This window comes from Pseudomonas sp. C5pp, assembly GCF_000814065.1.
GTDB classification, from domain to species: Bacteria; Pseudomonadota; Gammaproteobacteria; order Pseudomonadales; family Pseudomonadaceae; genus Aquipseudomonas; species Aquipseudomonas asiatica.
Genome location: NZ_JWLN01000003.1, coordinates 167494 through 279213 on the forward strand (window position 1 = coordinate 167494; position 111720 = coordinate 279213).

The 111720-nt window shown below is 60.6% G+C and carries 107 protein-coding genes and 1 pseudogene (1 of these 108 only partly in view); 86 read left to right on the forward strand and 22 right to left on the reverse strand.

Annotated elements, in window-relative coordinates:
* On the forward strand, positions 1-126 hold the 3' end of the coding sequence (locus RR51_RS03720) for a nucleotidyltransferase family protein (protein ID WP_236693250.1). 249 nt of this gene lie to the left of the window's left edge; the window shows 126 of its 375 coding nt (coding positions 250-375); its start codon lies off the left edge, out of view; it ends in the stop codon at positions 124-126.
* A gap of 2 nt (positions 127-128) precedes the next feature.
* On the opposite strand, the pseudogene RR51_RS03725 reads toward RR51_RS03720, so the two are convergent.
* A pseudogene (locus tag RR51_RS03725) lies at positions 129-311 on the reverse strand (phosphoglycerate mutase family protein); the annotation flags it as partial.
* A gap of 198 nt (positions 312-509) precedes the next feature.
* Here RR51_RS03725 and RR51_RS03730 point away from each other — a divergent pair.
* From RR51_RS03730 to RR51_RS03740, 3 genes are all read left to right on the forward strand, one after another.
* Entirely contained in the window at positions 510-1412 is a 903-nt protein-coding gene (locus RR51_RS03730) for a DUF4747 family protein (protein WP_039612661.1), read from the forward strand.
* On the forward strand, positions 1405-2004 hold the full coding sequence (locus RR51_RS03735; RefSeq protein WP_039612662.1) for a hypothetical protein: 600 nt from the start codon (positions 1405-1407) through the stop codon (positions 2002-2004). Before RR51_RS03730 ends, RR51_RS03735 begins: the two co-directional genes overlap by 8 nt.
* A gap of 212 nt (positions 2005-2216) precedes the next feature.
* Complete coding sequence (locus RR51_RS03740; RefSeq protein WP_161795732.1) at positions 2217-3197, forward strand: potassium channel family protein; 981 nt, start codon at positions 2217-2219, stop codon at positions 3195-3197.
* 11 nt (positions 3198-3208) lie between these two features.
* Here RR51_RS03740 and RR51_RS03745 read toward each other — a convergent pair whose 3' ends face one another.
* Positions 3209-3661 (reverse strand): 3'-5' exoribonuclease, encoded by a 453-nt coding sequence (locus tag RR51_RS03745; RefSeq protein WP_039612722.1) that lies wholly within the window; start codon positions 3659-3661, stop codon positions 3209-3211.
* 410 nt (positions 3662-4071) lie between these two features.
* On the opposite strand from RR51_RS03745, the gene RR51_RS03755 reads away from it, so the two are divergent.
* Complete coding sequence (locus RR51_RS03755) at positions 4072-4461, forward strand: hypothetical protein (RefSeq protein WP_039612665.1); 390 nt, start codon at positions 4072-4074, stop codon at positions 4459-4461.
* Positions 4458-4667 carry a hypothetical protein gene (locus tag RR51_RS03760; RefSeq protein ID WP_039612666.1) on the forward strand — a complete coding sequence of 70 codons (210 nt, stop codon included), beginning with the start codon at positions 4458-4460 and terminating at the stop codon, positions 4665-4667. The genes RR51_RS03755 and RR51_RS03760 overlap by 4 nt, the downstream gene beginning before the upstream one ends.
* 263 nt (positions 4668-4930) lie before the next feature.
* Here RR51_RS03760 and RR51_RS03765 read toward each other — a convergent pair whose 3' ends face one another.
* The 4 genes from RR51_RS03765 to RR51_RS03780 form a co-directional block, all read right to left on the reverse strand.
* Complete coding sequence (locus tag RR51_RS03765; protein WP_039612667.1) at positions 4931-5119, reverse strand: type II toxin-antitoxin system Phd/YefM family antitoxin; 189 nt, start codon at positions 5117-5119, stop codon at positions 4931-4933.
* Between the two features lie 25 nt (positions 5120-5144).
* Positions 5145-5975 (reverse strand): hypothetical protein, encoded by an 831-nt coding sequence (locus tag RR51_RS03770; RefSeq protein ID WP_039612668.1) that lies wholly within the window; start codon positions 5973-5975, stop codon positions 5145-5147.
* 398 nt (positions 5976-6373) lie between these two features.
* Positions 6374-6952: a hypothetical protein gene (locus RR51_RS03775; protein ID WP_039612669.1), complete on the reverse strand. Its 579-nt coding sequence runs from the start codon at positions 6950-6952 to the stop codon at positions 6374-6376.
* Complete coding sequence (locus RR51_RS03780) at positions 6949-7497, reverse strand: hypothetical protein (RefSeq protein WP_039612723.1); 549 nt, start codon at positions 7495-7497, stop codon at positions 6949-6951. Before RR51_RS03780 ends, RR51_RS03775 begins: the two co-directional genes overlap by 4 nt.
* Before the next feature lie 1353 nt (positions 7498-8850).
* Here RR51_RS03780 and RR51_RS28875 point away from each other — a divergent pair.
* The 3 genes from RR51_RS28875 to RR51_RS03800 are packed head-to-tail and all read left to right on the forward strand — an operon-like array spanning position 8851 to position 14230.
* Positions 8851-10269 (forward strand): tyrosine-type recombinase/integrase, encoded by a 1419-nt coding sequence (locus RR51_RS28875; protein ID WP_161795733.1) that lies wholly within the window; start codon positions 8851-8853, stop codon positions 10267-10269.
* Positions 10270-10272: 3 nt separating this feature from the next.
* Positions 10273-13572: a hypothetical protein gene (locus RR51_RS30010; protein WP_152619852.1), complete on the forward strand. Its 3300-nt coding sequence runs from the start codon at positions 10273-10275 to the stop codon at positions 13570-13572.
* Positions 13562-14230, forward strand: a complete 669-nt coding sequence (locus RR51_RS03800; RefSeq protein ID WP_039612673.1) for a hypothetical protein — start codon at positions 13562-13564, stop codon at positions 14228-14230. Before RR51_RS30010 ends, RR51_RS03800 begins: the two co-directional genes overlap by 11 nt.
* A 387-nt stretch (positions 14231-14617) precedes the next feature.
* Here the strand turns inward: RR51_RS03800 and RR51_RS03805 are convergent, their stop codons facing one another.
* A complete protein-coding gene (locus tag RR51_RS03805) occupies positions 14618-14944 on the reverse strand; it encodes an AzlD domain-containing protein (protein WP_003257245.1) in 327 nt (108 codons plus the stop codon).
* Complete coding sequence (locus RR51_RS03810) at positions 14941-15675, reverse strand: AzlC family ABC transporter permease (RefSeq protein ID WP_039612674.1); 735 nt, start codon at positions 15673-15675, stop codon at positions 14941-14943. The genes RR51_RS03805 and RR51_RS03810 overlap by 4 nt, the downstream gene beginning before the upstream one ends.
* A 231-nt stretch (positions 15676-15906) precedes the next feature.
* On the opposite strand from RR51_RS03810, the gene RR51_RS03815 reads away from it, so the two are divergent.
* Positions 15907-16905, forward strand: a complete 999-nt coding sequence (locus RR51_RS03815; RefSeq protein ID WP_039612675.1) for a sensor domain-containing diguanylate cyclase — start codon at positions 15907-15909, stop codon at positions 16903-16905.
* A 179-nt stretch (positions 16906-17084) separates the two neighbouring features.
* On the opposite strand, the gene lpdA is transcribed toward RR51_RS03815, so the two are convergent.
* The 4 genes from lpdA to RR51_RS03835 are packed head-to-tail and all read right to left on the reverse strand — an operon-like array spanning position 17085 to position 22046.
* Complete coding sequence (lpdA, locus tag RR51_RS03820) at positions 17085-18464, reverse strand: dihydrolipoyl dehydrogenase (RefSeq protein WP_038410063.1); 1380 nt, start codon at positions 18462-18464, stop codon at positions 17085-17087.
* 2 nt (positions 18465-18466) lie between these two features.
* Complete coding sequence (locus RR51_RS03825) at positions 18467-19753, reverse strand: dihydrolipoamide acetyltransferase family protein (protein ID WP_024087492.1); 1287 nt, start codon at positions 19751-19753, stop codon at positions 18467-18469.
* Positions 19754-20812, reverse strand: coding sequence for an alpha-ketoacid dehydrogenase subunit beta (locus RR51_RS03830; protein WP_015271253.1), 1059 nt, complete (start codon positions 20810-20812; stop codon positions 19754-19756).
* Position 20813: 1 nt separating this feature from the next.
* Complete coding sequence (locus tag RR51_RS03835; RefSeq protein WP_013973636.1) at positions 20814-22046, reverse strand: 3-methyl-2-oxobutanoate dehydrogenase (2-methylpropanoyl-transferring) subunit alpha; 1233 nt, start codon at positions 22044-22046, stop codon at positions 20814-20816.
* 198 nt (positions 22047-22244) lie between these two features.
* On the opposite strand from RR51_RS03835, the gene bkdR reads away from it, so the two are divergent.
* Together bkdR and RR51_RS03845 are read left to right on the forward strand one after the other, a co-directional pair.
* Positions 22245-22730, forward strand: a complete 486-nt coding sequence (bkdR, locus tag RR51_RS03840) for a Bkd operon transcriptional regulator BkdR (RefSeq protein ID WP_012273540.1) — start codon at positions 22245-22247, stop codon at positions 22728-22730.
* Positions 22731-23002: 272 nt separating this feature from the next.
* Positions 23003-24343, forward strand: coding sequence for an MFS transporter (locus RR51_RS03845; protein ID WP_003257254.1), 1341 nt, complete (start codon positions 23003-23005; stop codon positions 24341-24343).
* A gap of 342 nt (positions 24344-24685) precedes the next feature.
* On the opposite strand, the gene RR51_RS03850 is transcribed toward RR51_RS03845, so the two are convergent.
* The 4 genes from RR51_RS03850 to flgA all read right to left on the reverse strand — a co-directional run bounded on the left by RR51_RS03850 (position 24686) and on the right by flgA (position 27258).
* On the reverse strand, positions 24686-25429 hold the full coding sequence (locus tag RR51_RS03850) for a flagellar brake protein (RefSeq protein WP_003257255.1): 744 nt from the start codon (positions 25427-25429) through the stop codon (positions 24686-24688).
* A gap of 80 nt (positions 25430-25509) precedes the next feature.
* Positions 25510-25977, reverse strand: coding sequence for a flagella synthesis protein FlgN (locus RR51_RS03855; protein WP_039612676.1), 468 nt, complete (start codon positions 25975-25977; stop codon positions 25510-25512).
* Positions 25978-26026: 49 nt separating this feature from the next.
* Complete coding sequence (gene flgM, locus RR51_RS03860) at positions 26027-26341, reverse strand: flagellar biosynthesis anti-sigma factor FlgM (RefSeq protein ID WP_025340104.1); 315 nt, start codon at positions 26339-26341, stop codon at positions 26027-26029.
* Between the two features lie 164 nt (positions 26342-26505).
* Positions 26506-27258, reverse strand: coding sequence for a flagellar basal body P-ring formation chaperone FlgA (gene flgA, locus RR51_RS03865; RefSeq protein WP_015271246.1), 753 nt, complete (start codon positions 27256-27258; stop codon positions 26506-26508).
* Positions 27259-27335: 77 nt separating this feature from the next.
* Here flgA and RR51_RS03870 point away from each other — a divergent pair, with 77 nt between their 5' ends.
* From RR51_RS03870 to fleQ, 24 genes are all read left to right on the forward strand, one after another.
* Positions 27336-28265, forward strand: a complete 930-nt coding sequence (locus RR51_RS03870) for a chemotaxis protein CheV (protein ID WP_039612677.1) — start codon at positions 27336-27338, stop codon at positions 28263-28265.
* A gap of 51 nt (positions 28266-28316) precedes the next feature.
* Entirely contained in the window at positions 28317-29144 is an 828-nt protein-coding gene (gene cheR, locus RR51_RS03875) for a protein-glutamate O-methyltransferase CheR (RefSeq protein WP_015271244.1), read from the forward strand.
* Between the two features lie 368 nt (positions 29145-29512).
* Positions 29513-29923, forward strand: coding sequence for a flagellar basal body rod protein FlgB (flgB, locus tag RR51_RS03880; protein WP_015271243.1), 411 nt, complete (start codon positions 29513-29515; stop codon positions 29921-29923).
* Positions 29924-29925: 2 nt separating this feature from the next.
* Positions 29926-30369: a flagellar basal body rod protein FlgC gene (gene flgC / locus RR51_RS03885; protein ID WP_039612678.1), complete on the forward strand. Its 444-nt coding sequence runs from the start codon at positions 29926-29928 to the stop codon at positions 30367-30369.
* A gap of 15 nt (positions 30370-30384) precedes the next feature.
* Positions 30385-31089: a flagellar hook assembly protein FlgD gene (gene flgD, locus RR51_RS03890; RefSeq protein ID WP_003257261.1), complete on the forward strand. Its 705-nt coding sequence runs from the start codon at positions 30385-30387 to the stop codon at positions 31087-31089.
* Positions 31090-31120: 31 nt separating this feature from the next.
* Positions 31121-32476 carry a flagellar hook protein FlgE gene (gene flgE, locus RR51_RS03895; RefSeq protein WP_015271242.1) on the forward strand — a complete coding sequence of 452 codons (1356 nt, stop codon included), beginning with the start codon at positions 31121-31123 and terminating at the stop codon, positions 32474-32476.
* Positions 32477-32548: 72 nt separating this feature from the next.
* Positions 32549-32734, forward strand: a complete 186-nt coding sequence (locus RR51_RS03900; RefSeq protein WP_039612679.1) for a hypothetical protein — start codon at positions 32549-32551, stop codon at positions 32732-32734.
* 272 nt (positions 32735-33006) lie between these two features.
* The gene (locus tag RR51_RS03905; RefSeq protein WP_015271240.1) at positions 33007-33747 is read left to right on the forward strand and encodes a flagellar basal body rod protein FlgF; all 741 of its coding nucleotides are present in this window, start codon (positions 33007-33009) and stop codon (positions 33745-33747) included.
* Positions 33748-33794: 47 nt separating this feature from the next.
* Positions 33795-34580, forward strand: coding sequence for a flagellar basal-body rod protein FlgG (gene flgG, locus RR51_RS03910; RefSeq protein ID WP_015271239.1), 786 nt, complete (start codon positions 33795-33797; stop codon positions 34578-34580).
* Positions 34581-34630: 50 nt separating this feature from the next.
* Positions 34631-35326 (forward strand): flagellar basal body L-ring protein FlgH, encoded by a 696-nt coding sequence (gene flgH / locus RR51_RS03915; RefSeq protein WP_015271238.1) that lies wholly within the window; start codon positions 34631-34633, stop codon positions 35324-35326.
* Between the two features lie 12 nt (positions 35327-35338).
* On the forward strand, positions 35339-36448 hold the full coding sequence (locus tag RR51_RS03920; protein ID WP_015271237.1) for a flagellar basal body P-ring protein FlgI: 1110 nt from the start codon (positions 35339-35341) through the stop codon (positions 36446-36448).
* A gap of 11 nt (positions 36449-36459) precedes the next feature.
* Positions 36460-37614 carry a flagellar assembly peptidoglycan hydrolase FlgJ gene (gene flgJ / locus RR51_RS03925; RefSeq protein ID WP_039612680.1) on the forward strand — a complete coding sequence of 385 codons (1155 nt, stop codon included), beginning with the start codon at positions 36460-36462 and terminating at the stop codon, positions 37612-37614.
* 12 nt (positions 37615-37626) lie between these two features.
* Positions 37627-39657, forward strand: a complete 2031-nt coding sequence (gene flgK / locus RR51_RS03930; RefSeq protein ID WP_039612681.1) for a flagellar hook-associated protein FlgK — start codon at positions 37627-37629, stop codon at positions 39655-39657.
* 13 nt (positions 39658-39670) lie between these two features.
* On the forward strand, positions 39671-41254 hold the full coding sequence (locus tag RR51_RS03935) for a flagellar hook-associated protein 3 (protein ID WP_039612682.1): 1584 nt from the start codon (positions 39671-39673) through the stop codon (positions 41252-41254).
* 92 nt (positions 41255-41346) lie between these two features.
* The gene (locus RR51_RS03940) at positions 41347-44904 is read left to right on the forward strand and encodes a glycosyltransferase (protein ID WP_039612683.1); all 3558 of its coding nucleotides are present in this window, start codon (positions 41347-41349) and stop codon (positions 44902-44904) included.
* A gap of 54 nt (positions 44905-44958) precedes the next feature.
* The gene (locus tag RR51_RS03945; RefSeq protein ID WP_039612684.1) at positions 44959-47685 is read left to right on the forward strand and encodes a glycosyltransferase; all 2727 of its coding nucleotides are present in this window, start codon (positions 44959-44961) and stop codon (positions 47683-47685) included.
* 46 nt (positions 47686-47731) lie between these two features.
* Positions 47732-49114 (forward strand): class I SAM-dependent methyltransferase, encoded by a 1383-nt coding sequence (locus RR51_RS28880; RefSeq protein ID WP_082044643.1) that lies wholly within the window; start codon positions 47732-47734, stop codon positions 49112-49114.
* A gap of 287 nt (positions 49115-49401) precedes the next feature.
* Positions 49402-50337, forward strand: coding sequence for a ketoacyl-ACP synthase III (locus RR51_RS03955; RefSeq protein ID WP_039612685.1), 936 nt, complete (start codon positions 49402-49404; stop codon positions 50335-50337).
* Between the two features lie 272 nt (positions 50338-50609).
* Entirely contained in the window at positions 50610-51482 is an 873-nt protein-coding gene (locus tag RR51_RS03960) for a flagellin domain-containing protein (protein WP_039612686.1), read from the forward strand.
* Positions 51483-51554: 72 nt separating this feature from the next.
* Positions 51555-51911, forward strand: a complete 357-nt coding sequence (locus tag RR51_RS03965) for a flagellar protein FlaG (protein WP_039612687.1) — start codon at positions 51555-51557, stop codon at positions 51909-51911.
* A 78-nt stretch (positions 51912-51989) separates the two neighbouring features.
* A complete protein-coding gene (gene fliD / locus RR51_RS03970) occupies positions 51990-53402 on the forward strand; it encodes a flagellar filament capping protein FliD (protein ID WP_039612688.1) in 1413 nt (470 codons plus the stop codon).
* A 134-nt stretch (positions 53403-53536) separates the two neighbouring features.
* Complete coding sequence (fliS, locus tag RR51_RS03975; RefSeq protein WP_003257284.1) at positions 53537-53932, forward strand: flagellar export chaperone FliS; 396 nt, start codon at positions 53537-53539, stop codon at positions 53930-53932.
* A 14-nt stretch (positions 53933-53946) separates the two neighbouring features.
* Positions 53947-54243, forward strand: coding sequence for a hypothetical protein (locus RR51_RS03980; protein WP_003257286.1), 297 nt, complete (start codon positions 53947-53949; stop codon positions 54241-54243).
* Between the two features lie 166 nt (positions 54244-54409).
* Entirely contained in the window at positions 54410-55885 is a 1476-nt protein-coding gene (gene fleQ, locus RR51_RS03985) for a transcriptional regulator FleQ (RefSeq protein WP_039612689.1), read from the forward strand.
* A gap of 181 nt (positions 55886-56066) precedes the next feature.
* On the opposite strand, the gene RR51_RS28885 is transcribed toward fleQ, so the two are convergent.
* Positions 56067-56879 (reverse strand): RHS repeat-associated core domain-containing protein, encoded by an 813-nt coding sequence (locus RR51_RS28885; RefSeq protein ID WP_232881489.1) that lies wholly within the window; start codon positions 56877-56879, stop codon positions 56067-56069.
* Between the two features lie 357 nt (positions 56880-57236).
* Here RR51_RS28885 and RR51_RS03995 point away from each other — a divergent pair, with 357 nt between their 5' ends.
* The 34 genes from RR51_RS03995 (at position 57237) to RR51_RS04160 (ending at position 89940) form a co-directional block, all read left to right on the forward strand.
* Complete coding sequence (locus RR51_RS03995; protein WP_039612725.1) at positions 57237-58454, forward strand: sensor histidine kinase; 1218 nt, start codon at positions 57237-57239, stop codon at positions 58452-58454.
* Positions 58454-59809, forward strand: a complete 1356-nt coding sequence (locus tag RR51_RS04000) for a sigma-54-dependent transcriptional regulator (RefSeq protein ID WP_039612691.1) — start codon at positions 58454-58456, stop codon at positions 59807-59809. The genes RR51_RS03995 and RR51_RS04000 overlap by 1 nt, the downstream gene beginning before the upstream one ends.
* A 224-nt stretch (positions 59810-60033) precedes the next feature.
* Positions 60034-60366, forward strand: a complete 333-nt coding sequence (fliE, locus tag RR51_RS04005; protein ID WP_013973606.1) for a flagellar hook-basal body complex protein FliE — start codon at positions 60034-60036, stop codon at positions 60364-60366.
* 15 nt (positions 60367-60381) lie between these two features.
* Positions 60382-62160, forward strand: coding sequence for a flagellar basal-body MS-ring/collar protein FliF (gene fliF / locus RR51_RS04010; protein WP_039612692.1), 1779 nt, complete (start codon positions 60382-60384; stop codon positions 62158-62160).
* The gene (gene fliG, locus RR51_RS04015; RefSeq protein ID WP_003257289.1) at positions 62153-63172 is read left to right on the forward strand and encodes a flagellar motor switch protein FliG; all 1020 of its coding nucleotides are present in this window, start codon (positions 62153-62155) and stop codon (positions 63170-63172) included. The genes fliF and fliG overlap by 8 nt, the downstream gene beginning before the upstream one ends.
* 161 nt (positions 63173-63333) lie before the next feature.
* Positions 63334-64128 (forward strand): flagellar assembly protein FliH, encoded by a 795-nt coding sequence (gene fliH / locus RR51_RS04020; protein WP_039612693.1) that lies wholly within the window; start codon positions 63334-63336, stop codon positions 64126-64128.
* Complete coding sequence (gene fliI, locus RR51_RS04025; protein ID WP_015271217.1) at positions 64118-65476, forward strand: flagellar protein export ATPase FliI; 1359 nt, start codon at positions 64118-64120, stop codon at positions 65474-65476. The genes fliH and fliI overlap by 11 nt, the downstream gene beginning before the upstream one ends.
* A gap of 6 nt (positions 65477-65482) precedes the next feature.
* Positions 65483-65935, forward strand: coding sequence for a flagellar export protein FliJ (fliJ, locus tag RR51_RS04030; protein ID WP_039612694.1), 453 nt, complete (start codon positions 65483-65485; stop codon positions 65933-65935).
* Positions 65936-66126: 191 nt separating this feature from the next.
* Positions 66127-66432: an STAS domain-containing protein gene (locus RR51_RS04035; RefSeq protein ID WP_013973600.1), complete on the forward strand. Its 306-nt coding sequence runs from the start codon at positions 66127-66129 to the stop codon at positions 66430-66432.
* Between the two features lie 8 nt (positions 66433-66440).
* Positions 66441-68132, forward strand: coding sequence for a fused response regulator/phosphatase (locus tag RR51_RS04040; RefSeq protein WP_039612695.1), 1692 nt, complete (start codon positions 66441-66443; stop codon positions 68130-68132).
* 48 nt (positions 68133-68180) lie between these two features.
* Positions 68181-68528, forward strand: coding sequence for an Hpt domain-containing protein (locus RR51_RS04045; RefSeq protein ID WP_025340080.1), 348 nt, complete (start codon positions 68181-68183; stop codon positions 68526-68528).
* A gap of 72 nt (positions 68529-68600) precedes the next feature.
* Positions 68601-69863: a flagellar hook-length control protein FliK gene (locus tag RR51_RS04050; RefSeq protein WP_039612696.1), complete on the forward strand. Its 1263-nt coding sequence runs from the start codon at positions 68601-68603 to the stop codon at positions 69861-69863.
* Positions 69864-70067: 204 nt separating this feature from the next.
* Positions 70068-70565, forward strand: coding sequence for a flagellar basal body-associated protein FliL (gene fliL / locus RR51_RS04055; RefSeq protein WP_039612697.1), 498 nt, complete (start codon positions 70068-70070; stop codon positions 70563-70565).
* A gap of 9 nt (positions 70566-70574) precedes the next feature.
* Positions 70575-71543: a flagellar motor switch protein FliM gene (gene fliM, locus RR51_RS04060; protein ID WP_013973595.1), complete on the forward strand. Its 969-nt coding sequence runs from the start codon at positions 70575-70577 to the stop codon at positions 71541-71543.
* Between the two features lie 47 nt (positions 71544-71590).
* Positions 71591-72061 carry a flagellar motor switch protein FliN gene (fliN, locus tag RR51_RS04065; RefSeq protein WP_039612726.1) on the forward strand — a complete coding sequence of 157 codons (471 nt, stop codon included), beginning with the start codon at positions 71591-71593 and terminating at the stop codon, positions 72059-72061.
* A 12-nt stretch (positions 72062-72073) separates the two neighbouring features.
* Complete coding sequence (gene fliO, locus RR51_RS04070; protein ID WP_039612727.1) at positions 72074-72508, forward strand: flagellar biosynthetic protein FliO; 435 nt, start codon at positions 72074-72076, stop codon at positions 72506-72508.
* Positions 72508-73263, forward strand: coding sequence for a flagellar type III secretion system pore protein FliP (gene fliP / locus RR51_RS04075; protein ID WP_003257293.1), 756 nt, complete (start codon positions 72508-72510; stop codon positions 73261-73263). Before fliO ends, fliP begins: the two co-directional genes overlap by 1 nt.
* 21 nt (positions 73264-73284) lie before the next feature.
* Positions 73285-73554: a flagellar biosynthesis protein FliQ gene (gene fliQ, locus RR51_RS04080; protein WP_003257294.1), complete on the forward strand. Its 270-nt coding sequence runs from the start codon at positions 73285-73287 to the stop codon at positions 73552-73554.
* 7 nt (positions 73555-73561) lie between these two features.
* Positions 73562-74338, forward strand: coding sequence for a flagellar biosynthetic protein FliR (fliR, locus tag RR51_RS04085; protein WP_015271209.1), 777 nt, complete (start codon positions 73562-73564; stop codon positions 74336-74338).
* 2 nt (positions 74339-74340) lie between these two features.
* A complete protein-coding gene (flhB, locus tag RR51_RS04090; protein ID WP_015271208.1) occupies positions 74341-75483 on the forward strand; it encodes a flagellar biosynthesis protein FlhB in 1143 nt (380 codons plus the stop codon).
* A 201-nt stretch (positions 75484-75684) separates the two neighbouring features.
* A complete protein-coding gene (gene flhA, locus RR51_RS04095; protein WP_013973588.1) occupies positions 75685-77814 on the forward strand; it encodes a flagellar biosynthesis protein FlhA in 2130 nt (709 codons plus the stop codon).
* 11 nt (positions 77815-77825) lie between these two features.
* Positions 77826-79133: a flagellar biosynthesis protein FlhF gene (flhF, locus tag RR51_RS04100; protein WP_015271206.1), complete on the forward strand. Its 1308-nt coding sequence runs from the start codon at positions 77826-77828 to the stop codon at positions 79131-79133.
* Between the two features lie 93 nt (positions 79134-79226).
* The gene (gene fleN / locus RR51_RS04105; RefSeq protein WP_039612698.1) at positions 79227-80060 is read left to right on the forward strand and encodes a flagellar synthesis regulator FleN; all 834 of its coding nucleotides are present in this window, start codon (positions 79227-79229) and stop codon (positions 80058-80060) included.
* Positions 80057-80797: an RNA polymerase sigma factor FliA gene (gene fliA / locus RR51_RS04110; protein ID WP_003257298.1), complete on the forward strand. Its 741-nt coding sequence runs from the start codon at positions 80057-80059 to the stop codon at positions 80795-80797. Before fleN ends, fliA begins: the two co-directional genes overlap by 4 nt.
* A 103-nt stretch (positions 80798-80900) precedes the next feature.
* Positions 80901-81275 (forward strand): chemotaxis response regulator CheY, encoded by a 375-nt coding sequence (locus tag RR51_RS04115; RefSeq protein WP_161551427.1) that lies wholly within the window; start codon positions 80901-80903, stop codon positions 81273-81275.
* 20 nt (positions 81276-81295) lie between these two features.
* Positions 81296-82084, forward strand: coding sequence for a protein phosphatase CheZ (locus RR51_RS04120; RefSeq protein WP_039612699.1), 789 nt, complete (start codon positions 81296-81298; stop codon positions 82082-82084).
* A 12-nt stretch (positions 82085-82096) separates the two neighbouring features.
* Positions 82097-84337, forward strand: coding sequence for a chemotaxis protein CheA (locus RR51_RS04125; protein WP_039612700.1), 2241 nt, complete (start codon positions 82097-82099; stop codon positions 84335-84337).
* Between the two features lie 46 nt (positions 84338-84383).
* Positions 84384-85523 carry a protein-glutamate methylesterase/protein-glutamine glutaminase gene (locus RR51_RS04130; protein WP_039612701.1) on the forward strand — a complete coding sequence of 380 codons (1140 nt, stop codon included), beginning with the start codon at positions 84384-84386 and terminating at the stop codon, positions 85521-85523.
* Positions 85523-86263 (forward strand): flagellar motor protein, encoded by a 741-nt coding sequence (locus RR51_RS04135; RefSeq protein WP_013973580.1) that lies wholly within the window; start codon positions 85523-85525, stop codon positions 86261-86263. Before RR51_RS04130 ends, RR51_RS04135 begins: the two co-directional genes overlap by 1 nt.
* Before the next feature lie 3 nt (positions 86264-86266).
* Positions 86267-87124 (forward strand): flagellar motor protein MotD, encoded by an 858-nt coding sequence (gene motD / locus RR51_RS04140; protein WP_039612702.1) that lies wholly within the window; start codon positions 86267-86269, stop codon positions 87122-87124.
* Between the two features lie 216 nt (positions 87125-87340).
* On the forward strand, positions 87341-88129 hold the full coding sequence (locus RR51_RS04145; protein WP_013973578.1) for a ParA family protein: 789 nt from the start codon (positions 87341-87343) through the stop codon (positions 88127-88129).
* Complete coding sequence (locus tag RR51_RS04150) at positions 88129-89022, forward strand: CheW domain-containing protein (RefSeq protein WP_039612703.1); 894 nt, start codon at positions 88129-88131, stop codon at positions 89020-89022. The genes RR51_RS04145 and RR51_RS04150 overlap by 1 nt, the downstream gene beginning before the upstream one ends.
* 41 nt (positions 89023-89063) lie before the next feature.
* Positions 89064-89543: a chemotaxis protein CheW gene (locus RR51_RS04155; RefSeq protein ID WP_003254393.1), complete on the forward strand. Its 480-nt coding sequence runs from the start codon at positions 89064-89066 to the stop codon at positions 89541-89543.
* 1 nt (position 89544) lies between these two features.
* Positions 89545-89940 (forward strand): DUF2802 domain-containing protein, encoded by a 396-nt coding sequence (locus tag RR51_RS04160; protein WP_015271199.1) that lies wholly within the window; start codon positions 89545-89547, stop codon positions 89938-89940.
* Between the two features lie 55 nt (positions 89941-89995).
* Here the strand turns inward: RR51_RS04160 and RR51_RS04165 are convergent, their stop codons facing one another.
* Together RR51_RS04165 and RR51_RS04170 are read right to left on the reverse strand one after the other, a co-directional pair.
* Positions 89996-92860 carry a dermonecrotic toxin domain-containing protein gene (locus RR51_RS04165; RefSeq protein WP_039612704.1) on the reverse strand — a complete coding sequence of 955 codons (2865 nt, stop codon included), beginning with the start codon at positions 92858-92860 and terminating at the stop codon, positions 89996-89998.
* Positions 92857-95610, reverse strand: coding sequence for a dermonecrotic toxin domain-containing protein (locus tag RR51_RS04170; RefSeq protein WP_039612705.1), 2754 nt, complete (start codon positions 95608-95610; stop codon positions 92857-92859). The genes RR51_RS04165 and RR51_RS04170 overlap by 4 nt, the downstream gene beginning before the upstream one ends.
* Before the next feature lie 233 nt (positions 95611-95843).
* Here RR51_RS04170 and RR51_RS04175 point away from each other — a divergent pair, with 233 nt between their 5' ends.
* The 6 genes from RR51_RS04175 to RR51_RS04200 all read left to right on the forward strand — a co-directional run bounded on the left by RR51_RS04175 (position 95844) and on the right by RR51_RS04200 (position 101002).
* The gene (locus RR51_RS04175; protein ID WP_039612706.1) at positions 95844-96419 is read left to right on the forward strand and encodes a GNAT family N-acetyltransferase; all 576 of its coding nucleotides are present in this window, start codon (positions 95844-95846) and stop codon (positions 96417-96419) included.
* Between the two features lie 73 nt (positions 96420-96492).
* Positions 96493-97215, forward strand: a complete 723-nt coding sequence (locus tag RR51_RS04180; RefSeq protein WP_039612707.1) for a TenA family transcriptional regulator — start codon at positions 96493-96495, stop codon at positions 97213-97215.
* 23 nt (positions 97216-97238) lie between these two features.
* Entirely contained in the window at positions 97239-98468 is a 1230-nt protein-coding gene (locus RR51_RS04185; protein WP_003257315.1) for an MFS transporter, read from the forward strand.
* A gap of 50 nt (positions 98469-98518) precedes the next feature.
* Positions 98519-99784, forward strand: a complete 1266-nt coding sequence (locus RR51_RS04190; RefSeq protein WP_039612708.1) for an aminotransferase class I/II-fold pyridoxal phosphate-dependent enzyme — start codon at positions 98519-98521, stop codon at positions 99782-99784.
* Complete coding sequence (locus RR51_RS04195; RefSeq protein ID WP_003257320.1) at positions 99777-100004, forward strand: hypothetical protein; 228 nt, start codon at positions 99777-99779, stop codon at positions 100002-100004. Before RR51_RS04190 ends, RR51_RS04195 begins: the two co-directional genes overlap by 8 nt.
* 83 nt (positions 100005-100087) lie before the next feature.
* Entirely contained in the window at positions 100088-101002 is a 915-nt protein-coding gene (locus tag RR51_RS04200) for a dienelactone hydrolase family protein (protein WP_177328640.1), read from the forward strand.
* Positions 101003-101014: 12 nt separating this feature from the next.
* On the opposite strand, the gene RR51_RS04205 is transcribed toward RR51_RS04200, so the two are convergent.
* The 3 genes from RR51_RS04205 to fliK form a co-directional block, all read right to left on the reverse strand.
* Positions 101015-101986, reverse strand: a complete 972-nt coding sequence (locus tag RR51_RS04205; protein ID WP_039612710.1) for a GlxA family transcriptional regulator — start codon at positions 101984-101986, stop codon at positions 101015-101017.
* 91 nt (positions 101987-102077) lie between these two features.
* The gene (locus tag RR51_RS04210; RefSeq protein ID WP_039612711.1) at positions 102078-102422 is read right to left on the reverse strand and encodes an EscU/YscU/HrcU family type III secretion system export apparatus switch protein; all 345 of its coding nucleotides are present in this window, start codon (positions 102420-102422) and stop codon (positions 102078-102080) included.
* Complete coding sequence (gene fliK / locus RR51_RS04215) at positions 102419-103975, reverse strand: flagellar hook-length control protein FliK (protein WP_039612712.1); 1557 nt, start codon at positions 103973-103975, stop codon at positions 102419-102421. Before fliK ends, RR51_RS04210 begins: the two co-directional genes overlap by 4 nt.
* A 265-nt stretch (positions 103976-104240) precedes the next feature.
* On the opposite strand from fliK, the gene ccmA reads away from it, so the two are divergent.
* The 10 genes from ccmA to RR51_RS04265 are packed head-to-tail and all read left to right on the forward strand — an operon-like array spanning position 104241 to position 111592.
* Entirely contained in the window at positions 104241-104873 is a 633-nt protein-coding gene (gene ccmA, locus RR51_RS04220; protein ID WP_013973564.1) for a cytochrome c biogenesis heme-transporting ATPase CcmA, read from the forward strand.
* A complete protein-coding gene (gene ccmB / locus RR51_RS04225) occupies positions 104861-105538 on the forward strand; it encodes a heme exporter protein CcmB (RefSeq protein WP_013973563.1) in 678 nt (225 codons plus the stop codon). The genes ccmA and ccmB overlap by 13 nt, the downstream gene beginning before the upstream one ends.
* 46 nt (positions 105539-105584) lie before the next feature.
* Positions 105585-106352, forward strand: coding sequence for a heme ABC transporter permease (locus RR51_RS04230; RefSeq protein WP_012273476.1), 768 nt, complete (start codon positions 105585-105587; stop codon positions 106350-106352).
* Positions 106349-106525 (forward strand): heme exporter protein CcmD, encoded by a 177-nt coding sequence (gene ccmD, locus RR51_RS04235; RefSeq protein ID WP_003257324.1) that lies wholly within the window; start codon positions 106349-106351, stop codon positions 106523-106525. Before RR51_RS04230 ends, ccmD begins: the two co-directional genes overlap by 4 nt.
* Positions 106522-106977, forward strand: a complete 456-nt coding sequence (gene ccmE, locus RR51_RS04240) for a cytochrome c maturation protein CcmE (protein ID WP_015271187.1) — start codon at positions 106522-106524, stop codon at positions 106975-106977. Before ccmD ends, ccmE begins: the two co-directional genes overlap by 4 nt.
* A gap of 11 nt (positions 106978-106988) precedes the next feature.
* Entirely contained in the window at positions 106989-108962 is a 1974-nt protein-coding gene (locus RR51_RS04245) for a heme lyase CcmF/NrfE family subunit (RefSeq protein WP_015271186.1), read from the forward strand.
* Positions 108959-109495, forward strand: coding sequence for a DsbE family thiol:disulfide interchange protein (locus RR51_RS04250; RefSeq protein ID WP_023663391.1), 537 nt, complete (start codon positions 108959-108961; stop codon positions 109493-109495). Before RR51_RS04245 ends, RR51_RS04250 begins: the two co-directional genes overlap by 4 nt.
* Positions 109492-109980, forward strand: coding sequence for a cytochrome c-type biogenesis protein (locus RR51_RS04255; protein WP_003257333.1), 489 nt, complete (start codon positions 109492-109494; stop codon positions 109978-109980). Before RR51_RS04250 ends, RR51_RS04255 begins: the two co-directional genes overlap by 4 nt.
* A complete protein-coding gene (gene ccmI / locus RR51_RS04260) occupies positions 109973-111163 on the forward strand; it encodes a c-type cytochrome biogenesis protein CcmI (protein ID WP_039612713.1) in 1191 nt (396 codons plus the stop codon). Before RR51_RS04255 ends, ccmI begins: the two co-directional genes overlap by 8 nt.
* Before the next feature lie 12 nt (positions 111164-111175).
* On the forward strand, positions 111176-111592 hold the full coding sequence (locus tag RR51_RS04265) for a hypothetical protein (RefSeq protein ID WP_013973557.1): 417 nt from the start codon (positions 111176-111178) through the stop codon (positions 111590-111592).
* Positions 111593-111720: the final 128 nt, after the last annotated feature.

The following is a 111720-nucleotide window of genomic DNA, read 5'->3' on the forward strand; positions in this document are numbered from 1 at the left end:
TTCGATATCGGCGAGCTCGAGGATGAGCTCCAGGCATTGGTGGGCGTGCCGGTCGACTTTCACGTCCGCAACAACATGCCTGAGCACCTCAAGCAATCCATTGAGCGTGAAATGGTCAAGCTCTAGTTGCTTGCCTGGGCTCGATGAAACGGTGAGGCAACGATGAGGTCAGGGGCACTCGTGAATGACCTGGCGACCATATGGGCTTGCTCCAGCCCTTTTGTGGTGAGGGGGATACTCGCGTGATCCCTAGTGGGCTGGCATGCGTTCGCAGCGCTCTCGCCATGTCGTATGAGCCTCACATTCTTCATCGACTATCTTTCTCTCATGACTCTTCCTGGGTCGAGGAATGCTGGCACGGAACAGTGCGGAATACTGGCATGTTCAACCCCGCCGAGGCGAAATACGCGAACGGACGCTGAGGATGGGAGGGGGAGTTCGGGCACCCTTGGCCGATTTTAGGGCGTCTGCTAGCATGGCACAATGCAATCACGATCAAGGACGAAATAATGGCTTCATTTATTGTTTACAATATTCAGTTGCTGCCTGCTAACACGAGAAACACGAAAGAAGTTGGTATTGAGGGATATAAAAGGCTTTTCGAGAAATTGCATCAAAGAACCGTGCAGGCTTTTAAAAATAAAAAGCTCACGGATATGTCTTTTAATTTGGGGGCTGATACGTATTTCGCGCCACGCAGCACGATATGTGATGATGTGATAGCATATGGTGAATGGATCAAATATCACAAAAGTGATACGGTTGAGGATTTGTATTCTAATACTACCATATTCCAAGCTGCCAAAGGAACATTTCCCGTCGCCAACCGGGTTTCATTCGACTATGTCTTTGATTACGAAAGTCATAGGATGGCAATTTCGGAGTCAGGTGGGCGCCTGCCTAAGCCTTCAGTTTGCAATGAAGCGCTAGAGGAGATCTTTTCAAAATTTGCTCTCGAAGTTTTTCCTAGGCACGTGTTGAAAATAAACTTGGTGTCCGATCCTACAGAGCTTGAGAGCGTGTTGAACAACGCAGAGGGCTTCAAGGCCGTTAGCACGACTTTAACCTTTCCTAATGGCCACCGTTTAGGTAAGCAGCTTCAAGAACTAAAAAATAAAAATGTACATCATCTCAAGGTTGAGGCTTCAACAGAATCAAAAGATTCTGCGATGCCCTCTCTGCCAGATTTCCTGAGGGAAATGGTTGAGGCATCGGTGGATTACGGTACTACCACCTTGTCATATATCCTTGAGGCAGGTGGTCGGCTGCATCGGTACACGTCGTCCAAGTACCCACTAAAAATTCGCTTTAGGAAGAAAAATAATGAGCAGCCTGCTGGTCTTAGGCTGAGGGTGCTTCAAGCTCTGCGTCAGCTGGGTGGGGCTACTCAAGGAGAAGGAGAGGATGTATAGACTTCTAGTGAAAATTCCCATACTAGGCGTAGTCATTAAGATAATGAACTCCTATGCATACGATGGTGATTTTGCTGCAGATAGCCGCTTTGCCGGAATTTGGGCTTGGATAAAAGCGTATTTTTCTGGTGTTTTAGTTTCGGCGTTATTAGCGGCGCTCCTAACTCCCAGTATCCCCAACTTTTTTTTGCCATACTGCATGAGCTTGGACTATACAGTCGCCACGTCTCCAGGAGATCTCGCAACAAGCATTTTGCCAAACCTGTTGGGATTTGGGATCGGCGTTTATGCTTTGGTGTTCGCGTTGGATAGGTCATTAGTCAAAGGTTTGCAGGAAACCTTTCAGACTTCTGAAAAATCGAGCATCCCAGGGTCGGCCCTACTGCTAAATGCTGAGATGGCGCTCCCGTTGATTATGCTAATTGCGGCAATTGTGACCGGCGTTGCTCAAAAAACTTTCCCAACTGAAGTTTGGCTAGTTGCAGGCTCTTGGTTTGCTTTTTGGTTGTCGATGTATTTTATATTGGGGCTGGTGAATTCTTTATTTATGATGGGTGATGCCCATCTATCCCAGCGGCTCAAAGATGAATAGCGAATGAATTATTTTGCCATACTTAATTGGGCAGATGCTAATAGGGGGTAGGTGCCGTGCTCGCTCAGTCTGTCGTAACTACAAGCGTTCAGGGTAGGGTTTCTGTGCGTGCATTGATTTGCGACTCAGAATATATAATTATTTGGCCGATGTCGTACGCTTTAGGTTGTGGATTGTTCATCTAAATATCATTTTGGGTTTCGGGTAGTGCCGTGAAAGAAAAATATCATAAAGAATTGGTGTCCGAATCGGGCGTGCGGCTGGTTCATTTTTTTGCGGGGCAAAAGCCCCATGTGTATGGCGTATTATATTTTGCTAATATTTTAATTTTCAGCATTATTTATTGTCTGACGCCTGGAGGATTTAAGCAAGAAATAGGCCTCGGAGTGGCTCTATATTTTAGTGTAGTGACTGCTACTACGCTTGGGTATGGCGATATTACTCCTGTTTTGACAGATTCTGCTATGCCAATGCTTGTTTCACTTCAAGTTTTGATTGGGATTTCTTTGATTGGCTTGTTCCTTAACTCCCTTTCTTACCGATTGAGCGAACAAAAGGAGAAGGTCATTCAAGCAATTGAGGAATCTATTAAGGAAGAGCAAATATCCAAAGCTTTAATGATGCTTCGCCCAGTTTTAGGGCCGGGCCTGCGTACACTGGCTCAACTCTACAAGTTTACCGCTCGCAACGAAGCTCCCGAGTATGACGTTAGGCCAAAAGAGTTTTTAAATGAGGATTTTGCTCGTCAGATAAATCAAATGGTTTATTATAATGTGCATAAGTACGCCAATCATGCAGCTCCAATGCATAAGGTGTTTATAGATGAGAACAATAAGTTTCTAGCTGGTCTTGATAAGTATTTAGTGACATTCTCTCATAGCTTGCCTGTTTCAATTTTGGTAATGCTTACAAATCTAGGTCAGCATCGTTACTTTACAATTGCGGAGATGTATCGGGCATCACATCTCTATGTGTTGGAGCAAGGAGGCAAGAATTATCCCGAAGACTTTCCGCTTCCAGGAGGAAATTTTGATCAGGTTAATCAGGATGTGATATTGGATTTTATCTCGCAGTTTTTAACTGTGATTGAAGAGATTGATAAAAGAAATCCAACTGATCCAGTGGTAATGACTGTTAGCCTTCGGAATAATATACTTCCCGGCGTAGGCGCTGGCCTTTATCCCACTCCCTAGCGCTGATATCTCTAGCAGTGTCTGGGATTGAACATGCCTGCGATGATCCTGGCGTCCAGAAGGGCATGGTGAGGCAGTTCTTCCCCATCTTTCGTTGTGGTCAGGGTCGTGGCATCGATGGGGAAATTCCTGACGTTCTGGGGCCATTTCCCATCGTCATAGGCGAGCTCGCAGAACAGCTCCCAGTCGTAGGCAGGTGCGTCAGTGGCAATCTCGAGCTCTTCGTCGTAGGTTGCCAGGAACCGCAGGAGCGCCGCTCTGGCCTCCATGATTGGCATGGCGTACTCACCACCCCATAACTGCGGCAGTACGATCTCTTTCACGAAATCACTGCAGTCTTCTTCTCGCCACGCGTCGATCAATTCCACGTAGAATTCCCTGCGATCCTGGCCAACCAGTGCCAGGGAGATCAGCTTCGCCTGCGCGTTGAGCTGAGTGAACTCACAATCGAGAAAGAGCCTCATCTGTTGGAACCTCTGCAATGACTAGGGCCCGCCTGAAACTGTCCCAGGAAGGCTGCCTGTGGGAAATCGCCTTGGCGTATTTCGGCCCCGAAAAGCTGTTGGAAACGATTGTAGATCTGTGGAGCGGTGCGAGCCCTCCCACAAGGCCGACCGTCGAGCACCTGTCGACTGACACGCTACCCGCAGATGTCGTGAATATACTGAAAATTGCCCAGGTGCGAGTCGGGGCCCTCGTTCCAGATCTCGTGCCTGTACCAGGTGTTGTCACGTTGTACGCCCGGCACGCCAACGACCTCTCCGATGGGATCCTAGCAAGACTGCCGAGAGGCGAGCTCACCCGTACCTTGCGAGGATCGCAGTTAGAAGTCGAACTTGGCCTGTGACGTCCACCTGCGGCAGGGAGAAGTGATGTGACGATTGATCATCGGCTGCGGAGGCTGGAGATCGCGAGGCGCAGAGCGCTGTGGGCACTTGCCGATCTACAGCCTGGAGACGCTCGCGCTGAAAAGGTGCTGGCTGAGCTCGACGAGGTTGACCAGGGCCTGCGGGACATCGTGAGTGGTGATCAGCTCTCCGCCCAGGAGCTCGTCGATGTCGTCACCACGAAGCTCCACAGCGGCGTTCAGCTGCTCGTCGAGGACAGCATCCCCGAGCCATGGCTGCAGCGCTTCCAAGCGGCAAGTGTTGGCTCTACCCGCCTGGCAGAGGGGCCCTATCTGCGCGACTTCGAGAAGTTCGTGGCCGTGTGGCACCAGGAGCTTGAGCACCTGAGCGCCCATCGCAGCAAGAGGTCGCGATGAAGAGAACGATCCTGGGTATGGTAGAGGCCGGCGAGCCGCTCTTGCAGCAGGCTCTCCAAGCCGTCCGGGCGCATCAGAAGGCTGTGGATGAAGGGCGACCAGCAGAGGAGATCGAAAGGCTTCGTCTTGAGGCTGACCACCTGTATCAAACCGTCATCGACTACCAGTTGCACAAGGCTGGCACGCTTGGGCAGTCAGTCCATTAGTGGATCGCAGAGGTCTTTGCGTTTGTTGGCAAATTCGCAAGCGGAGCGCGCCGGCCTGAGCCAGAGGCGAGAGGATGGAAGCCCGCAGGGCCAAAACCGGGCGCAGCGGGGTTTGGTTCACGACAGCTGTGCCCGCAGGGCCGAGCCAGCAAGTTTGCGGATTCAAGAAATCCCTAGAGCCCTCGCCATGCCTGGCTTACAGCGAGGTAGTCTCCTGGTTTTTTCGGATTTCTTTGCGGATTTTTCCCCAGACCGTGCGCATGTCACGGCACCTCAAGCGGTACAAGCTTGCAGGCGGGCTTACCGTTCTTGGTGATCACGAACGAGTGCCCCTGCTGGAGGAGCTTCATGATCCTCCGGAAACGCCGCCTCGCCTGCGTTGCGCTGATCACCTGCATGTTGATGCCTCCCACGGCGAAGAAGGTAAGGACGGAGTTGACGGTGGCCAGCATCCGCAGCTAGCCACCCCCAGTTCACTTACATGTCAGGATGGATGTCGTCGAAGACGTTGACGTCCAGCTCGAACTCCAAAGTACCGAAGCGGGCCAGCAGATCATCCCGCAAAGCTCCCTCGGCATACGATTCAACGTCCACAAAGTAGCTGTAGATCATCCCGTCATCAGAGGTGTTCACGGTTACTTCGGCGTCTGCAAGAAGCTCTGCATCATCCAGGGATATCCGAAGCTCACTCGCCAGCGCTTGCGCCATGCTACTCCGGGGACGGTTCTCTTCGGCTTCAGCGGCCTGCTGCTGCGACATGTACTCCCATTCATCCCTGCGATCACGGTCTGCATCCGTTTCGCTGCCGGTGATGGAGACCCCGTCTTCCCCAAGCGACCACTTTCCTTCCCGCCGAATCAGATCAATTTCAGCCTGGAGGAAGAAAGCCGTTCCGTAGTAGACCCGATCAGGATCCTGCTTACCTTTCCAGGTGATTGACATGTCCAACCTGAGTACACCAGTCGCATCGTCATAGGCGGCTGACTCTACCTCGTATTCGTCGATAGCGAACTCGCTGGCGTTGGTCTCGGCCATGGGGCCGGAAAGCAGATCCTCCAACTCTTGATCCAGCTCGGAGAACACATCGTCCTCGTGGAAGGCGTCCTTGAAGTCACGCACGCCAAAGGCGGCGAGCATCAGCCGAGGATCCGTGGAGTTTCGCCGGGCGACGACAACAAGCTCGTGGTATTCCTCGAACCCTGCCTGACGCGCAAGCGCTTCTTGGGCAGCAGAAAGCTTCATGTCGTGTTCACGAGCATGCTGCTTGGCTTGCGATTTGATGATGCTGAGAGGGGAAAAATCGGACATAGCAATGTCTCCAAAACCATTCGACGCTTTGGTTACCGATTGCCTGTTCACCGGGCAGCGCCTGGTTAGGGACATGCCGATGTAAAACGAAAGGGTGTATCTACGATGGGCTATTGCTTCGCGAAACAGGCGCCAGGCGACCATCACCGCCTGGCCTGATCATAAGTCAGCCAAAATGACTCCGCAACAGGCTGCGGAAAGGGCAACGCCAGGTTAGTTTGACGGGGGGAGGATGCTCGGGTATCAGAAACGACCGCAAGCGGAGCGCGCAGCCAGGAAGGCGGAGACGCGAGGATGGAAGCCCGTTAGGGCCAAGACGCCGCAATGCGGCGAGCGGCTTGGTTCACGACAGCCGGCCCGAAGGGCGCGCCCAGGACGCTTTTGCAGCACTGGCCTACCTAGAAGAGTTCCCTGTTTGGAGGTGGTGGTTCATCGTCTGAATCCTGCTGCTGCCCAGAACCAAACATTTCATCCTCTGACCAGTCATCCGCAAACAAGAAATTTTCTTCGGTGTAAGACGACATTCCCAGATTACCACTAGCCATAATTTCGGGAGCGTACTTGCGGAACAGCCGCCCACCGAAGAGCAAGTGGCCTACTACACATTCTTCGATGACTTCAACAGTCCAACATTCCAGCTGTACGCCAGAACCGATGTCTTCCCATGCCGTCTTGAGCGCATCATAGTCGAGATCTTCGCATTCAGAGTCATAGACGACGGTGAGCGTACCCTCATGCGCATGTAGAAGCCTGACTGGCGCCATAACGTCACGGACGATTGCTTGCTCGGCCAGATAGATGACTCTGGTATCAGGTTCTCCATCCCACAAGACAGCGAAGTTAAGAAAGCCTACACGCTGTTCGTCCGTTGCATAGGCACCCAATGATTGCGGGGTGCTGAAGATCGTAAATCCACCTTCACCGTCATCGTTATGAGGCTGCTCGAACTCGGTATACAGGAATCTAGAGTAGATCATGGCTGGCCCTCATCGATAGAAGGGAGAAAGCTCAGGCTGTCGTCGGTGTAGTCTTCCAGGTCATTTTCGTCATAGCAAGGGAGCTCATACGGACTGATGCCCAGAGTGGTTGACTCCATGATCTCTTTGACCACAGGCCAGAATGGGTAGTCAGAACGACCTGAGTAGATCTCGTCTTCGCTCGCGAAAGCTACGGTGTAATGCCGACCCGAATAAAGGTGGGTATCGATTTCCCAAATAGCCTCGATGGCTGGGATGCAGCTGCTAGATACCTTGCTATCCAGAAAGATATCCAGACCATGCTCATGGATAGCGATCCGCTTCACCGGAGCCAATGCTCCTCGGAGATAAGCACGCTCCAAGGCCATCATGAAGCGATGATCGAGGTAATCGCCGTGCATCACGCAAAAGGTCTGTTTGGCGGGCTGGGTCATTACCCGGAGGTTTTCGTCTTGCCACTGCAAGCAGCTGAAGATGACGTAGTCGGGCCCGCCGACCAAGGCTACTTGAGGGCATTCCGGGCGGAAAAGAGGTGCTGATCTCATGACCATTTCTCTCCTGTGTGGTCATAAAAAATGAAGACCATTAACCGGGAGTGGTCAAGGAAGCGAGAGTGAAAAAATGAAAAAATACCCATGCAATTCAGTATCTTAAGAGCATACCCTTAGACTGGGAGCCAATGTTAAGGGCGATTTCTTATAGAGCAACCGTGCAAGCCAGATGCTGACGCGAATGCGAGGCAAGCTGAGCGCTATGAGTCGAGACGCGAAGAACCGCACGCGGAAAAACGCTGTGGGCGCTTGCCGATCTCACACCTGGTGATTTTCGGGCCGCCTATGCTTTAGGCATCTTTTCCCCCCCCATCGAAGATCTGCTTCGTACAGGAAAGGGCAGGCGGTAACAACCACCTACTGATCAGCAGTCTGGTGATGGATTCGGATATACCTGGCCGAAGGCTCTGTAAAGCGCCAGACCATACGGTAGGGGTTGACCGGGGCAGCTTCGAGCAGCCAGCTGCGGATCGGAGCTGAACCGTTGTCGGGCCGCACCTTGGTGGGCTTTGTGCTTGAGATCTTCGGGCTGCAATACAGATGATGATGATCGAGCTATGGGAAGGCGATGCCTCTAGAAACCCGGCTGTAGCAATATAGAAGTGGATAGATGGGTCTTCCGAATTCAAATATATGAGTAGCAACGAGATATACAAATGAAAATTTTTTTGGGGTGCGAATGTTTCATGGCTTTATACAAATAAGAATATCTTGGGATTTATTGTTTTTTGTAAGTGCTTGTCTGATATCGTTTTTTGTTTGTAGTTGGTGATTTAATTTTCTCTAAATTGACATATAGTAGATTGTTATTCATATCTAGGGTGGTAACTTCCCTACTTGCTATGCTTGCCGTGTGAGCTACTCTCAGCTAGTGCTTAGAGCGCTGTTGGATTACGGTTCAGGGTGAGTAAGAGGATGGTATGAATATGAGGATCGAAGCTCACGGGCACGACCTGGCAAATGGTTGTGTGCCCTCCTCAAAGGGTCGGCAAGATCCTGACGGTTCATAAAGTTGAGTTTGTTCGACTGCCCCCTTGATGCAATTTTGGTCGGTAGGGGGGGCACGACCTCAGCGGCTTTAATAGGCTTTTGGAGTTCTGCATTGAATAATCAGGCATTTAACTCTATAGGCAATACTGTTCGGTCGGGTCTGATACTTTTCTGACTCGGCAATTGACATGGTCGCGGTAGATGAAGATCAGCTGTATATATGTCACCTCTATTTTGAATCTACGTCGCTCGCAATATTGATTGCGCCATATAGTGCGCCTGAAGCCGCGTGGCTATCAATGGTAGCAATGGTTTCTTTGATAAATGCCAAAAGTGTTCCATCAAGGAGGTGCCAGCATGCCAAATTTAAAATATGTGGTGAGAAAGGATGTCTGGCTAGGGCGTAATGCCTTTAAGTGTCTATCAGAAGCATCGCCGGGTGTATGGGTGAAGTCACGGGCTTTTGAAGTTTTCATTATATGGATGATTGGGTTGGGGTTCAGCTTCAACACGATGAAATCCTACTCCTACAAGGGTGCTTCTTTTTTAGATTATCTAGTTGTGGGGTTGGAGGTTTGCGGAGCCGTAGATAGGTCAAACTACATCATGCTTGCTCGATTGTATCACTCCTATATAACTCAAGGTTTGAGATCTATGTCGCCATTGGTGCAGGCGATTGCTAGACGAAGACCCTCTCCAATGGTAAGTAACAAAACATCCGGGATTCATCATGCCGCAGTACAGCAACTGATTGAGTCGTGCTATGAGCATTGCGCAGATGCCGCAGCCTGGCCACCAGATACTGACGTGAGTGACGAGATTCAACTAATCGGTAGCTTGAAGAATGTCGGGCAACCTAGGTCGGAGCAAGAGATTCTTGTTTTAGAGGGTATGTATGGTAGGAAGGTAAAGCGTTCAAGAAACTCCAAAAGAATGCGTGTTTTTAGCCACTTGCCGAAAGCCAAGAAAAATAATGATCCCTACGAAGAAGATAAATTCTTTCCACTCGATAAAATTGGCGAGTTAATAAGGTCTGCTCCTTCTTATCGAGATGCTGCGCTGTGGTCTCTTATAGCAGCAACCTCTTTGCGAGCATCTGAAGCTTTGCAACTATTGTGGGCGGATATTGACTTCGAAAGGCGTGAGGTCTATGCGGTCAATCCTTCAGATCGAAGCAGCATGCAAGATTCATATGCCGGCCTGAGCGCTAGTCAAATTGACATGTTGTCATGGAAAGGGCGGGTGACAAAATATACATTGCTATTGGAGCCATACGGGGAGATGTTTTTTGAAAATCTTGAAAAATATTTGAAGTACGAATATCGGGCACATGTAGATAATGATTTCGTGTTTCAGTCACAATTTGGATATCCATTGTTCCTCTGTGATTATGGGAGCGTAATTGCAGAACCATTCACTCGTGCAGCTGAAGGTGTGCTGGGGTTTAAGACTGATCGCTACAGGTTAAAGCTGCATAGCCTGAGGCACAGTTATTGTTTTTATATGAAGAATTTCGTCGAACACACCGATGGGATTGGCTTGTCAGATTACGAGGTCATGGCCTTGACAGGACATGCCGACGTTGCAAGTGTCGCTAGGTACGCAATTGTGAGTCTCCAGTTACTCAACGAGAAGCTTTCGGTCGCTTTTACTGCTTTCAAAACTGATGGCAATAAAGGTGTGGATGAGATGATTATCGGATTTCATGAAAAAAGGATTGCTGCGTTGAGGCTGAAAATAGCCAGGGAGCAGTCAGGCAATAAAAGTCAGGAGTAGTGAATGATTAATATTACCGAAGGTATTATTTTCCTTGTTTCAGCGCTTCAGTTAATGGAGTGCTTCCGGGAGTCTGTTGTCCGGCTCATCCATGCGTTAGATGAAGTTTCCGGTGTTAAGCCACGATTTCTTAAACGCTTCAGTTCGTATCGGCCATCTCGAGATGAAATTTTTACATATATATCTGAGCTTCTGGAGGCTGCGCTGGAGGATCGAGAGGGTTTGCTAAGTGAAGCAGAAATTGTAGTTCTGGTGCGTATAGGTCACACACCGGATGTTGGCAGGTCTACACGGACGCAACTGAATCACATAATAAAATTTCTTTTAATTGATTTACATAGGATGCAGTGTTTGATACTGCCATATCGCTTCACTCGCCCGCAGGCATCTTGGATAGATGAGGTTTCGGATCGATATGCATGTTACACATCCATCGCGAAAGTGTTTCGGGAGTTAGACATTATAAGAATCACAAGGAGTAAGGCGCCCCGTCAATACGATCCTCAAGAGCGAAAAGAAAGGACTGTTATTCAGATGGGGGTGAAGCTTGCCCTTGCGTCATCTTGGTACAAACCTGAAGATGTTGGCTTGGAGGATATTCGAAAGTGGAAAGAGTTTAGCTTGGACGAGTCAGAGAAGAACTCTCCTTTGCCTTTGGATCAGATAGTTGATGTGTTGAAAAAGAGATTTGGAGTAAGGCTTTCAGTTGATCCGATTCAAGTGAGGGAAGCGACTATGAATTTAACCAAAGATGCGATTGACAGAATGGTCAGTCGAGGGCAGCAAGAATTACTTGAGTCTTCGTTCTGTAATTATTCAGATCCGATTAAGTTGGTTTCTTTCATGATGGATGATTTAAAGCTCGCTGCTGCTAGTTTTTACGGGATGGGTATCAAAAGATTAAACCTTGAGGTTGCATGGGCCAAGGTGGGAGTAGATATAGAGGTTGCAGCGAATACTTGGCTACGGCTCCAGGCGGAATACGCGGAGGAGCAATCTTATGAGAATTCCCAAATTCTCTTAACATGCTTTGGAAGATTCAATTTGTATCTGTTTGTGTATCTGCCTGCGTGGTTTAATAAGAATCCAGGTGCGGAATTTCTGTATCCTAAATTCCCAAATATGTTCGTGGGTCGTATTTTTTATAAGCCGAAATTAAAATTGGATGGAATGCGCCCTTTATCATATTGGGAGTTTTCTGAAGTTATGGGTTATGAGTTTTATTATGCTGTTGGTAACAGCCTGAGGCGATTTTTTCAGCATCTGATTGATTTCCGCCCTGATGCAGCAGGTTGTGAAAAATTGTCTCAGCCTATATGGTGGCTACCTCCCACCCAAAAGGCTTATCGGACAAATAAACACACATTTACATCTGAGCACGAGGATGTTTATGTTAAGTATTTGGAGGCAATAGCGACTGCGGAGCCATTCCTGGATGGCTATGTCAAGGGTATGAGGTATAGGTACAGTGACAATGAGTTGGCTGTTTTGGACTTTAATGAAATCGGATATGTGCCAGTCGTATATCTGAGTGACGGCCTGCATCCTATTCTGTCTGTGAGTCGAAGAGCCCTTGTGCTTCTTAAGATAGGCAATGAATATCGTTATAATCCGGCTACTACAATTTTCCCGTATTGTTTGGTTAGGGGTGGCCTGAGAGGGCAGAACTTACAGTGGCTAAGTTGCGACACATATGCCATTCATGTGGATCGAGATATTGATCCGCAAGTAGGGTTGTCCTATTTGTTTATAAATACGGATAAAATTAGAACCGAACCTTTCACTGTTCATTGTCGCTATGCCGTAATATCGCAATTAGATCGCCAGGCGAAATGGCGTGCGGATATTTTTTCTGAAACTAAAGCCCCTGGATTTGGGAAGAGCTGTTTTTATGAGGGGAATGTCAATTCAAAGTGGGGTGAGATTAACTGTCTATTTTGTAATGATGCTCATTCTGGATATCCAGTCAAAGATGAGATGTATGCCCAGGTAATTACTCACTCGATGTTGGATTTTCAGAGTTGGATGCGCAGGAATGGTGATGGCACAGTAGAATGTGCAGCATTCATGGGTAGTCCACGCGAAACAAAATCTCGAAAAACTGACTATTACACGTGGGAGCAATGGCAGGCAGTTAGGGTGAAGAGTGATGCAGTGAAGGTTGCAACATATGCTGATCCTCAATATGGAGAGTTATCTTTCTGCCCTGTTCGAGTACGGTCGAAATTGACCGGCCACAGCGGGAGGGCTATGCATATCACTCATCTTTTGAGTCGACTAACGCCAGAGGAAGTGGCGAAAACTACAGGTCAAACTGCAAAAACTGTCATGCATTATGACACTGGCGCTGACGACTTCCGGCGCCGGTTTGCAGGTGTAATCAATACTAAGGAGCCGTTGAAGCGTCCGTTAATCAAGCGAGCTGATGTTGAGGGACAGTTTGAAGCATTGCTTTTGAGTCGCGGTACCGGCGATGTGAGTAGAGTTATTAATGAATTTGGTTTGCTGAATTTTTCTGATGTGGATGATTCTAATAATAAAGAGCCAGGCGCATTTGAGATTATCGCCAATGAGAAGTCGGCAAATTTGGTGCAGAGTTCTACTCATGTTTGTGTGAGAGGCTATGTCTGCCCTGCGCATGTAATGGTGCGTTTTAAAGGGCGAAAAATTTGTCCGTGGTGCCCATTGGCAGTTTGGTCGCTCAATTCAATTTTTGCTGTGTCCGCGACGAGGCATCAATTGGCTGAAGACTTTGAACGAATTCAAAGTAGATTGGCCGAGAGCAGGGATACTTTCTCGTCCGAAGAGCTGGCAATGCTGGAGCGCGAGTTAAATTCGCTTGGTGAGGAGCTTGTTGCTTGGTATTTTTTAGAGAGAACATTAGATTCTCTAGTTTTTAAGCATCGCGAAAGTGCTGTAGGTTATTCTCATGTTGTTGGTGACAAAGATCTGGTGACCAAAGTAGTAACCCGTCATGTTGTTGAACGAGGCTCAGCGGAGGATTTCTTACGGAGGTTGGATGAGGTAGTTGAATTCCCTACTACTATGTCGGTCGGCTTCAGAGACAAAGTTAATCGTGCGATTAGGTTTATTCTTGCCCAGAAAGGCGAAATTTACCAGGCGCTTTTAGAGCCTGTAGTAGTTAATCCTGAAACACGGCTCGCTGCTTTATTGAGAGAGGAAATAAATAAAGCCGACTTTGATTACAGCAAGTTGTTGAGGCTTCTTGAAGTTTCTGATGTCGAGTGGTTCAAGCATGTGGCTGATGCTAGAGGCATTAAGGAGGATGGGATTGATTCATAAAGGTGCGATACCGAAGCGAAAATCTGACATTCAGAGGATTGAAGCTCGAGCCGCGATTTTGGTGAGGGTGTTAGAAGAAATTGCAGAAAGAAAATTAACGTTTCTTTCAAAAAAACGTCTTCTCATCTATGTTGCTGCGGGTATTGAAGATGCCGAAAAATTGGCGCTTCAGGGAAGCGTGCCTGATGGTCTTGTTGCCGTAGCGGACAAGGCCGCTCATGTCAGCGTGAGTGGGCTTTACAAGTCAGAATTTTATTCGGCTATCGTTGATACATTTATATTGGAAAATCCTCAGTGCGTGATAAATAAGTCAAGAAGAAATGTTAGGTCTGATGCTAAGCTGAGGTTGCAATGCTCAAGGCTGTCTAATGAATGCGCTAGGTTGGCTGCGGAGTTGAGCGAGGCAAATAGTCAGTTGATCGAGTTGGAATTGACTGGTGGAAAGATTGCTTTACACTCAGGCAGGGATGAAGTTACTAGCGCTTATTTTGCTATTGATGCATTAATTGAAGAATTTGGATCATTTCTTAAGTTTGATTCCAGTGGCGTGTTTCTTGATAACGTTCTGCAGCGAAGAATTATTGGTATGGATGTTATCAAGGGCTATTTGGAGTGGAAGCAGAAGGAAATTAAGCCTTCTACTCCTCGCAGGAAGTAGACTGCAATATGTAGGTCGAAACGAAATGATTTGACCCTTGGTGCGGAATTTTTCTCACCCTGCTTCCGGTGGTAATTATCAGTTTAGGTAATTAACCGCATCCTACCTCGATCTGCCGGGTGCATTGTGGGTTCTTGACGACAGGCTGGAAAACGGGCGTTGCAAGGGTGTAATTGTTCGGGAGACCGGTTCCTCGGACAGGGTCATGAGTGCTTCGCAAATGTTCTATTAAAATCAATATGTTATCGAGTTTTTTGCAGTCTTGAGGATAGTCCTCCCCCAGATAAAGGTTCAATTCCTGCCTGGGACGCCATTTCCTTTCGTTCCCTTACCGCGTCCACCTGGTGTTGGTGACGCGAAATCGGGAAGCCTTGAAGCTGCGTATTCCTACATCCCCAGATGCTTCAAGGCCCACAGCACTCCCATTCCCACAATCAGCGTCAGCATCGTGCTGCGCGTACGCCACGCCACCAGCGCGGCAAGTATCGCCGCTGGTATCTGTGGGTTCATCCAGTCGAACCCCGCCTGCCGGTCCGGGAATACCACGGCCGGCAGTACCAATGCGGCCAACACGCTGGCTGGCACATACGCCAGGGCGCGGCGAAACAGTGGAGGGATGCGCAATGCCGTGTGCAACTCGATGAACGACAGGCGGATGGCGAAGGTGCCCAGGCCGATAAGAATGAAGGTCATCCACTGGGTCGTTTCGCTCATGATGCTTCCTGCTCGGTATTGGCTTCTGCCGCAGTTTGCTGTTTTTGCCAGTTCTCGATGGCAAGCCCGGCGATGATGCCGCCCAGCGCGCCAGCCAGCAGGCCGAGGTTGTAGGGCAGGTCGACGGCCAGTACGGCGAGCACACCGCCGGTCAGCGCTGCGCCAAGCGTGGCTGCATTGCGAATGCCAGGTATCAACAGGGCCAGGAACGACAGGGGGATGGCAAAGCCGAGCGACCAGTCTTCAGGAATGCTCGCGCCCAGGTACATGCCCGCCAGCACCGAGAGGTTCCAGCCAAAGAACATGGTGATTGCCGTACCGGCATAGTAGGGGTAGGCATACTGCCCCAGTCCACCCGTGCCCATCCTCAGCATGCACAGGGCGAAGGACTGGTCCGACAGCATGTACGCCATCGGCCACTTGTGGCGGCGCGGCAGCTGGCCCAGGTGCGGGGCCAGGCTGGCGCTGTACATCAGGAAGCGCAGGTTGATCACCAGTGCGGTGACTACCATGGTCACCGGCAGGGCGGCGCTTTGCATCAACTGCATCACCACCATCTGCGCCGAACCGGAGTAGAACAGCAAGGTCATGCCGATGGCATCGGTTGGCGACAGGCCCATGCCGATCGCCTTGACCCCGGTGATCAGGCCGAAGGGCACGATGCCGGAGGTCAATGGCAGGGCGCTGCGGGCACCTTGCCTGAACGCTTGGGGCGCGCTTGGATACGGCATTTGAAGTCCTTGAAAGTGTGCAGGCGGTACAAGGGCGGCACGTCCACGTTAATGCGCGCGACAGTTGGCCACAACGCCAGAGCCAAGGGCAACCAGGTGGTTGCCGCGGTGGAGGAGGCGCTGTTGCATCTGGCTTGAGCGTCCTCGATCCATACCTGCTCTCACAGCGCCGCAAAAACAGGGCGTCGGGGCTATTCTGTTCGGGTGCGCCAGCCGTCAGGGAGAGCGTCAATGAGTCAGGATACCCGGCCGGTACCTGCCGGCTTCAGTGAGCAGCAGTTGCGTACGTTGTTCGATCTTATCAGCGATGGTATCTGGGACTGGAATGCCAATACCGGCTACGTCTATCGCAACCCGGGCTGGTACGCCATGCTTGGCTACCCCAGCCACTCCATGGCCAACTCGGTGCTCACCTGGGAAAGCGTGATCCACCCGGAGGACTACCCACGGGTGATGGCGCATTTCGAGGCGTACATCAACCAGCGTAACGAGCACTATCTGGTCGAATACCGCTGCCGTTGCCAGGATGGCAGCTATCTGTGGATAGAAGACAGCGGTTACATCATCGCCCATAACGAGGACGGCTCGGTGGCGCGCATGCTTGGTGCCCACCGCAACATTGACGCCAACAAGCGCCTGGTGGCGCAACTGCAGCAGAGGAACCAGTCGCTGGAAAGCCAGGTGGCCGAACGCACTCGCGAGCTGTCCTGGGTGAACCAGCAGTTGCAGCGGCAGTTGGACGAAAACCGCGAGCTGGCCGAGCGTGATGCGTTGACCCGCATTGCCAATCGCTATCGGCTGGAGAAGGCGCTACAACTGGAGTGCGAGCGTGCCCAGCGCTTTCGCCAGCCGTTGTCGCTGATAGCCATGGACCTGGACGACTTCAAGCCGATCAATGACCGCTATGGCCATGCCCATGGCGATGCGGCGCTGTTGCGGGTGGTCGACGTCCTGCGTGCCTGCCTGCGGGAGCAGGACCTGCTGGCGCGCTGGGGTGGGGACGAGTTCGTCATCGTATTGCCGCAGGCCTCGCTGGGCGAGGCGCTGGAGGTGGCTGCACGCTTGCGCCAGGCGATGGCGCAGATAGAGCCGGTGGGCGATTGCCGGCTGACCATGAGCTACGGTGTGGTGCAATGGGAGGAAGGGGAGGACCAGCATGCACTGCTGGCGCGTGCCGACAAGGCGCTGTACCGGGCCAAGGGGAACGGCAAGAACGCCATAGCCGAGTAGCCTGTGCCGGCCTCTTCGCGGGTAAACCCGCTCCCACAGGTGCGCCACTGCTCTCACGGGCAGTGATGTCCCTGTGGGAGCGGGTTTACCCGCGAAGAGGCCGGCACTGACTCGCCCATGAAAAAAGACCCGCAACGCCTGGGGCGCTGCGGGCCAAATCGGCCTCGGCCGCTTCAGTGTCAGATATGCAGAGCGTGGCCCAGGGCGCGCAGTGCCGCTTCCTGCACCGCCTCACCCAGTGTCGGGTGGGCATGGATGGTGCCGGCCACATCCTCCAGGCACGCGCCCATTTCCAGCGACTGGGCAAACGCCGTCGACAACTCGGAAACCGCCACGCCAACCGCCTGCCAACCCAGGATCAGGTGGTTGTCACGGCGCGCCACCACCCGCACGAAACCGCTTTTCGATTCCAGACTCATGGCCCGGCCATTGGCGGCGAACGGGAACTGCGCGACGATGCAGTCCAGCCCTTGCTGGCTGGCTTGCTCCGGGGTCTTGCCGACCACCACCACTTCCGGGTCGGTGAAACACACCGCGGCGATCGCGCTGGGTTCGAAACGGCGCGCCTTGCCGGCGATGATCTCGGCGACCATCTCGCCCTGGGCCATGGCCCGGTGCGCCAGCATCGGTTCGCCGGCCACGTCGCCGATGGCCCAGACGTTGCGCATGCTGGTCTGGCAGCGCTCGTCGATGGCGACGGCGGCGCCGTTCATCTTCAGGTCCAGGCACTCAAGGTTGAAACCTTGCGTGCGTGGCCGGCGGCCCACGGCCACCAGCACCTGGTCGGCTTCCAGGCGCAGTTGGCCGCCCTGGCCATCACGGGCCAGCAGGCAGCCGCCTTCGTAACCTTCGACGCTATGGCCCAGGTGCAGGGTGATGCCCAGCTTCTTCAGCGATTCGGCCACCGGGGCGGTCAGCTCGCTGTCGTAGGTTGGCAGGATGCGCTCGCGCGCCTCCACCACGCTGACCCGGGCGCCCAGCTTGCGGTAGGCGATGCCCAGCTCGAGGCCGATGTAGCCGCCGCCCACCACTACCAGGTGCTGCGGCAGGGTTTTCGGCGCCAGGGCTTCGGTCGAGGAAATGATCGGCCCACCCAGCGGCAGCATTGGCAGTTCGACGCTGCTGGAGCCTGTGGCCAGCAACAGGTGCTCGCACTGGATACGCTGGCCATCGACCTCGACCTGCTTGCCGTCGAGCACCTTCGCCCAGCCATGGATCACCTTGACCCCGTGCTTTTTCAGCAGCGCGGCGACGCCGGTGGTCAGGCGGTCGACAATGCCGTCCTTCCAGGCCACGCTCTGGCCGATGTCCAGGCGCGGCGAGGCGACGCTGATGCCCAGCTCCGACGGGCCGGCAAAGCGCGAGGTCTGGTGGAACTGCTCGGCCACGTGGATCAGCGCCTTGGACGGGATGCAGCCGATGTTCAGGCAGGTACCGCCCAGTGCCTGGCCTTCCACCAGCACGGTGGGGATGCCCAGTTGCCCGGCGCGGATGGCAGCCACGTAGCCGCCAGGGCCGCCGCCGATGATCAACAGGGTAGTCTGGATAGTCTGTTGCATGCTCACTCCACGAACAGGCAGGCGGGTTGTTCGAGCAGGCCGCGCACGGCCTGGATGAACAGCGCGGCGTCCATGCCATCGACCACGCGGTGGTCGAACGAGCTGGACAGGTTCATCATCTTGCGCACGACGATCTGGCCGTCGATCACCACAGGCCGCTCGACCATGCGGTTGACGCCGACGATCGCCACTTCCGGGGTGTTGACCACCGGCGTGCTGACGATGCCGCCCAGTGCGCCCAGGCTGGTCAGGGTGATGGTCGAACCGGACAGCTCATCGCGGCTGGCCTTGTTGTTGCGAGCAGCGTTGGCCAGGCGCGAGATCTCGCCGGCATTGCTCCACAGGCTGCCAGCTTCGGCATGGCGCAGCACCGGCACCATCAGGCCGTTGTCACCCTGGGTGGCGATGCCCACATGCACCGCGCCATGGCGGGTGATGACCTGGGCTTCGTCGTCATAGGTGGCGTTGATCTGCGGGAAGTCGCGCAGTGCCACGACCAGAGCGCGAACCAGGAACGGCAGCAGGGTCAGCTTGCCGCGGCTGTCGCCGTGCTTGCTGTTGAGTTGCTGGCGCAGGGCTTCCAGGGCGGTGACGTCGATTTCTTCCACATAACTGAAGTGCGCGACCCGGCGCTTGGCGTCCTGCATGCGCTGGGCGATCTTGCGGCGCAGGCCGATCACCGGTACCTGCTCGCTGTCGGTGCGCTTGGCATAGCCGCTCGGCGCTTGCCCGCCAGCGCTGTGCGGCTTGCTCATGAAAGCGTCGAGGTCTTCGTGCAGGATGCGCCCGGCCGGGCCGCTGCCATGCACGTAACGCAGTTCGATACCGGCATCCAGGGCGCGCTTGCGCACCGCCGGCGAGGCCAGCGGCTTGTCGCCTGGCTGGCGCGGCACGATCGGGGCTGCCTCGTGGTTGACGGCGGCCTGGCACGCGGCCGGTCTTGCTTCCTTCTGCGGCTCTGGCCTGGCTGCCACAGGGGCTGCGGGGGCTTGGACCTGTTCGGGCTTTGGCGCATCCTTGGTGGGAGCATCCACATGGTTGCCGCTGCCTTCCACTTCGATGCGGATCAGCTCGCTGCCGACCGCCATCACTTCACCCGGCTGCCCACCCAGTGCCAGCACCTTGCCGCTGACCGGCGAAGGGATTTCCACGGTGGCCTTGTCGGTCATGACGTCGGCCACTACCTGGTCTTCGGCGATCATGTCGCCGACCTTGACGAACCACTCGACCAACTCGACCTGCGCGATGCCTTCGCCAATGTCCGGCATCTTGATGACGTGCGTGCCCATTCAGACCTCCATGACCTTTTTCAATGCCGCACCTACCCGCGAAGGCCCTGGGAAGTAAGCCCATTCCTGTGCGTGGGGGTAGGGGGTGTCCCAGCCGGTGACGCGCTCGATCGGCGCCTCCAGGTGGTGGAAGCAGTGTTCCTGCACCAGCGATACCAGTTCGGCGCCGAAGCCGCAGGTGCGGGTGGCCTCGTGTACCACCACGCAGCGGCCGGTCTTTTTAACCGACTCGACGATGGTCTCCAGGTCCAGCGGCCAAAGGCTGCGCAGGTCGATCACCTCGGCGTCGACGCCGGTTTCTTCGGCGGCCACCTGGGCCACGTACACCGTGGTGCCGTAGGTCAGCACGGTCACGTCATTGCCGGGGCGGGTAATGGCCGCCTTGTCCAGCGGCACGCTGTAGTAGCCATCGGGTACGGCGCTTTGCGGGTGCTTCGACCATGGGGTGACAGGGCGGTCGTGGTGGCCGTCGAACGGGCCGTTGTACAGGCGCTTGGGCTCCAGGAAGATCACCGGGTCATCGCATTCGATCGAGGCGATCAGCAGGCCCTTGGCATCATACGGGTTGGACGGCATGACAGTGCGCAGGCCGCACACCTGGGTGAACATCGCTTCCGGGCTCTGGCTGTGGGTCTGGCCGCCATAGATCCCGCCACCGCAGGGCATGCGCAGGGTCAACGGGGCGATGAACTCGCCGGCCGAGCGGTAACGCAGGCGCGCCATCTCGGAAACGATCTGGTCGGAGGCCGGGTAGAAGTAGTCGGCGAACTGGATTTCCACCACCGGGCGCAAACCGTAGGCACCCATGCCCACGGCGGTGCCGACGATGCCGCTCTCGGAGATCGGCGCGTCGAACACGCGGGACTTGCCGTACTTGTTCTGCAGGCCTTCGGTGCAGCGGAACACGCCGCCGAAGTAACCGACGTCCTGGCCGTAGATCACCACATTGTCGTCGCGCTCGAGCATGACATCCATGGCCGAGCGCAGGGCCTGGATCATGGTCATGGTAGTGGTGGCCATGGCGGTTTCCGGGTTGATGCTGTTGTTGTGGTCGTTCATCTCAAACCCCCAGTTCCTGGCGTTGACGGCGCAGGTGATCGGGCATTTCCTTGTACACGTCCTCGAACATCGAGGCAGCACTCGGGATGTGACCGTTGGCCAGCGTGCCGTACTGCTCGGCTTCCTTCTGCGCGGCTATCACCGCGGCTTCCAGCTCGGCAGTGGTGGCCTGGTGTTCTTCCTCGGACCAGTGGCCGATCTTGATCAGGTGCTGCTTCAGGCGGGCGATCGGGTCGCCGAGCGGGAAGTGGCTCCAGTCATCGGCCGGGCGGTACTTGGACGGGTCGTCCGAGGTCGAGTGCGGGCCTGCACGGTAGGTAACCCACTCGATCAGGCTCGGGCCCAGGCCACGGCGGGCGCGTTCGGCGGCCCAGCGCGAGGCAGCGTACACGGCGACGAAGTCGTTGCCATCGACCCGCAGCGAGGCAATGCCGCAACCCACGCCACGGCCGGCGAAGGTGGTCGACTCGCCACCGGCGATGGCCTGGAAGGTGGAGATCGCCCACTGGTTGTTGACCACGTTGAGGATCACCGGGGCGCGGTACACGTGGGCAAAGGTGAGGGCGGTGTGGAAGTCCGACTCGGCGGTTGCGCCGTCGCCGATCCACGCCGAGGCGATCTTGGTATCGCCCTTGATCGCCGAGGCCATGGCCCAGCCGACCGCCTGCACGAACTGGGTCGCCAGGTTACCGCTGATGGTGAAGAAACCGGCCTCGCGCACCGAATACATGATCGGCAGCTGGCGGCCCTTGAGCGGATCGCGCTCGTTGGACAGCAACTGGCAGATCATCTCGACCAACGACACGTCGCGGGCCATCAGGATGCTTTGCTGGCGGTAGGTGGGGAAGCACATGTCGGTGCGGTTCAGCGCCAAGGCCTGGCCGCTGCCGATGGCTTCTTCACCCAGGCTCTGCATGTAGAAGGACATCTTCTTCTGGCGCTGGGCGACCACCATGCGGCTATCGAAAATCCGCGTCTTGAGCATGGCGCGCATGCCCTGGCGGAGAACTTGCGGGTCGATGTCTTCGGCCCACGGGCCTTGCGCGTCGCCTTGCTCGTCGAGCACGCGGATCAGGCTGTAGGACAAATCCGCGGTGTCGGCAGCGTCGACATCGACTGGGGGTTTACGGGCTTGACCTGCATCGTTCAGGCGCAGGTAGGAGAAATCGGTCTGGCAGCCTGGCCGGCCGGTAGGCTCGGGCACATGCAAACGCAGGGGGGCGTACTCGTTCATGCTTTTTACGCTCGCTCGGGTATTTGTTTTTGTGAGCTCTGAAGCGGCCGCCGCTGAGTACCGGCTTGTGACTGGTAGGTCAGCGTCCCCTACATCTTAGTGGTCCGGCCGGAGAATTTTTCTCTCAAGTTGGTTGCCTTTGCCGAGCAGGGCAGATAAACATTCCGCATAAACACAAAAAACCGGTGATTTTGTCTCATGCGCAAACTCGATCGTACCGATATCGGCATTCTCAACAGCCTGCAGGAAAATGCCCGCATCACCAACGCCGAACTGGCCCGCTCGGTGAACCTGTCTCCCACGCCGTGCTTCAACCGGGTTCGGGCCATGGAGGAGCTGGGGGTGATCCGCCAGCAGGTGACCTTGCTGTCACCCGAGGCGTTGGGGTTGGATGTGAACGTGTTCATCCATGTGAGCCTGGAAAAACAGGTCGAGCAGTCGCTGCATCGATTCGAGGAAGAGATTGCCGAACGGCCCGAAGTGATGGAGTGCTACCTGATGACGGGCGATCCGGACTACCTGTTGCGGGTACTGCTGCCCAGCATCCAGGCACTGGAACGGTTTCTGGATTACCTGACGCGGTTGCCAGGAGTGGCCAACATCCGTTCCAGTTTTGCCTTGAAGCAGGTGCGTTACAAGACGGCTTTACCGCTGCCGGCCAATGGCATGACCTTGCGGGAATGAGGGCGGCTTTGACGGGGGAAGCCGGTTATCAGGCCAGCCGGATATTACTCAAATAGAAGTTGAGTATTTCTCCCGGTATTGCGCTTGCATTCAAAAACTGTGAAAGCGAAACGCTTGAGTGCAGTCCGGTGCACGTGCATGAACACGACATGACCGACACTGGACGCGCCCTTGATTCAAGATTTGTCAGGCAGGGGACTGCGCCGCAGCAATTTTGCTTTTATGCTTGGCTGCAACCCATCGCCACCTGACCCGGGAGCCGCAAGGGACCTATGCGAAATATATGGAAGCCGTTTCAGTCGTTGTATTTCGCCGCGCTGATGATGTTGATCGGCTCGGGCCTGCTCAGTACCTACCTGGCCCTGCGCCTGGCAGCCGATCATGTCGATAGCCTGTGGGTGGGTGCCTTGATGGCGGCCAACTACTTTGGCCTGGCGGTAGGCGGCAAGGTCGGCCACCGGTTGATTGGCCGGGTAGGGCACATTCGCGCCTACGCCACTTGCGCAGGCATCGTCGGTGCGGCGGTGCTCGGCCATGGTTTGACCAGCTGGTTGCCGGCCTGGGTCGGGCTGCGGATGATCGTCGGCCTGGGAATGATGTGCCAGTACATGGTCATCGAGAGCTGGCTGAACGAGCAGGCCGACGTCAAGCATCGTGGCGCGGTGTTCAGCGGCTACATGATCGCCTCGTACCTGGGCCTGGTGCTCGGCCAGCTGATCCTGGTGGTGCACCCACAGCTTGGCCTGGAGCTGCTGATGCTGGTGGCCATGTGTTTCACCCTGTGCCTGGTACCGGTCGCCATGACCCGGCGCATTCACCCCGCACCATTGCGCCCGGCACCGATGGAGCCGAAGTTCTTCATCAAGCGGGTGCCGCAGTCGCTCAGCACGGTGCTGGGTTCGGGGCTTATCGTCGGCTCGTTCTATGGCCTGGCGCCCTTGTATGCCTCCAGCCAAGGCATGACTACCGAACAGGTCGGTCTGTTCATGGGTAGCTGCATTTTTGCCGGCCTGCTGGTGCAGTGGCCGCTGGGCTGGTTGTCTGACCGCTACGATCGGGCGGTGCTGATCCGCAGCGTGGCGGTGGGGTTGGCGCTGGCCTCGGCGCCGCTGGCGATGCTGCCCAGCGTGCCGCTGGAGTTGCTGTTCGGCATAGGCTTCGTGATTTCGTTGCTGCAGTTCTGCCTGTACCCGCTGGCGGTGGCGTTTTCCAACGACCATGTGGAAAGCGAGCGGCGGGTGTCCCTGACCGCGATGCTGCTGGTGACCTACGGCGTGGGGGCGTGTATTGGGCCGCTGGCGGCAGGCGTGCTGATGAAGGTGCTGGGCCCGCAGATGCTGTATGCCTTCTTCGTGTTCTTTGCTCTGGTGCTGGTGTGGCGTATTCGTCCGAAGGCGGTCACCGGGCTGCACCAGGTGCAGGATGCGCCTTTGGGCCACGTTGCGATGCCGGCTGCCGGTTCGCCACTGTCGGCGGCGCTGGACCCACGGGTGGATGAGCAGACGGTGCAGGAGGTAATGCAGGCGCCGGTGGCGGCTGAGGATACCGAGGCGGAGGAGAAGGGGGCTGACAAGGAGCCTGAGCCGGAAGGTGAGGTCAGCAAGTCGGTGTAGGCCTGTGCCGGCCTCTTCGCGGGCGCGCCCGCTCCCACATGAAGTTGCGCCGGGCTCAAGGCTTGCGCTGTACCTGTGGGAGATCTGTCGCGTAGAGAACAGAATCCGCAAGCAGTACGCGTACCCTGTGGGAGCGGCTTTAGCCGCGAAGAATCCAACGCGGTGCATGGCACCGGCTGCGCCGGTGTTCGCGGCTAAAGCCGCTCCCACAGAATCCCTGCTAATTCAATGAGTTATGTGAAGCTCCTATGAGAGCGGGCGTGCCCGCGAAGAGGCCGGCACAGGAGAATCACAAATGAAAACGCCACCTTGATAGGTGGCGTTTTTTCATTCAGCCGACGATCAATAGTCGTCCTTGTCGAACCGCCGCGCTTCACGCTGCAACTGGTACACGAAGCTCTCGACCTTGCGCTGCGCCTGCCCGGTAAGGTTATGGAAGCGCACGCCGGCAAAGGTGGTGTTGATCCGCTCTTCATAATGCAGGTGGCGCAGCTCGACCATGGTGTCGACCAGGCCCAGCGGGTTCCCCGCCTTGAAACGCTCGTACACCTGGCCCAGTTGCAGGCGATCCTCGACATTGCCTTCGAAGCGCAGTTTGCAGCCGGTGGCGGAGATGTCCAGCAGCTTGCCACGCAGGGCGCCGTTGCCCTTGAGGTGGGTGCCATCGAGGATGATATCGACCAGCTGCGACAGCTTCAGCGCGGCGCGGAAGGCATTGCGGCGCTGGTGGTAGGTCATCTCCAGAGGCATGGCGCCGCGGTAGCAGCGGTGGCCGTCGACTTCGCTGATCTTCAACTCGTGGTTGCAGTCCCAGGCGATGCGCACGCCATCGTGGAAGCCTTCGACGCGGAAGTGTTCGCCGTTCTCGATGAACTTCTCACCGTCGCGCGGGATCATTTCGTCCAGCGCCAGGGTATTGCTTTCACGGTCCACGTGCACCACGTAGCTCTGGAAGCGCTGGCTGCGGTCGTGGAAGGTGATGATCAGGGGGTCGTGGCTTTCCTGCAGCTGCCGCAAGTTGGCCGCAATCTCCAAAGGGGTGTTCAGCACCTTTGGCGGCTGCGGGGCATCGGATTCATTGAACACGGCTTATCGTTCTCCAGGCAAAAGCGACACACGCAATTAACGGCATTTTGCCAGTATGTTCCGTGCCTTGATAGAAAAAATCACACTTGGCTGAGCGCCCGTGGCTTGGCCAGCGGCGAGGTGCTGCCGCGGCTGTCGTAGAGCGACGGAGAATCGCCGCCCATGAGGATCCGGATCTGGTTGTTGGTGACGTGCTGCTGCACCTGGATGATCCGGCCATTGGTCTCGTTGAGCTGCTGGCAGGCTTGCATCAGCTGGCTGATCACATCGAGTTGCTGCAGCAGCAGTTCACCGTTCGGCGATTGTGCCGCCACGGCCTCCACTCCGGCGCGATCAGGGCTCAGGCCAAGGCTGGCAAGCAGGTTGTTGCGCCGCAGGCCTTGCTGCTCCAGCAGCACGATCAAAGACTGCTTGCGGGCCAGGATATTCTCCAGTGGCGCCATGTCGCGGCCATGCAGGGCGATCGCTTCCTTTTGCAGAAGGTCCAGCAGCTCCTGCATAGGGGCAATGTCATCTTCGATCAGTTGCAGCAAGGTGGTGTCGTGCATGGCTAACTCTTGGCTTTTCTAGCGTCCGTGAAGTCAGCGCGCCGAACGGTCAGCGCTGGGCTTCGAAATCGAGCAGTTTGCTGGCGACCCGGCCGGCATCGACCTGGTAGCTGCCGTCGGCGATCGCCTGTTTCAACTGGGCCACACGGGCACTGTTGACCACCGGCTCGTCGCGCAGCTTGTCGCTGATCTTCTGCAACTGCTGGGCCTCTTGGCTGAGGTGTACCGCTTCTCCGCTGGCGCTGGTGGCGGTTGCCGCTTCCTGGCTGGCTGCCGGTTTTTCGGCGCTGCCGTTCGCGGTGTTGCCGCGCACGCCGCCCGTGACGGACGGAGAGTTATTCAAACGACTGAAGTCGATGACCATGATCAGAAACCTCTGGGTATTTGGACGCTTGCCTTGTTTTCGGCCAACCCGAAAGAAACTTTAGGCACAAATGCATAGCCGCCTGTCAGCAAGCTCGCGAACCCGTTTTCTGACACAGTTTAGGAAAAGCGGTTCCTCACCGCCAGCGCAAATCAGTGGGCTGGCTACATACTTACCTCGACCTGCCCAGGGCCGGTCACCCTGGCCTTGATCACCCGTTTGGAATTGAGGTTGCGCACCCGGATCTGTTCGCTCAGGCCACCCTTGCTCAGGGCTTCGCCGGGCATGCGTACACTCAGGCTGCCACTGCGGGCGATGATCACCACGTGGTCACCCTTGCGCACCACCTCGGCCTGTTCCAGGTGTTGCGGGGTGAGTACCTGGTCGATCACCGTGGGGCGCAGCATCTTCATGCCTACCGCCTGTTCCAGTTCGGTCAGGAAGCCTTGGCCCAGGGTGCCGACATCCCGCTCGCGCAGGGCCACATCGCCTTCGCCCACCACGTTGTCGCGCTTGAGCGGCCGGGTCACCACCACCACATCGCGGAACAGCCGCACGGTGGCCGGCACGAACACGGTCCAGGGCGCTGAGCCTTCGCAGCGTACCTTCACCGTGACGCGGCCCAGCGGCTGAGCCGGGCTTTCCAGCGAGGCGTCCAGCTGCTGGCTGCACAGCGGCATACGCAGGCGCGGATCCAGCGGGTTGACCTGGATCTCGTAACGGCCGGCGGTCTGGGTGGTGGCCAGATAATCTTCGACGCTGAATTCAAGAAACCCTTGAGTGACACCGATAAGCTGTTCAGGCAAGGTAAACGCGTCCGCTACCGTGCGAACGCCGGGCACCAGAAGGCACAGCATGGCCAGCGAGCCAGTCAGCAGGCGCGTCAATCGTCGGAAAAATGTCGTTTTCGTGTACATGGCGCTCAAAAAAGCAAAGCCCGTGCCGACTCGCTACCTGAGTTGCAACGAAAGGCTGAAACATAAAGGAGTCTGGCATGGCAGGTGTTATGGATTCGGTCAACCAGCGCACGCAGCTGGTGGGGCAGAATCGCCTGGAATTGCTGCTGTTCCGCCTCAATGGCGAGCAGCTTTACGGCATCAACGTATTCAAGGTCAGGGAAGTGCTGCAATGCCCTGCGCTGACCCTGCTGCCCAAGGCGCACCCGGTGGTGCGTGGTGTTGCTAATATTCGCGGGGCGACCATCCCGATCCTCGACCTGTCGATGGCCACCGGGTTGCGGCCGCTGCAGGAAGACACGCGCAACAGTTTCGTGATCATCACCGAGTACAACACCAAGACCCAAGGCTTCCTGGTGCATTCGGTGGAGCGCATCGTCAACATGAACTGGGAAGAGATCCATCCGCCACCCAAGGGCACCGGCCGCGACCACTACCTGACCGCGGTCACCCGGGTGGACAACCGCATGGTCGAGATCATCGATGTGGAGAAGGTGCTGGCCGAAGTGGCGCCGTCGTCCGAGTCGGTGTCGGCCGGGGTGATCGATGCCGAGGTGCAGGACAAGGCCGTGCTGCTGCGGGTGCTCACCGTCGACGATTCGTCGGTGGCGCGCAAGCAGGTCAGCCGCTGCCTGCAGACGGTGGGGGTCGAGGTGGTGGCGCTCAATGACGGCCGTCAGGCCCTGAACTACCTGCGCCAGCTGGTGGATGAGGGCAAGAAGCCGGAAGAAGAGTTCCTGATGATGATCTCGGACATTGAAATGCCGGAAATGGACGGCTATACGCTAACGGCAGAGATCCGCAGCGATCCGCGCATGCAAAAATTGCACATCTGCCTGCATACTTCGCTTTCCGGGGTGTTCAACCAGGCGATGGTCAAGAAGGTCGGTGCCGATGACTTCCTGGCCAAGTTCAAGCCGGACGACCTGGCCCAGCGGGTGGTCGACCGGATCAAGGCAACGCATTGAAGCAGCCGGGGGCAGGCCCCCGGCACCAGTGATTTAAAAGAGGCGGCAGTAGTGTCTACGGGTAATTTGGATTTCGAACAGTTCCGGGTCTTCCTGGAGAAAGCCTGTGGCATCCTGCTGGGCGAGAATAAGCAGTACCTGGTCTCCAGCCGTCTCAACAAGCTGATGGAGCAACAGGGCATCAAGAGCCTGGGCGAGCTGGTGCAGCGCATCCAGGCCCAGCCGCGCGGCGGTTTGCGCGAGCAGGTGGTCGATGCCATGACCACCAACGAGACCCTGTGGTTTCGCGATACCTACCCGTTCGAGGTGCTGAAGAACAAGGTCATCCCCGAGTTCATCCGCAACAACCCCGGCCAGCGCCTGCGCATGTGGTCGGCGGCCTGTTCGTCGGGGCAGGAACCGTATTCCATCTCGATGGCCATCGACGAGTTCGAGCGTAGCAACCTCGGCCAGTTGAAGATGGGCGCGCAGATCGTTGCCACCGACCTGTCCGGCACCATGCTGACCAACTGCAAGACCGGCGAGTACGACAGCCTGGCGATTGCCCGAGGCTTGTCCCAGGAGCGCCTGCAGCGCTACTTCGATACCAAGGGGCCGGGGCGCTGGGCGGTCAAGCCGGCGATTCGCAGCCGCGTCGAGTTCCGCTCGTTCAACCTGCTCGACAGCTATGCCAGCCTGGGCAAGTTCGATGTGGTGTTCTGCCGTAACGTGCTGATCTATTTTTCGGCGCAGGTGAAGAAGGACATTCTGTTGCGTATCCACAGTACCTTGAAGCCGGGTGGGTATCTGTTCCTCGGGGCTTCCGAGGCGCTGAACGGGCTGCCGGACCATTACCAGATGGTGCAGTGCAGCCCGGGGATCATTTACCAGGCGAAGTAACCAAGAGGGCCGGCAGCGAAAGTTGCCGGCCTTTTTGTTTGCCTGTGCCGGCCTCTTCGCGGGTAAACCCGCTCCCACAGGTACCGCGCCGACCTTGAAAGCTGTGCAGAACCCGGTGGGAGCGGGTTTACCCGCGAAGAGGCCGGCGCAGGAGAAATGCTGACGTCAATTTTTTGTTTTGCCGCTTCTGCCGCCCGGCAATTGCCGCTTTCGCGCCCGAAGGCGGAAGGCCTTTGCCGCTTTTCTGGCATCACTCTGACAGCACCTTGCCCTGCAAGCCCGTATTTCCGGGCTTTCTGTTGGTTGGCACAGCCCTTGCTAAACCTTGCCCAACGATATTCCGGTCAACCTCTGAAGGTTTCCCCGACATGAGCATCAGCTTCGACAAGGCGCTTGGTATTCACGAAAAGGCCCTGGGCTTCCGCGCCCAGCGCGCCGAAGTGCTGGCCAACAACATCGCCAACGCCGACACGCCCAACTACAAGGCGCGCGACATGGACTTCGCCTCGGTGCTCGCTGCCGAAAGCGACAAGCAGCAGAGTGGCGGCCGTTTCAGCCTCGATCGTACCAACAGCCGCCATATCGAGGCCGAGGGCTTGGCCATGGCCGACGATACCCTCAAGTACCGCACGCCAACGCAGCCGTCGATCGACCAGAACACCGTGGACGCGCAGATCGAGCAATCGAACTACACCGAAAACGCCGTCGGCTTCCAGGCCAGCTTCACCTTGCTCAACAGTAAATTCAAAGGGCTGGTTTCGGCCCTGCGGGGAGAATGATCATGTCCCTTTCCAGTGTCTTCAACATTGCCGGTAGCGGCATGAGTGCGCAGAACACGCGCCTGAACACCGTTGCTTCCAACATCGCCAACGCCGAGACCGTGTCCTCGAGCATCGACCAGACCTACCGCGCTCGCCACCCGGTGTTCGCCACCACCTTCCAGGACGCACAGGCCGGCGGCAGCCAGTCGCTGTTCGAAGACCAGGGCGAGGCAGGGCAGGGCGTGCAGGTAAAAGGCATCGTCGAGGACCAGAGCAATCTGGAGGCCCGTTACGAGCCCAACCACCCGGCGGCGAACAAAGACGGCTACGTCTACTACCCGAACGTCAACGTGGTTGAAGAGATGGCTGACATGATCTCCGCCAGCCGCGCGTTCCAGACCAACGCCGAGCTGATGAATACGGCCAAGGCCATGATGCAGAAGGTCCTGGCCCTCGGTCAGTGATAAGGAAACCAGACCATGGCAATCGATACCAACGGTGTGAACCTCAACGACGTGCTCGCGGCGTCGGGTGTAGGCACCAGCACCAAGAAGACCACGGACACCGCATCCAAGACCGGCAACGACTCGCTCGGCAAGGACGCGTTCCTGCAATTGCTGGTCACCCAGATGCAGCACCAGAACCCGCTGGACCCACAGGACAACGGTGAGTTCGTTGCCCAGTTGGCGCAGTTCAGCAGCCTGGAAGGCATTACCTCGCTGAACGAATCGGTCAACTCCATCACCAGCGCCATGGCCTCGTCCCAGGCCCTGCAGGCGTCCTCGCTGGTCGGGCGTTCGGTGGTAGTGCAGAACGACAAGGCCGTGGTCGACACCGCAGAAAGCTTCAATGCGCAGTTCGTCGTGCCGCAAGCCATCGGCGAAGCGAAGATCACCATCAAGGACAAGGACGGCAATACCGTCAAGACCATCGAGCTGGGCGAGCAGAAAGCCGGTTACGCCGATTTCATCTGGGACGGTACCAACAGCAGTGGCGAGAAAGTCGACCCTGGTACTTACACCTTCACTGCTACCACCACGGTGGATGGCAAGTCGGTGCAGATGAACACGCTGTTGCCAGCCAAGGTGACCAGCGTCAGTTTCAGTGCCGCCGGCGAAATGGTGCTCAACCTCGCCGGTGTTGGCAAAGTGTCCCTCTCCGACGTGCAAACCATCGGTATCTAAGGCCCGCTAGAGCGGCAAAAGGAGCGAATTCATGTCTTTCAATATCGGCCTTAGCGGTCTGTACGCAGCAAACAAGCAACTGGATGTCACCGGCAACAACATCGCCAACGTCAACACCAATGGCTTCAAGTCGTCGCGTGCCGAGTTCGCCGATGTCTATGCAGGTTCCAACCGCCTGGGTGTTGGCAAGAACCAGGTGGGTAACGGCGTGCGCCTGGCAGCGGTTTCCCAGCAGTTCACCCAGGGTGACGTCAACACCACCGGCAACGTGCTGGATATGGGGATCCAGGGGCAGGGCTTCTTCGTGCTGTCCGATAACGGCTCGCGCGTGTACACCCGTGCGGGTGCTTTCCAGGCCAGCAAGGACAATTTCGTGGTTACCTCGGACGGCCTGCGCCTGCAGGGCTATGCCGCCGACTCGACTGGCAAGATCCAGAAGGGCGTGCTGACCGATCTGCAGATCGATACGTCGGCGCTGCAGCCAAAGGCAACATCGCTGATCGACCAGGGCATCAACCTGAATTCTTCGGCCGCCGACATCCCGCTGGAAGTGGACGATGGCACTGGCGTGATGGTGCCGAACCTGCCGTTCGATCCTTCCGATCAGACGACTTACACCAAGTCTTTCCCGACCAAGGTGTACGACAGCCAGGGTAACGAGCACACCATGGAGCAGTTCTATCGCAAGACTGGCACCAATGAGTGGACCATGTACACCCTGGTCGATGGGCGCAACCCGTTTTCCCCATCCTCCACTGTGCCGCTGACTGGCACCATCAGCTTCAACAGCGATGGCTCGGTCAAGAGCATGACTGCGGACAATACCGGCCACCCGGCGGGCTCGTCGTTCACCGTGACCAACAACACCTTCACCATGACCGGCTGGGTGCCGGCGGTGGAAGATTCTGCGGGTAACTGGATCTCCAACGGCGCGGTGGGCAATGCCGATGGCATGCGCCTGGCGATGAACAGCACTACCTCCTACAACACCGAGACCGCGCGGATGTCGCAGTCCCAGGACGGCTACGCGACCGGTATCCTGTCGAGCCTGAGCATCGACTCGACGGGTGTGCTGTTCGCCAGCTTCAGCAACCAGCAATCCCGCGCCATCGGCCAGGTGGCCCTGGCCAGCTTCGCCAACGAGCAGGGCCTGCAGCAGATTGGTGGTACCCGCTGGACCGAAACCTACACCTCCGGCATCCCGGGCATCGATGCGCCGAAGACAGGTACCCTGGGCAGCGTCGAGTCCAACGCGCTGGAAGGCTCGAACGTGAACCTGACTCAGGAATTGGTCGAGCTGATCAAGGCGCAGAGCAACTACCAGGCGAACGCCAAGACTATCTCCACTGAAAGCACCATCATGCAGACCGTCATCCAGATGGCTTGATGCTTGCTGGCTGAGTGCATGTGGGCGAACCCCTTTGTCATGAAGGGGTTCGTCGTCTTTGCCGGAGGGGTCATGAAAAGGCTGGTTGTCACGTTGGTCGCTGCGTTCTGCCTGTACCAGGCCCAGGCCGGTACCGCGCCCTGGTGGCGCTGGGAAAGCCAGGTGGATGGGCGCCTGGTCTGCTCGCAATGGCCGCCGGGGGATGGCTGGAAGAAATTCGCCGGGCCCTACAGCAATGGTGGTTGCCGCGAGCCTTGAATAAACCTGTACTGGCCTTTTCGCGGGTAAAACCGTTCCACAGGTGCCGCGCTGTACTTGTGGGAGCGGGTTCACCCGCGAAGAGGCCGGTACAGGTTTGCCGCCATCGGCAACCAAGCGCCGGATAACCGGCGTCCAACACACCGACTGGCCCTCGAAAGCCCGTATCCACGGGCTTTTTCATGATTTCGCAAAGTTGGTTCGGAACTTGCTTTCTAGCTCGCATAGCAACGGCGAGCGGCAAACGACCGCCAGTGCAATGGAGGATGACTGTGGACAAGATGCTTTACGTGGCCATGACCGGCGCGAGCCAGAATGCGCTGGCCCAGAAGGCGCACGCCAACAACCTGGCGAACATTTCCACCAACGGTTTCCAGCGAGATCTGGAGCAGGCCCGCTCGATGCCGGTGTTCGGTGACAGCTTTCCGTCGCGCGCCTTTGCCATGACCGAGCGCCCGGCCACCGACTTCAGCGAAGGTCCGATGGTTGAAACCGGCCGCGATCTGGATGTGACGGTGACCGGCAAGGGCTTTATCGCCGTGCAGGCACCCGATGGCAGTGAAGCCTACGTACGCACCGGTAGCCTGAACATCGATGCCCTCGGTGTGCTGCGTGCCGGCAACGGCATGCCGGTGATCGGCAACGGCGGCCCGATTGCGATTCCGCCAGAGCAGAAGGTCGAAGTCGGCGCCGACGGCACTATCAGCATCCGCTCCATGGGGGAAGACCCGCGCGTGATGGCCGAAGTCGACCGCATCAAGCTGGTCAACCCCGATACCAAAGGCCTGACCAAGGGCCTGGATGGCCTGATCCATACCCGCGACGGCCAGCCGGCAGACGCCGACGTCAACGTGCGGGTGGTGTCGGGCTTCCTGGAAGGCAGCAATGTCAACGCCGTGGAAGAAATGACCTCGGTGCTGGCGCTGTCCCGTCAATTCGAACTGCACGTGAAGATGATGAACGCGGCCAAGGAAGGCGACGAAGCCATGGCGCGTGTTTTGCAAATCGGCTAATCACTTTTGAACGAGTGCCGTAAAACAGGCGCACGAGGAGAACTTACATGCTTCCGGCTCTTTGGGTCGCTAAAACCGGCCTGTCCGCCCAGGACACCAACCTGACGGTCATCTCCAACAACCTGGCCAACGTCTCGACCACCGGCTTCAAGCGTGATCGCGCCGAGTTCCAGGACTTGCTGTACCAGATCAAACGCCAGCCGGGCGCGCAGTCCACCCAGGACAGCGAGCTGCCTTCCGGCCTGCAGGTCGGTACTGGTGTGCGCATTGTCGGCACCCAGAAGAACTTCCAGACCGGCAGCCTGCAAACCACGGAAAACCCGCTGGACATGGCGGTCAACGGCCGCGGTTTCTTCCAGGTATTGCAGCCGGACGGCACCGTTTCGTATACCCGTGACGGTACCTTCCACCTGAACTCCGACGGCCAGATCGTCACCGCCAACGGTTTCGCCCTGGAACCTGCCATCGTCGTGCCGAACGACGCGCAGACCTTCACCGTCGGCCAGGACGGCACCGTGTCGATCACCACCGCCGGCAACCCGGCTGCGCAGGTGATCGGCAACATCCAGACCGCCGACTTCATCAACCCGGCCGGCCTGCAGGCGATTGGCGACAACCTGTTCCTCGAAACCGCCGCCAGTGGCGCGCCACAAGTCGGCACCCCGGGCCTGAACGGTTTTGGCACCACCCTGCAGCAGACCCTGGAAAACTCCAACGTCAGCACCGTGGAAGAGCTGGTGAACATGATCACCACCCAGCGTGCCTACGAGATGAACTCCAAGGTCATTTCCACTGCTGACCAGATGCTGTCGTTCGTTACTCAACAGCTCTGAAGCAGGCAGCTCTAACCCCGTCACTCCGTTGCACCCGTGAGGTAAGCGTCATGAATCGTCTGTTGTCCGTTTTTGCCCTGGGGGGGGCGGTGTTGCTGGCAGGTTGCGTCGCGCCGACGCCCAAGCCCAACGACCCGTACTACGCGCCGGTACTGCCGCGCACCCCGTTGCCGGCAGCGGCCAACAACGGTTCGATCTACCAGGCCGGCTTCGAGCAGAACCTGTACAGCGACCGCAAGGCGTTCCGGGTGGGTGACATCATCACCATCACCCTCAACGAGCGCACATCGGCCAGCAAGAACGCCGGTTCGCAGATCCAGAAAAACAGCAACGCCAACATCGGCCTGACATCGTTGTTCGGCACTACGCCGAACACCAACAACCCTTTCGGCAGTGGTGACCTGTCGCTGGAGGCCGGCTACAGCGGCGAGCGCGCCACCAAGGGCGACAGCAAGGCCACTCAGGGCAACACCCTGACCGGTTCCATCACCGTGACCGTAGCCGAAGTGCTGCCCAACGGCATCATCGCCGTGCGTGGCGAGAAGTGGCTGACCCTGAACACCGGCGAAGAGCTGGTGCGCATTGCCGGCATGATCCGCGCCGACGACATCGCCACCGACAACACCGTGCCGTCCACTCGCGTGGCCGACGCGCGCATCACCTATTCCGGTACCGGCTCGTTCGCCGATGCCAGCCAGCCCGGGTGGCTGGACCGCTTCTTCATCAGCCCGCTTTGGCCTTTCTGAGTACGGATGACCATGTTCAACGTGAGGCAGCTGATTGCCGCAACCCTGCTCCTGTCCTGTGCCTTCGGCGCCCAGGCCGAGCGCCTGAAGGACATCGCCAGCATTTCTGGCGTGCGCTCCAACCAGCTGATCGGTTACGGCCTGGTGGTGGGGCTCAATGGCACGGGTGACCAGACCACCCAGACGCCGTTCACCCTGCAGACCTTCAACAACATGCTGTCGCAGTTCGGCATCAAGGTGCCGGCCGGCTCCGGCAACGTGCAGCTGAAAAACGTTGCGGCAGTGTCGGTGCATGCCGACCTGCCGGCGTTCGCCAAGCCAGGCCAGGTGGTGGACATTACCGTGTCCTCGATCGGTAACTCCAAGAGCCTGCGCGGCGGCAGCCTGCTGATGACCCCGCTCAAGGGTATCGATGGCAATGTCTATGCCGTGGCCCAGGGTAACCTGGTGGTGGGCGGCTTCGATGCCGAGGGCCGTGACGGTTCGAAGATCACCGTCAACGTTCCGTCGGCCGGTCGTATCCCTGGCGGTGCTACCGTCGAGCGTGCAGTGCCGAGCGGCTTCAACCAGGGCAACAGCCTGACCCTGAACCTCAACCGCCCCGACTTCACCACTGCCAAGCGCATCGTCGACAAGGTCAACGACCTGCTCGGTCCGGGCGTGGCCCAGGCCGTGGACGGCGGTTCGGTACGGGTCACTGCGCCGATGGACCCGAGCCAGCGCGTGGACTACCTGTCGATCCTCGAGAACCTCGAGATCGACCCGGGCCAGGCGGTCGCCAAGGTCATCATCAACTCGCGCACCGGCACCATCGTCATCGGCCAGAACGTCAAGGTGTCGCCGGCCGCGGTGACCCACGGCAGCCTGACCGTGACCATTACCGAAGACCCGATCGTCAGCCAGCCGGGGCCGTTCTCCAATGGCCAGACCGCCGTGGTGCCGCGCTCGCGGGTCAACGCCGAGCAGGAAGCCAAGCCGATGTTCAAGTTCGGCCCGGGCACCACGCTGGATGAAATCGTTCGTGCGGTGAACCAGGTGGGCGCAGCGCCCAGCGACCTGATGGCCATCCTCGAAGCCCTGAAACAGGCCGGCGCCTTGCAGGCCGACCTGATCGTGATCTGAGGACGGCGCGGATGAACAGCAAAAGCCTGGTTTCCGGCAGCGCCGACAGCGGCGCCTACACCGACCTCAACCGCCTGAGCTCGCTCAAGCATGGCGATCGCGACAGCGACGCCAACGTGCGCAAGGTGGCCCAGGAGTTCGAGTCGCTGTTCATCAGCGAAATGCTCAAGGCCTCGCGCAAGGCCAGCGACGTGCTGGCCGACGACAACCCGATGAACACCGAAACGGTGAAGCAGTACCGCGACATGTACGACCAGCAGCTGGCCGTGAGCATGTCCCGCGAAGGCGGCGGTATCGGGCTGCAGGACGTACTGGTGCGCCAGCTGTCGAAGAACAAGGGCACGCCGGCCAACACCAGCCCGTTTCCGCGCATCGAGGGCAATGCCCCGACGCTGTGGGGCAACAAGGTGGCCGAGCCCGTGCATGCCGCCCAGTCGACCGCCACCCGCAACGACGTCGCCGCGCTCAATTCGCGACGCCTGGCGCTGCCGAGCAAGCTCACCGACCGCCTGATGGCCGGCATCGTGCCGTCGGCGGCCAGCACCAATACCGCAGCCGTGCCGGCCCGTGACGGCCAGCAGGTGGCCAAGGCCTTTGCCGTGCCGGACAACGGCCTACGCATCCTCGGACGCGCCGTGGCTCAGCCGCCGCTGGCACCGAAAAAGGCCTTTGCCGACAGTGACGAGTTCGTCGCCACCATGCTGCCGATGGCCGAGCAGGCGGCCAAGCGCATCGGTATCGACCCACGCTACCTGGTGGCACAGGCCGCCCTGGAAACCGGCTGGGGCAAGTCGGTCATGCGCAACACCGATGGCAGCAGCAGCCACAACCTGTTCGGCATCAAGGCAACCGGCAACTGGGAAGGTGGCGAGGCGCGGGCGATCACCAGCGAGTTCCGCGATGGCCAGTTCGTCAAGGAGACGGCGGCGTTCCGCTCCTACGATTCCTACCAGGACAGCTTCCACGACCTGGTCAGCCTGCTGCAGAACAATTCGCGCTATCAAGATGCAGTGAAGGCCGCCGATAAACCAGAACAGTTCGTGCAAGAGTTGCAAAAGGCCGGGTACGCCACCGACCCGAATTACGCCAGCAAGATCTCGCAGATCGCAAGACAGATGAAGTCGTACGAGCACTACGCAATGCTCGGTACCGCAACGAAACTTTAAGGGCATGGAACCATGGCGAGTCTGATCAACATTGGTATGTCGGGGCTTGGCGCCGCGCAATCGGGGATGTACACCCTCGGTAACAACATCGCCAACGCCGATGTCGAAAGCTACTCGCGCCAGCAGAACGTGCAGAAGACCAAGGGCGGGCAACAAGTCGGCCAGGTGTTCATCGGCAGCGGTACTACCCTGGCGGATGTGCGCCGGGTCTATAACGCGTTCCTCGAGAACCAGCTGCGCAGCACCACCTCGCTGAGCAGCGATGCCACCTCGTACCTGAACCAGATCACGCCGCTGGATACCGCCCTGTCGAGTAGCGACACCGGTATCACTGCTGCACTGAAAAGCTTCTTCAGCGCCATGCAGGATGCTGCGGCCAAGCCGGCTGAAGATTCTTCGCGTCAGTTGCTGCTGTCCAGCGCGCAGTCCCTGGCAAAGCGTTTCAATACCCTGTCATCGCAACTCAACCAGCAGAACAGCGACATCAATGCCAACATGGTGTCGATCGCCGATCAGGTGAACAACCTGACCAAGACCATCGCTGATCTCAATGACCAGATTTCCCGCGTCAGCTCCATTTCTGGCCAGCCCAATGACCTGCTCGACCAGCGCGATGGCGCTGTGCGTGAGCTGAGCAAGTTGATTGGCGCCGATGTGGTGGAGCGTGATGGCAACTACGATATCTACCTGAAGAATGGCCAGGCCCTGGTGCTGGGCAAGACCACCCAGACCTTGGGGGTGGAACCGAGCGCGACCGATCCAACCCGCATGAGCCTGATCCTCAATCGCGGCTCGACCAAAATGGACATCACCAGTACCACTACCGGTGGTGAGCTCGGCGGCCTGATCCGCTACCGCAAGGATACCCTCGACCCGGCGCTCAACGAGCTCGGTCGCGTGGCCTTGGTAGTAGCCGATGCGATCAACAGCCAGCTGGCCCAAGGCATCGACAAGAACGGTGACTTCGGTGCCACCCTGTTCGGTGATATCAACAGTGCCGCGGCCATCAGCCAGCGCAGTGTCGCCAAGACTGGCAACAGCGCCGGCTCCGGTAACCTGGACGTGACCATAAAGGACACCGGCAAGCTGAGCACCAGCGATTACCAGGTGACCTTCACCAGCGACAAGCAGTACACCGTGCGCAAGTTGCCCGATGGTACCGATATGGGTACCTACAGCCTCGACGACGACCCGGCTCCCGTGATCGACGGTTTCAGCCTTGCGCTGAACGGCGGCGCCTTGAGCGCCGGTGACAGTTTCAAGATCACCCCGACGCGCAATGCAGCAGCGAACATCGACACCGTGCTGACCGACCCCAAGCGTCTGGCGCTGTCTGCGCCATTGACCGCCACCAGTGGCTCTGGCAACAAGGGTACCGGCGTGATTACCCAGCCGACGTTGACGTCTGAGATGGACATCTACGATGCCACCCAGCGCTCGCAGCTACAGACCGGCCTGAAATACTCTACCCCGGTCAAGCTGGTATTCGGCGATAACACCAGTTCACCCCAGGCCTACAAGATGTACGACGCCAAGGGTACCGAGATCGGCAGCGGCACCATCGTGCCGGGTCAGGAGAACAAGCTGCAGTTATCGGTGCCGATGGTGGATGGCAACGGCAACTCGCTGGGCAGCAATTTCACCTTCGAGATGAGTGTTTCCGGCGCGCCGCAGAACGGCGACAGCTATACCGTGGCGCTGACTGGCGCAGGCTCGTCGGACAATCGCAACGCCCAGTCGGTGATCGATCTGCAGACCAAATCCACGATAGAGGTGGGTGCCAACGGCAAGGGCATCAGCTTCACCGATGCTTACGCCAAGCTGGTCTCCAACGTCGGTGGCAAGGCCGGCCAGGCGCAGATGGACAGCGATGCCACCACTGCCCTGCATGCCTCGGCAGTGGAAAGCCGCAACGGCCTGTCGGGCGTGTCGATCGATGAAGAGACCGGCAACCTGGTCAAGTTCCAGCAGTACTACACCGCGTCGTCGCAGATCATCAAGGCGGCCCAGGAAACCTTCGCCACCTTGATCAACAGTCTTTAAGGAGCCGTAGATCGTGAGCGTACGCATCTCTACTTCGCAGTTCTACAACACCAGCAGTGCCAACTATCAGCGCACTTTCGCCAATACCGTGAAGAGCCAGCAGGAGGCCAGCGATGGCATTCGTGTGCGCTCCGGCAAGGACGACCCGGTGGGTGCAGCACGCCTGTTGCAGCTTGAGCAGCAGCAGAACATGCTCAAGCAGTACGCCTCCAATACTGTCAATGTGCGTAATGCGTTGGGTACTGCCGAGAGTACGCTGACCTCGATTGGCAATGTTTTGCAGCGGGTCAACGAACTGGCCATCAGCTCTGGTAACGGCGCGTTTACCGACGCGGATCGCAAGGCCAATGCGGATGAACTGGCTTCGCTGGAGGATCAACTGTTCAACCTGATGAACAGCCGGGACGAGAGCGGCAAGTACATATTCTCGGGTTCCAAGGGCGATACACCGCCTTACGTGCGTAATGCCGATGGCACTTACAGCTATCAGGGTGACCAAGGAAAGCTGAACCTGCAGGTGGGCGACATGCTCAGCCTGGCGGCCAACGAGACCGGTTATGACGCTTTTGAGCAGGCGATCAATACCAGTCGCACCCAGACTCAGTTGACTGCGCCGGCAACCGACGATGGCCGTATCAACCTGTCCAATGGCCAGGTTTCCGGTAGCTCGACCTACAACGACCGGTTCCGTAGCGGTGAGCCGTACACGATCGAGTTCCTCAGCAGCACCGAATACAAGATCACCGACGCCGACGGCAATGACGTCACGCTAGAGGCCAGCCAGGGCGGCAAGTTCGACCCCAATGCGGAAAACACCGGCATCAGTTTCCGCGGTGTCGATCTGCGCTTGGAGGTTAACTATAAGGACGGCGACAAGGGCAACGAAGATGCCGTTATCGCAGGGCATACGTTCAACCTGAGCTCCAAGGCCGACGAGGTTTCTGGTTCCCGCAGCCCGGGTAATACCTCCTCCGAGCAGGTGACGAGTGCGACCATCACCGACCAGGATGCCTACAAGGCTGCCTTCCCGGCAGGCGGTGCTGTGCTCAAGTTCACCAGCAGCTCGACGTTCGAGCTGTACGCGTCGCCAGTCACTGACGACAGCCGTCCGGTAGCACAAGGCTCGCTGGGCGGGCCTAACGGTACGACTGCAACGGCTGCGGGTGTGAGCTTCGAGCTGTCGGGGGCGCCGAGCTCGGGGGATTCTTTTGGGGTGAAGGTGAATACCCACCAGACCCAGAACGTGCTCGATACCATCAGCAAGCTGCGTACCGCCTTGAGTACGCCGGTAGACAGCGACCCGGTTGCACGGCAGAACTTCCTGGCATCGTTGGATTCGGCAATAGGTAACGTCGCAAGCGGCATCAACCAGGTGTCCTCGTCGATCAGTGCGATCGGTGGTCGTGGCCAGTCGCTGGATGTGCAGGCCGAAACCAACGAAGCGCTAAGCGCTGAAAATACCAAGACCCAAAGTTCGATCCGTGAAAGCGACCCGGCTGAGGTGATGCTGCGTCTGAACATGCAATCCAACATGCTGCAGGCTTCATTGCAGGCCTACGCGAAAATCGCGGGGCTGTCGTTGGTCAACTACATCTGATCGAGGTTTGATCGTGCTAGGCGGCCCGCAAGCAGTGTGCCGCCTTGACGTCCCTCGTGGCATTGAATGTTTTATCGCTAAGTGAGCAACGCGTGAACGCACAGCCCCTCGTCTCCATCGCCATCCCAGCGTTCAACCCAGCATTTTTCCGTCGCACGTTGAGCAGCGTGCTCAACCAGGACTATCCGAATCTGGAAGTCGTTGTTTGCGACGACAGCCCTGGTCAAGAGATCGAGACGATTTGTGACGAGCTGAGCAAGACTTCGTCAGCGCTGCTGCGTTACGTGCGCAACCCAGTGCGTCTCGGGTTCGCCCGGAACATGCTGGCATGCCTAGGCTACGCCTCAGGAGAGCTGGTCAAGTTCCTCTGCGATGATGACCTCTTGATGACTCAGTGCATTAGCCATCAGGTAAAGGTGCTGTGTGATCATGAGCAGGTGAGCATGGTGATCAGCCAGCGGCTGGTCTGCGATGCCGATGACATTCTGTTGCCCTCCCGGGCGCTCAATGCGGTGGTCGCCCCGACCACTTCCGTGCTCTACGGTACAGACCTGCTGGCATGCATTGCCGAGAGTACATCAAACTTGTTTGGTGGTATCAGTCATGCGCTTTTCCGTCGTGCCCAGGTGGGAGAGTACCTGGAGACGCTGGTGCAGGATGGGCAGGGGTTCTGTGCGCGTCTGGACATGGCTTTGTACATTTGCATGCTGCGTCGTGGGCATCTGGCCAGCCTTGAGCAGGTGCTGAGTATCGAGCGGATTCATGCCGGAAGGCTCAGCCATCACGTGGCGATGACTGAGGCGGCCAAGGTCGAGTCTGAGTGGTTGCAGCAGATGTTGGCCGCGCGCACCGGGGAGCAGGAGCCTGCCGTAGGGTGGGTGCGTTACTTGCCGATGGCATTCTACAGCGGCGGTGTCGATGACGTGTGGCGAGAGCTGGACATGCGTAACTTCACCAACCGGCAAATCGCTTCCTTCCATCAGCAGGTAGGCACTCAAAGCCTCAGCTTTGCAGAGCTGTACGCTGAGTGGCTGGAATCTCGTTCACTGTCTGAGGGGCAACAGCGCCTGTTGCCCAAGCGAATCGACCAGTGGCCAAGCCGGCCTCGTATCATGCCGGTGGTGTTCTGCGACGACGGCGAAGAGCTTGCCCTTCGTGCCACGCTCGATAGCCTGGCTGCACAGTCCTATGCTGCCAGTGGTATTCAAGTGCTAGGCAGCTGCGAACTACCCTTGTCAACGGTTGCAGGCGTGCAGTACCAACTTCGCGATGGTGATGGCTTCGACAATGTGAATGCTCAGTTGGGCGATGCCTCGGCTGACTGGATCGTTCTGTTGCGTGCGGGGGATCGCCTTCATCCCCACGCATTGGTGATCATGGCTGAACGCATGGCATTGAACGCTGGCAGCTTGTGTCTTTACAGCGATGAAGGTGCTTTCAATGGGCGTGAATCGAGTCATCCGATCTTCAAGCCCGATTTCAATCTGGATCTGATGCGAAGCTTGCCTTACGTAGGCCGTCAATTGGCGTTCAACTGTGAGGCGGTGCGTGCCATTGGCGGTTTTGACACGCAGTTCGGCAGCCTGGCGCCACATGATGCGCTCTGGCGTCTGGTCGAAACCCATGGTTTGCAAGCGATCGGGCATATCCCTGAATTGCTGGTGCAAAGTCAGAGTACATATGCTGACTGGATGAATGACCCTGCAGTGCAAACCCATGCCGCCAATGTGGTGCGTGCGCACTTGAAGCGCATGGGGGTGGCTGCTGAAGTAGAAACTGTTGCCGATAGCATGGCAACCCGCGTGCATTATCAGCATGCGCTTCCCGCCAGTGTTTCTATCCTGATTCAAGCTGGCAGCGATCTGCTCACTTTGCGCCGTTGCGTCGAATCGCTGTTTGAACACACCCATTACAGCAACTATGAAGTGTTGTTGATCGCCAACGGTGATGAACCTGCCGAAGTGCGTGACTGGCTGACTGCGATGAAGGGGATGGGCAGTGACCAGTTGCGTGTGCTTGAGGTGGGGGTACAGGGACGGGCGGCAAGCTTGAACCTGGGCAGTGAACAAGCTCACGGTGACTATCTTTTGTTGCTTGATGTCGGGTGTGCGCTGTTTGACGCGCAATGGTTGCATGAGCTGATGAGTCAGGCCCAGCGCCCGGAGGTGGGTGTAGTCGGGCCAAAACTATACGCCCGCGATGGCACCGCTGCCCCCAGCGCATTGGTCCTGGGGCTACGCGGACCTGCGGGTAATCCGTTTGCGGGCAATGCGGCGGATGCCGAAAGCTACCTCGGCCGGTCGCGTCTTGTGCAGAACTGGAGTGCGCTGAGCCTGGATTGCCTGTTGGTTCGGCGTGAGCTGTTCAATGAGCTTCAAGGCCTGGATACGCGAGCACTACAACAAAGCTGGTTCGATGCAGATCTCTGCCTTAGGGTGCGTGAAGCAGGCTATCTTGTGGTCTGGACACCTTTTTCGAGAGTGGCCCGGATGCATTCGAGCGCATCAGGCAAGGAAGCTGCTGATCAACAGGCCTTTTACCGGCGCTGGCTGGCCAGTGTCGCCAATGACCCGGCCTTTAACAAGAACCTGAGCCTCAAGCAGGGGGGCTTCAGGCTCGAGCCGGGTCTGCGCACTGGCTGGGACCCTTTTATTGCGCGCGCGATGCCGTCGGTTCTGGCGCTGCCATTCAATACGCTCGCGATCGGGCATTATAGGGTCATACAACCGTTCTCGGAGCTGGAGCGAGCTGGCTGGATTCAGGGGCGGATTAGTTACCAGGTAGCCGAGCCCATTACGGCCGAGCGGGAAAGTCCGGACGCGATGATCCTGCAATTGCGCTATTCCGCCGAGAACATCGAGGAAATCGCTGAAATCAAGAAGTATTCCAATGCACGGCGAATCTTCGAAATTGACGATTACGTAATCGAACCGTCTGAAAAAAATGACCATGCTCGTAACTGGCCAAAAAATGTCGGTGAACTGTTAGGGCGGGCGATCGGGTTGTGCGATCGACTGGTCGTGTCCACTGAACCATTGGCAGACGCGTTGTCGCATTTGCACCACGACATTCGCGTCGTTCCGAACATGTTGGCTGCTTCGTTGTGGGCAGGCCTCTCCAGCCAGCGCCAGACAAGCGCAAGGCCGCGGGTGGGCTGGGCGGGTGGCACGAGCCATCGTGGTGATTTGGAGCTTATGCTGGGTGTTGTCCGAGCGCTTGCGGATGAGGTCGACTGGGTATTTTTTGGCATGTGTCCGGAAATGCTGCGTCCCTATATCAAGGAGTTCCATAAGGGTGTACCCATGGCCCAGTATCCGCGCAAGCTGGCCAGCCTCAACCTCGACCTCGCTCTGGCGCCTCTTGAACAAAACCTGTTCAACGACTGTAAGAGCAATTTACGGCTTCTGGAGTACGGTGTTTGCGGTTATCCGGTGATCTGTACTGACACCAAGGCCTACGACGGCTATCTGCCCTGCACGCGGGTCCGTGCCAACACAACCGAATTATGGCTGGATGCCATTCGTATGCACCTTGCTGACCCCGGTGCCAGCTTCCGTCAGGGAGATGAGCTTCGAGAAGCGGTATTGCGCGACTACGTACTTGCACCACGTCATCTCCAGCATTGGGCCAATGCCTGGCTTGCCGACTGAACTCTGGCGCCTGGCGGGGCCGGGCGCTAAAACATCATTTGAAACAGGTGCTTTATGAGCGTAATCACTACTGGGACACGCAGTGATGTAACTGTCCTCCTGCTTGGTCACGAACAAGCCGACACCCGTGTGCGTGCTCAGTATTACTACAGCGAAGCAGGCGTACCTTGCGTGGCGCTAGAACCATTGCAAGCGGGCAGTACCGGTGAGGTGTGCCTGGAACGGTTGTTGCACTCCCTGCATCAGGTAACTACGCCCTTGGTAGTGCTGAGCCTGGACGCCGACTTCGTCCTGCCGGAGGCTTTGGATAATGCAGCGGCCCATTTGCAAACGGCTTCCCACGTGATTGGTGCGCAAGGGCATGCGTTGGGTTATACCGCAGGCAATTGCGAGTTGGCTTATCACAAGGTCGGTTTGGCGCTGTTGCCTTCGGGCGAGCAGAGCGCCCATGGCCGTTTGCAATGCTATGCCCAAGCTGCCCAGCAGGCTTGGCGTGCCGTGTTGCGGGTATCGGCTCTGAAGGCTGTTTTGCCCCTTCTGCCGGAGGCGGTGGATTTCCTTGCCTGGCGTGTGGCGTTGTCCTATGCGCTACTGGCGCAGGGCGAGATCGAGCGCCTCGAACAAACCGATGTAGTGAGTGAGTATGTAGTGTGTCCATTGTCTGCGGCCCAGCTGGAGGAGCGACTGACATTAGCAGTACGTACGCTGCGTGAATGGGACTCGGCAGGCGCTGGCCTTTGCAGCGACGACTTCGACTTGCTCAACCGGTTCGTGCGCAACACATATGGCGCATCCGAAGAGCCATTGTTGTTTACGTCTGCTTGGAAAAGTGTCACGGCTGCGCCTGAGCGAGTGTTCGCACCACAGCAGTATGTAGCGTTGCCGTATTACAACGCTGCCTTGTTCGATAGTTTGGTCGACTTGGAGTTTCTGTGTCATGCCTGGCCGGCTGGCGCGCAGCATTACCGCGCACTGGAAGGCGCCTGGGTACGTCAGCGCGAGCTGTTGCAAGTGCACGCCAATGATACGCCTGACAGTTTGCAGCAGCGCTATTGGCAAGCGCTGGCGTTGGGCCTGTTCAATCGCGAAGTGTGCTTGCGTTTGGCCGATACTTTGGTTGCAAACAGCGACGCGCGTCCTGTGCGTGAACTTCAGGACTGGCGCCAGCGCTTGGCCAAGGTTCCGGCGCTTTCTCCTGAGCAGGGGCTGGCCGGGACCCCGTCAGGTCAGTTGCTCGAATTGCTCGATAGCATGACCCCGGACAATGACGCTCGTCGGCGAGTACTGGAGCAATTGGAGCAAGCACCCCCGCTACAGATCGCTTTCGTGGTGTTGGACTTGGCCAATGATGATGCGGGGCTGCAGGCTACTTTCGACAGTGTGCTGGCCAGTGGCGCGCGCAACTTCAAGCTGTGGGTGCTCAAGGCTGGTAAACCGCCAGTGATCACGACACCTCAAGACACGTTGCATTTCGTTCAGGTCACGCCAGAAAACTGGGTTGCTCACCTGAACCAGGTTGTTCGCCAACTGCCAAGCGAGTGGTTGATGCTGTTGTACGCTGGCGAGCAATTGCTTGCTGGCGGACTCCTGCACCTGCTGCTGGAGCTGGGCCAGTCGCCTGCCTGCGAGGCCATTTGTGCCCATGAGGTACAGCGCGATGAGCAGGGGCGGCTGCACAATGTGGCGCGCCCAGGTGCCAACCTGGACCTGCTGCGCAGCCAGCCCGGATTGATGTCTCGACACTGGCTCGTGCGGCGCCAAGCAGTGCTTGAACTGGGTGGATACAGCGAGAGCCTGCGCCAAGCTCTGGAGTTCGACCTGCTGCTGCGCCTTGTGGAAGCCCAGGGTGTGGCCAGCCTGGCTCATCTGGATGACTATCTGGTATTGGGCGACCAGTCGCCAGAAACCATGACCAAAGAGGCCGTTACGGTTCTGGAGCGGCACCTCAGGCAGCTAGGTTACGGTGCCCATGTCAGTGAGCGGGGGGCGGCGGGCCTGGGTATGGATTACCGTCATGGCACTACGCCGTTGGTCAGTATCCTGATCGCCAGCACAGACGGGCTTGCTGCGCTCCAGCCTTGCTTGACCAGTATTGTGCAACGCACCCGTTATCCGCGTTATGAGGTGTTGGTGGCCTGCGCGGGTGATGTTGAACGCTCCGAAGGCGAACCGCTCCAGGGGGCAGGCAGTCGAGTGCGGTTGTTTACGGGAAAGCCCGGCGCCTCGCATGACGACTTGCTGAACCTGGTCGCGAGCCAGGCTCGGGGCGAGTATCTGGTGTTGTTCTCCGAAGCGGGCGAGGTGATGAGCCCGGCTTGGCTTGAAGGCCTTCTCAATGAAGTCCAGCGCCCGGAGGTGGGTGTCGTCGGGGGAGCCTTGTATGCCTCGGGTGCAACGCTGACCCATGCAGGCTATCAACTGCTCGATGGCCCAAGGGTGCATGAGCCATGGTTGAGTGCAGATCAGTTGTGGCAGCAATCGGTTCGTAGTTGCTCTGCCGTCTCGGGCGACTGCCTGATGTTGGGCAAGGAACTGTTCGAGCAAGTGGGTGGTTTGCAGGGTGTGACGGGCGGGGATATCGACCTTGCCCTGCGTGTGCAGGAGACAGGTTTGATGGTGGTCTGGACGCCACAGGCTCAGGTGCTCGTCAAGCGTGAGTCGGCTTGTGACACACAAGTCGCCCAGGCGCTGAGCGAACGTTGGCCGCATGCTTTCACTGGGCGTGCTTTCGATGAAGGGGTGATGCCCGGTACAGGGCCGGCCTGGTTGGCAGCGTTGTGATCCAGTGTCGTGATGTCCTATCAACTACTCATTGACAGATAGCCGCATGAAACCTATTCGAATTATTTGTGGGACCCGTGAGTCCCGAGAGGATTTCCCGACCAAAACTGCATTGGGGCGGTCCTTGCAGATCCATCAGGCATCCAATCCTGTGGAGTTGGTGCTTCATGCAGAAAACAAGGAAGGGCTGTCGACCCTCTACAACCGTGCCATTGAGGAAGCCAAGGGGGCCCCGGCAATCCTGGTGTTTGTGCATGATGACGTCCACCTTTGCGACTACTGGTGGGGGGATCGGTTAAGGGAAGGGGTTGAAGCCTTCGATGTCATCGGGCTCGCAGGCAACACGCGCCGCATCGAGGGCCAGCCAGCCTGGGCATTTGTCGACGATAGGTTTACCTGGGATGAGAAACGATTCCTGAGTGGCGCTGTAGGGCATGGCAGCAGTTTCCCTTGCGCGGTCTCGAATTTCGGGCCGGCTCCGCAGCCTTGCAAGCTGCTGGACGGGCTGCTGCTGGCTGCTGACAGTGAGCGGCTGGTGCAGGCTGGTGTGCGTTTCGATGAGCAATTCCAGTTCCATTTCTATGATATGGATTTCTGCCGTCAGGCAGAGGCGAAGGGGCTGCGCATGGGAACATGGCCACTAAGCGTCGTACATGAAAGTGGGGGCGCATTCGGTACGCCCACTTGGCGAGAGGGTTATCGCCGCTATTTGGACAAGTATGACGAGCAGCGTGATAAAAAAACTCAGGAGAAAAGTGTGCAAAGCCAAACGCCGGTCCATCAGCGTCACAATCCCGATCTTCTGAAGTTGATGCCAACTAATGCAAGACGTGTGGTGGAAATTGGTTGCAGCTCTGGTGCGCTCGCCCGTGAGTACAAGAAGCTGAACCCGAATGTGCATTACACCGGAATCGAGATCGAGCCCAGATACGCAGAGCTGGCCAGGGAGCACTGTGACCGTGTTCTGGATATGAATATCGAAGCAGTGACTGCGGATCTTCTGGCAACTGATCTTGCTGCTGACTGCTGGGTCTTTGGCGATGTGCTGGAGCATCTATACGATCCGTGGCAGTTGTTGAGCAAGATCCGCGAGGCAAGTGCGCCAGGCACCAGTATCGTGGCATGCATCCCTAATGCGCAGCATTGGAGTGTTCAGGTTCGCCTGAGTGTCGGAGACTTCCGCTATGAAGACTCGGGTCTGTTCGACAGGACGCATATCCGCTGGTTTACCCTTGCTACCATGCTGGAAATGTTCGCGCAGGCAGGTTTGACGGTGGAGTCGGGCATACCGCGGGTGTTCGATGAGCCTCACCGCGAACGTTATCTCCCGGTTATCCATGCCATGGCGGCGGCGGCAGGATCGGACCCGGAAGTGGCGGTGCAGGATGCCTTGCCGTTGCAGTATGTATTCAGAGCAGTCGTCAACTGACGCGGGGTTTCACAAGGTGGGGGCGATCGGCTTGAAACGTTCCCCTTGATCCTGCGTCACACCCAATGCACAGATTGAACGTGCATTGGGTGGGCGCCGCTGCCTTCGCTCCCTGCGATTCGACAAAAGCACGTGACTCGGAAGTCACGGCAAGCATCTTCACTGTTATGATTGCCACAACCGGGAACGGCTGAGCCAATGAACCGCGTTGCCAGAAGCTGTGCCTTCCCCGGCAGGCGCTCGTGGTGCTCAGCAGGCATTTTGCTTTTTCAGAATTGGGAAGCCATATGATTGGCATTAAAAGTATCGCCAGTTACGTGCCGGCTGAAGGGGTAGACAACTACGCCCAAGGCGCAAAATTCGGCAAAGACCAGGATTTCATCTTTGGCAAGATCGGCTCGACCTTCCTGCCGCGTAAAGATGACGCTCAGGAAACCTCTGACCTGTGCGTGCAAGCTGCAAAGAACCTGTTCTCTGCCAACCCATCGCTCGACCCGGCAGCTATCGATGCCGTGATCGTCGTGACCCAGAACGGTGATGCCGAAGGGCTGCCGCACACTGCTGCTATCGTTCAGCACAAGCTTGGCCTGTCGACCGCCGTTGCCGCTTTCGATGTTTCGTTGGGTTGCTCGGGCTATGTCTATGGCCTGTATGCGATGAAAGGTTTCATGGAAGCGGCGGGCCTGAAGAACGGCCTGCTGATCACTGCCGACCCTTACTCCAAGATCGTCGACCCCGAAGACCGTAATACCACCATGTTGTTCGGTGATGCCGCCACTGCCACCTGGATGGGCGAAGGCGCTGCCTGGCAGTTGGGTAAGTCGCTGTTTGGCAGCGACGGTGCAGGTGCTGAGCATCTGCGCACCACTGACGGCAAGTTCTTCATGAATGGTCGCCAGGTTTACAACTTTGCCTTGGTCAAGGTGCCTGCCCACCTGCAGCAACTGCTCGAAGCCAGTGATCTCAAGGCTGAGGACATCGATTTGTATTGCCTGCATCAGGGCAGTGCGGCGATTGTCGATGCTGTTTCGGCGCGTTTCGACGAGGGCACGCACAAGCAGAAATTTGTCAAGGACATGGTCGAGACTGGCAATACCGTGTCGTCGAGCATCCCTTTGCTGCTGGAAAAGCACGTGCTCGGCTCGCAGCATAAGCGCGTCGCGCTGAGCGGTTTTGGTGTCGGGCTGTCGTGGGGTTCTGCAATCATCGAGCGCTGCGACTGACGTTCACAGCCGTATCAAACGCCGCCGTTTGGCGGCGTTTGTTTTTTAGTGCGCCTACACAGTTGCCCGCTAACCCAGCATGAAGGATACGTCAGTCTTCTGGCGTCAACTCCTTGATTTTATTGGGCTGGCACGAGGCCAGTAATTTTTTTCCAAAATCCGCTAAAGCAAACAGCCCTGACGACGATAACTAATACGAAGGTTCTCTGTGCCGCACCCGGCGAATTGCCAAGGCCGGAAGCCGTAGTACACAATCCAACGAGGAATTCGTCATGGCTTTGACTGTAAACACCAACACCACCTCTCTGGGCGTTCAGAAGAACCTGAACCGTGCTTCCGATGCACTAGCCACTTCGATGACCCGTCTGTCCTCCGGTCTGAAAATCAACAGCGCCAAAGACGACGCTGCTGGCCTGCAAATCGCTACCCGCATGACCTCGCAGATTCGTGGTCAGACCATGGCGATCAAGAACGCCAACGACGGTATCTCCATCGCTCAGACGGCTGAAGGTGCGATGCAAGAGCAGACCAACATGCTGCAGCGTATGCGTGAGCTGGCGCTGCAGGCCCGAAACGACTCCAACAGCTACAAGGACCGTAACGCTCTGAACGGCGAATATCAGGCGATGCTGGCGGAAATCAACCGCATTGCCGGTAATACTGAACTGAACGGCAAAAATCTGTTGAATGGTTCAGCTGATACGATGACTTTCCAGGTCGGCTCCAATGGTGGTACTGGTAACCAGATCACTATCACGCTGAGTGCAGCTATGGATAGCTCGGCTGCTGGGGCGCTGTCTGCTCTGGGTCAGGCTAGCGCGACTCTTTCTTCGGCTTCTGATACTACTGCGGTTGATTACGATACTCAGTTCCAGACCGTGATTACCGCAATTGATGACGCTCTGCAGAACATCAACACCACTCGTGCCGACTTGGGTGCTGCCCAGAACCGTCTGACTAGCACCATCAATAACCTGCAGAACATCAACGAAAACGCCGAAGCGGCCCGTGGTCGTGTACAGGACACCGACTTCGCTGCTGAAACTGCTCAGCTGACCAAGCAGCAGACCCTGCAGCAGGCCTCGACTTCGGTTCTGGCCCAGGCCAACCAGCTGCCGTCGGCGGTTCTGAAGCTGCTGGGCTAATCTGCCTGACAGTCGTTGGCGGGGGAGTGCGAACGCAGCACTTCCCCGTTTTTTCATTACGAGGTGGCAGCGATGGACATGAGCCTCAAACTGAACTTGTCTTATCAGCCCGCGCGATCGCCTGAGCAGGTAGTCGAAAAGCCGCTTGACCGATCGGCAGAGGTTTCTGCGGATAGCAAGCAAGACGACCCGGCCAAGGTGCAGGGTGTTGACGACGTAAAAAGCGCCGTTGCCGAGATCGAAAAGTTCTTGAGTGAAACCCGACGCAATCTGCAGTTCTCCACCGATGAGGAGTCCGGCAAGATCGTGGTCAAGGTCATCGCCAGTGACAGTGGTGAGTTGATTCGCCAGATCCCCTCCGAGGAGGCCTTGCGGATCGCCCAGAGTCTTAGCGATGTCAAAAGTGTTCTGTTCGACGCCAAGGCTTGACCGGCGGCGAACACCAAAGATGTTGTTCATGCCAGTCTTGCAGGAGCAGGGCTGAGGCGTTGACGAGAGGAAACTAGCATGGCAAGCCCGATTACTCCCTCCACTGGCCTGGGTTCTGGTCTCGATATTTCTGCGATCGTCAAGGCGTTGGTGCAATCCGACACCGCTGCCAAGCAGGCGCAGATCACGCGGCAGACCAGCAACAATAGTGCGATGATTTCGGGCATCGGTTCGCTGCGTAGTGCTCTTACGGCATTCCAGAATGCCATGAAGAAGCTGAATGACACGATCGCACCGTCTTTCAATGCTTATGCGGCGACTTCCTCCAATGATAAAGCGGTAAAGGTGACCTCAAGCAATTCTGCGGTAGCTGGCAGTTATGATATCGCGGTCACCAAGCTGGCGACTGGCTCGAAAGTGGCTAGCCAGCTGTTTGCCGAAGGTGCCACCAAGCCGATCAGCGAAGGCACCCTGAGCATCCAGCAAGGAGATCCCAGTAAGGGGGGCAAGACCTATACCCTCGATATCGGGGCGGGCGCCACGTTGCAGAGCGTGCGTGACCAGATCAACAAAGAGCTGGGTGCCAATGGCCTCAGTGCCAACATTGTCAATGGCGAAGGCGGTGCGCGTCTGGTGTTGTCGTCCTCTGTCACGGGCGCGGGGTCGGATTTGGTGCTATCAGGCGTTCCAGAGCTGGAGATCAACGGCGGTAAGTCGATGGCGGAAAACGCCAACGGCGCCGGTTACATCTCTGGTCTGGCCCAGGATGCGGAATTGACCATCGATGGCTTGAAGGTTACCAGTGCTTCCAACAAACTCGAGGATGCGATCAGTGGCATGAGCCTGGAGTTGTTGAGTGAAAGCTCCACTGCCAAGGTTACTGTAGCGCCTAATAATGATGGCCTGAAAACCTCGGTTCAGGCATTCGTCGACGCTTACAACACACTGCAGAAAACTATCACGTCGCTGACTTCGACCAGTCGTGACGAGGATGACAACCTGGTCCTGGGGTCCTTGACCAACGACCCGACCACCCGCTCGTTGTTGGGCGATCTGCGCAAGGTGCTTACCGAGATTGGTTCGGGTGATCAGCTCACAACCTTGGGGCAGCTTGGCATCAACACTCAGAAGGACGGTACGCTTGAGTTCAACAGCACCAAGTTCACCGCGGCGCTGAATGACAAGAAGCTGGGCACTGAGGTGCAGGAATTGTTCACAGGCACCAATGGTATCTTCGAGCGAATGAACAAGGCCATTGATCCCTATAACGGCACAGATGGCAGCCTGGCCAGTCGCAACAACAACCTCAGTGAATTGGCCAAGAATCTCACTGCTCAACAAGCAGCCCTGGACCGCCGCACCGAGTCCCTGACCGAATCGCTGACCAAGAAGTACGTGGCCCTGGACACCGCCCTGGGCAAGATGAAAGCCCAGGCCGACCAGATCACCTCGATCTTCGAAGCGATCAACGCCCAGGCCAAGAAATCCTGATCGGCTGAACATGCCAAAAGCCCGGCGGCGTCCGCGAGACGCCCCGGGCTTTTTGCTTTTCCCCTAAAGTTTTTTGACGTACAGGCGATACAGCAGGTACAAGCAATTTTTTACCGCAGCAACGAGGCAGATCCATGAACCCGATGTTGGCCCTTCGGCAGTACCAGAAAGTCAACGGCGCAGCGCAGACGTCCGAAGCCAGCCCGCACCGCCTGGTGCAGATGCTCATGCAGGGCGGCCTTGATCGCATGGCGCAGGCCAAAGGCGCCATTGCCCGCAACGACATCGCGCAAAGGGGCATCCTCATCGGCAAGGCAATCGACATCATCGGCGGCCTGCGTGAAGGCCTGGACCTGGAAAACCATGCCGACAGCCTGGCTGAGCTGGACAGCTTGTACATGTACATGAGCCGCCGCCTGATCGAGGCCAACGTCAAGGGTGACCCGGCCATCATCGACGAGGTCGCGCGCCTGCTGATCACTGTGAAGGAAGGTTGGGACGCAATCGGCGATCAGTCGTCGGCTTCCTGATAAAGGAGGATGACATGAGCGAAGTAATCGCCCGGATCGAGCAGACCCGGGAAATGCTGCTGGCGGCGCTTGCCGAGCGCAACTGGGAGGCGGTGGGTGAGCTGGACCTGGAATGCCGCTTGCGCATCGGTGACATGGTCAGTGAGGCGAAGGGCAACGAGGCCGATGTCAGTGCCAGCCTTGAGCAGTTGTTGGCCGTATACCGTCAACTAATCGATGTTGCAAGTGGCGAACGTCAATCCTTGGTGGATGAAATGACGAAAATCCGTCAGGCGAAGAACGCGGCAAAGGTATACCATTTGTTCACCTGACCACAGATGTTGCCAAAAGCCATGCGCCATTAATTTGACTGGCTGGTGTTTTTTGACTTTACTAGTGGCTGTTTTCGAATTTCAGACGTCCGAACACTGACCATTCAGTCGGAATGATGTCGAGCACGCCCTCGGGCGCCGATATGACTAGGGAAGTTGCTATTGCATGTGGCGTGAAACCAAGATTCTGCTGATCGACGACGACAGCGCACGCCGCCGCGACCTGGCGGTGGTGCTTAACTTCCTCGGCGAAGAAAACCTCGCTTGCTCCAGCCAGGACTGGCAGCAAATGGTCGAGCCGTTGTCTTCGAGTCGCGAAGTGCTGTGCGTGCTTATCGGCACTGTAAATGCCCCGGGCAGTGTGCTTGGGCTCGTTAAGACAGTGACTGGGTGGGATGAGTTCCTTCCGGTTCTGCTTTTAGGTGAAATTTCTTCTGCGGAGTTCCCGGAAGACCTTCGCCGCCGGGTGCTTTCCAACCTGGAGATGCCGCCAAGCTATAGCCAGCTGCTGGATTCACTGCACCGTGCCCAGGTCTATCGCGAGATGTACGACCAGGCGCGCGAGCGTGGCCGCCAGCGCGAACCCAACCTGTTCCGCAGCCTGGTCGGCACCAGTCGTGCCATCCAGAACGTGCGGCAGATGATGCAGCAGGTGGCCGACACCGATGCCAGCGTGCTGATTTTGGGTGAGTCCGGCACCGGCAAGGAAGTAGTCGCGCGCAACCTGCACTACCATTCCAAACGCCGCGAAGCGCCGTTCGTGCCGGTCAACTGTGGCGCGATCCCGGCCGAGCTGCTGGAAAGCGAACTGTTCGGCCACGAGAAGGGCGCCTTCACCGGGGCGATCACCAGTCGTGCCGGGCGTTTCGAGCTGGCCAACGGCGGTACCCTGTTCCTCGACGAAATCGGCGACATGCCGTTGCCGATGCAGGTCAAGCTGTTGCGCGTGCTGCAGGAGCGTACCTTCGGGCGCGTGGGCAGCAACAAGACCCAGAGCATCGATGTGCGCATCATTGCCGCGACCCACAAGAACCTCGAGACCATGATCGAGGAGGGCACGTTCCGCGAAGACCTGTACTACCGCCTGAACGTGTTCCCTATCGAGATGGCGCCGCTGCGTGAGCGGGTGGAAGACATCCCGCTGCTGATGAACGAGCTGATCTCGCGCATGGAGCACGAGAAGCGCGGGTCCATCCGCTTCAACTCCGCGTCGATCATGTCGTTGTGTCGCCACGGCTGGCCGGGTAACGTGCGCGAGCTGGCCAATCTGGTCGAGCGTATGGCGATCATGCACCCGTACGGGGTGATTGGCGTTTCCGAGCTGCCGAAGAAATTCCGTTACGTCGATGACGAAGACGAGCAGATGGTCGACAGCCTGCGCAGCGAGCTGGAAGAGCGCGTGGCGATCAATGGCCATACGCCGAACTTCAGCAACCACGCCATGCTGCCACCTGAAGGCCTGGACCTGAAGGACTACCTGGGTAGCCTGGAGCAGGGCCTGATCCAGCAGGCGCTGGACGATGCCAACGGTATCGTTGCACGTGCAGCTGAACGTTTGCGCATTCGCCGTACCACTCTGGTAGAGAAAATGCGCAAGTACGGCATGAGCCGTCAGGGGGGCGAGGACCAGGCGGAGGATTGACGGCCGCGGCGGGGTGTCCGGTTTGGTCTTGATGGTGTCCGTCAGATCGCCAGCGCGGCCTCACTCGCCTCCTCAGGTCATTTTTGAACTTGAACGCTCAACTTCCCCGGGTAGCACAGCGGCCCGCTCAAAAGGGGAGCAGGCGTGCTTAAGGGGGCATCACCGTCTGGTTTGTTCTGCCTCATGTATTGGTACCTCTGACAGTGGTTCGTCGAATCAATGTACCCAAGGTCTGTACGGGTGTAGTCATTTGAGTTGCTTGGGCCGGTATGTTTGGTGGGTTTACCTGAGGCGCAGGAACGTTTTCGTATTCGGTCAGAAGCAGGGCAATCCGGGTTCGAGCCAATCTTTCGGCTTCGCTCGTAAGAGAGAGGTTATGTGTCCAGTGATTCACGCTGCTGGCAAGTAAACTCGATCGTTGTTGATGATTCATATCCGCAACGCTACTAAAAATTTCTCGGTGAATCGGATTGTTCGTGTTGTTCATCTCCGCCCTGGAATGTGCCTCGCGCTCTGCTGCGGCTTGGGCTTCTCGAGTTTCTCGTCTTGCGTTCGCACGGGCTTGTCCAGCTTGGGCCCTGAGGGATCTCTCACGCTGACGCAAACGCGAGGATTCGCGGAGAGTGGGATTGCCTCCATAGCGACGTTGGGGGGTGTTGACAGGTCTGAGCGGGGTGCGCATTTGTCCACTTGGGTCTGAAAAATTGATCGGGTCGCCGTTGCAATAGCAGTAGCTGTTGAGCCCTCCCAGTAAAAAAGGGCTTTGTGAGTCAGATGTGTTGAATCTCATCAATCGACTGCTGTAGGGGCGATGGCCGTTTCCCAGGAGATAGAGCCTGGAAAACGGGTCGTGATGCTCACCGTTGTAGGCAAGTGCTGGAGCCGCTGAGCCGCAGTCGGTATGTAGGCCGTAGGCGCTGTAATTCATCGTTGTGTGATGACTTTTCTGTTTCATTTCCAGGGGGACTTTCTGGTCGGGCGGTTGGGTATGCATGATCAATGGCTCCGTTGTTGGACACACCGGGTTCAAAGTAGATTCACAACGTGGGGCGTCACAACTAGCAGTTTTGTCAGGCCCGGAAACGGTGACGGAAGCCGGTGAAGGGGCCGCAAGCGATTGACCAGGCTGTCTTGATGCAGAGGCGGCTGAGCAGGCTTGTGGCGAGTTTGAAAGCGGGCACCGGGGCAAATACCACGTCTCTCCCATGGGCATGGCCATCCGCGAGGGGCTGCGCGATCTGCTCCTGAGTCCAAAGCGCAAGCCCTGTACAAAACCCCATCTCCGGCACGGCTATTGCTACACCGCTGGCAAACACCGTTTTTATGACGGTCAGCCATGCGAGAGAGCAAGATGCCCCAGGCCGCCCACATATCCCTAGCCCCCGATCTGCAGGGGCAGCCCCCGATCGATCAGGACAGTCGCCAGGGTGTCGAGCAGGCCTTCGCCCTGTTCAATCAGGTCTCGAGCCAGCTGAGCCAGTCCTATAGCCTGCTGGAAGCCCGGGTCAGCGAACTCAAGGGCGAGCTGGCGGTGGTCAGCGCCCAGCGCATCGATGAACTGAGCGAAAAGGAGCGCCTCGCCAACCGCCTGCAGAACCTGCTGGACCTGCTGCCCGGCGGGGTGATCGTGATCGATGGCCAGGGCCTGGTTCGTGAAGCCAACCCGGCCGCCTGCGAACTGCTCGGCGAGCCGCTGGTCGGCCAGCTGTGGCGCCAGGTGATCGCCCGCAGCTTTGCCCCGCGCAAGGATGACGGTCACGAAGTCTCGCTGCGCGACGGCCGCCGTCTGTCCATTGCCACTCGCTCGCTGGATGCCGAGCCTGGCCAGTTGGTGTTGCTCAACGACCTGACCGAAACCCGTCGCCTGCAGGACCAGCTGGCTCGCCACGAGCGCCTGTCTTCGCTGGGGCGCATGGTCGCCTCGCTGGCGCACCAGATCCGCACGCCACTGTCGGCGGCGATGCTCTACGCCAGCCACCTGGCTGATCCCGAACAAGAGCTGAGCGCGGAAACCCGCCAGCGCTTTGCCGGTACCCTGAAGGAACGCTTGCACGAGCTGGAACACCAAGTGCGCGACATGCTGGTATTCGCCCGTGGCGAGCTGCCGCTGAATGATCGAGTCACGCCAAAAGCCTTGTTCCAGGCCCTGCAGCAGGCTGCCCAGGCGCATGTGCAAGGGCACGCCGTGCGCTGGCAGTGCGACAGCCACCTGGGTGAGCTGCTGTGCAACCGCGACACCCTGGTTGGTGCATTGCTCAACCTGATCGAAAATGCGCTGCAAGCCAGCGATGGCCCGGCGCGACTGAAGGTGCACCTGTTCCGCCGCGAGTGCAGCCTGCACCTGTGTGTAAGCGACGCCGGCAGTGGCATCGATGGCGACCTGCTCGGCCTCCTGGGCGAGCCGTTCCTGACCACCAAGGCCACTGGCACCGGCCTGGGCCTGGCCGTGGTCAAGGCCGTGGTGCGCGCGCACCAAGGTACGCTGCGCCTGCGCTCCAGGGTTGGCCGTGGCACCTGTGTGCGGGTGGAACTGCCGTTGATCGACGGGCAGCTGGCGGAGGGCATGTAATGACGATCAAGGTGCTGCTGGTCGAGGACGACCGCGTATTGCGCCAGGCGCTGGGCGATACCCTGGAAATCGGCGGCTTCGCCTACCAGGCGGTGGGCAGTGCCGAAGAAGCGCTGGAAGCGGTGCTGGAGGAGGCCTTCAGCCTGGTAGTCAGCGATGTGAACATGCCAGGCATGGATGGGCACCAACTGCTGGCCCAGCTGCGCCGCCAGCAACCGCAACTGCCCGTGTTGCTGATGACTGCGCATGCCGCGGTGGAGCGTGCCGTCGAGGCGATGCGCCAAGGCGCCGCCGACTATCTGGTCAAGCCGTTCGAGCCCAAGGCGTTGCTCAGCCTGGTCGAGCGGCATGCCGCCGGGCGCGTGGCTGAAGAAGAAGGCCCGGTGGCCTGCGAACCAGCCAGTCGACAGTTGCTGGAGCTGGCCGCGCGGGTGGCGCGCAGTGACTCGACCGTGCTGATTTCGGGCGAGTCCGGCACCGGCAAGGAAGTGCTGGCGCGCTTCATTCATCAGCAATCGTCGCGGGCGGCGCAGCCCTTCGTGGCGATCAATTGTGCTGCCATCCCCGACAACATGCTCGAGGCCACGCTGTTCGGCCACGAAAAGGGTGCCTTCACTGGCGCCATCGCTGCCCAGGCCGGCAAGTTCGAGCAGGCCGAAGGCGGCACCTTGCTGCTTGATGAGATCTCGGAGATGCCGATGGCCTTGCAGGCCAAGCTGCTGCGCGTGCTGCAGGAGCGCGAGGTGGAGCGGGTAGGCGGGCGCAAGCCGATTAGCCTGGATATCCGTGTGCTGGCCACCACCAACCGTGACCTGGCTGGCGAAGTGGCGGCCGGGCGTTTCCGTGAAGACCTCTACTACCGCCTTTCGGTGTTCCCCCTGGCCTGGCGTCCGCTGCGCGAACGCCCGGGTGACATCCTGCAACTGGCCGAGCGCCTGTTGGCGCGTCACGTGGCCAAGATGAAGCACGCCCCGGTGCACCTGTCGCCCCAGGCCCGGGCCTGCCTGCAGGCGTATGCCTGGCCGGGCAACGTACGCGAACTGGACAACGCCCTGCAGCGGGCGCTGATCCTGCAGCAGGGCGGGGTGATCGAGGCGGCGGATTTTTGTCTGGCAGGCGCCATTCCATTGTCAGCTGGCATCGAGCCATCACCTGAATTGGTGGCCGAGCCTGGCGGGCTGGGCGATGACATGCGTCGCCATGAGTACCAGATGATCATCGACACCCTGCGAGCCGAGCGCGGCCGCCGCAAGGAGGCGGCCGAACGCCTGGGGATAAGCCCGCGTACCTTGCGCTACAAGCTGGCGCAGATGCGCGATGCCGGGTTTGACGTCGAGGCCAGCCTCTTCGGCTGACAAAAACCTCAGAACTTGCGCAGCCCTTGTAGGAGCAGCCTTGTGCTGCGAAGAGGCCAGCAAGGCAGAAGGTGGTCTGTTGCATCAAAGGCCCCTTTCGCAGCACAAGGCTGCTCCTACAGTGAACCGAGGTGCGCGTGCCAAGGCTGGCACCTTTGTTGCTTTACGTTGGCTATCCGCCGCATCACTGTCAAAAAAATGCGGCCGCAGGAGAGAGAAGGGTCATGAGCCAAGGTGTTGAATTCAATCGTCTGATGTTGGACATGCGGGCCATGCAGGCCGATGCCATGTCGCTGCCCAAGGTGGCCGCCGCTCCCGAGCTGGCACCGGGGCAGAGTACCTTTGCCGACATGCTCGGCCAGGCCATCGGCAAGGTGCATGAGACTCAGCAGGCTTCGACCCAGCTGGCCAACGCCTTCGAGATCGGCAAGAGTGGCGTCGACCTGACCGATGTGATGATCGCTTCGCAAAAGGCCAGCGTGTCGATGCAGGCCCTGACCCAGGTACGCAACAAGCTGGTCCAGGCGTACCAGGACATCATGCAGATGCCGGTTTGAGGACGGACGTAAACCATGGCTGAAGCAGTCGTCGACAACGCCCCTGCCAAGAGCGGCCCGCCCGCGGCCAAGCCGCCGCTGTTCGGCATGGCGTTTCTGGAAAATATCTCGCAGATGCCCATGCTGCGTCAGATCGGCCTTCTGGTCGGTCTGGCCGCCAGCGTGGCGATCGGCTTTGCCGTGGTACTGTGGTCGCAACAACCTGATTACCGTCCGCTGTACGGCAGCCTGGCGGGCATGGACACCAAGCAGGTCATGGATACCCTGGCCGCTGCCGACATTCCCTATAACGTCGAGCCCAACTCCGGGGCTCTGCTGGTCAAGGCCGACGACCTCTCCCGTGCGCGCCTGAAACTGGCGGCCGCCGGCGTGGCGCCAAGCGATGGCAACGTCGGTTTCGAATTGCTCGACAAGGAACAGGGCCTGGGCACCAGCCAGTTCATGGAAGCCACCCGTTACCGTCGCAGCCTGGAAGGCGAGCTGGCGCGTACCGTGTCCAGCCTGAACAACGTCAAGGGCGCGCGCGTGCACCTGGCCATCCCGAAAAGCTCGGTGTTCGTGCGTGACGAACGCAAGCCCAGCGCCTCGGTACTGGTCGAGCTGTACCCGGGCCGTGCCCTGGAAGCCGGGCAAGTGATGGCCATCGTCAACCTGGTCGCCACCAGCGTGCCGGAACTGGACAAGTCCCAGGTCACCGTGGTCGACCAGAAGGGCAACCTGCTGTCCGAGCAGATCCAGGACACCGCCCTGACCCAGGCAGGCAAACAGTTCGACTACAGCCGCCGGGTAGAAAGCATGCTCACCCAGCGGGTGCACAACATCCTGCAGCCGGTGCTGGGCAATGACCGCTACAAGGCCGAAGTGTCTGCAGACCTCGACTTCAGCGCGGTCGAATCCACCTCCGAGCAGTTCAACCCCGACCAGCCGGCACTGCGCAGCGAGCAGTCGGTCGACGAACAGCGTGCCAGCAGCCAGGGCCCGCAAGGTGTCCCCGGCGCACTGAGCAACCAGCCGCCAGGCCCGGCCTCGGCACCGCAGACCACCGGTGGTGCCGCTACCCCGGCCGCGGCCATCCAGCCTGGCCAGCCGCTGGTGGATGCCAACGGCCAGCAGATCATGGACCCGGCAACCGGCCAGCCGATGCTCGCGCCGTACCCGTCGGACAAGCGCCAGCAAAGCACCAAGAACTTCGAGCTGGACCGCTCCATCAGCCACACCCGCCAGCAGCAGGGGCGCATGACCCGCCTGTCGGTGGCGGTGGTGGTGGACGACCAGGTCAGGATCGACCCGGCCACCGGCGACACCACCCGTGCGCCATGGGGCGCCGAGGACCTGGCACGCTTCACTCGCCTGGTACAGGACGCGGTCGGCTTCGATGCCAGCCGTGGCGACAGTGTGACGGTGATCAACGTGCCGTTCGCCGCCGACCGTGGCGAAGAGATCGCCGATATCGCCTTCTACCAGCAGCCGTGGTTCTGGGACATCGTCAAGCAAGTGCTGGGCGTGGTGTTCATCCTGGTGCTGGTGTTCGGTGTGCTGCGCCCGGTGCTGAACAACATTACAGGGGGCGGCAAGCAGGCTGCCTCGGATAGCGACATGGAGCTGGGCGGCATGATGGGTCTGGATGGCGAACTGGCCAACGACCGCGTCACTCTGGGTGGCCCGACAAGCATTCTGCTGCCTAGCCCGAACGAGGGTTACGAGGCACAGCTCAACGCAATCAAAGGCCTGGTGGCCGAAGACCCGGGCCGCGTTGCCCAGGTCGTGAAAGAGTGGATCAACGCCGATGAGTGATAACCGAGCCGTTACCGCCAAGCTGAGCCGCGTCGACAAGGCGGCGATCCTCCTGCTTTCGCTGGGCGAGACCGATGCCGCCCAGGTGCTGCGGCACATGGGGCCCAAGGAAGTGCAGCGTGTGGGTGTGGCCATGGCGCAGATGGGCAATGTGCACCGTGAACAGGTCGAGCAGGTGATGAGCGAGTTCGTCGAAATCGTCGGCGACCAGACCAGCCTGGGCGTGGGCTCCGATGCCTATATCCGCAAGATGCTCAATCAGGCCCTGGGCGAGGACAAGGCCAATGGCCTGGTCGACCGCATCCTGCTCGGTGGCAACACCAGCGGCCTGGACAGCCTGAAGTGGATGGAGCCGCGCGCCGTTGCCGACGTGATCCGCTACGAGCACCCGCAGATCCAGGCCATCGTGGTCGCCTACCTCGACCCCGACCAGGCCGGCGAAGTGCTGAGCAACTTCGACCACAAGGTGCGCCTGGACATCGTCCTGCGCGTGTCGTCGCTGAACACCGTGCAGCCGGCGGCGCTGAAGGAGCTGAACCAGATCCTCGAGAAGCAGTTCTCGGGCAACTCCAACGCGGCGCGTACCACCTTGGGTGGCATCAAGCGCGCCGCCGACATCATGAACTTCCTCGACAGCTCGGTGGAAGGTGCACTGATGGACGCGATCCGCGAAATCGACAGCGACCTGTCGGAGCAGATCGAAGACCTGATGTTCGTCTTCAACAACCTGGCCGACGTCGACGACCGAGGCATCCAGGCGCTGCTGCGCGAAGTCTCGTCCGACGTGCTGGTGGTGTCGCTCAAGGGCGCCGACGAGCGGGTCAAGGACAAGATCTTCAAGAACATGTCCAAACGTGCCTCGGAACTGTTGCGCGACGACCTGGAGGCCAAGGGGCCGGTGCGGGTCAGCGATGTGGAAACGGCGCAGAAGGAAATCCTCACCATCGCCCGCCGCATGGCCGAGGCCGGCGAGATCGTGCTCGGCGGCAAGGGCGCCGAGGAAATGATCTAAGGTCTTCGCGATCTGAAAGCCGACGCCGCCCCTTGTGGGAGCGGGTTTACCCGCGAAGGCGTCGGACCTGGCGATAGAGGTTGTCGCTGCCGACGCATTCGCGGGTGAACCCGCTCCCACAGGGACCGTGTCGGCTGAACATGGTTTGAGAACATGACAGCATGCCCACCAAAGAACATCACCCCAGCGACCTGATCCGCGCCCGCGACCTCGAGGGCGTGGACGTATGGGCGCTGCCCAGCTTCGACCCGGAACCCGAGCCTGAGCCCGAACCGGAGCCGGAGCCCGAGGTAGTCGAGGAAGAGGTCGAGGAAGTGCCGCTGGAAGAAGTCCAGCCACTGACCCTGGAAGAACTCGAGGCCATCCGCCAGGAAGCCTACAACGAAGGCTTTGCCACCGGTGAGCGCGAGGGCTTCCATAGCACCCAGCTCAAGGTCCGCCAGGAAGCCGAAGAGGCCCTGAAGACCAAGCTGGAAAGCCTCGACCGGCTGATGACCAACCTGATGGAGCCGATCGCCGAGCAGGACACGCAGATCGAGAAAGCCCTGGTCCACCTGGTGGCTCACATGACCCGCCAGGTGATCGGTCGCGAACTGCGGGGCGATTCCAGCCAGATCACCCAGGTACTGCGCGAAGCGCTCAAGCTGCTGCCCATGGGCGCGGACAATATCCGCATCCATCTCAACCCGCAGGATTTCGAGCTGGCCAAGGCCCTGCGCGAGCGCCATGAGGAAAGCTGGCGGCTGCTAGAAGACAGCGCGCTGCTGCCGGGCGGCTGCCGTATCGAGACCGCGCACAGCCGCATCGACGCGACCATGGAAACCCGCATCGAGAAAGCCGTGGCGCAACTGTTCGATCAGTTGCACGACCATTCGCTGCACCCGGCAGCGCCGGACATGTCGGTAGACCTGGACAGCCTGCCAGAGCGTGCCATGGGTAGCCCGGATGCATCTTGAACGCACCAGCTTCGGCAAACGCCTGGGCAGTTACGCCGAGGCCATCGAACTGCCGGCCCAGCCCATCGTTGAAGGCCGCCTGCTGCGCATGGTCGGCCTCACCCTGGAAGCCGAAGGCCTGCGCGCTGCAGTCGGCAGCCGCTGCCTGGTAATCAACGACGACAGCTACCACCCGGTGCAGGTGGAGGCCGAAGTCATGGGCTTTGCCGGGCCCAAGGTATTCCTCATGCCGGTCGGCAGCATTGTCGGCATCGCCCCCGGCGCGCGGGTGGTGCCGCTGGATGACAGCGGCCGCCTGCCCATGGGCATGAGCATGCTCGGCAGGGTGCTCGACGGCGCCGGTCGCGCGCTGGATGGCAAGGGCGGGATGAAGGCCGAGGACTGGGTGCCGATGGATGGCCCGGTGATCAACCCGTTGAACCGCGACCCCATCAGCAAGCCGCTGGACGTGGGAATTCGCAGCATCAATGGCCTGCTCACGGTCGGTCGCGGCCAGCGCCTGGGCCTGTTCGCCGGTACCGGTGTGGGCAAGTCGGTGTTGCTGGGCATGATGACCCGCTTCACCGAAGCCGAAATCATCGTCGTCGGCCTGATCGGCGAGCGGGGTCGCGAGGTCAAGGAATTCATCGAGCATATCCTGGGTGAGGAAGGCCTCAAGCGCTCGGTGGTGGTCGCTTCGCCCGCCGACGATGCGCCGCTGATGCGTCTGCGCGCCGCCATGTACTGCACACGTATTGCCGAGTACTTCCGCGACAAGGGCAAGAACGTGCTGTTGCTGATGGACTCGCTGACCCGTTTCGCCCAGGCCCAGCGTGAAATCGCCCTGGCCATCGGCGAGCCGCCGGCCACCCGGGGTTACCCGCCGTCGGTGTTCGCCAAGCTGCCCAAGCTGGTGGAGCGGGCCGGCAACGGCGAGCCAGGTGGTGGTTCGATCACCGCGTTCTATACCGTGTTGTCCGAGGGCGACGACCAGCAGGACCCGATTGCCGACGCGGCGCGCGGTGTGCTCGATGGCCACTTCGTGCTGTCGCGGCGGCTGGCCGAGGAAGGTCATTACCCGGCCATCGACATCGAAGCCTCGATCAGCCGGGTCATGCCCCAGGTGGTCGATGCCGACCATTTGCGCCAGGCGCAAAAGTTCAAGCAGTTGTGGTCGCGCCTGTCGCAGAGCCGCGACCTGATCAGCGTGGGTGCCTACGTGGCGGGTGGCGACCCGGAAACCGACCTGGCCATCGCCCTGCAATCGAAGCTGGTGGAGTTTTTGCGCCAGGGCCTGCGCGAGAGCGTGGGCATGGCGCAAAGCCGCGAACAGTTGGGGGCTATCTTTGCGCCCCCGGCGGGCGGTTGATAGGCCATGGCGCTGCCCGGACGTGCCGCGCGCCTGGCGCCGGTGGTGGACATGGCCGAAGAGGCCGAGCGCCAGGCGGCCCAGCGCCTTGGGCAGTTCCAGCAGCAGGTGGCCACGGCCCAGGCCAAACTGGCCGAGCTCGAGCGGTTTCGCGAGGATTACCAGCTGCAGTGGATCAATCGTGGCGGGCAGGGGGTGAACGGTAGCTGGCTGGTCAATTACCAGCGCTTCCTCGGGCAGCTGGAAACGGCCATGACCCAGCAGCGCCAGAGCCTGGTCTGGCACCAGAACAACCTCAACAATGCCCGAGGCACCTGGCAGCAGGCCTATGCCCGAGTGGAAGGCCTGCGCAAGCTGGTGCAGCGCTATCTGGAGGAAGCCCGGCGGGCCGAAGACAAGCGCGAGCAGCGCCTGCTCGACGAGCTGTCACAACGCCTGCCGCGGCAGAACCACCTATAGCCTGTACTGGCCTCTTCGCGGGTAAACCTGCTCCCACAGGCACGGCGCAGGATTCGAATTTGTGGAGATCCTGTGGGAGCGGGTTCACCCGCGAAGAGACCGGGACAGGCAGCCCACATGCTTGCCACCCCCGCCATCGCCTGCTAAACCTTTAAGGAGTTGCATCCGCCATCATCGAAGGAATCGCTAGCATGGCAGTCGAGACGGATTTTTCGCAGGACGGGAAAAAGCTGACAATAAAGATCAAGGGGCGCTTCGATTTCGGCAAGCACCAGGAATTTCGCGACGCCTACGAACGCCAGCCCAGCCGGCCAGATTCGGTGGTCGTCGACCTGAAGGACACTACCTACCTCGACAGTTCCGCGCTCGGCATGCTGCTGTTGCTACGTGACCATGCGGGCGGCGATGAATCGGATGTGCGTGTGGTGCATGCCAGCTCCGACGTGCGCAAGATCCTCGCCATCTCCAATTTCGAAAAACTCTTCGATATCAGTTGAGCGCCGACATGCCGGCCGAACAGGCGTTGACCGTGCTGGTGGCTGAAGACGGTGCCGCCGACCGCCTGCTCCTGGCGCAGATCGTGCGCCGTCAAGGTCATCAGGTACTTACCGCGGAAAACGGCGAGCAGGCGGTGGCGTTGTTCGTCGAGCGTCGCCCGCAACTGGTGCTGCTGGATGCGCTGATGCCGGTGATGGACGGCTTCGAGGCGGCGCGGCAGATCAAGGCCCTGGCCGGCGAAGCGCTGGTGCCGATCATTTTCCTGACTTCATTGAACGAGGAGGAAGGCCTGGTGCGCTGCCTGGAGGCAGGGGGCGACGACTTCATGGCCAAGCCCTACAGTGCGGTGATTCTCGGCGCCAAGATCCGCGCCATGGACCGCCTGCGCCGGCTGCAGGCCACCGTGATGGAGCAGCGTGACCAGATTGCCCGGCACCACCACCACCTGCTCAACGAGCAGCGGGTTGCCAAGGCGGTGTTCGACAAGGTGGCCCACTCCGGCTGCCTTGCCGCGCCCAACATCCGCTACCTGCAATCGCCGTATGCGCTGTTCAATGGTGACCTGATGCTGGCCGCGTTCACTCCGTCCGGCGACATGCGAGTGCTTCTCGGCGATTTTACCGGCCACGGCCTGCCAGCGGCGGTAGGGGCGATGCCGCTGGCTGAAGTGTTCTACGGCATGACTGCCAAGGGCTACGGCATGGCGCAGGTCCTGCGCGAGATGAACGCCAAGCTCAAGCGCATCCTGCCGGTGGACATGTTCTGTTGTGCGCTGCTGCTCAACCTGAGCATGCAGCGCGGTTCGGTGGAGGTGTGGAATGGTGGCATGCCTGATGGCTATCGCCTGGCAGTAGATGGCCAGGTGCTGTCGGCGCTGGGTTCGCGGCACCTGCCGCTGGGCATCCTGAACGCCGAGCGTTTCGATGACAGTACCGAAGTGTTGCCGCTGGCGCCGGGTGAACGCCTGCTGCTGCTGTCGGACGGCGTGCTCGACACGGCCGACGACCAGGAGCGCCTGTTCGGTGTGCAGCGCCTGCACAGGGTGCTGGCCGACAACCGTGACCCGGCGCGGCTGTTCGACGAAGTGATGCAGGCTCTGGAGCGCTTTGGCGGGCGCCCGCGCGATGACATCAGTCTGTGCGACATTCGTATGTTCAGTGCCGAGGAGCGGGTACCGGCGCCGATGATCTACTCTGATAGCGGTCGTTCCAGCCCGCTGGACTGGTCGCTGGGGTTCGAGGTGCGTGGCGAGAGCCTCAAGCGCTTCAACCCGGTGCCGTATCTGGTGCAGTTGTTGCAAGAGATTCATGGCCTGCGTGCGCGCACCGGCAACCTGCACAGTGTGCTCAGCGAGCTGTATTCAAACGCGCTGGAGCATGGCGTGCTGGGCCTGGATTCGCAGCTCAAGCGCGATGGCCAAGGCTTTGCAGACTATTATCAGGAACGCGCCCGGCGCCTCGGGGTGCTGACCGACGGTTACGTGCGCATCGATTTCAAGGTTGAACCGCATGCCGACGGCGGGCGTCTGATGATCGAGGTCCGTGACAGTGGTGCCGGGTTCGATGTGCAGCGCGTGCTGTCGCGGCCCACGCTGGAGCAGGGGCTGAGTGGGCGTGGCCTGAATTTGGTAAGGCGGCTGGCCAGCAGCGCTTGCTGGAGTGAGGGTGGGCGTTGCGCGCATGTGGAGTTCGTCTGGTGAGCCACGGGTTGGCTCGGGCATAATCTGGCTTGATCAAGGAGTGAACAAGTGACTGACATGCATATTGACCATAAGGTACTCAGCGACCTGCGTGAGGTCATGGAAGATGGCTACCTGCAGTTGGTGCAAACCTTTCTTGACGACTCCGAGCGGCGCCTGGGCCAGCTGCATGCGGCCAAAAGTGCCGAAGAGCTCGGTTCTGCGGCCCACAGTTTCAAGGGCAGCAGCAGCAACATGGGCGCGGTTGCACTGGCCAGCCTGTGCCAGCAACTGGAGGAGCGCGCGCGGCGGCCTCCGCTGTATGGCATCGAGGACCTGATCAACCGCATCGACCTGGAGTTCGTCGAAGTGCAGCGCTTCTACCGAGGTGAGCAGCAACGCATTTCGGCGGGTTGATATACGACTTGGCGCGAGTCTTGCCTGTCTCTGGCTGGATGATTTTTTTGTTTCTGGCGCGGAGACCGCTCGATGCCTGTCGCACCCAACCCATTGTTGCAAGGCAACGCCATTGCCAATACCTCGCGTTCGGCCACCGCACAGGCCGACAAGCCGCTGCAGGCGCTGGGCGACAAGGGCGACGGCTTCGGCCAGGTGATGGCCAGGCAGGGCCGCGACAAGGCCGCAGGGCAGGACGACAAGGTCGCCCAGGCCAAGCCCAAGGACAAGCCCGAGGCGGCGCAGGGCGGCAAGAAAGGCGCTGCCGACAAACCCGCGGTTGCCGATGACGGCAAACAATTGCCAGCCGACGACCAGGCCCAGACTGACACCGGCTTGCGCGATGCCAGCCTGGTGGCCGGCCAGGTAACCGACGCCCAGCCTGGCGCTCAGCTGATCCAGGCGCAGGCCGAGGCGGTGGCGCCGGTGTTGCAGGCCGCCGCGGCGCAGGTCACCGCCGAGCTGCCCGAGGAGCCGGCCGCCGAGGAAGCCTTCGATCCCGACGCCGATCCTCTGGCCAACCTGCCGACCTTGCGCCTGGCGCTGGAGCAAAGCGCCCAGGCCAAGGGAGCGACCTCGGCGCATGCCCTGGATCCTTCGCAGGCTCAGGGCGAGGAGGGGCAGGCCGCCGTCAATACCTTGGCGAATCTGGTCGAGAATGCCGAGGGTGAAGCGGGCGAGCCCGGCGACAAGGCCTTTGCTGCCTTGCTCGAAGATGGCCTGAAGGACACCAAGAGCGCTGGCAGCGATACACGCGTAGACGATTTCGCCAACCGCCTGGCCAACCTGACCCAGGCCGCCACGGCCAAGACCGCCAATGCCGTGCCGGCCAGTGCCAGCCCATTGCACCAACCGCTGCCGATGAACCAGAACGCCTGGGCCGAGGGCCTGGTCAACCGGGTCATGTACCTGTCCAGCCAGAACCTCAAGTCGGCGGATATCCAGCTGGAACCGGCTGAACTGGGCCGCCTGGACATTCGCGTCAATGTTGCGACGGACCAGTCGACCCAGGTCACCTTCATCAGCGGCCACGCCGGCGTGCGTGACGCCCTCGACAGCCAGGTGCACCGCCTGCGCGAGCTGTTCGCCCAGCAGGGGCTGGCACAGCCGGATGTCAACGTGGCCGACCAGTCGCGCGGGCAGCAGCAACAGCAGCAGGGTCAGGCGCAGGGCAGCAACCTGTCCGGGGTGGCGGCGCGCCGGGCCGAGCAGGGCGGGGCCGAGGCAGTCGATAGCGCCCGGCCTGTGGAGCAGCAGGTGGTTGTTGGTGACAGTGCGGTCGATTATTACGCGTAGATCCCGATTGCCTGTACTGGCCTCTTCGCGGGTAAACCCGCTCCCACAAGTACAGCGCAGGGTTCGAAGCCTGTGGAGGTCCTGTGGGAGCGGGTTCACCCGCGAAGAAGCCAGCACGGTTGTCCCTTCTGCAAAATCTGGCATAACACTTGCTCAAGCCAAGCCATCCTCCCTTGAACCCCCGATGGACGACGGATTATTGGCATGGCGAAGAGCGAAGCAGTCAAAGACCCCGCCACTAAAGGCAAACTCAAGCTGATCCTGCTGGCAGTAGTGGGCCTGTTGCTGGCGATCGGCCTTTCGGTGGGCGCTACCTGGTTCATCATGCACAAGAGCGAGCCAGCCCCGGTCGCCGACCCTGCAGCCAGCAACGTCAAGCCAGCGGCTATCTACGAAGCATTGGCCCCGGCCTTCGTGGTCAACTTCAACCAGAACGGTCGCCAGCGCTACATGCAGGTGAGCATCACCCTGCAAGCGCGCAACCAGGCTGATCTGGACGCCCTCAAGGTGCACATGCCGGTAATCCGCAACAACCTGGTGATGATGTTCTCCGGGCAAGGCTTCGACACCCTGGCCGGTAGCCCGGTGGGACAGGAAATGCTGCGCCAGAAGGCCACCGCAGTGGTCCAGGAAGTGGCGCAGAAGGAAGTCGGCAAGCCGGTCGTCGACCAGTTGCTGTTCACCAATTTCGTATTGCAGTAGGAGTCCGCAATGGCCGTACAGGACCTGCTGTCCCAGGATGAAATCGATGCCCTGTTGCATGGCGTCGACGACGGGCTGGTGCAGACCGAGAGTGCATCCGAGCCTGGCAGCATCAAAAGCTACGACCTGACCAGTCAGGACCGTATCGTGCGGGGTCGCATGCCGACCCTGGAAATGATCAACGAGCGCTTCGCCCGTTACACCCGTATCAGCATGTTCAACCTGCTGCGCCGCTCCGCCGACGTGGCGGTGGGTGGCGTGCAGGTGATGAAGTTCGGCGAATACGTGCACTCGCTGTACGTGCCGACCAGCCTCAACCTGGTCAAGATCAAGCCGCTGCGCGGTACCTCGCTGTTCATCCTCGACGCCAAGCTGGTGTTCAAGCTGGTGGACAACTTCTTCGGCGGCGACGGCCGCCACGCCAAGATCGAAGGCCGCGAGTTCACCCCCACCGAGTTGCGCGTGGTGCGCATGGTGCTGGACCAGTGCTTCGTCGACCTCAAGGAAGCCTGGCAGGCAATCATGCCGGTCACCTTCGAGTACATGAACTCCGAGGTAAACCCGGCCATGGCCAACATTGTCGGCCCCAGCGAGGCGGTGGTGGTGTCCACCTTCCACATCGAGCTGGACGGCGGTGGTGGCGACCTGCACGTGACCATGCCGTACTCGATGATCGAGCCGGTGCGGGAAATGCTCGACGCCGGTTTCCAGTCCGACCTGGACGACCAGGACGAACGCTGGGTCAAGGCCCTGCGCGAGGATGTGCTGGACGTGGCCGTGCCGCTGACCGCCACCGTAGCCCGGCGCCAGCTGAAGCTGCGCGACATCCTGCATATGCAGCCTGGCGACGTGATCCCGGTGGAGCTGCCCGAGCACCTGGTGCTGCGCGCGAACGGCGTGCCGTCGTTCAAGGCGCGCCTGGGTTCGCACAAGGGCAACCTGGCGCTGCAGATCATCGACCCGATCGAACGCCGCTGACGGCGTGCCGGTCGCACATAACGAATTGAATGCCTGTCGAGGAAACCATGGCTAACGAAAACGAGATCACCTCCGCAGAGGACCAGGCACTGGCCGATGAATGGGCTGCGGCACTGGAAGAAACCGGTGCAGCCGGCCAGGCCGATATCGATGCACTGCTGGGTGGTGACACCGGTAGCAGCAACGGCGGCGCGGGCCGCCTGCCGATGGAGGAGTTCGCCAGCTCGCCGAAGCCGAACGAAAACGTCAGCCTCGAAGGCCCTAACCTGGATGTGATCCTGGATATCCCGGTGAACATTTCCATGGAAGTGGGCAGCACCGAGATCAACATCCGCAACCTGCTGCAGCTCAACCAGGGCTCGGTGATCGAGCTCGACCGCCTGGCCGGCGAACCGCTCGACGTGCTGGTCAACGGCACGCTGATCGCCCATGGCGAGGTGGTGGTGGTCAACGAGAAGTTCGGCATCCGCCTGACCGACGTGATCAGCCCCAGCGAACGTATCAAGAAGCTGCGCTGAGTGAAGGGCACGATGCGCGCCATCGCGGCGCTCGCCGCGCTGCTCGCCAGCCAGGCTTGCCTGGCCGCGGCCACGCCGGCGGCAACCCCGGCAACCGCGCCTGGCAGCCTCGGTGGGCAGCTGGCGCAGATGGTCTTCGGCCTGCTGCTGGTGGTCGGCCTGATCTTCTTCCTGGCCTGGTTGCTGCGGCGCATGCAAAGCACGGCGGTAAAGGGCGGGCAGGTGATCGAGATCGTCGGCAGCCGGGCCATCGGCCCGCGTGATCGGCTGCTGCTGGTGCAAGTGGGCAAGGAGCAGATCCTGATTGGCCATGCCCCTGGCAGCATCGAGGCCCTGCATGTGCTGGCCGAACCCGTGGAAGTGCCGGAAAACGCCCGCCAGGCGACGCCGGAGTTTGCCCAGCGGCTGATGGAGCTGATGGGCAAGGACCCTAAGGACAAGAAGTGATGAGTGGCGCGCTGCGTGTGTTGTTGACTCTGGCGCTGCTGCTGGCTGCGCCGCTGGCCCTGGGTGCCGACCCGCTGTCGATCCCGGCCATTACCCTGTCCAATACCGCGGACGGGCAGCAGGAGTATTCGGTCAGCCTGCAGATCCTGCTGATCATGACGGCGCTCAGCTTCATCCCGGCGTTCGTCATTCTGATGACCAGCTTCACCCGCATCATCATCGTGTTCTCGATCCTGCGTCAGGCCCTGGGCCTGCAGCAGACGCCGTCGAACCAGCTGCTGACCGGCATGGCGCTGTTCCTGACCATGTTCATCATGGCGCCGGTGTTCGACCGGGTGAACCAGGACGCCCTGCAGCCGTACCTGAAGGAGCAGATGACCGCCCAGCAGGCCATCGACAAGGCCCAAGGGCCGCTCAAGGACTTCATGCTGGCACAAACCCGGCAAAGCGACCTCGACCTGTTCATGCGCCTGTCCAAGCGTACCGACATCGCCGGCCCGGACCAGGTGCCGCTGACGATCCTGGTGCCGGCGTTCGTGACATCCGAGCTGAAGACCGCGTTCCAGATCGGTTTCATGATCTTCATCCCGTTCCTGATCATCGACATGGTAGTGGCCAGCGTGCTGATGGCCATGGGTATGATGATGCTGTCGCCGCTGATCATCTCGCTGCCGTTCAAGATCATGCTGTTCGTGCTGGTCGATGGCTGGGCGCTGATCATGGGTACCCTGGCCAGCAGTTTCGGCGGCGTCTGACGCCGTCAAGGAGAGCCGCCGATGACACCTGAAGTCGCTGTCGACCTGTTCCGTGATGCCTTGTGGCTGACCACCCTGATGGTCGCCATACTGGTGGTGCCCAGCCTGCTGGTGGGCCTGGTGGTGGCCATGTTCCAGGCCGCCACCCAGATCAACGAACAGACCTTGAGTTTCCTGCCGCGCCTGCTTGTGATGCTGGTCACGCTGATCATCGCCGGGCCGTGGCTGGTGCAGAAGTTCATGGAGTACTTCACCAGTCTCTATACCAACATTCCTCAGCTGATCGGTTGACGCGCCGATGCTGGAGCTGACCGACACGCAGATCGGCACCTGGGTCGCGACCTTCATCCTGCCGTTGTTCCGGGTGACGGCGGTGCTGATGACCATGCCGATCTTCGGCACCCGTATGCTGCCGGCGCGGGTGCGCCTGTACGTGGCGGTGGCCATCACGGTGGTGATCGTCCCGGCCCTGCCACCCTTGCCCGAGTTCGACCCGTTGAGCCTGCGCGGCCTGCTGCTGTGTGCCGAGCAGGTCATCGTCGGGGCGTTGTTCGGGTTGTCGTTGCAGTTGCTGTTCCAGGCTTTCGTGATCGCAGGCCAGATCGTCGCGGTGCAGATGGGCATGGCCTTCGCATCGATGGTCGACCCGGCCAACGGCGTCAACGTCGCGGTGATCAGCCAGTTCATGACCATGCTGGTGAGTGTGCTGTTCCTGCTGATGAACGGCCATCTGGTGGCGTTCGAGGTACTGACCGAAAGCTTCACCACCTTGCCGGTAGGCAACGCGCTGGTGGTCAATCAGTTCTGGGAACTGGCGGGGCGCCTGGGTTGGGTGTTCGGTGCCGGCCTGCTGCTGATCCTGCCGGCTATCGCCGCGCTGCTGGTGGTGAACATCGCTTTTGGCGTAATGACGCGTGCCGCGCCGCAGTTGAACATTTTCTCCATCGGTTTTCCGCTGACCCTGGTCATGGGTATGTTCATTTTCTGGGTCGGCCTGGCCGACATACTTTCCCATTACCAGGCATTGGCCAGCGAAGCGCTGCAATGGCTGCGTGATCTGGCAAGGGCGCGCTGAGCATGGCGGAAAGCGAAAGCGGTCAGGACAAGACAGAAGAACCCACCGACAAGCGCAAGCGCGATGCCCGCGAGAAAGGCGAGATCGCGCGTTCCAAAGAGCTGAACACGGTGGCGGTGACCTTGGCCGGTGCCGGTGGCCTGCTGGCGTTCGGCGGCCACCTGGCCGAGACGCTGCTGGCGATCATGCGCATGAACTTCAGCCTGACCCGCGACTTCATCGTCGATGAGCGCGCCATGGGTGCCTTCCTGCTGGCCTCGGGCAAGATGGCCATCTGGGCGGTGCAGCCGATCTTGATCCTGTTGTTCGTGATTTCCTTCGTCGCGCCGATAGTCCTGGGCGGTTTCCTGTTTTCCGGCAGCCTGCTGCAGCCGAAATTCAGCCGCATGAATCCCTTGTCGGGGATCAAGCGCATGTTCTCGATGAACGCCTTGACCGAGCTATTGAAGGCGCTCGCCAAGTTTTTCGTGATCCTGGTCGTGGCGGTGGTGGTGCTGGTCAACGACCGCCAGGCGCTGCTTGCGATCGCCAATGAGCCGTTGGAGCAGGCGATCATCCATAGCCTGCAGGTGGTGGGCTGGAGCGCATTGTGGATGTCGGCCGGGCTGCTGTTGATTGCGGCGGCGGACGTGCCGTTCCAGCTGTGGCAGACGCACAACAAACTGAAGATGACCAAGCAGGAAATCAAGGACGAGTACAAGGACAGCGAAGGCAAGCCCGAGGTCAAGCAGCGTATCCGCCAGCTTCAGCGTGAGGCTTCGCAGCGGCGCATGATGGCGGCTGTCCCGGAAGCCGACGTGATCATTACCAACCCGACGCATTATGCGGTGGCCTTGCAATACGACCCTGAGAAAGGCGGGGCGGCGCCGTTGCTGCTGGCCAAGGGGACGGATTTCATTGCTTTGAAGATTCGCGAGATCGGCGTGGAGCACAAGGTCCAGATCCTCGAATCGCCGGCGTTGGCGCGGGCGATCTACTACTCCACCGAACTCGAGCAGGAAATCCCTGCCGGGCTTTACCTGGCAGTGGCGCAGGTGCTGGCCTATGTGTTCCAGATCCGCCAGTACCGGGCTGGCAAGGGCAAGCGGCCAGAGCCGCTGAAGGACGACCTGCCGATTCCGCCGGACCTGCGCCGCGACAGTTGACTTTGTGTAAGGGCTTCTGGCCCTTTCGCGGGTAAACCCGCACACAGGTCCTCTGCTGCGGTCCCTGTGGGAGCGGGTTCACCCGCGAAGAGGCCGGAACAGGCAACATAAATCACCCATCGAGCAAAGTTGGAAAGCTTCTTGCAAAGCCAGCGCCAGGCGCCCCCTGTGCGTCAAAGTTTTGCATCAAGAGGACTCGCGGTGGATCGCACTCAGTTAATCAGCAACGCCCGTAACAACCTGGCCGGGCTCGGCCGGGGCAACCTGGGTGTGCCGCTGTTGCTGCTGGTGATGTTGGCAATGATGATGTTGCCGATACCGCCGTTCCTGCTCGACGTGTTCTTCACTTTCAACATCGCCCTGTCGATCGTGGTCCTGCTGGTCTGCGTCTACGCCCTGCGCCCGCTCGACTTCGCCGCATTCCCCACCATCCTGCTGGTGGCCACGCTGTTGCGCCTGGCCCTGAACGTGGCCTCCACCCGGGTTGTGATGCTGCATGGCCAGGAGGGCCACGGCGCCGCCGGCAAGGTGATCCAGGCCTTCGGCGAGGTAGTGATCGGCGGTAACTACGTGGTCGGTGCCGTGGTGTTCGCCATCCTCATGATCATCAACTTCGTGGTGGTGACCAAGGGTGCCGGGCGTATTTCGGAAGTGAGCGCGCGTTTCACCCTCGACGCCATGCCCGGCAAGCAGATGGCCATCGACGCCGACCTCAACGCCGGCCTGATCGACCAGGCCCAGGCCAAGCACCGTCGTGCCGAAGTGGCGCAGGAAGCCGAGTTCTACGGTTCGATGGACGGTGCCAGCAAGTTCGTCCGCGGTGACGCCATCGCCGGCCTGCTGATCCTGTTCATCAACCTGATCGGCGGCATGCTGATCGGCATGCTGCAGCACGGCATGAGCTTTGGCGATGCCGGCAAGGTGTACGCCTTGCTGACCATCGGTGACGGTTTGGTGGCGCAATTGCCATCACTGTTGCTGTCCACCGCTGCCGCGATCATGGTTACCCGTGCTTCGGGCTCCGAGGACATGGGCAAGCTGATCAACCGGCAGATGTTCGATTCGCCCAAGGCCCTGGCGGTGTCCGGCGCGCTGATGATCGTCATGGGTCTGGTGCCGGGCATGCCGCACGTGGCCTTCCTCAGCCTTGGCCTGCTGGCCGGTGGTGGCGCGTACCTGGTGTGGAAGAAGCAGCAGAAGGCCAAGGCGCAGGCGCTGCAGGAGGCGCAGCGCCAGCAGGACCTGTTGCCCTCGCCACAGCGCGCGCTGGAAACCAAGGAGCTGGGCTGGGACGACGTCACGCCGATCGACATGATTGGCCTGGAGGTCGGCTACCGGCTGATCCCGCTTGTCGATCGCAACCAGGGTGGCCAGTTGCTGGCGCGGATCAAGGGCGTGCGCAAGAAGCTGTCGCAGGACCTGGGCTTCCTCATGCCCACCGTGCACATCCGCGACAACCTTGACCTGCAGCCCAGCGCCTATCGCCTGACCCTGATGGGGGTGATCCTGGCCGAAGCCGAGATCTACCCGGATCGCGAACTGGCAATCAACCCGGGGCAGGTGTTCGGTACCCTCAACGGCATTGCCGCGCGTGACCCGGCGTTTGGCCTTGAAGCCGTGTGGATCGATGTCGGCCAGCGCTCCCAGGCGCAGTCGCTGGGCTACACCGTGGTCGACGCCAGTACCGTGGTGGCCACCCACCTGAACCAGATCCTGCAGAAGCATTGCCACGAGCTGATCGGCCATGAAGAGGTCCAGCAACTGCTGCAGGTGTTGGCCAAGGCATCGCCTAAACTTGCAGAAGAGCTGGTGCCGGGTGTCATTTCGTTGTCGGGCCTGCTCAAGGTGCTGCAAGCGCTGTTGTCGGAACAGGTGCCGGTGCGCGATATCCGCAGTATCGCCGAGGCGATCGCGAACAACGCCGGCAAGAGTCAAGATACCGCCGCGCTGGTGGCGGCGGTGCGCGTCGGATTGTGTCGCGCCATCGTGCAAAGCATTGTCGGCGTTGAGTCGGAGCTGCCAGTGATTACCCTGGAGCCAAGGTTGGAACAGATTTTGCTCAATAGTCTGCAAAGGGCCGGGCAAGGTCAGGAAGACGGTGTTCTTCTGGAACCGAGCATGGCCGAGAAGCTGCAGCGTTCGCTGATCGAGGCGGCCCAGCGCCAGGAAATGCAGGGCCAGCCGGCCATCCTCCTGGTCGCCGGCCCGATCCGCGCCATGCTGTCGCGTTTCGGCCGCCTGGCTGTACCGAATTTGCATGTTCTGGCGTATCAGGAAATACCGGACAACAAGCAAGTCACCATCGTTGCCACCGTGGGCCCTAACGGCTGAGGTAGGGGATAATGCAAGTTAAGCGATTTTTCGCCGCCGATATGCGTCAGGCCATGAAGCTGGTCCGTGATGAGCTGGGCGCCGATGCCGCCATCATCGGCAACCGTCGCATCGCCGGCGGTGTCGAGCTGACGGCCGCGCTGGACTACAAGCTGTCCGCCCTGGCTCCACGTGTGCCCAACGCCGAACTGGAAGAAGAGCTGCGCAAGACGCATACGCGCATCGCCACCGCCCAGGCCGAGCTGGGCCACCGCCAGGACAGCAGCGACAACAACCGCCAATTGTTCGCCGGGCAGTCGCTGACCGCCGCCGAGCCGTTGATCGAACCGCATGTCGATGTTCCCGAGGCTGCTGCAGCGCCTGCGTCGGCGCCGGTCGACCCGCGCCTGTTCGATGCCATGCGCTCCGAGCTGTCGGGCCTGCGCGAGCTGCTGGAAGTGCAGCTCGGCTCGCTGGCCTGGAACCAGCTGCAGGGCAGCAAGCCGCAGCAGGCCACCGTCTGGCGCCGGCTGCAGCGTATCGGCCTGTCCGGGCCGATCGCCCGTGAACTGTTGGACCTGACTGCCGAGATCGACGAGCCACGCCAGGCCTGGCGCATGTTGCTTGCGCACCTGGCGCGGATGATCGAAATCCCCGAGGTCGAGCCGATCGAAGAGGGTGGGGTGATTGCCATGGTCGGCCCGGCCGGCATGGGCAAGACCACCACCCTGGCCAAGCTGGCCGCCCGCTACGTGCTCAAGTACGGCGCGCAGAACCTGGCGCTGGTGAGTATGGACAGCTTCCGCATTGGCGCCCAGGAGCAGCTCAAGACCCTGGGCCGCATCCTCAACGTGCCGGTGACCTACGTCGACCCGGGCCAGTCGCTTGCTGCGGCGCTGGAGCCGCTGCTGCGCAAGCGCGTGGTGCTGATCGATACCGCCGGCCTGCAGGCCAGCGACCCGGCCCTGCGCATGCAACTGGATACCCTGGCCGGGCGTGGCATTGCCGCGAAGAACTACCTGGTGCTGGCCACCACCAGCCAGAAGCAGGTGCTGACCGCCGCCTACCACAGCTACAAGCGCTGCGGCCTGGCTGGTTGCATCCTGACCAAACTCGATGAAACGGCGAGCCTTGGCGACGTGCTGAGCCTTGCCATCAGTCATGAACTGCCAGTGGCCTACCTGACCGACGGGCCGCGCATTCCTGACGACCTGCACCTGCCTCGGGGGCACCAGTTGGTATCCCGCGCGGTCAATGTGCAGCAGCAGGACGAGCCCAGCGAAGAGGCCATGGCCGACATGTTCGCTGATCTCTATCACAACCCACGGCGAGCGGGTTGATGATGAAGTGTGTGCAAGGTAGCTATGCCAAAGGGTACGCAGAATTGCCCTACGTGTGGCCTGAGTCCCAGCGAGACAAGGTAAAGAACAGACATGGGTAGCATGCATCCCGTACAGGTGATCGCCGTGACCGGTGGCAAAGGTGGCGTCGGCAAGACTAACGTTTCAGTGAACCTGTCCCTGGCGCTGGCCGAGCTTGGCCGCAGGGTCATGCTGCTGGACGCCGACCTGGGCCTGGCCAATGTCGACGTACTGCTGGGCCTTACCCCCAAGCGGACCCTTGCCGATGTCATCGAAGGGCGCTGCGAACTGCGCGACGTGATGTTGCAGGGCCCTGGTGGAGTGCGCATCGTGCCGGCTGCCTCGGGCACGCAGAGCATGGTGCACCTGGCCCCGGCCCAGCATGCCGGGCTGATCCAGGCGTTCAGCGAAGTCGGCGACAACCTCGACGTGCTGGTGATCGACACCGCGGCCGGTATCGGTGATTCGGTGGTCAGCTTCGTCCGCGCCGCCCAGGAAGTGCTGCTGGTGGTATGCGATGAACCCACCTCGATCACCGATGCCTACGCCCTGATCAAGCTGCTCAATCGCGACTACGGCATGAACCGTTTCCGCGTGCTGGCCAACATGGCGCAGAGCCCGCAGGAAGGCCGCAACCTGTTCGCCAAGCTGACCAAGGTCACCGACCGCTTCCTCGACGTTGCCCTGCAGTACGTGGGCGCCGTGCCGTATGACGAGTGCGTGCGCAAGGCGGTGCAGAAGCAGCGTGCCGTGTACGAAGCCTTCCCACGCTCCAAATGCGCGCTGGCCTTCAAGGCGATAGCCCAGAAGGTCGACAGCTGGCCGCTGCCTGCCAACCCGCGTGGCCATCTGGAATTCTTTGTCGAGCGTCTGGTGCAACCCACCAGCGCGGGTCCAGTGCTATGAACGCCAGCGGTTTCAAGATGTACAGCCGAGCGTCGAAAGACGCCCAGTACGAGCTGATCGAACGCTACGCCCCGCTGGTCAAGCGCATCGCCTACCACCTGCTGGCGCGGCTGCCGGCCAACGTGCAGGTCGAGGACCTGATCCAGGCCGGCATGATCGGCCTGCTGGAAGTGGCCAACAAGTACGACGCCAGCAAGGGCGCCAGCTTTGAAACCTATGCCGGCATCCGCATCCGCGGGGCCATGCTGGACGAAGTGCGCAAGGGCGACTGGGCACCGCGTTCGGTGCACCGCAACACCCGCATGGTCAGCGACGCGATGCGTGCGGTTGAAGCCAGAACCGGCCGTGACGCTAAAGATCATGAAGTTGCTGCCGAACTCCAATTGAGTCTCGATGATTACTACGGGATCTTGAACGATACCCTGGGCAGCCGCCTGTTCAGCTTCGACGACCTGTTGCAGGACGGTGAGCACGAAGGGCTGCATGAGGATGGCGCCAGTGGCCAGGTAGAACCTGCGCGCGGCCTGGAGGACGAGCGCTTCCAGGCCGCCCTGACCGAGGCCATCTCCAACCTGCCGGAGCGTGAGCGCCTGGTGCTGGCGCTGTACTACGACGAAGAGCTGAACCTCAAGGAAATCGGTGAGGTGCTGGGGGTCAGCGAGTCGCGGGTCAGCCAGTTGCACAGCCAGTGTGCCGCGCGCCTGCGCAGCCGCCTGGGGGAATGGCGGGCGCGTTGAGCCCGCTGTCGTTGCAGTCGTTTTCTACGTTGTACCGAATTGTGAATGCGCGCTCGGGGCCGAGCGCGTTTGAGACTGCTTGGAGGTCTACTTGAACAAAGACATGAAAATCCTCATCGTTGACGACTTTTCGACGATGCGGCGGATCATCAAGAACCTGTTGCGTGACCTGGGCTTCACCAACACCGAAGAAGCCGATGACGGCACTACGGCGCTGCCGATGCTGGAGAACGGCCACTACGACTTCCTGGTGACCGACTGGAACATGCCTGGCATGTCCGGCATCGACCTGCTGCGCAAGGTGCGTGCCCACGATCGCCTGAAAACCATGCCGGTGCTGATGGTGACCGCCGAAGCCAAGCGCGACCAGATCATCGAAGCGGCCCAGGCCGGCGTCAATGGCTACGTGGTCAAGCCGTTCACCGCCCAGGTGCTCAAAGAAAAGATCGAGAAGATCTTCGAACGCGTCAACGGCTGAGTCACGTCAGGGGGCGCGCCATGGATTCATCACAAACGTCTTTGGGCGAGTTCGAATCGACCCTGAAGAAGCATGCCCAGGAGCTGGTCGAAAGCCTGGAGCGGGGCCGTTTCGGCGAGGCGGTGCAGCTGATTCATGAGCTGAACCAGACCCGCGACCGCGGCCTGTACCAGGAAGTCGGCAAGCTGACCCGCGAGCTGCACAGTGCCATCGTCAGTTTCCAGATCGACCCGACCATGCCGCAGGCCGAGGAGGTGTCGCAGATTACCGACGCCACCGAGCGCCTGTCGTACGTGGTCAGGCTTACCGAGGGCGCGGCCAACCGCACCATGGACCTGGTCGAGGAAAGCACCCCGGTGCTCAACGATTTGGCCAGCGAGGCACAGGCACTGAGCGCCGACTGGCAGCGTTTCATGCGCCGTGAAGTGGCTGCGCCGGAGTTCCGTGACCTGGTCAAACGCATCGACAGTTTCCTGACGCACAGCGCCGAGGGCAACCGCAAGGTCGCCGGGCACCTCAACGACATTCTGCTGGCCCAGGACTATCAGGACCTGACCGGCCAGGTGATCAAGCGCGTCACCACCTTGGTCACCGAGGTGGAAAGCAACCTGCTCAAACTGGTGCTGATGGCCAGCCAGGTCGACCGCTTCGCGGGCATCCAGCATGACCACGATCAGCTTCGCGCAGAAAAAGATCGAGAAAAACATCCGACTCGGGGTGAAGGTCCGCAGATTCATGCCGATAAGCGTGAAGACGTTGTGTCCGGTCAGGACGATGTCGATGATCTGCTGTCCAGCCTGGGTTTTTAAGGAGCACGTTTGATGAGCTTCGGCGCCGATGAAGAAATCCTCCAGGATTTCCTGGTAGAAGCCGGCGAAATTCTTGAGCAACTGTCCGAGCAACTGGTCGAGCTGGAAAGCCGGCCCGACGATGCCGACCTGCTCAATGCGATCTTTCGCGGTTTCCACACTGTAAAAGGGGGCGCCGGCTTCCTTCAGCTGAACGAGCTGGTGGAGTGCTGCCATATCGCCGAGAACGTGTTCGACGTCCTGCGCAAAGGTGAGCGCCGGGTCGACGCGGAACTGATGGATGTGGTGCTCGAGGCACTGGACACGGTCAACAGCATGTTTGGCCAGGTGCGCGAGCGCGCCGAAGTGACCCCGGCTACCCCCGAGCTTTTGGCGGCGCTGTCGCGCCTGGCCGAGCCGGGGGGCGCCGTGGCCGTTGAAGCGCCTGCCGCCGCAGCACCGGCACCGGTTGCCGAAGCGCCTGCCGAGGAGCAGGACATCACCGACAGCGAGTTCGAACAGCTGCTCGATTCGCTCGATGCGGTCAAGGCGCAAGCTGCGGCCGACGAGCAGATGCAGGGCGAGACCGTGAGCGGTGAAGGTGACGAAATCACCGACGCCGAGTTCGAGTCGCTGCTCGACCAGTTGCACGGCAAAGGCCAGTTCAGCGCCGAGGTTGCCGCGCAGCCGGTTGCCAGCGCGCCGGAAGTGGCCAGCGACGAAATTACCGACGCCGAATTCGAATCGCTGCTGGACCAGTTGCATGGCAAGGGCACCTTCCAGGCCGATGCCTTGCCCGCTGCCAAGGCGCCGGCGCCTGCTGCAACTGACACCGGTGCAGCCAGCGATGAAATCAGCGAGCACGAGTTCGAGGCGCTGCTGGACCAGTTGCACGGCAAAGGCAAGTTCGGCGGCGACGTGGCCGCCGTCGAAGCCCCGGCTGCAACCAAGGTGCAAGTGCCGGCAGCGGCCAAGGCCGACAGCCAGCCCGTGGCCAAGCCAGCAGCAGCTGCTGCTCCGGCACCGGCGCCGGCGCCTGCCAGCAAACCTGCCGCAGCACCCCGCGCCCCGGCCCCGGCCGCCGACAAGCATGGCGCCAGCGAAGCGGAAACCACCGTGCGGGTCGATACCGCGCGCCTGGACGAGATCATGAACATGGTCGGCGAACTGGTCCTGGTGCGTAACCGTCTGGTGCGCCTGGGCCTTAACAGCGGTGACGAGGCCATGTCCAAGGCCGTGTCCAACCTCGACGTGGTCACCGCCGACCTGCAGACCGCGGTGATGAAAACCCGCATGCAGCCGATCAAGAAAGTCTTCGGCCGCTTCCCGCGCCTGGTGCGTGATCTGGCCCGCCAGCTCAAGAAAGAAATCAACCTGGAGCTGGTCGGCGAAGAGACCGACCTCGACAAGAATCTGGTCGAGGCCCTGGCCGACCCGTTGGTGCACCTGGTGCGCAACGCTGTCGACCATGGCGTGGAAATGCCCGAAGAGCGTGAAGCCTCCGGCAAGGCGCGCACCGGCCGCGTAGTGCTGTCGGCCGAGCAGGAAGGCGACCACATCCTGCTGTCGATCTCCGACGACGGCAAGGGCATGGACCCCAACATCCTGCGCGCCAAGGCCGTGGAAAAGGGCCTGATGGACAAGGATGCCGCCGATCGCCTGAGCGAGTCGGACTGCTACAACCTGATCTTCGCCCCGGGCTTCTCGACCAAGACCGAGATTTCCGACGTGTCCGGCCGCGGTGTGGGCATGGACGTGGTGAAGACCAAGATCTCCCAGCTCAACGGCTCGATCAACATCTTCTCGGCCAAGGGCCAGGGCTCGAAGATCGTCATCAAGGTGCCGCTGACCCTGGCGATCATGCCCACCCTGATGGTGATGCTGGGCAACCAGGCGTTCGCCTTCCCGCTGGTCAACGTCAACGAGATCTTCCACCTCGACCTGTCGCGCACCAACGTGGTCGACGGCCAGGAAGTGGTGATCGTGCGCGACAAGGCGCTGCCGCTGTTCTACCTCAAGCGCTGGCTGGTCCAGGGCCAGGTGCACGAAGAGCAGCACGAGGGCCACGTGGTGATCCTGTCCGTCGGCACCCAGCGCATCGGCTTTGTCGTCGATCAACTGGTTGGCCAGGAAGAAGTGGTAATCAAGCCGCTGGGCAAGATGCTGCAGGGCACCCCGGGCATGTCCGGGGCCACCATCACCGGCGACGGTCGCATCGCGTTGATTCTCGACGTCCCGAGCATGCTCAAGCGTTACGCCGCGCGGCGTATTTGATTTCGGTGGCGCACCCTGGCGGGTTGCGCCGCCTAATGGAGTGTTTATGGCAGTCAAGGTCCTGGTGGTGGATGATTCCGGTTTCTTCCGCCGCCGCGTCTCGGAAATCCTCTCGGCGGATCCGACGATCCAGGTAGTGGGTACCGCGACCAACGGCAAGGAAGCAATCGACCAGGCGCTGGCGCTGAAGCCCGATGTCATCACCATGGACTACGAAATGCCCATGATGGACGGCATCACCGCGGTGCGGCACATCATGCAGCGCTGCCCGACGCCGGTGTTGATGTTCTCGTCGCTGACCCATGAAGGCGCCCGTGTCACCCTCGATGCGCTGGATGCCGGTGCGGTGGATTACCTGCCGAAGAACTTCGAGGACATCTCGCGCAACCCCGACAAGGTCAAGCAACTGCTGTGCGAGAAGGTGCATACCATTTCCCGCAGCAACCGCCGTTTTGGCAGCTACGCCAGCCATGCGCCGGTTGCCGCACCCGTACCCGCGCCAGCAGGCAGCGGTCACGCAGCTGCCAGCAGTTTCGCCAGCCCGGCAGCGGCGCGCACGCCTGCGCCTGCCCGTGCAGCGGCCCCGGCAGCGGCGCCAGCGCATTCGCCGGCACCCAAGCGCAAGCCATACAAACTGGTGGCCATCGGTACCTCCACGGGCGGCCCGGTCGCCCTGCAGCGGGTGCTGACCCAGCTGCCGGCCAACTTCCCGGCGCCGATCGCACTGATCCAGCACATGCCAGCGGCGTTCACCAAGGCCTTTGCCGAGCGCCTGGACAAGCTGTGCCGCATCAGCGTCAAGGAAGCCGAGGACGGCGACATGCTGCGCCCGGGCCTGGCCCTGCTGGCCCCAGGTGGCAAGCAGATGATGATCGACGGCCGTGGCGCGGTGAAGATCCTGCCCGGTGACGAGCGTCTGAACTACAAACCGTGCGTGGACATCACCTTCGGCTCGGCGGCCAAGTCGTATGGCGACAAGGTGCTGTCGGTGGTGCTTACCGGCATGGGTGCCGATGGTCGTGAAGGGGCGCGCCTGCTCAAGCAGGGCGGCAGCACGGTCTGGGCCCAGGATGAAGCCAGCTGCGTGATCTATGGCATGCCCATGGCCATCGTCAAGGCCAACCTTGCCGACGCGGTGTACAGCCTGGACGAAATCGGCAAGCACCTGGTGGAGGCGTGCGTCTGATGGACGTGCTCAGCCTGATCGGCCTGATCCTCGCGTTTGTCGCCATCGTCGGTGGCAACTTCCTCGAAGGCGGCCATGTCGGCGCCCTGATCAATGGCCCGGCGGCACTGATCGTGCTGGGCGGCACCCTGGCAGCGGCCTTGCTGCAGTCGCCGCTGTCGTCGTTCAAGCGTGCCTTGCAGATTCTGCGCTGGATCCTGTTTCCGCCACGGGTAGACCTGGCGGGCGGGATCGACCGCGTCGTCAACTGGAGCCTGACCGCGCGCAAGGAAGGCCTGCTGGGCCTGGAAGGGGTGGCCGACAGCGAGCCTGACCCTTATGCGCGCAAGGGCCTGCAGCTGCTGGTGGATGGTGCCGAGCCGGAGGCCATCCGCAGCATCCTCGAAGTCGACTTCCTGACCCAGGAAAGCCGTGATATCCAGGCCGCCAAGGTGTTCGAGAGCATGGGCGGCTACGCGCCGACCATCGGCATCATCGGTGCGGTGATGGGCCTGATTCACGTGATGGGCAACCTGGCCGACCCGTCGCAACTGGGCAACGGCATTGCCGTGGCCTTTGTCGCGACCATCTACGGCGTGGCCAGCGCCAACCTGGTGCTGCTGCCGATCGCCAGCAAGCTCAAGGCCATCGTCATGCGCCAGTCGCGCTACCGCGAGATGCTGCTCGAGGGCCTGCTGTCGATTGCCGAGGGTGAGAACCCGCGCTCGATCGAGCTGAAGCTGCAAGGCTTCATGGAGTAACCCATGCGTCGCCGTCGTCATACCGAGGAACACGAAAACCACGAACGCTGGCTGGTGTCCTACGCCGACTTCATCACCTTGCTGTTCGCCTTTTTCGTGGTGATGTATTCGATTTCCTCGATCAACGAGGGCAAGTACAAGGTCATTTCCCAGGCCTTGCTCGGGGTGTTCAACGACCCCGAGCGCAGCATGAAGCCGATCCCTATCGGTGAAGAGCGGCCGCTGAGCGTGCGCCCGGCCGAGCCGTTGGTGAAGGACAGCGAGCAGACCGATGCGGGCCTTGGGGCGACCAGTATCGATCCGCTGAAAGCCATCAGCGATGACGTGCGCGATGCCTTTGGCGACCTGATCAAAAGCGACCAGATGACTGTGCGCGGCAATGAACTGTGGATCGAGATCGAGCTCAATTCCTCGTTGCTGTTCGGCAGTGGCGATGCCATGCCCAGCGACAAGGCGTTTGCGATCATCGAGAAGGTGGCCGGCATTCTCAAACCGTTCGCCAACCCGGTGCACGTCGAAGGCTTTACCGACAACCTGCCAATCCGCACTGCGCAGTACCCGACCAACTGGGAGCTGTCTTCGGCTCGGGCGGCAAGCATCGTGCGCCTGCTGGCCATGGAAGGGGTCAACCCGGCACGCATGGCCTCGGTCGGCTATGGCGAGTACCAGCCAGTTGCCAGCAACGACACTGCCGAAGGCCGTGCGCGCAATCGCCGCGTGGTGCTGGTGATTTCGCGCAACCTCGAAGTGCGCCGCAGCCTGACTGGCTCGGGCAGTGCCAATGCCACGCCGGATGCTGCATTGCGCCGGGCTGGCACACAAAGTGCACCGGCAACGCCAGCAACGGTGGCGGGGCAGTGATTCGTCAATTCCCCGACGTTGCCAAGTAGTTGAATGTAGCGCGGTCCTCTGTGGGAGCGGGTTCACCCGCGAAGAAGGTGACACGGTGCATGGCACCGGCTGCGCCGGTGTTCGCGGGTAAACCCGCTCCCACACTGATCGCGCCAGCTTTCCGATGTTGAGCAAGACAGTTGCCCCAGCAGTGTCCCTGCCAAATCAATAGATAGAGTTTGCTTGATGAGAGTCTGGGCAGTAGCCAATCAAAAAGGTGGCGTCGGCAAGACCACCACTACCATCGCCCTGGCCGGCCTGCTGGCCGAGGCCGGCAAGCGCGTGGTCGTCGTCGACCTCGACCCGCACGGCTCGATGACCAGCTATTTCGGGCACAACCCCGATGCCCTGGAGCACAGCTGCTACGACCTGTTTCTGCACAAGGGCGCGGTGCCCGAGGGCCTGCCCGGGCAACTGCTGCTGCCTACCAGTGACGAACGCATCTCGCTGTTGCCGTCGAGTACCGCGCTGGCGGTGCTGGAGCGCCAGTCACCGGGGCAGAACGGCCTGGGCCTGGTGATCGCCAAGAGTCTGGCGCAGCTGTGGCAGGATTTCGACTATGCCCTGATCGACAGCCCACCCTTGCTCGGTGTGCTGATGGTCAATGCCCTGGCAGCCAGCCAGCAGCTGGTGATTCCGGTGCAAACCGAATTTCTCGCGGTAAAGGGCCTGGAGCGCATGGTCGGGACCCTGGCCATGGTCAACCGCTCGCGCAAGCAGGCGCTGCCGTACCAGATCGTGCCGACCTTGTTCGACCGCCGCACCCAGGCCTCGCTGGCCACGCTCAAGCTGCTGCGTGACACCTACGGCCAGCATGTGTGGCAGGGCTATATCCCGGTGGATACGCGCCTGCGCGATGCCAGCCGCAAGGGCGTCACGCCCTCGCAATTCGACAGCAAGAGCCGCGGGCTGGTTGCCTACAGGGCGCTGCTCAAGCACCTGCTGACCTACAAGACTGCGGCGCAGGTGGCCTGATGACCCAGACCCGGCAAACCAGTACCCGGCCACAGATGGCCCTGCAGTCGTACCTCGACGGCCTGCTGCAGGACGCCACCGAAGCCGAAGACTTGTTCGAGGCGCCAGCGGCGGCGGAAGAGTTCGCCGAAGCGGTGCGCGAAGAGCAGGCGCGTGATGCCTTGCAGCAAGCCAGGCCGGCGTCAGCCGAAGCAACCGTCAGCCCCGCACCACGGCCTTTCGCCGAGCCCAGGCTGGCGGTGCTGCCACAGGTGATGCCGGTGGAGGCACCGGTAGTGACGGTAGTCGAGCGCGAGGTGGTGGCCGAGGCCAGCATCCCGGTGCTGGTCGAGGAGCAGACCGTGGAGCCGGCAGTGCCGCTGGTGGACGTACACCTGCCGGCGCCGCAGGTACCCGTGCCCCCGGCCACGGTCGATGGCCGCCCGGCCTGGGCCGCCGAGCCGTTCGAATGCCTGCTGTTCGACGTGGCGGGCCTGACCCTGGCGGTGCCGCTGGTGTGCCTGGGCTCGATCTACACCCTGGCCGGCCAGGAACTGACACCACTATTCGGCCAGCCGGATTGGTTTCTCGGCATCCTGACCTGCCAGGCCGGCAACCTGAAGGTGCTGGACACCGCGCGCTGGGTGATGCCCGATCGCTACCGCGATGATTTTCGCCAGGGCCTGCAGTACGTGATTTCCGTGCAGGGCTACGAATGGGGGCTGGCCGTACACCAGGTCAGCCGCTCGCTGCGCCTGGACCCGTCCGAGATCAAGTGGCGCAGCCAGCGTGGCCAGCGCCCGTGGCTGGCCGGCACGGTTATTGAACACATGTGTGCGCTGCTCGACGTCGCTGCACTGGCCGAGCTGATCGCCAGTGGTGCGGTCAAGCAGATGCACGCCAAACAGAAATGACACCGAACACACCGCCTGTGGCGGATTTTGAGGGTAGGGGAATGAAAAAGTCGTCTGCACAAGGTTCCGAAGATCCGATCCTGCAATGGGTTACCTTCCGTCTGGACAATGAGTCCTACGGCATCAACGTGATGCAGGTGCAGGAAGTGTTGCGCTACACCGAGATCGCCCCGGTGCCGGGTGCACCAAGCTACGTGCTAGGCATCATCAACCTGCGCGGCAACGTGGTGACCGTGATCGACACCCGCCAGCGTTTTGGCCTTATGCCGACTGAAGTCACCGACAACACCCGTATCGTCATCATCGAGGCCGACAAGCAAGTGGTCGGTATCCTGGTCGACAGCGTGGCCGAGGTGGTCTACCTGCGCCAGTCCGAGATCGAGACCGCGCCGAACGTGGGTAACGAAGAGTCGGCCAAATTCATCCAGGGCGTGTGCAACAAGAACGGCGAACTGCTGATCCTGGTCGAGCTGGACAAGATGATGACCGAGGAAGAGTGGTCCGAGCTGGAGAACATCTGAGTTGATCCTAGAGGTTGCTGTCATCTTCCTGGCGCTGGTCTGGGCGCTGAGCCTGTGGTTTTTCCTCAACTACAGCAAGCGCCAGCGCGAGCTGGCTGCGCAGCAGGCAGCGGGTGACGCGCTGCGTGACCAGCGCATCAAGGACCTGGCCAAGCGCCTGGACGATTACCAGAACGGTACCGTGCGCATGGGCGAGGCGCTGCATGACTTGCGCGTGGCGGTTGCGCCGCTGCCCGACAAGATCCAGCAACTGGAACAGCGCGACCCGCACAACGTCACCTTCACCCAGGCGGCCAAGCTGGTGGGCATGGGCGCCAGCGTGGCGGAGCTGACCGAAAGCTGCGGCCTGACCCAGGCCGAGGCAGAGCTGATGAGCAAGCTGCATCGCGGCAACTGATTGCCATGAGTCTTGTGCGGTCCTAGCACAGCGGCCGCGCAAGCCCGTCCGGCCGTCAGTAACCCTGAGCGTTTCCGGCCATTGCGACCTCTTCCAGGGGTAGCAACCGCAGCTCTGCACGCCGTTGTGCTGCTTCATCCAGCAGCGCGTCGTAGTTCAGGGTGTGCATGTTTGCCAGGTCCGCCACCTGCCTGAAGGTGTACAGCTCAGGTAGACGTTGGTCGATCACATGGTTGAGCACCGCAGGCCCGGTCAGCGTGTTGAGCCTTTCGGTATAGGCCTGGAATGCCGCCGCATGCTGTCGCGGCGGTTTGGGGGCCTCGTAGAACGCCTGGCCCTCCGGGGTGAGGTAGCGCGCCAGGATCTCGTCGGAAATGGCGTTCAGCACCGGATTACCAGCGCGGCTACCAATCATGCTGGTGTTGTAGCTGGTATACATGCCCAATTGCGCATTGCACACCGGGCTCCTCAACAGCAGCCCGTCGAGGGGCGTGGTGAGCGGTACGCTGTCGATCTTTGCCCGCAGCTGCCCGGTTGCGTCCGGCTCGACCAGCAGATGGTCGTCAATATCCAGGTAGATGCCGCCTTCGCTGTGCAGGACGCGGTAGCGCAAGATGTCCGAGGCCGAGGAGAAGTTGCTGGCCACACCGCCATTCCCTTCCAGCGCAGCCTGGTACTGGTCGAAGTATTCACTTGCCGCGAATTGATGATAGAAAGTCTGCTGCTCCAGTACTGCAATCTTCAACCCCCCGTCGATGCGGGGCTGCAGCAGGGTCATGTTGCGTTCGAATGCCCGAGGGTTGGCGTTGGAGAGGTAGAGCTTGAGCGTGAAATCGCTGTTGCGCAGTGCCTGCACGTTGTTGTCGAGCGCAGTCAGGTAATCACCGGCGATCGTCCTGTCACCCAGCCAGATGTGTAATACCTGTCTGGGGACGGGTATGCCCGGTGCAGTCCCCAGTGCATCGAGGTCGACGGGCAGCTGCAGATCGATACCCAGTGCCCGCAGTGTGCGCGAGCGCGATGCCGGGCTGATTTCCCGCAACGGGTCCGTATCGGGCAGCAGCCGGCTAATCGAGGGCTGCAGCGGATCGGCACTGGCCACATAGTGTTGGCCGCCGCGTGTGCCGTTGGGGTACTTGAGCACGAAGCTGTCCCGTCGGGCGTCGTAGTAGAGCGGGTGCGGGCCATTGCCCACATCGCCGATCAGTTCGTCACCCGTGCCGAATGCCCTGCGCCGCGTTACGCAGCGGGCAATGTGTGAATCGGCGCCGGACCAGCTGGCGGCTACCTGGTCGCCCGCTACTGCCAGGTCCTGGAAATAGGGTGTCATCGCAGGCCCGGGCCAGCGTGGCGGCGAGACCGGGCTCAGCGGGTAGCCTATGCGGCCATTGAGCCTCACCGGTTTGATGAAGCCAATGGGGCGTTGGCCGAACAGCGCCTTGCTCGCCTTGACTCCGCGCGCCAGCCCCGGGACTGCGTTCAGCAGGCCGAACACGGCCTGCTCCGCGCCTTCGAGCTGTTGGTTCACATCCTTGCCGTGCAGCGCCTGGTCCAGGCCCACTGTAAATTGGGCCACCCCGGCCACGGCAGCCAGGGGTAGCAGTCCGGGAACCACCAGCAGAAACGGTGTGGCCAGGTTCATGGTCAGGTAGAAATACCTGCGCCATGCGGCCTTGGTTACTTCACTGTCGCGCGTGATCAGGAAGTCGGCGTCGGATTGGCTGCGTTGACGTTGGGCCACCGTCAATGCCTCGAACAGGTTGTATTCGATGCGCGGGCTGTAAGTGTCCGCCTTGTAGTTGATCAGGGTGTGCGGGTTCCACACCCTGGCCAGGCGATACACGCTGGTTGCAGGCAGGATGATTCGGCGGGGCGGGAAATCGCCCATGCCCTGAAGTACCCGACGCAACCCCGACCGGCCAATCCTGTCCGGAATATCGCAGGCCCTGAAGTGGGCAAGCAGGGCCGCCCGTTTGTCGGCGTCGCGGCACTGCCTGGCAAGCCACGCACGCATGGCACCCGGGTTGGCGAACTCATGCAACGGCGCCGCATTGCCCGGTAGGTACAGCAAGGTCAGGCGGCTGCACATATCGCTCAGGCAAAGGATGTCGCTTGATGGGTAGCCATTGATGTTCAGCAGCCTGGCGTCTACCCCGTTGGCACTGAGGCTGGCGCCGTGGTGCCAGCGTTCCACGCCTGCCGCCCGCCACGCCAGGCTGCGCCCCTGTTCACTGAGGTTGCCCCGCAATGCCTGCCGGTTGCAGGCAGCGAGGAATGCGATGCACGCGCTGACGCTGTACTGGCTGGCGGCATGGGCCCAGAAGTCATCGAGCTGGCGTTTGAATACGCCTTGGAAGTCGAGTTGCCAGATGTAGGACTGGAAGGTCGTGGCATCGAATTGCACATAAGTGCTGGCGTCGTAGCGCATGGGTGCGCTCTGGCGGAAAAGGCCATGGAATTCGGTGTGCACATCGATGTCATGGGCCAGGCCGCTTCCTGGCAATTCATCGACGATCGTCACCTGACCATGACTGAAGGCCTCGGCCCAGGGCGCTCGACCGTGTGGCAGGGACAGCTCCGGCAGTACTTCGAGCAGGTCGACGGTGGCCGTCCCGCCTCTTAGCAGTAGCTGCGCGGTTTGCTCGGCAACCTTGGAATAGCCGCTTTGCTGCCAGTTTCCAAGCAGCGCTTCGGTCATGCTCATTTGTTGGACGACCTTGGCCAGCCAGCCCCGCTTGGGAACGAATTTGCAATGCAAGGTCACTGCAAGCGTGTTGTCGGGTTCCAGATCAAGCCGCTGCTTGCGTGCCCATTCGCGGATGGCTGCACTGGCACTGCGGTCAGGGCGAGGCACGGAACCCAACATTGCCTTGACGTAGTCTTGGCCGGCTGCGCCGACCACAGCTTGGCGCTGGTTCATGTTCGGCTCCAGGAATGGTTGCCACCCACGCTGGCGATCCGGTTCAGGGGCAGGAGCGTACGCACCGAATCGCGCATGCGTGGCAGGTCGACGAACTGGTAGGAGTTGATGCGCGGCATGCCATAGAGATTGGTGAGCTGTCGCAGGATGCGCAGGCTCGGCAGTTGCCGATCTACAACGTCGCTGAGCAGGGCAGGGCCGGTGAGGTAGCTCAGGCGGCTGGCATATTGATAGAAACTTTCCGGATCATCCTCCAGGCTGGGCTTGCTGTCGTAAAATTCCCGATTGAGCTGGTAGCGTGCGAGCATCTCTTCGGAAATGGCCTCCAGGGTTGGGTTGCCGGGGTGGCTGCCGATAAGGCTGGAATTGTAGAGGCTGTTCATGCTCATCGTTTCATTGGACATGGGCGGTACCAGCAGCAGCCCTGTGGCGTCCGTGCTCAGTTCGACCTGATCGATGGGTTCACCGGCGGGCCCTACCGGCTGCCCGTCGATGATCAATGAGTATTCGCCTGGCGCGAGCAAGGTGTCATCGACATCCATGTACAAGCCACCTTCGTGGTGCAGCATCGGGTAGCGCAGCACATCGCATGCCGATGCATAGTTGCTGGCAACGCCGCCGTTGCCATCCAGGGCAGCGTCGTACTGCGCGTAGTATCTGCTTTGTCGAAAAGCCCTGAAGAAGGCCTGCTCCTCCAGCGGCAGAACCTGCAAGCCCGGAGCATGACTGGCCAGCAGATCCAGGTTTTCGGCATAGGCGTGCCGGGCAGTGCTGGAAAGGAACAACCGTATGCTGTATTCGCTGTCTTGCAACTGCGCTGCGTTCTGGCGCAGGTTGGCCAGCAGCTCCGGGCCGATGACCCGGTCACCGACCCAGAGGCAGGAGATGCGCTTGGGTATTGGCCAGCTGCCCGGCGCTCTGGCAGGCACCTGTAGCGGCAGTGGCAGGTCCACGCCCAGCGCCCGCAAGGTGCGAATGCGCGTTGCATTGGTAACCACACGCCCTTGTGGCGCGGGGTGCAGGTTCCTGCTGCCAGGTACCGCCACGAAGCCGACAGGGTCGACCCGGTTCAGGTCTTCGGCCCGAATGAATACGTCCCGCGCCATGTCGTAGATGACCCTGGTGTTGTAGCCACCGATGGTCGCTGCGAGGGTGTCCGGCTCACCATCGTACTGGGGGGTTCGGACAACGGAGTCGGCAACCGCCTGGTCACCGTCGGCCAGTGGCTCAATCGGGTCGGTGATATGGAAGTAGCATGCACCCTCGGGCTCGGGGAAGCTCGGTGGCGACAGCGGGCTCAAGGGGTAGCCGATTTGCTCATGTAGCCGCGTCGGCGGTGCGAAACCCTCGATCTTGAATTCGAATAGTGCCTTGCCCCTTGCGGCAGCGCCTGCCGCAAGGGGCAAGGCGTTGAACAGGCCCCAGGTGATGTTGCCGATGCCTTCCTGACGCTGCTGCAGTGACTTGCCGTGGATTGCCTGGTCGAGCCCCAGGCCAAGCTGGGCGATACCGCCGACGGCCAGCAGTGGCCCCAGGCCGGGTACCACCAGGCACAGTGGCGCCAGCAGATTGAGCGTTGTGGCCAGGTAGCCACGCCACCTGGCCTTGATGATTTCGCTGTCAGCTGTGATCAGAAACGCGGCATCGTCGTAGCTGCGCTGACGCTGGCGCTCGGCCAATGCCTGGAACAGGTCGCCCTTGATCTTTGGGTTGTACCGGGCAGGTCGATAATTGACATAGGTCTGCGGCGGCCAGGTGCCGTCGTCGTTGAAATAGCCGTGTTCTGGCGGCAGCAGGTGACGCTCAGGGTAGGCGCCCAGCCCCTCCAAGGCAGTGTCCAGGCCGCTGAAATCAGGGCCTTGCGGGCAATCGGCCAAGCGAAAGTGCTGTTTCAGGGCCTGGCGCCTGGACGGGTCTTTGCATTGTTCGCCGACCCACGCCTTCAATTCTCGTTCGCTGTTGAACGTCAGCAGAGGTGAGCTGTTGCCAGGTACATACAGCACTGTCAGGTCGGTGGCGGGGTCGTTCAGGTACAGCAGGTCGGTAGCGGCATAGCCATAAATGCTCAAGGTGCTGCGTCGCAGCCTGTTGCGCCGGGGCATCAGCCCGGCCGCTTGCCAGACCAGTTGCCGTGCGGGCTCGCTGAGGCTGCCCTCGCTGACCTGTCTGTTGCAGGCTGCGATGAAGTTGAGCTTGAGTGCCAGCCTGTGGCTGTGCAGGTGGTCACGCCAGTAGGCATCGAGCGACGCCTTGAAAGGCTGCTGGAAATCCAGGTTGGTGATGAACTGCTGGAAGGCTTCGGCGCTTACCGGCAAATGGGTGGAGGCGTCGTAGCGTTGCGGGGTAGTGCGCCGGAACAGGCCGTTGAATACTTCGAAGGGTGCCCCGTAGTGATTGAAGGCGGGTTGCGGGAGGGTTCCCACCAACCGTATCGGGCCTGGGGGTAACGCACCGGCCCATGGTGCTTGCAGCAGCTTGCCGAACATGTCGCTGGCAGACTCGCCCTGCCAGTTGCCCAGCAATGCCTGGGTCAGGCTGGTGCGCTGGCTGATTGCGGCCAACTGGCCACCTGCGCCATCCGAACAGTAGTGGAGGGTAACGACGTCGAGCTGGTCCGGGTCCAGGTCATGGCCTTGCTGCGCAAGCCATTGGCGGATGGTGCGGTTGGCTTCACGATCGGGGCGAGGCACATGGCCGAGGTGGTCTATAACGTAATGCGTGCCCATCACGTTGATGCGGGTCGAATGCATGGGGGGTATACCTTGCGCTGAGATGAGGTCGGCAAGGTTGAAACAGGGGCGCGGGAAAACGGTGGTAGATATTTCGATACAGGACCTGACCGTTCTCATCGCACCTGGCCACGGTCGCTGATGGCATTTTGCATGTATGTCACTATCCTTCCGTTTCCTGTCCGGTTCCCTTCTTACCCGGGGTCTTACTTAAACGTTTAAATCCCTGCCTGTACGCACAAGGGATTTACGCAATGAACACCCTCTCTTCAAAGCAGTTGGCCCCCGGCGAACCACAGTTGCAGTGGTTGCGCCAGGCTGACAGCGATACCGCGCCAGCCATCATGCAACTCATCAACAGCACGGTTGGCGATGGCGGTGTTCTGGGTTACGAGCACGAGATGTCTGCCGGGCAGAGCGTCGAATTCACGGCCTCGCTGCAAGAGCGCATCCGTGGCGGCGATACCCACGTCCTGCTCGGCCAGGCAATGGCAGGGCCGGCATGCCTGGTCATCCTTTCGCGCAGCAGCATGCCGAACTGCCGGCATATTGCCGACCTTAGCAAGGGCGTGGTGCATCCGGCCTATCGCGGGTCTGGCCTGGTGGCACGGGCTTTCAGCGAAGTCGTGCGCTTGTGCCAGGCCCAAGGTATCGAGCTGTTGACCCTGGATGTGCGCGAAGGCACTCGTGCACACCGGTTATGGCAATCCTTCGGGTTCCAGACCTACGGCGTGCTTGACGACTACGCGCGGGTCGATGGCGTGAAGCATCGCGGCCATTACATGGCCCAGACCGTGGAAAGTCTTGCGCTGCGACTCAACCTGCACTGACTTGCCCTCATTGACCCCTGCCTGCGGTCATCCCCGTCAACGGCAACTGCTCATTCATCCAAGGAACGACCCAATGGCCCTATCTACTGCAGATTTTCGCGATCAGTTGGAGCAGAAGCTGCACCACCATCTGACCTTGTCCCACCCCATATTCAAGGAATTGCTTGCGCCTGAGGGCAACCGGCCGCTGCTGCGCAAGGTCGCGCTGCAAGGCTACCAGCTCACCAAGTATTTCCTGACTTATGTCGAGCACTTGTTCTTTCATTGCCCGCTGCCCGCCCACAAGCGGGCATTGATCACCAATTGCTTCGAAGAAGAAACCGGCCGGCTTTCGCGCACCGATAACCATGTCGTGCTCATGCAGAACTTCCTGAGGGCGCTCGGTATCACCGATGCCGAGCGTGATGCCGAGCAACCGCTGCCAGCCACTCGGGAGTTGATCGATTTCCGCCTGCAGGCGGTACGGGACCCGGCGCGTTATCACATTGGTGCAGCAGCAGTGATGATCGCCAGCGAGGGGCAGAACCTCGAGACCGTCGCAGGAGATGCACGGCACGTGTTGCTGGGGCGAGCGTATGGCCTGACCGAACAGGACCTGCTGTTCTTCTCGGTGCACCAGAAGGAAGACGTGGGCCACGTCAATGAAGGCTTGGACCTTGTCTCGCAGTTGTGCACCACCGCGCAGATGCAGGAAGAGGCGTTGCAGGCGGTAGACCACACCTGCCGGCTGTTCTACGCAATGTACGAAAACATGTACCAGGCCTATTGCCGAGCTCCGCAAGCCGAGGCGGTGTAATGCCCACACGATAAGGATTGGCCATGAAACAGAAATTCAGCTCTACCTTGATCGTCTCGGTGCTGGTAGTCGGCTTTGTGGTGATGTTCCTGTCCAGCGCCTTGAAGGGGTTGTACCAAGTCTATTTCGTCGATCTGGCCTCGCACTTTGGCGAGGGGCGCGCAGCCTTGGCCACCGCAGGATCGCTGTTCGTCCTGACCATTGGCCTGGTGTCGCCCGTGGTCGGGTGGCTGAGCGACCGGGTCGGCCCCTTGAGCACGGTGGCCCTGGGCAGTCTCAGCGGCGGGGTGGTGCTGCTGGGCGTGACCTTCGCCGGCACGCACCTGCTGGTGTTCACCCTGGTGTATGGCCTGCTTGGAGCCTTTGCCCTTGCGGCGATGACCTATGTACCCATGGGTATTCTGGTCGATCGCCTGGTCGCCGAACGGTTCAAGGCATTCGCTTTCGCATTCGTCACCAACGGCACGTCCATCGGCTTCATCGTGCTGTCGCCGTTGTGGATCATGCTGCAGCAGAGCGTGCCCTGGCAGTCGGTGTTCTCTTGGGTTGGTCTGATCTTCCTGGTGCCTTTGAGCCTGGCGCTGTATTGGGTATCCCGCACCGTGCCGCTGAAGCCCGACCCGCAGGCAGCAAAGGTCAGGCATCCGGTGATGTTTCTGCTGCGTGACCCGCGCTTCTTCGTGCTGGCGCTCAGTTTCGCCAGTTGTGGTGCCACCATGGCGTTCATCGATGTTCATCTGGTGTCGTTCTGGCAGGGTGAGGCGCTGCCCAGTTCGGTGCAGGCCAGCGGCCTGAGCCTGCTGGGTGTGCTGGAACTGGTCAGCGGCCTGCTCGCGGGTTGGTTGGCCACCCGCTACAACAAGGGCCTGCTGCTGATGATGTTCTACCTACTGCGAACCGCTGCGGTCATCGTGCTGCTGACCACGCCCGGGCCTCTCGGAACGTACGTGTTCGCTGTGCTGTTTGGCGCCAGTTACCTCGGAACGGTGGTGCTCACATCTGCCTTCTGCTTCGCGCTGTATGGCGCCGAAATCAAAGGCAAGGTGTTTGGGATGCTGTTCCTGGTACACCAACTTGGCGCTTTGGTAGCCACGCAGCTGGGCGCACTGGATTTCGACCGGCATCAAAGCTACCAGCTGACCTTGGCCGGCCTGGCCACGGCCACGGCGGTTGCTGCCCTGGCATCCTTGTGGCTGGTAGCGGTTCGCCCTTCAAGCGAAACCCTGGCCACTCAACTCGCCGAACCTGAATAGTCCACCGATCAATTGCGCATTGTTCAATGCAAACAAGGAGGCGCAAAACCATGCAATCGACCGTGATTGGCCTGGATGATTTCAACGCAACTGATTTCAATGCAACTGGGGCACTGCATGCTCACCGGGTCAGCGACCTGTCCGATGTGTTCTGCGAGCCGTTGGCCATGACGTCCGCTTATACCTTCGCTTCAGCGAAAGAAGCTTGCGAGCGCTTCAGCGGGCAACAGCAGGGCAATGTATACAGCCGGTTCACCAACCCGACCGTGCAAGCGTTTGAAAGCCGTGTGGCAGCGCTCGAACACGCTGAAAGCGCAGTGGCGTTCGCTTCTGGTATGGGCGCTTTCACCGCGCTTTGTCACGGCTTTCTCCAGCAAGGCGACAACATCGTCTGCAGCCGGGACGTGTTCGGCACTACGGTCAATGCCTTCAGCTACTACATGGCCCGTTTCGGGATCGAGGCCCGATTCGTCGATTTGACAGACCTGGCGCAGTGGAAGTCAGCAATCGACGGCAGGACCCGCCTGGTGGTGTTGGAGTCGCCCTCCAATCCGCTGCTGAAAATTGGTGATATCCGCGCCATAAGCATGCTGGCACATGAAAAAGGGGCATTGCTGGTGGTGGACAACACCTTGCTGACCCCGGTTTTTCAGCGGCCACACACGCTGGGAGCGGACCTGGTCATCCACTCCGCTGGCAAGTACATGGATGGCCAGGGGCGTGCATTGGCGGGCGTCGTGACCGGTTCGCAAAGCCTCCTGCAGGTGTTGCGGGGTGTTCTGCGTACCTTGGGCATTTCTTGCAGCCCGTTCAACGCCTGGCTGCTGCTCAAAAGCCTGGAAACCCTCGAAGTCAGGATGATGCGGGCGCAGGAGAGTGCCTTTGAGCTGGCACGCTGGCTTATGGATCAGGACCTGGTGACTGCAGTCCATTACACCGGCCTTGAACACCACCCCCAGCATGCATTGGCGTGCCGCCAGCAGGACGGCCATGGCGGGCTATTGGCTTTCGAGATCGTCGGGGGCCAGGCCGCAGCCTGGCAATGGATTGACCAACTGCGTTGTGTGGCGCGCTGTACCAACATCGGCGACACCCGCAGCATGGTCACGCATCCGGCCACAACCACACACGGGCGGTTGGACGCACAGGCACGCCAACAGGCGGGTATCTCGGATGGTTTGATCAGGTTGTGTGTCGGCCTGGAGCGTGTTGACGATATCAAGGCCGACCTGCAACAGGCCTTCCAGGCCGTGTCCTCGCAAAGGTCCATGGTAGCGACGGCCGGCCGTGCCCAAAACGCGGTGTTCAATGGCTGAACTGCTCGCTTCAGGATTCGGCATCGGCGTGTTCGCCGTGGGGGTGCAGATCCTTGCATTGATCGCGGTGTATGGCACGGCCTGCGCGAAGGAGGTGCGTTTTTATGCCGTGGCTTTTGTGCTGGCGAGTTGCGTGATGACAGGTATGGCGATGCTCGACCCGTTGGCATTCACGCAATGGCATGTTGATGGCCTGGCACTAATGACGATGTGCGGCTGATGCCGGGCGCCGTCAATTTTCGATAACGGGTGCCGGTTCAACACCCGCTCATGACGTTCAGGGGTAACCAGATGTTAAAAGTAATGGCCATCAGTTTGGTGCTGGGCTGTGCCCTTCAGTTCGCAACGGCCCGGGCTGAGGTCGCCGCCACCGATAGCGGTACCGTTGCCACTGTCAGCAAACGGTTGGTCTCTTTCTATAGTCAGCCACTGCCATCCGCCGGCAAGGCGATACCGATTCGGGTTCCGGCTGTATTGTCGCTGCCGGCCAACGCTGCGGGCCCGGTACCGGCGGTGATCATCCTGCATGGCTCGGCGGGCATGGATTCGCGCGGCCCGTTGCATGGCGGCGACCTCAATGCCCGCGGCATCGCTACGCTGGAGTTGGATATGTGGGGCGCGCGCAGGCTTGCGGGCGGTGCACAAGGGCGGCCACCACGCGTGCACGATACCCTGCCGGACCTGGCAGGCGCCCTGGCTTACCTGGCCAAGCAACCCGGTGTCGATGACAAACGCGTTGGCGTACTCGGGTTTTCCTGGGGGGGCGTACAGGCCGTGCTCGCCGCCTCTGCTCCCATCAATGACGAACTGGAGAAAGCATCAGGCGTACGCCCCATCTCGATGGCCGCGTTCTACCCCGTGTGTTGGGGTTACAACCGTGTGCCAGGTTATACCTTCAAGCATCTGGCCCCGGCGCGCTTGCTGGTGCTGGTGGGCGAAAACGACCAGTACGACGATGACCCGCGTGCCTGTTCGTCGCTGATTTCAAACCTGCCCAGCGAAGACCAGGCGCGGGCGCAGGTGCTGGTGTACCCCGGCGCAGAGCACGGCTTCAATGGGTTGGAGGCTGCACAGGAGTATCAGGACCCGTTCCTGCACCGTGGTCAGGGAGGCGTGGGGCGTTCGGCACCTGACCCGGCAGCGCGCGACGCTTCGCGCCGGGCCGTGGTGGAGTTTTTCACCGAAAGCTTCGCCCCGACTGCGATAAGCGAGCGGTAGCAGCGCAAAGATCTAGGCGCCCTCGTGAGCCAGAGCATGGCGAAACTGCAGTGGCGGCTGCGGCATTTCCTGGCGCCATGCCAGGCGAAAGGCATGGCTGCTGCCGTAGCCGCAACGCTCGGCGATCTGTTCCACGTTGAGATGGCTGCCGCGCAAAAGCTCACGGGCCAGGTCGATGCGTTGGGCGCGCAGGTAGTTCTGCAGTGTCTGGCCGGTATTATCGCGAAACAGCCGCGCCAGGTGCCGGTAGCTCACATTGAACTGGCTGGCCAGTTGTTCGAAGCTGAAGTTGGTACCCAGGTGTGCATCCATGTAGTCCTGGGCTGCATGCACCAACGGGTGGATATGGTTGCGCGCCAGGTCTGCCGCGCGCAGTTGCACATCTTCGCCGGCGCGGCGACGGTAGATGACCAGTTCCTGCGCCACCTGGTTGGCTACTACCTTGCCAAATTGCAGGCTGACGATGTGCAGAGCCAGGTCGGTTCCGCTGGACACGCCTGCCGAGGTGAACACGCCATCGTCCTCGACGAACAGGCGGTTTTCCAGCACCTTGGCTGCTGGGTAGCGCGTTCGAAGCAAGTCGACGTAACGATGGTGCGTGGTGCATTGCCGACCATCCAGCAAGCCAGCTTCGCCCAGCAGAAACGCACCGGTGCATATGGAGCACAGCTTTATATCCGGCGTTTGCCTGACCACCTTCGCCAGCCACCGGGCTGTGGCGGTCAATATCGCGGTTTCGGCAGGTGTCGCAGAGAGCTTGTTGCCCACCACGAACAGCAAGTCCTGCGGTGCCAGCCGGTCAGGCAACTGGTGCAGGCCACTCAGTGTCACTCCCTGAAAACTGCTGACTTGTTGTCTGGCGGCTATGCAACGTACGTTGACCGGTGCCAGCTGGAGTTCCTCGAGGCTGGCCATGATTTGTAACGGGCCACCGAGATCAAGGATGTGGGTGCCCGGGAGCAGCAAGAACCAGATGGTACGCATTACAGTATTCCTTACATCGCCAAGCGCCTGACCTTGAACGGCACGTTACCAATATGGCGCAAAAAGGCAATTTGCATGGATACCGTGGCGGTCAGGCGCCTTCGCCACCGGGCAGCAGCCTTCCGAGCAGCGGTGGGGTTGCGCCTGGAGCGTCAGGTTCGTCATCGAAGCCCGCAGGCACTTTGCCCCGCAGGTGCCAGGCAAAGGCGATGATTTCGGCGATGGTCAGGTACAGCGCCTCCGGTATCTGGTCCCCCAGCTCCAGGCGCGCCAGCAGACGCACCAGCTCGGCATTTTCGTAGATCGGCACCTCGTGTTCCCGGGCCAATGCCAGGATGGCCTCGGCCAGCGCATCGTCGCCCTTGGCGGTGAGGGTAGGGGCTTGCTGCCCGTCGTAGAACAGGGCAATCGCTTGCCGTGCAGGTTGGTGCGTCATGCGTTCTCATCCACCCAACGTTGTTCTACCCGCGTACGCGGGCCTTGTGGGGGGATACCAGGATGGCATTCCAGATCACCCACATCCAGGCCCCGCGCCAACAGGCGTTCGCGCAAGCTGCCGAGCTGGCTGTCGATCAGCCGGGCTGTCGCCTCGCGTTCCGCCCAAAGCTGGCCACCCAGGCGGCCTTGGCTCAGTTGTGCCTGGACCTGAAGCGGGCCAAGGGGCGAGAGGTCGAAAGCCAGCTCGATACGCCACAGGGCTTGCAGCGGGTCGGCTGCTTCCTGCTGGCGGTCGGCCTGCTGTTGTGGCGTTTCCTCGCGTTGCAGCTTGACCTGCAACGGGATGAACTCCTGGCCGTGACGGATCGGCACTTCGGTTTGCCAGGTGGTCTGCAGGTTGCCGTTTTCCAGGGTACCGGTTTGTTGCAGGCTGCTCATGGCATGGCTTTGCAGGCGCGATACGGCAGCGGCGGCCAGGCGTAGCAGTTGTTGCAGGTCGCCTTCGTCTTCCATGGCTTTGAGCAGGCGCGACGGCAGCGGGAATGCGCCCGGCTGCGGTTTAGGGCTGACCCGTTCGAGCATGCCCAGCGCGCTGCGGGCCAGGGCTGGCATGGTAACGGCCAGGCTGGCGGGCGCCAGGTTGGGCGCTCCGGGTACGCTTGTCGGCGTGATGGTGATCAGCCGCAGCAAGTGCGCCTTGAGGTCGGTGGCGACGCTGGCCGGGAAACCGCCCAGCAGTTTGGCTTCGAGAAAGGCACCGCTGTTGTTCAGGGCCTGCGCCACTGCCTTGGCATCACCCAGTTGCCGGGCTTCTGGCAGGCTCGCCAGCAGGCGTTCGGCGCTGGCTCGCAATTCGCCATCGGCACCCGGGTCGCGGGCCACCTGTTGCAGGACATTGAGCAGGCCGGGCAGCGAAGCCTGGCGGTTTTGCTGAGTCAGCAACTGCTGGGCAATGCTGAGCTGGTCCTGGCGGCCGCTGAGCGGTACGAAACGCAGCGACTGGTCGCCTTGCACCAGCGCGCTGAGCAGGCTGCCAACGGCCAGCGGGCGCGGGCTGTCCACGCTCAGGGTAGCGCCGGCCTGGGCGCTGTTGAGCAGGCTGACCAGCGCCCGGTAGACGGCTGGCTGGCCGGGCGCCTGGGCCAGCGCCTGGTTGGTCAGGACCTTGCCCTGCAGCAGGGTGCCGACCGGCACTTTGCTGGTGTCCAGTTGGGTAAGGGTGGCGACCTGGCTGGCGCTGGCCTGCTGCAGCATGATCGCCAGGCGGTTGCTTTCGGTCTGGCTGACCGTGACCTGGCTGCCCTGGGGCAGGGGCTGGCTGGCGCTGGCTTGCAGCTGGGTCTGGGTGCCGTTGGCCTGCATCAGCCGCAGCACCAGCTGAAAATCCTGGCCCACCTGGCGCAACGACATGACCTCGGCCTGCGCGGTCTCGCCGGGGGCCATCAAGCCGGGTTGCGGTTGTGTCAGGCGCAGCAGTTCGCCGGTCATGCCCGCCTTGATGGCCTGGGGGCTGATTGCGGTTTGTGCGCCGAGACTATTGATTTCAGTCATGATTGTATACAACCTGTCGAACCCGCCCTCTTGGCAGCGCGGCGGCGCGTGTAATAATGCCGGCCGTCCGTCGTTGCCAGTATAACGGCAGCGAGGGGGGCGACTTGAGATACAGGGCTAGAGGTCGGCGTCGCCTGCTTCGCGGGTGAACCCGCTCCTACAAGGGTTTGCGCAGCTTTCAAACCCTGCGTTGAACCTGTGGGAGCGGGTTTACCCGCGAAGCAGGCGACGCCGACCTCTAGCCCTACAAAGATAAGGCGAAACCGTGACCCTTCACCTCCAAGCCGCGGGCCTGGCCTGCGAGCGCGACTGGCGCCTGCTGTTCGAGCACCTCGCTTTCGAGCTGCGGCCCGGCGACATGCTGCAGATCAGCGGCCCCAACGGCAGCGGCAAGACCAGCCTGCTGCGCTTGCTGGCCGGCCTGATGCAGCCGACGGCCGGGCAGATCCTGCTGGGTGGCAAGCCACTGGCCGAGCAGCGCCACGCCCTGGCCAGCATCCTGTTGTGGATCGGCCATGCAGCGGGCATCAAGGACCTGCTCACCGCCGAGGAGAACCTCACCTGGCTGTGCGCCCTGCACCAGCCGGCCAGCCGCGAGGCGATCTGGGCGGCACTGGCGGCCGTCGGCCTGCGTGGTTTCGAAGACGTGCCCTGCCACACCCTGTCTGCCGGCCAGCAGCGCCGCGTGGCCCTGGCCCGGCTGTACCTGGCCAGCCCACCGCTGTGGATCCTCGACGAACCCTTCACCGCCCTCGACAAGCAGGGCGTGGCGCAGCTCGAGGCGCACCTGGCGGCCCACTGCGAGCAGGGCGGCACGGTAGTGCTGACCACCCACCACACGCTGGAACGCAAACCCTCCGGTTACCGTGAACTGAACCTGGGGCAATGGGCGGCATGAGCGTATTCATCCTGTTGTTGCGCCGCGAAGCGCGCCTGCTGTTCCGCCGCCCGGCCGAGCTGGCCAACCCGTTGGTGTTCTTCGCCATCGTGGTTGCGTTGTTCCCGCTGGCAGTCGGCCCGGAAAGCCAATTGTTGCAAACCTTGTCGCCAGGCCTGGTCTGGGTGGCGGCACTGCTGGCGGTGCTGTTGTCGCTGGATGGCCTGTTCCGCAGCGATTTCGAGGATGGCTCGCTGGAACAGTGGGTGCTGTCGCCGCACCCGTTGGCGCTTCTGGTGCTGGCCAAGGTGCTGGCACACTGGATCTTTTCCGGGCTGGCGCTGGTATTGTTGGCGCCGCTGCTGGCGCTGATGCTGGGCCTGCCGAGCCATTGCCTGCCGGTGCTGCTCGGTTCGCTGCTGCTGGGTACGCCCGTGCTGAGCCTTTTGGGCGCGGTGGGCGCGGCGCTGACAGTCGGTCTGAAACGCGGCGGTTTGCTGCTGGCATTGCTGATTCTGCCGTTGTATATCCCTGTATTGATCCTGGGCAGTGGTGCGTTGCAAGCGGCGTTGCAGAATATGCCGGCAACCGGCCACCTGCTCTGGCTCGCCAGCCTGACGGCCCTGGCCGTGACCCTGGCACCCTTTGCGATAGCGGCCGGCCTGAAGATCAGCGTCGGCGAATAACGAGTCCCGGGCTTTCAAGCCCGGCCAATACCCTGGATGTACCCTGATGAAAATAAGCTGGACGTGGTTCCACAAGCTGGGCTCCCCCAAATGGTTCTATGCCATCAGCGGCCGCATGCTGCCGTGGCTTGCCGGCGCTGCCGTGCTCCTGCTGCTGGTCGGCATCACCTGGGGCCTGGCATTCGCCCCCCAGGACTACCAGCAAGGCAACAGCTTCCGCATCATCTACATCCACGTGCCGGCGGCGATGCTGGCGCAGTCCTGCTACGTGCTGCTGGCAGTGGCCGGGGTGGTGGGGCTGGTATGGAAGATGAAACTGGCCGACGTCGCCTTGCAATGCGCGGCCCCCATCGGTGCCTGGATGACCGCCGTGGCACTGGTCACCGGGGCCATCTGGGGCAAGCCCACCTGGGGAAGCTGGTGGGTCTGGGATGCCCGGCTGACGTCCATGCTCATCCTGTTGTTCCTGTACTTCGGCATTATTGCGCTGGGCCAGGCAATCAGTAATCGTGACAGTGCAGCCAAGGCCTGTGCGGTACTGGCGATCGTCGGCGTGGTGAACATCCCGATCATCAAGTACTCGGTGGAGTGGTGGAACACCCTGCACCAGGGCGCCACCTTCACCCTCACCGAAAAGCCGGCGATGCCCGCAGAAATGTGGTTGCCGCTGCTGTGCACGGCGCTGGGCTTCTACTGCTTCTTTGGCGCGGTGCTGTTGCTGCGCATGCGCCTTGAAGTACTCAAGCGCGAAGCGCGCGCCAGTTGGGTCAAGGATGAAGTATTGAACAGCCTGGGGCGGAGGGCCGCACAATGAGTTTCGCCACCTTCGGTGACTTTCTCGCCATGGGCCACCATGGCCTGTACGTGTGGACGGCCTATGGCATCTGCCTGGCGGTGCTGGCGCTGAATGTCGCCACGCCCGTGCTGGCCCGCCGTCGCTACCTGCAAGATGAGGCGCGCCGTTTGCGCCGGGAGAACAACCAGTGAATCCGCAGCGCAAGAAACGCCTGTTGCTCATCGTCGGCCTGCTGGTCGGCGTCGGGGTTGCCGTCGGCTTTGCCTTGAGCGCATTGCAGCAAAACATCAACCTGTTCTACACCCCGACCCAGATCGCCAACGGCGAAGCGCCGCTGGACACCCGCATCCGCGCCGGCGGCATGGTCGAGAAAGGTTCGGTACAGCGTTCGTCCGATTCGCTGGACGTGCGTTTCGTGGTCACTGACTTCAACAAGTCGGTGCCGATCACCTACCGTGGCATCCTCCCCGACCTGTTCCGCGAAGGGCAGGGCATCGTCGCCCTCGGCAAGCTCAACGCCGATGGCGTGGTGGTGGCCGATGAAGTACTGGCCAAGCACGACGAGAAGTACATGCCGCCTGAGGTTACCAAGGCCCTGAAGGAAAGCGGCCAGGCCGCCACCGGCGGGGAGGCCAGGCCATGAACGCGGCGCTGGTGATCCCCGAACTCGGCCAGCTGGCGATGATCCTGGCCATCTGCTTTGCCGCCGTGCAGGCCAGCGTGCCGCTGCTCGGCGCCTGGCGTGGCGACAGCCTGTGGATGAGCCTGGCGCGGCCGGCGGCCTGGGGGCAGTTCGCCTTCCTGGCCTTTGCCTTCGCCTGCCTGACCCATGCCTTCATGACCGACAACTTCTCGGTCGCCTATGTGGCCAGCAACTCCAACAGCGCCTTGCCCTGGTACTACAAGTTCAGTGCCGTGTGGGGGGCGCACGAAGGTTCGCTGCTGCTGTGGGCGCTGATCCTCGGCGGCTGGACCTTCGCCGTATCGGTGTTCTCGCGGCAGTTGCCGCAGGTGATGCTGGCCCGCGTGCTGGCGGTAATGGGCATGATCAGCGTGGGCTTCCTGAGCTTCCTGATCATCACCTCCAACCCGTTCCAGCGCCTGCTGCCGCAGGTGCCGACCGATGGCCGCGACCTCAACCCGCTGTTGCAGGACTTTGGCCTGATCGTCCACCCGCCGATGCTGTACATGGGCTACGTCGGGTTCTCGGTGGCCTTCGCCTTCGCCATCGCCGCCTTGCTCGGTGGCCGCCTGGACGCCGCCTGGGCGCGCTGGTCGCGGCCCTGGACGATCGTTGCCTGGGCCTTCCTCGGTGTCGGCATTACCCTGGGTTCGTGGTGGGCCTACTATGAACTGGGCTGGGGTGGCTGGTGGTTCTGGGACCCGGTGGAAAACGCCTCGTTCATGCCTTGGCTGGTGGGTACGGCGCTGATCCACTCGCTGGCGGTGACCGAAAAGCGCGGGGTATTCAAGAGCTGGACCGTGCTGCTGGCGATCGCCGCGTTCTCGCTGAGCCTGCTGGGTACCTTCCTGGTGCGCTCCGGTGTCCTGACCTCGGTGCATGCGTTTGCCGCCGACCCGTCGCGGGGCATTTTCATCCTGATCTTCCTGCTGTTCGTGGTCGGTGGTTCGCTCACTCTGTTCGCCCTGCGCGCACCGGTGGTCAAGAGCCAGGTCGGCTTTGCCCTGTGGTCGCGCGAGACGCTGCTGCTGGCCAACAACCTGGTGCTGGTAGTGGCGGCCTCGATGATTCTGCTCGGCACCCTCTACCCGCTGGTGCTCGATGCGTTGACCGGTGCCAAGCTGTCGGTCGGCCCACCGTATTTCGACGCCTTGTTCCTGCCGCTGATGGCACTGCTGATGGTGGTGCTGGGCGTGGGCGTGGTGGTGCGCTGGAAAGACACCCCCGGCAAATGGCTGGCCAGCATGATGACCCCGGTGCTGCTTGGCAGCGCCATCCTCGCGCCGGTGGCAGGCTTTATCGTCGACGACTTCGACTGGCCGACCCTGACCGCCTTCGCCCTGGCCGCCTGGGTGGTGCTTGGCGGGCTGCGCGACATTCTCGACAAGACCCGTCACAAAGGCCTGCTCAAGGGCCTGCCTGGCCTGGGTCGCAGCTACTGGGGCATGCAGCTGGCGCACCTGGGCCTGGCGGTGTGCGCGCTGGGCGTGGTGCTGTCGAGCAACAACAGCGCCGAACGCGACCTGCGCATGGCGCCGGGCGAGAGCGTGGAACTGGGCGGTTACCACTTCCTGTTCCAGGGGGCCCGGCACTTCGAAGGGCCGAATTTCATTTCCGACAAGGGCACCGTGGTGGTCAGCCGCGATGGCCGTGAAGTGACCACCCTGCACCCGGAGAAGCGCCTGTACACCGTGCAGCAGTCGATGATGACCGAAGCCGGCATCGACGCCGGCTTTACCCGCGACCTGTACGTCGCCCTCGGCGAGCCGCTGGAGAACGGCGCCTGGGCAGTACGCGTGCATATCAAGCCTTACGTCCGCTGGATCTGGCTGGGCGGTCTGCTGACCGGCCTGGGCGGGTTGCTGGCGGCCCTCGACCGGCGCTATCGCGTCAAGGTCAAGACCCGGGTGCGTGATGCCCTGGGCGTGTCTGGAGCAGCTGCATGAAGCGTTGGATCATGGTAGTCCCTCTGGCGGTATTCCTGCTGGTGGCGGTGTTCCTCTACAAAGGGCTGTTCCTCAAGCCCGATGAGCTGCCCTCGGCAATGATCGGCAAGCCGTTCCCGGCGTTTTCCCTGGCCTCGACCCAGGGCGACCGTACCCTGACCGAGGCCGACTTGCGTGGCCGCCCGGCACTGGTCAACGTGTGGGCCACCTGGTGCCCGTCGTGCAAGGTAGAGCACCCGTACCTGAACCAGCTGGCCCAGCAGGGCGTGGTGATCCACGGCGTCAACTACAAGGACGACAATGCGGCGGCCTTGAAGTGGCTGGCCGAGTTCCACAACCCTTACCAGCTGGACATTCGTGACGAGCAGGGCAGCCTGGGCCTGGACCTGGGCGTGTATGGCGCGCCGGAAACCTTCCTGATCGATGCCAAGGGCATCATCCGCTACAAGCACGTGGGCGTGGTCGATGCCACGGTCTGGCGTGAGCAGCTGGCGCCGCTGTACCAGGGCCTGGTCGACGAGGCCAAGCCATGAAGCGGGGGCTGGCAGCTGCCGTGCTGGGGCTCTTCATGGGCTTGAGCCTGGCAGGCGTGGCCAAGGCGGCCATCGACACCTACCAGTTCCGCGACGATGCCGAGCGTGAGCGCTACCAGCAGCTGACCAAGGAGCTCCGCTGCCCCAAGTGCCAGAACCAGGACATCGCCGACTCCAACGCGCCGATTGCCGCCGACCTGCGTCGGGAAATCTTCCGCATGCTCGGCGAGGGCAAGAGCAACCAGCAGATCGTCGACTTCATGGTCGACCGCTATGGCGACTTCGTGCGCTACAAGCCGGCGCTCAGCGGGCGTACCTGGCTGCTGTGGTTCGGCCCGGGGATTTTGCTGGCTGGTGGTTTCGTGGTGCTGGCGCTGATCGTGCGCCGGCGCCGCAGTGCGGCCGTGCAGGGCGCCAATGAGTTGTCCGCCGAAGAACGCGAGCGTCTCGCCAAATTGCTGGAAAAAGAACAGACCCATGATTGAATTCTGGCTTAGCGCGGGCCTGCTGCTGCTCGCTGCCCTCAGCTTCCTGCTGATCCCGATCCTGCGTGGCCGTGGCCGCCAGCAGGAAGAAGACCGCACCGCCCTGAACGTGGCCCTGTACCAGGAGCGCGTCGCCGAACTGGCTGCCCAGCAGGCCGCTGGCGTGCTCGACGAGGCGCAAATGGCCAAGGGCCGCGACGAGGCCGCCCGTGAGCTGCTGGCGGATACCGAAGGTGCCGAGGCCCCGCGCCAGGGGCACCTGGGCAAGGCCCTGCCGTTGCTGGCGGCGTTGCTGGTGCCGCTGCTGGCATTGGGGCTGTACCTGCATTTCGGCGCGGCCGACAAGGTTGAGCTGACCCAGGAGTTTGCCGAAGCGCCCAAATCGATGGAAGAAATGACTGCCCGCCTGGAGCGGGTGGTGCAGGCCCAGCCGGATTCGGCCGAGGCCGTGTACTTCCTGGGCCGAGCCTACATGGCCGAGCAGCGCCCCGCCGATGCCGCGCGTACCTTCGAGCGCGCCGTGGCCCTGGCCGGTCGCCAGCCCGAATTGCTCGGGCAGTGGGCACAGGCGCTGTACTTCGCTGCCGACAAGAAATGGAGCCCGCAGCTGCAGGCGCTGACTGACGAGGCGCTGAAAGCCGACCCCAACGAAGTGACCAGCCTGGGGCTGCGTGGTATCGCTGCCTTCGAGGGCGAGCGTTACCAGGAAGCCATCGAATACTGGAAGCGCCTGCTGGCGCAGCTGCCGGAAGGTGATGCCTCGCGTGCGGCGCTGCAGGGTGGTATCGACCGCGCTGCCGAGCGCCTGGGCGGTTCGCCGGGGCAGGCTGCGGCGCCCGTGGCGGCTCGCTTGAAGGTGCGCGTGGAACTGGCTGCGGCGTTGAAAGACAAGGTCAAGCCTGACGACACGGTGTTCATCTTCGCCCGCGCCAGCAATGGCCCACCCATGCCGCTGGCGGCCAAGCGGGTGACCGTGGCGCAGTTGCCGATCGAGGTGGAACTGTCCGATGCTGACGCCATGATGCCGCAGATGAAACTGTCGGACTTTGCCGAAGTCCAACTCGTTGCACGTGTATCACGCGCTGGCCAGCCAACCCATGGCGAGTGGATTGGCCAGGGCACGCCATTGCCCAGCGCCACCCAGGCCATCCAGCACCTGACCATCGACAGCCCCGACCCGTAAGAGAGCAATGCCATGCACAGCATCGTCCGCCTGACCCTGATCACCCTGGCCCTGGGTTTGTCTGCGTGTACGGTGCATGAGCCGTACGAGCAGCCCGAACCACCGATCGAGCGCCTGCCGCCGCCGGGGCCGGCGGTCAAGCCCTTGCCGGACAGGCAGCCGGCCCCCGCGCCGAGCAAGCCCGCGGCCACGCCCAAGCCGATGCCTCGCACCTCGGCCAGCTTCGCGCCGCCACCTGGCGGGGCGAGCCATTGGGACCCGAAGCTGGGTGTGTATGTGCTGGAGAAGAAGCCCAATACCTTCTACCGCCAGCGGACCTACTACCGCTTCAACAACGGCTGGAGCTGGTCGCTGAGCCCGGATGGACCGTGGCAGGAGACTGACAGCAGCGGTGTGCCGGGTGGTCTGGGGCGTGCGTTCGCCCAATAATTGCAACGTTGCCGTTGCCGTTGCCGTTGCCGTTGCCGTTGCCGTTGCTTTTGCTTTTAAGCGCGCGGTAGTCCAGGCGCCGCCGATTGCGACTTCAGGAGGCCGAGCGAAGGGACTGCGGAGGGAGG

Excerpts from the sequence above, each read along its gene's own strand:
- RR51_RS04170 (WP_039612705.1), bottom strand. The coding sequence starts at position 95,610 with ATGCATTCGACCCGCATCAACGTGATGGGCACGCATTACGTTATAGAC.
- RR51_RS03855 (WP_039612676.1), bottom strand. The coding sequence starts at position 25,977 with ATGCACGACACCACCTTGCTGCAACTGATCGAAGATGACATTGCCCCT.
- fliR (WP_015271209.1), top strand. The coding sequence starts at position 73,562 with ATGCTGGAGCTGACCGACACGCAGATCGGCACCTGGGTCGCGACCTTC.
- fliO (WP_039612727.1), top strand. The coding sequence starts at position 72,074 with ATGCGCGCCATCGCGGCGCTCGCCGCGCTGCTCGCCAGCCAGGCTTGC.
- RR51_RS04145 (WP_013973578.1), top strand. The coding sequence starts at position 87,341 with ATGAGAGTCTGGGCAGTAGCCAATCAAAAAGGTGGCGTCGGCAAGACC.
- RR51_RS04115 (WP_161551427.1), top strand. The coding sequence starts at position 80,901 with ATGAAAATCCTCATCGTTGACGACTTTTCGACGATGCGGCGGATCATC.
- fleN (WP_039612698.1), top strand. The coding sequence starts at position 79,227 with ATGGGTAGCATGCATCCCGTACAGGTGATCGCCGTGACCGGTGGCAAA.
- RR51_RS03770 (WP_039612668.1), bottom strand. The coding sequence starts at position 5,975 with ATGTCCGATTTTTCCCCTCTCAGCATCATCAAATCGCAAGCCAAGCAG.
- RR51_RS03810 (WP_039612674.1), bottom strand. The coding sequence starts at position 15,675 with ATGCCGTATCCAAGCGCGCCCCAAGCGTTCAGGCAAGGTGCCCGCAGC.
- flgK (WP_039612681.1), top strand. The coding sequence starts at position 37,627 with ATGGCGAGTCTGATCAACATTGGTATGTCGGGGCTTGGCGCCGCGCAA.
- RR51_RS04135 (WP_013973580.1), top strand. The coding sequence starts at position 85,523 with ATGGACGTGCTCAGCCTGATCGGCCTGATCCTCGCGTTTGTCGCCATC.
- RR51_RS04185 (WP_003257315.1), top strand. The coding sequence starts at position 97,239 with ATGAAACAGAAATTCAGCTCTACCTTGATCGTCTCGGTGCTGGTAGTC.
- flhF (WP_015271206.1), top strand. The coding sequence starts at position 77,826 with ATGCAAGTTAAGCGATTTTTCGCCGCCGATATGCGTCAGGCCATGAAG.
- RR51_RS03780 (WP_039612723.1), bottom strand. The coding sequence starts at position 7,497 with ATGAGATCAGCACCTCTTTTCCGCCCGGAATGCCCTCAAGTAGCCTTG.
- RR51_RS04040 (WP_039612695.1), top strand. The coding sequence starts at position 66,441 with ATGCCGGCCGAACAGGCGTTGACCGTGCTGGTGGCTGAAGACGGTGCC.
- RR51_RS03735 (WP_039612662.1), top strand. The coding sequence starts at position 1,405 with ATGTATAGACTTCTAGTGAAAATTCCCATACTAGGCGTAGTCATTAAG.
- RR51_RS04250 (WP_023663391.1), top strand. The coding sequence starts at position 108,959 with ATGAAGCGTTGGATCATGGTAGTCCCTCTGGCGGTATTCCTGCTGGTG.
- RR51_RS03965 (WP_039612687.1), top strand. The coding sequence starts at position 51,555 with ATGGACATGAGCCTCAAACTGAACTTGTCTTATCAGCCCGCGCGATCG.
- flgC (WP_039612678.1), top strand. The coding sequence starts at position 29,926 with ATGTCCCTTTCCAGTGTCTTCAACATTGCCGGTAGCGGCATGAGTGCG.
- RR51_RS28875 (WP_161795733.1), top strand. The coding sequence starts at position 8,851 with ATGCCAAATTTAAAATATGTGGTGAGAAAGGATGTCTGGCTAGGGCGT.
- flhB (WP_015271208.1), top strand. The coding sequence starts at position 74,341 with ATGGCGGAAAGCGAAAGCGGTCAGGACAAGACAGAAGAACCCACCGAC.
- fliP (WP_003257293.1), top strand. The coding sequence starts at position 72,508 with ATGAGTGGCGCGCTGCGTGTGTTGTTGACTCTGGCGCTGCTGCTGGCT.
- fliA (WP_003257298.1), top strand. The coding sequence starts at position 80,057 with ATGAACGCCAGCGGTTTCAAGATGTACAGCCGAGCGTCGAAAGACGCC.
- RR51_RS28885 (WP_232881489.1), bottom strand. The coding sequence starts at position 56,879 with ATGCATACCCAACCGCCCGACCAGAAAGTCCCCCTGGAAATGAAACAG.
- fliM (WP_013973595.1), top strand. The coding sequence starts at position 70,575 with ATGGCCGTACAGGACCTGCTGTCCCAGGATGAAATCGATGCCCTGTTG.
- flgG (WP_015271239.1), top strand. The coding sequence starts at position 33,795 with ATGCTTCCGGCTCTTTGGGTCGCTAAAACCGGCCTGTCCGCCCAGGAC.
- fliK (WP_039612712.1), bottom strand. The coding sequence starts at position 103,975 with ATGACTGAAATCAATAGTCTCGGCGCACAAACCGCAATCAGCCCCCAG.
- RR51_RS03760 (WP_039612666.1), top strand. The coding sequence starts at position 4,458 with ATGAAGAGAACGATCCTGGGTATGGTAGAGGCCGGCGAGCCGCTCTTG.
- RR51_RS03815 (WP_039612675.1), top strand. The coding sequence starts at position 15,907 with ATGAGTCAGGATACCCGGCCGGTACCTGCCGGCTTCAGTGAGCAGCAG.
- RR51_RS28880 (WP_082044643.1), top strand. The coding sequence starts at position 47,732 with ATGAAACCTATTCGAATTATTTGTGGGACCCGTGAGTCCCGAGAGGAT.
- RR51_RS04035 (WP_013973600.1), top strand. The coding sequence starts at position 66,127 with ATGGCAGTCGAGACGGATTTTTCGCAGGACGGGAAAAAGCTGACAATA.
- flgA (WP_015271246.1), bottom strand. The coding sequence starts at position 27,258 with ATGTACACGAAAACGACATTTTTCCGACGATTGACGCGCCTGCTGACT.
- fliS (WP_003257284.1), top strand. The coding sequence starts at position 53,537 with ATGAACCCGATGTTGGCCCTTCGGCAGTACCAGAAAGTCAACGGCGCA.
- RR51_RS04230 (WP_012273476.1), top strand. The coding sequence starts at position 105,585 with ATGAAAATAAGCTGGACGTGGTTCCACAAGCTGGGCTCCCCCAAATGG.
- RR51_RS03825 (WP_024087492.1), bottom strand. The coding sequence starts at position 19,753 with ATGGGCACGCACGTCATCAAGATGCCGGACATTGGCGAAGGCATCGCG.
- fliE (WP_013973606.1), top strand. The coding sequence starts at position 60,034 with ATGAGCCAAGGTGTTGAATTCAATCGTCTGATGTTGGACATGCGGGCC.
- RR51_RS03870 (WP_039612677.1), top strand. The coding sequence starts at position 27,336 with ATGGCAGGTGTTATGGATTCGGTCAACCAGCGCACGCAGCTGGTGGGG.
- flgB (WP_015271243.1), top strand. The coding sequence starts at position 29,513 with ATGAGCATCAGCTTCGACAAGGCGCTTGGTATTCACGAAAAGGCCCTG.
- RR51_RS03845 (WP_003257254.1), top strand. The coding sequence starts at position 23,003 with ATGCGAAATATATGGAAGCCGTTTCAGTCGTTGTATTTCGCCGCGCTG.
- bkdR (WP_012273540.1), top strand. The coding sequence starts at position 22,245 with ATGCGCAAACTCGATCGTACCGATATCGGCATTCTCAACAGCCTGCAG.
- fliI (WP_015271217.1), top strand. The coding sequence starts at position 64,118 with ATGCATCTTGAACGCACCAGCTTCGGCAAACGCCTGGGCAGTTACGCC.
- RR51_RS03805 (WP_003257245.1), bottom strand. The coding sequence starts at position 14,944 with ATGAGCGAAACGACCCAGTGGATGACCTTCATTCTTATCGGCCTGGGC.
- RR51_RS03955 (WP_039612685.1), top strand. The coding sequence starts at position 49,402 with ATGATTGGCATTAAAAGTATCGCCAGTTACGTGCCGGCTGAAGGGGTA.
- ccmI (WP_039612713.1), top strand. The coding sequence starts at position 109,973 with ATGATTGAATTCTGGCTTAGCGCGGGCCTGCTGCTGCTCGCTGCCCTC.
- fliD (WP_039612688.1), top strand. The coding sequence starts at position 51,990 with ATGGCAAGCCCGATTACTCCCTCCACTGGCCTGGGTTCTGGTCTCGAT.
- RR51_RS03960 (WP_039612686.1), top strand. The coding sequence starts at position 50,610 with ATGGCTTTGACTGTAAACACCAACACCACCTCTCTGGGCGTTCAGAAG.
- RR51_RS04205 (WP_039612710.1), bottom strand. The coding sequence starts at position 101,986 with ATGCGTACCATCTGGTTCTTGCTGCTCCCGGGCACCCACATCCTTGAT.
- RR51_RS04175 (WP_039612706.1), top strand. The coding sequence starts at position 95,844 with ATGAACACCCTCTCTTCAAAGCAGTTGGCCCCCGGCGAACCACAGTTG.
- fliQ (WP_003257294.1), top strand. The coding sequence starts at position 73,285 with ATGACACCTGAAGTCGCTGTCGACCTGTTCCGTGATGCCTTGTGGCTG.
- RR51_RS04195 (WP_003257320.1), top strand. The coding sequence starts at position 99,777 with ATGGCTGAACTGCTCGCTTCAGGATTCGGCATCGGCGTGTTCGCCGTG.
- RR51_RS03995 (WP_039612725.1), top strand. The coding sequence starts at position 57,237 with ATGCCCCAGGCCGCCCACATATCCCTAGCCCCCGATCTGCAGGGGCAG.
- RR51_RS04120 (WP_039612699.1), top strand. The coding sequence starts at position 81,296 with ATGGATTCATCACAAACGTCTTTGGGCGAGTTCGAATCGACCCTGAAG.
- RR51_RS04190 (WP_039612708.1), top strand. The coding sequence starts at position 98,519 with ATGCAATCGACCGTGATTGGCCTGGATGATTTCAACGCAACTGATTTC.
- fliH (WP_039612693.1), top strand. The coding sequence starts at position 63,334 with ATGCCCACCAAAGAACATCACCCCAGCGACCTGATCCGCGCCCGCGAC.
- flgD (WP_003257261.1), top strand. The coding sequence starts at position 30,385 with ATGGCAATCGATACCAACGGTGTGAACCTCAACGACGTGCTCGCGGCG.
- fliJ (WP_039612694.1), top strand. The coding sequence starts at position 65,483 with ATGGCGCTGCCCGGACGTGCCGCGCGCCTGGCGCCGGTGGTGGACATG.
- RR51_RS04150 (WP_039612703.1), top strand. The coding sequence starts at position 88,129 with ATGACCCAGACCCGGCAAACCAGTACCCGGCCACAGATGGCCCTGCAG.
- RR51_RS04125 (WP_039612700.1), top strand. The coding sequence starts at position 82,097 with ATGAGCTTCGGCGCCGATGAAGAAATCCTCCAGGATTTCCTGGTAGAA.
- RR51_RS04130 (WP_039612701.1), top strand. The coding sequence starts at position 84,384 with ATGGCAGTCAAGGTCCTGGTGGTGGATGATTCCGGTTTCTTCCGCCGC.
- RR51_RS04050 (WP_039612696.1), top strand. The coding sequence starts at position 68,601 with ATGCCTGTCGCACCCAACCCATTGTTGCAAGGCAACGCCATTGCCAAT.
- RR51_RS03745 (WP_039612722.1), bottom strand. The coding sequence starts at position 3,661 with ATGAGGCTCTTTCTCGATTGTGAGTTCACTCAGCTCAACGCGCAGGCG.
- RR51_RS04180 (WP_039612707.1), top strand. The coding sequence starts at position 96,493 with ATGGCCCTATCTACTGCAGATTTTCGCGATCAGTTGGAGCAGAAGCTG.
- RR51_RS03765 (WP_039612667.1), bottom strand. The coding sequence starts at position 5,119 with ATGCTGGCCACCGTCAACTCCGTCCTTACCTTCTTCGCCGTGGGAGGC.
- RR51_RS30010 (WP_152619852.1), top strand. The coding sequence starts at position 10,273 with ATGATTAATATTACCGAAGGTATTATTTTCCTTGTTTCAGCGCTTCAG.
- RR51_RS03775 (WP_039612669.1), bottom strand. The coding sequence starts at position 6,952 with ATGATCTACTCTAGATTCCTGTATACCGAGTTCGAGCAGCCTCATAAC.
- ccmB (WP_013973563.1), top strand. The coding sequence starts at position 104,861 with ATGGGCGGCATGAGCGTATTCATCCTGTTGTTGCGCCGCGAAGCGCGC.
- flgH (WP_015271238.1), top strand. The coding sequence starts at position 34,631 with ATGAATCGTCTGTTGTCCGTTTTTGCCCTGGGGGGGGCGGTGTTGCTG.
- fliG (WP_003257289.1), top strand. The coding sequence starts at position 62,153 with ATGAGTGATAACCGAGCCGTTACCGCCAAGCTGAGCCGCGTCGACAAG.
- RR51_RS03920 (WP_015271237.1), top strand. The coding sequence starts at position 35,339 with ATGTTCAACGTGAGGCAGCTGATTGCCGCAACCCTGCTCCTGTCCTGT.
- RR51_RS04265 (WP_013973557.1), top strand. The coding sequence starts at position 111,176 with ATGCACAGCATCGTCCGCCTGACCCTGATCACCCTGGCCCTGGGTTTG.
- RR51_RS03835 (WP_013973636.1), bottom strand. The coding sequence starts at position 22,046 with ATGAACGAGTACGCCCCCCTGCGTTTGCATGTGCCCGAGCCTACCGGC.
- RR51_RS04210 (WP_039612711.1), bottom strand. The coding sequence starts at position 102,422 with ATGACGCACCAACCTGCACGGCAAGCGATTGCCCTGTTCTACGACGGG.
- RR51_RS04255 (WP_003257333.1), top strand. The coding sequence starts at position 109,492 with ATGAAGCGGGGGCTGGCAGCTGCCGTGCTGGGGCTCTTCATGGGCTTG.
- RR51_RS04155 (WP_003254393.1), top strand. The coding sequence starts at position 89,064 with ATGAAAAAGTCGTCTGCACAAGGTTCCGAAGATCCGATCCTGCAATGG.
- fliN (WP_039612726.1), top strand. The coding sequence starts at position 71,591 with ATGGCTAACGAAAACGAGATCACCTCCGCAGAGGACCAGGCACTGGCC.
- ccmD (WP_003257324.1), top strand. The coding sequence starts at position 106,349 with ATGAGTTTCGCCACCTTCGGTGACTTTCTCGCCATGGGCCACCATGGC.
- fleQ (WP_039612689.1), top strand. The coding sequence starts at position 54,410 with ATGTGGCGTGAAACCAAGATTCTGCTGATCGACGACGACAGCGCACGC.
- RR51_RS03945 (WP_039612684.1), top strand. The coding sequence starts at position 44,959 with ATGAGCGTAATCACTACTGGGACACGCAGTGATGTAACTGTCCTCCTG.
- RR51_RS04000 (WP_039612691.1), top strand. The coding sequence starts at position 58,454 with ATGACGATCAAGGTGCTGCTGGTCGAGGACGACCGCGTATTGCGCCAG.
- RR51_RS03830 (WP_015271253.1), bottom strand. The coding sequence starts at position 20,812 with ATGAACGACCACAACAACAGCATCAACCCGGAAACCGCCATGGCCACC.
- RR51_RS03980 (WP_003257286.1), top strand. The coding sequence starts at position 53,947 with ATGAGCGAAGTAATCGCCCGGATCGAGCAGACCCGGGAAATGCTGCTG.
- RR51_RS04200 (WP_177328640.1), top strand. The coding sequence starts at position 100,088 with ATGGCCATCAGTTTGGTGCTGGGCTGTGCCCTTCAGTTCGCAACGGCC.
- lpdA (WP_038410063.1), bottom strand. The coding sequence starts at position 18,464 with ATGCAACAGACTATCCAGACTACCCTGTTGATCATCGGCGGCGGCCCT.
- fliF (WP_039612692.1), top strand. The coding sequence starts at position 60,382 with ATGGCTGAAGCAGTCGTCGACAACGCCCCTGCCAAGAGCGGCCCGCCC.
- motD (WP_039612702.1), top strand. The coding sequence starts at position 86,267 with ATGCGTCGCCGTCGTCATACCGAGGAACACGAAAACCACGAACGCTGG.
- RR51_RS04165 (WP_039612704.1), bottom strand. The coding sequence starts at position 92,860 with ATGAACCAGCGCCAAGCTGTGGTCGGCGCAGCCGGCCAAGACTACGTC.
- flgJ (WP_039612680.1), top strand. The coding sequence starts at position 36,460 with ATGAACAGCAAAAGCCTGGTTTCCGGCAGCGCCGACAGCGGCGCCTAC.
- flgM (WP_025340104.1), bottom strand. The coding sequence starts at position 26,341 with ATGGTCATCGACTTCAGTCGTTTGAATAACTCTCCGTCCGTCACGGGC.
- RR51_RS03730 (WP_039612661.1), top strand. The coding sequence starts at position 510 with ATGGCTTCATTTATTGTTTACAATATTCAGTTGCTGCCTGCTAACACG.
- RR51_RS03900 (WP_039612679.1), top strand. The coding sequence starts at position 32,549 with ATGAAAAGGCTGGTTGTCACGTTGGTCGCTGCGTTCTGCCTGTACCAG.
- fliL (WP_039612697.1), top strand. The coding sequence starts at position 70,068 with ATGGCGAAGAGCGAAGCAGTCAAAGACCCCGCCACTAAAGGCAAACTC.
- flgE (WP_015271242.1), top strand. The coding sequence starts at position 31,121 with ATGTCTTTCAATATCGGCCTTAGCGGTCTGTACGCAGCAAACAAGCAA.